The sequence below is a fragment of the Neorhizobium tunisiense genome (assembly GCF_039631515.1).
Lineage (GTDB): Bacteria > Pseudomonadota > Alphaproteobacteria > Rhizobiales > Rhizobiaceae > Neorhizobium.
On sequence record NZ_JBDIUU010000004.1, the window covers coordinates 1 to 115,011 of the forward strand.

Here is a 115,011-nt window from a genome sequence, read left to right on the forward strand (position 1 = left end):
CACGCGATCCTGAGAAAGACTTCCGACGAAATCCTCGCCCGCAAAGAAGAACTCGGCGCGCTCCTCGCCCGCGAGGAAGGCAAGATCCTTCCCGAAGCGATCGGCGAAGTCACCCGCGCCGCCCAGATCTTCGATTTCTTCGCCGGCGAAGCGCTGCGCCTGACCGGCGAACTGGTGCCGTCGGCCCGTCCGAACATCGGCGTCGAGATCACCCGCGAACCGCTCGGCGTCATAGGCATCATCACGCCCTGGAATTTCCCGATCGCCATTCCGGCCTGGAAGATCGCGCCGGCCCTCTGCTACGGCAATACCGTCGTCTTCAAGCCTGCCGATCTCGTACCTGGCTGCGGCTGGGCGATCGTCGACATCCTCCACCGCGCCGGCCTGCCCAAGGGCGTGCTGAACCTCGTCATGGGCCGCGGTTCGGTCGTCGGCCAGGCCATGCTCGACAGCCCGGATCTCGCCGGCATCACGTTTACCGGCTCCACCGGCACGGGAAAACGCGTCGCACTGGCCTCGATCGAGCATAACCGCAAGTTCCAGCTGGAAATGGGTGGCAAGAACCCGATGGTCGTCCTCGACGACGCGGACCTTAACGTCGCCGTCGAAGCCGCTGCCAATTCCGGTTTCTTCTCGACCGGCCAGCGTTGCACCGCCTCGTCCCGTCTGATCGTCACCGAAGGCATCCACGACAAATTCGTCGCAGCACTCACCGAGAAGCTGAAGACGCTCAATGTCGATAACGCCATGAAGGCCGGCAGCCATATCGGCCCGGTCGTCGACGACAAGCAGCTGAAGCAGGATACCGACTATATCGAGATCGGCAAAAACGAAGGCGCCAAGCTCGCCTTCGGCGGCGAACTCGTCAAGCGCGACACCCCCGGCTTCTACCTCCAGCCGACGCTGTTCACCGAAGCGACCAACCAGATGCGCATCTCCCGCGAAGAAATCTTCGGACCGGTCGCATCGGTTATTCGAGTCAGAAGTTACGAGGAAGCCTTGGCGGTCGCGAACGACACGCCATTCGGCCTCTCCGCCGGTATCGCCACGACGAGCCTCAAGCATGCGACGCACTTCACGCGCCATGCCGAGGCCGGCATGGTGATGGTCAACCTCCCGACAGCCGGCGTCGATTTCCATGTGCCTTTCGGCGGTCGCAAGGCCTCGTCCTTCGGCCCGCGCGAGCAGGGCAAGTTCGCTGCCGAATTCTTCACCGTGGTAAAAACAGCTTACACAATGGCGTGAAAATCCGACCCGACCAGTCGGACAAGTTGAAATACAACTATTGACATATTTGTGCAAATTCGTATGTTTTGTGTGTGCAACGAAGAGTGAATCAAGCAACATCATTGTCATCGCTAGCCTCTTAGCTGGCGATGACCTGTCCCTGGTTCCTCAGGGTCGATCCATTTCAATGACGCGCAAGTAGTACGTCGGGTCTCCTCCCGCGGCGATGCGCTAGCGAGGAGCAAAAAATTGACGAACCTGAAAGTCGAGACGCGCGAGAAGTTGAAACTTGTTTCGACGGCCACCCTCATGACCGCCCTCTACAAGCGGGGCTTGAGGAACCAGTGGATTCAAGACGTCCATCGGATCAATAAGCATTCAGGAACGATGGTCGGTGAAGCGTTTACGCTTCGCTATATGCCAGCACGGGAAGATCTTAATCAGCTTGAGGTCTTTCGGGACCGCGAGCATCCTCAGAGGAAGGCGGTAGAGATCTGCCCGTCAGGCGCAGTCCTTGTAATTGACAGCCGCAAAGATCCGCGCGCGGCATCCGCAGGATCGATCCTTATATCCAGACTGATGGTGCGGGGCGCGGCTGGAATCGTAACGGATGGAGGCTTTCGCGACACCCCGGAAATTGAGAAGCTGGGGATCCCGGCGTACCACAATCGGCCTTCGGCTCCTACCAACCTCACACTTCATCAAGCGATCGATATCAACGTCCCAATCGGATGCGGCGACACGCCCGTCTTCCCGGGCGACGTTATTGTCGGTGACGATGAAGGTGTAGCCGTCATTCCAGCGCATCTTGCTGACGACATCGCCGAGGAAGCCGTTGAAATGACTACGTACGAGGATTTCGTGACCGAGGAAGTCATCAACGGGCGATCGATTCTCGGACTGTATCCAGCCACAGATGAACAGAGTTTGGTTGACTACAAAGCGTGGCGTCAAAGGACGGGTCGCTGAGATAGACCTTTGACACAGGCGGGGTATCAGGCGGCGCGCAACCCGTCTAACCGATGTGCGGTCTCACGGGTAAACGGCCGATTGCCAAGAATGTCGGGGCACGACCGTCTGACGGAGGGATTCGAAACGGTAGTGCACCGTCTGGCTTGACGCCGGAACCTTCTGCCCACGCAGACTCCCGTTCCCCGATCTATCGCTCATCGAGGTATGGATCGAAGCAGGTCTCTGCTCCCAAGCGAACAGGACCGGTTTCCCGAATGAAAGCCGGCTGTTCCTGTGAGGACAGCCGGACTTTGCCGCATCGTGGAAAAATGAGGGAAGCCTGCTGCATCGTACTGAACGGCTGACATATTGGGTTTCAACCCGCGCGCAAATGTCGACGTCGTCGCGAGCAAACCGTGTCGGGCGCAAGAACGGTTATCGGGACAGGCCGGCCCTTCGAGGCAAAACGTTTTGTTGTTTAGGGACAGTTGAAAGGAACAGTATGCTGAGGATTAATCGGGTAAGCCTCGATGATGCCCGGGTCTTGATCTCAGGGGCGAGAGCTAAGGCGGAAGAGATCGGCGTGCCGATGTGTATTGCCGTCACAGACGAGTCGGGACAATTGGTGGCGTTTGAGAGGATGGATGGCGGCAAGGTCACCAGTTCTTACATCGCTCAGGATAAAGCATTCACTGCGGCCGGCGCCAAGAGAAGCACCGAAAGCTATGGTGTCGCGAGCCAGCCTGGCAGTCCCGCCTACGGCATAAATTCCGCCATCGGCGGCCGTCTTATGGTGGTAGCGGGCGGTCTCCCTGTAGTCATCGATGGCGAAGTTGTTGGTGGCATTGGTTTGAGTTCCGGGACACCAGCGCAAGACGCCGAGTGTGCTCAGGCTGGCGTCGACCTCTTCCTAAGACTTTCGGAATGCTTGGTGAAAGACCGGTGATTTGAACCCGGCCAAGCTGATGTCAACCTCGCGGCACTCGTCTCGGCTGCTGTCTGGATGAGCAAAGGCTGGTGCGCTGATTGACGTAACCCCGACCGTTTGGAAGCCTTTATGCGCAAAGAAAAGAGTAATCTGTCGTTCGATGTTAGACTCTACGATTTCCTGGTGACGGAAGCGCTGCCGGCGACAGGTGTCGATGTCGAGCGGTTCTTCTCCGAGTTTTCGAAGATCGTCCACGACCTCGCGCCGAAGAACCGCGACCTGCTCGCCAAGCGCGACGCCTTCCAGGCAAAGCTCGGCGACTGGTATCGCAGGAACGGTGCGCCGAGCGACCTGGCCCTCTATGAAGCCTTCCTGCGCGACATCGGTTACCTCCTGCCGGAAGGTCCGGACTTCACGGTTTCGACCGACAAGGTCGATCCGGAAATTGCCGGGATCGCCGGGCCGCAGCTCGCTCCGATGCTGCTGATGACCAGGATCGCCACGACGCCGTCGAGTGCGGACGTTCCCCGAGATAGACACGAAAAATGGTGACAGGGGGGCCGCCCAGCATTGCCGCTATAGCAAGCGGCGCAAATCGGAGATCAATATAGATGCCTGGCTGAAACTGGAACGCGAGCAGGATCGCGCCAGTGAACGTGCATCCCGCCACGATCCCGAACATACTGTCTCCAGATGTCTGCTCCCATGAGTTACCCTTCGGGTCGAATCGTGCATTCTTTTCGGTTGATAAGGCTTTCCTGCACGTAACACATTCTGCCTATGAAACCAAAAAGCTCCCCCCAGCGATTGTTGGATGAGCCGCCTCCAAGCCCTTGCCGAATGGACAGTTCCACGTCTCCCTTTGAACGATGGTCCTGCCGATCCATTCGTAAGGGGTGTTTTCCTCGCACATTTGACCAAGCCGGAAGCCGTTAAAAAAGCTACCGCTGAAGAAATTGAGGGCGAAAACACGCCAATTCCGGTCATACGATAGGCGGCCCGTCTATCCACCTAATAAGGCTCTTCAACGAGCCGCCTTGCCACCATGAGAAGCTCTCCAACCGCAATTCTTGGCACGCCGCCGAACGTCTAGCGGACGCGCGAACCTACCTCAATTGGAGTACTAAAGTGGAAGATTCGCGTGGTATAGATCGTCTATACAGGTTTCAAGGAGTGCATAATGCGGCAACTGATTTTGGCCATTGCAGTGACGCTGTCGCCGACCGTCGCCTTATCAGAATGCGATTTCGACAAGCCCGTCGGATCATGCCGTGCGACGATATCGATCGACAGCACCTCGGGGTCGAAAGGAAGTTATTCGGCCGAGGCGACTGTGAAAAGCTCTGCTTCCTCATGCTCGAAAGTGGAATACTTCCTCGACAACACTCCGCAGACTACCGTTATCAAGAACGGCAACAGCGAAGACGAGAGCTTGTTCGGGACCAAGCCAATCACTAAAAAATCGGTGCAGATCAAAAGATGTACTCAGTACGCGTCGAGAGAATCCAAGGGAGGTAGGACGGGCGGCGATGAGGCCGCTGACGGCGGCGGGGCGCGTTATTTCCAAGGTACCTGGACCGGATCGATCGGCTGGGGTCTGGCGCGCGGACCTGTCACCTTGGAAATCTCGATCAATGGAAACCACGGGAGCGGAACATCAAACTCTAGCGTGGGAGGCCCCCAACGGATTGACGGGACGATTTCGGGCAATCGGATGACCTACCAGCACATCAACGAAGGTGAGACCGTGACAGTTGTACTGACGAAGGTGAGCGGGAACAGTCTTTCCTACGACGCGTCGTCGGCTCAAGGTGGTCCCCTGTTCCACGTCACCGGGAAGCTTTCCCGCCAGTAATGCAGGCTCGCGGTTATCGAACCCGAGACGGACGTAGTACATAGTTCGTCAATCTTTTTTACGCTGTTAACGCTGGTCCCTTGGCTCAGTTTGATGGTGACAGTATTCCCCTCTTGGCCAGCGCCCGTCCGTCTTCATCATTTTCCTGCACGTTCTGTTCTGAATACGAGGGCGGGACCTGCGCACAAGAGCGGTGGCGACTGGCGATTGGCACATCCTCCAATTGGAGGATGTGCCAAAACCTTGTCTTCGATAAGTCTTCGGGAGAGGAAGGCGACGGGACGTCAATCCGCCGTCGCTTCTGTTACAGGCAATCAGAGGGATGCCATGTTCAAGGTCCTATGCGTTGCAGCGCTTATGTCACTTTCGGCCGAATACGCTCACGCAGCCGACTGCGATTTCGACAAGCCGATCGGGAAGTGCACTGCGCAGATATCGATCGATCGTGCGGGTGGCTCGAAGCCCAGCTATTCGGCCGAGATCACTGTCATGAGTTCTGCGCCGACATGCTCGAAAGCCGAGTACTTCGTAGATTCAACCCCTTATACAACTGTGCTGCGCAGTTCGAACTCCGAGGGAGAGAGCCTCTTTGGCACCAGTCCGATTTCGCGCAGAAGCATTACAATCAAAGGGTGCACGGCATACGAGGACCGGCCGCACTCCTTGGCATCAGCGGATAAAGATTGCAAGGCGTTAAGGACAAGCCATGCGGGGTTGGTGGCTACCTTTGAGAAGAATATCGCAGACCTTCAAAAGAGTTTGAACTTGGCGAGGCAGTACCGCCGCAACGAGATGAGCGATGGCGACCCGGACCAAGCATACATTCGAGAAATGGATCAGTTCCTTGCCCAACATACGCCTGACCTCGAATCCAGGAAAGCATATCTCGCGGATTTCAAGGCTTGCTTGAACGTCGGTCCAGCCAGCAGAAGATGCAATTGCGGTCGATAGAGCGCATGGACTTGCGTTCGCTACAACTCGGGTTCCCGCGATGATCTACCAGGACCCCCGCGGCTCGGATACGGTGTTAGGTGGCGGTACGGAGCTTTGCACCCTCCACGACGCAATCAACGCCAGATTGAACTTCCGGGAAAGCGGAAAGGGGCTGGGCCGAAAGCTACGATTCCGAAGCAATCGCCAATCCGGGACCGTCGGCATTCCCATCAGCCAAAGATTTGATGGGAAGTCGAAATGGGCCGACGCGGCTAACGGAGACATCGTTGAAAAATGACTTTCGGTGATCGACGCGCAACCTCGCTGGCGGATGGGGTCGGGGCAGCCCCATCTTCTCGCGCTGATCCTCCTCGGGATCGTCATCGGGTCGACAGTGGTTCCCGCGTGAAAATCCGAATTGTCGTTTGTTCAGATGCCTTCGCTCTTCAACCATCGATAACCGGATTCTGAATATACCGATGCAGGACCTAGTCCGACGGAATTCACCCCAGCAATGATGATCTTCCCCTTTTCTTCGTACGGTTTGCCTTTGCGGAGGAAGAACGATGGGCCGCCGCTGTTGCCGGCGCAGGCTGAATTCGTCTTCAGGGACCAGACCCCGGTGTTGTTCTTTTTGATGACAAGGCTTTTGTCCGGATTCTTCAGGGAACACGACTTCAGGCCACCATTGACATTTGGGCCGACAAAAACGCCGTAGCTTCCACGACCATATGTTTCAAACAGAATAGCCTCGGTTTTCATAATCGGATCGGGCCACGGGGCGTGATCCAAGATGTCTGTGAACCGGGACGCAGCTTTGAAATTGTCTCCCATGACTTTGGCTGGCGCGACATATTCCTGATAGCGCCTGAAGAGTTCGTCGCTGAACCCGAAGATTGTCGTTCCAGCAGGCACGTCCTCCGACAATGTCAGCACCGCCAGATCGCAGCACTTGTCATCGTCGGGTCTTGGGAAGGTCACCACGTGCTGGGAAAGAATCACCCTCCTGCCCGCCTTCGAGAAGAAGGTTACCGGAAGGCCGTTACCATTGCCTCTCCTGAAGCAGTGTTCCGCGGAAAGAACTTTTCTTTTCGTGACCACCGCACCCGAGCAGAAGCTACCGCCGATCTGAATATGGACGATGCCGCTGCTGAATTTGGTCTCCGGGGACAGGGCCGAGTCGCTAACGCCCAACGGGTCAGACCACGCAGGCGAGCATATCGAGACAAGTATGGCGATCAGTAGCGTTTGTACGGCAGCCCTAAACATTCACATTTCCCTCCATGGTGGCCGATCAGATCAGCGCGAAGCCCAAAGAATTTTTACCACCGTGCGGAGTCGAGTTGCTCCTCCAATTGGAGGGTGCCTGTCGCAAAAAAATGGATGATTCACGACGTGTCCTCTGAAATCTGAGGAAGCAATGCCCGAATTCCTGAGGAGCTACTAACGGCCGTAGGGCTGTGTGCTCGCCTTCATGCCGCGCGGATTAGGGCCGCGAGCGAGATGGTGACGGCAACTTAATATCTACCTGGCACTGGGCGAATCCCGATTTTGCCCTGTCCAAGTCCTGATACACAGTCGCTCCGAAGCGCGGGTTTCCATCTGCGATCACCTATCGAAACATGCCTGAATCGCGAGAACTTTCATTTTAAAACAGGCATGTATTTTGCGGTGTCTCCCTTGGTGGAGGTTCTGCAGGACTACGCTTGTTGTTTGGCCTCAAAGATATAACGCCCGACACCGGGAAAGGTCTGATCCGCAACCTGTGTTTCCTCGATCCGTCGGGTTTGCTTTGGTCCGACGTTCAATCGGTCCCTCTGCTCACCTGCATCGCATGCTACGGGGGAGCGGCTGGAGTCGAGGCAGATCGACCCCAGTCGTGAACTTCAGACGGCGGCCGAGCGGCTTGAATTCGATCTCGTGAGGGCGGAGCCAAACGATGCTTCATCCATGACGTTTGTCGTGACCCTGGCTCCGCCTCCTATTTAGGGTTCATGAACGGGATGGCCGGGATGGCTGGGCGAGGGTCTCCACAGTTGATCCAGGTGGAGTTTATCAGGTAGACAGCCACTGATCACCATCCGAAAGGGTAATAGCGCCCCTCTTTACTTCCGGGATTTCTTGTATAGCCTGCTCTGACGTCTCGTTTTTGCTTTTAACAGTTGCTGATGCTCGGTCACTTGCACAAGTCGGATCGCGGCCCGCGCCAGGCCACTAAAAACTGCCATCTGGCGCATAGCGTCACCGATGCGACGAGGACTTTCGGCATCAGCATCATATTCGCCAACAACGTGGTTGCGGGTTCCGTCGGCAGGATCAAGTCTGGTAGACCCCATGCCTATTGATCTGTGCGGGCTGGATCAAGCACTCGATCAGTCGTTGGAAGCAGCGGTCGATCCCTCGCTTTGGCCTAAAATTCTTAATAGGATAACCGCTGCAACTGGTTCATTTGGCGCGAATATCATCCCGGCGAATGCACGGTCACCTGACCTGATCATCGCGACCGAGAGCGTTCGGCCCTGCCTCGAAGACTACTTCGCCAATGGCTGGCACATCAACGAGTGGCGTGTCCGCGGCATTCCCCTCATGATGAGGGACGGAACGATGCGGGACCAGCAATACACCACCCGCGACCAGTTCGAGCACCTTGATTATTATCGCTTTCAGGCGAAACACGGCATCGGCCGGACCTGCATCGTCGGCTTCTCGTCACCGGAGGACCTCATCTGCCTCACCCTCCACCGATCGCTTGACTCCGACGTCTTCAGCGATGAGGAGGCCGCGGTATTCCAGAAAGCCCGCGAGCGCCTCATGGCTTCCGCGATGATCATGCGTGGAATGTCGGCGAGCCGGATCGGTGGGATGGTCGACGCATTCAGGGCGACAGGCGTCGCGGCGATATTCTTCGACAGGTTTTGCCGCGTGACTGAGGCCACTCCCGACGCCGAGCGCCTCTTCGGTGAAGAGGTGTTCATCAGAGATCGGACCCTCTGTTCCCGCGTCCCCGAGGTTACCACCGCAATCCAGAAACGGATGCGCTCGATAATTGCCGAGAAATGGCTAAATCCAAACGAACCTGTAGGCTCGATCACGATACCGCGGGATGGTACGCGACCTATGGTGCTGCGCATACAACGTCTCGGCGGCAATCTTCCAGATTTCTTCGCCCACTCGGTTGGCGTTTGCCTCATCGAGGATGTCGGGGGAAAACAGCGCCAGAACCAGCAGCAGCTCCGCCAGCTCTTCGAGCTCACTGCCACCGAAGCGATTATCGCAACGATGGTTTCTCAAGGTATGACCTTACAAACAGTCGCAAAGAAGAGATCGATATCCTACGAAACGGCACGGTCCCATCTACGCTCTATATTTAGCAAGACAAATACGGGACGGCAGGCGGAACTTGCCGCTCTCCTGACACGCTTGAACCTCGCTGATCTTCCCGCATCCGCGCTTTGATGACATCGATGGGCGAAATACGGTAGCGCCGAGACCCTCGTCATGTGCCGTGCGCAACCGCATGCGATCTTGGGTGGTCCTGGTGACGAAGAGTTTGGTTGAGTGGGCGCGGTTGGCTGCCTTCGCGATGGGCGTACGAGGGCGGTTGCGTGCCATGCGCCCCCTTAAAGCATCCAGAGAACACCTGCGGTCCCAGGAGAGTCGTCAAGCAAACAGTGAACGAAAGCTTGGGTTCGCGGACGCGTCTTTCCTCAAATCTTAGACCTCAGAGCAATCAGAAATAACCCAATTGGAGGATGCGTATGGGCCTGAAATCATAAATCATTCCCAAGTTCTTATGGGGGATTATGAGATGAGAAAAATGTTGTCCGCTGGCGCATTTTGCGGAGCGCTGCTCGCTGGCCTTCCTGCCTATGCGTGCGTTCAAATGGAAGGAAGCTTTGTCGTAAATTACTGCGGTTATCGGGTGATGGGCAATTACAAGGGAGATGACGGCAGCTGGGGCGGCTTTGGCCCGATCCGGCCCGGCGGCCGCGAAGCGACGTCCAAGCGAGCAAACGCTGGGTGGAATGTGAGCTATTGCAACTATGAACTTTCCGTAAATGGCTCATGCAAACCCAAGCACCCCAGGGATATGTAGGACCGATGGGACTTGCCGATCGGCCGCCGCCTCGATTGTCTAGGTGGTTTCCTAGACAATCGAGGCGGCCAAGCCGCCATCACTCCAGGCAAGTCACAAAACCGAGGGTGAGCTTCGATACCCGTCAACTTATTGCTGTTGTCTTCTGTCGTTTCCCGTTTGCCAGTTAGGGAGCTTTAGATGAAGTATCTTCTCGTGTCCGCCAGTCTCCTCTTTGTCAGCCCCACGTCGTCGTTGGGAGCCGAGTGCAATTTCCAAAGGCCCGTTGGCGCATGTGCGGGTAGGCTGGAAATAATTACTGCGGGCGGTGCTTCGCCAAGCTATACCGCAGAGGTACGAATTTCGAGTTCGGCCAAAAGTTGTTCCAAGGTCGAATACTATCTTGATGCCACTCCTCATACGACGCTCTTGCGCAACGCCAATACCGAGCGGGAGAGCCTCTTTGGTACCAAGCCCATATCCAGCAAGAGTATTGGGGGGGTCAAATGCACCGCGTACGAAGACGCCACTGCAAATAATTCACGGACAACCACGCGGGAGAGCAGTCGCCGTCTGGGCGGCTGCACCCGTGAATCGGAGGCAGCCCGCAGGCTTGATGACTATAACAATACAAACGACTCACTGGATGGATTGATCGCCTTTTTCCCGAAGGCAATCGCAGTGCATCGTCAGCTTGGCGACGCCGCGAGAGTAGCTATGTTATCCAACCTCTTTGAAATTGCGAAGGACTGCAAAGCAAAGGTTGACTGACTCCAAACACGCCGATCCCATAACCACTGTTCGGGGAATCGGGAGGTAACCGTAGGTGATCCGCGACCGCAGGTCCTCCCTTAAAAATGCGAACGACGAGCCATCGGTCCGCCGGCATCATTGCCCCGAAGTCGTCTGTCTTGGAGGCTTGGATATGTCCTGTCGCAGGCGGCAATTTGCTTAAGACATGAAACAGATTGCGCAAAAGGGACACGATATTGATCTGTTGCAGTCATTACGGAAGGTGTTCAGTAAAAAGAGGGGATTTACTTGTGTTTAGGGCACGGATGAGGCGTTATTCTTTTATTATGACACTATTAACGTTGCTTTCCCCTGCGATGGTTTCATTTGCAGCGCAGCCATGCAAATCTGGCTCAACTCACCATTACGAGCATAGTGGATGTAATTATGTTGCCTATTGCCTGCGTGCTCATGTTGCTTACAGCGATGATATCCCCATGCCTGGGTGGCCGGACCGGCGGGCTGCTAGAATGGAAAGCCTATGGAACGAATATAAGCAGGCTTTGAACATCTGTTCTCTGGACTATTATCAATATTTCCGTCTTTCCAGGCCGCCCACGTCTACTACTCCGACCCCCAAACGGGAGCAAGCATCTCCATCGACAACTCGATCGATGACTCCAAGGGTTGCGGAACCTCCCGAAGAAAAAGTGAATGTTGATCCCGATCCGGATTGGGCCGGTGCCACGCGGGAACGAATTCTCAAGGGCAAGAAGGGGGAAGTCGTAGCAGTCAACGAAAACCCAAATCGAGTTGCTCCCTACGGGTCTGCGGACTGTGCTGAGATCAAGCCAGCTCCAAACAGGGGGGCAATAGACTGGGACTCGGTAACTATCCGCAACAAATGCTCTTATCCCATCAAGGTTTTGACCTGCTACTATGATCAAGGTCGGGGTGCTGACTGCGTCACAAAGAGGGGCGCAAGAGGCTGGGGGCAATCCGACCTTCTCGACCCCGGGGAAAAACAGGACAGTGTCGCAACCTCGAAGAAGCTTCCCTGGTTCGCGAGGATCGTCGTGTGCGACATGCGGGAGAAGAAGAACCTGCTTTGCGTTCTGCCGGATTGACGTTGTGATGAGGCGTACAGTGAATATCGCGACGATCATTGCATTCGCCTATGTGTCTTTGGTTGCGGGAGCTGTGGCTGCTGCTCAAGGCAATGAGGTTCCGATGTCTGGTTCGGCAGAATCCGGGCCAGGCGAATTCGTCAGGGAGCAGTCTTCATCGGGTGGTGCGATCAGTACGGACACACGGAACCAATGCGACCGTCTGGCGGCTGATCCGAAAGACAAGGACAAGCCCGCCGATGTCGCTGGAGTTGAACAGCCATCAGCCGAGGCCGTCGAGCCTTGTGCCGCAGCCGTGGCTGCCGATCCGCAAAATGCGCGACTGAATTATCAAGCCGGCCGCGCATATCGGCAGTCTAAGGACTTCGCGAAGGCATTCTACTATTTTGACCGCGCGAGCAGCCTCGGAAGTTTGCGGGCTGCTGTCGCCGTCGCGGATGCCTACAGCACTGGTTCGGGCGTCGCCAAGGATTTTGATAAGGCAGTTGAACTCTACACTCGGGCCGCAAGTCGAGGCGACCCCGAAGCCGTCGTAGAGATCGGTAAATATTATTCAAAAGGCCCTAAGAAGAACGTCGATTTGGCCGTTAACTGGCTGACGAGCGTCGAAACGGGTGAGGCATTCATGGCCTTAGGAAATCTATACCTCACCGAGGTTCAAAACGACGCGATCGCCCTCAAATGGTACAGGAAGGCAGCAGAACTCAAAATGCCGCACGCCTATCGGCTTCTCGGAGAAGCATATTCTTTGGGCCGTGGTGTGCCACAGGACGCCGAAGAGGCCTGGACGTGGGATAAGCTGGCTTGGGAAGCCCTTCCCCAGGTAACTACCAAAATCGCTAGGTATTATCAACTTGCGGGGGACACCGAGCAGATGTTGCAATGGTTGGAGCGTGGTGCAGCGCGAGGTGATGCCCCGTCGGCAGACGCGCTGGCCAGGGTCTACCGATTCTCGAAAACTGCAGACAAGGACTTCGCGAAGGTTATGGCCTGGTATCAGAAGGCCCTTGAACTCGGTGACAATAGTGCGCTGATCGAGATCGGCAGAATGTATCAAAATGGTGAAGGCGTGCAGCGGGATGTCCCGCGCGCTATTGAATACTACCGCAACGCGATCGAAAAGGGAGTGGGTGTCTATTGGCGGATCGCTGATGCCTACGAACAGATGTCTCCCCGAGACGATCGCTCAGCTTTCGAGTGGCACAAGAAAGGTGCTGAGGCTGGAGAATTGCTTTCAATGTTCTATCTGGCAATTCAATACAGAGACGGCACAGGCGTGCAGCAAAATTATAAGGAAGCGCTCGTCTGGTTCAAAAAAGCCGCCGAATTGGGTGACGAAGATGCGATGAACCAGGTCGGCAGATTCTATGCCGCTGGATGGAGCGTTAAGCAAAACTACGTCGAGGCCGGGCGGTGGTACGAGAAAGCCGGAGCTGCGGGGCAGGGGTGGGGGAACTCGAACCTGGCCATCTTCTTCTCAAGGGGATGGGGAGTGAAGAAGGACGTCGCGCTGGCGGTTGACCTTCAAGAGATGGCGATGAAGCAGAGCGCGGAAGTATGCGCCCGATTCAAGGAATCGTGGAGCAACTGGACGCCTGAGTTCCTGCGGGCATTTCAATCCCGTCTGGCGGAGGACCACAACTATAAAGGCGCGATCGACGGCCGCCTGGGATCGGGATCGATGGCCGCAATCGATGCGCTCTGTGCCGGTCAGGGCTAAGCGAACGATGGGTCGACCGAGCGTTTCTTCGGTCTGAGACGCCAAAAAATCTCCGACTGCGTCATGCGATGGAAACATTCTCCCGCGCTTTCATCTCCACGCCCGGTCATTCGAAAGCTGGCGGGGTGGGTTCCGTGGCAGACACCCAGTGTACCCATACACGAACCCCGCGATGCTTCAGAGCCTCCAAGATGCGCCGCGTTGAGGTGCCGGCCGTGGTCACCTCGTTGTAAACATCGTCATCGAGGACCCTGACTTCCTCCAGCGCAGGCAGTTCGAGCAGGGCTTCGATGTGATCGATCCCGGTGCTGAGCCTTAGTTTTTCCAGTTTCTGGAATTGCGCTAGGACGCGCACGTCGATCTTTCCGATCATCGAGATCGCAGAAAAGCTCTTGAGGTTCGTGCAAAGCTCGAGTCCCGACAGGTCCTTCACATCGAAGACGTTGTCTTCGCCGTCCCAGAAATACCAGGCGTATTCATAGACGGTTCCTCCGCCGTCGAACTCGATCTCCTCTACTGAGGCGAGAAGCTCGTCGGTGAGCGGATACCGCACCAGATAGTCCAGCGCCTCAGGAATGATTTCGTATCCCTCGTCCTCGAGATCGACGGCTCGGCCGAGGACGTGCGTGGCGACCTGTTCGGGTGAGCCAAGGTCAATCTGCTTTGCGTCGAGAAGCGAAGACAGGACGACGAGCTTGAGATTTGGATCAGCAAACGGCGCTCCGGCCTTGCCGGCTGCCGCTGGGTAGGGTGGTTCCGTCGGTTCCGGATATTCCGCTGCGGGGTTGGAGAAGCTGATTTCGTTGACGGTCTCGAGGGTGAGCCGGACACGCAAAGTGTAGCCTTCCGGAAACAGTCGCACGCCCATGCGCACGCCTCGCATCATCGCAAGATCGTCGCCGATCTCAAGGGACGGCATGGCGGCGCGCACCTGGTCGATCTTCATCCCCATCGCAATCCCGCCGACCGGGTGCAGGAAACGATGATTGTAGTTGAGCATGCCGATCGATCCATACGACGAACCCGCGACTGTTCTCGAGCAGGTCAATCTTTCCGCCCTTATGTGGGGCAGGCGGCTTCCAGGCGGAACCCATTGCTTCCTCAACCTTAGAGATCGGCATTCCGGGCCTCAAGCCAGCGAGCGCTGCGACGTCCACATTCTCGTTCAATGCCGCCATCACCTGCACTCCGTTCATGGTTGCGACCGCGGCTGCGGCAATGCCGATCATCAGCTCTCGTTTCCGCATCAAAAACTCAGCTATTCCCGGCGTCCTCGACTATTTTGAAGTCGCCGTGCTATCATTGTCCTGCCTGTTGAGGTGTCTTCTTCCACTCTTCTTCAAACTCCTCCTGCGTAATCCAACAGCCTTCAAACTGAGGGTCGGAGTTGATCTCTTCTAGCGGAGGAGTTGGTTCGTAGCAGAGTTGAGTATCCTTGTCCGGAAGGATGGCATCGGCGCGTTCCCTGTGACCGTCGGGATAGATGTGGCCCTTTCTGGTTTCCACGCCAGCGTCGTCAAGCTCCATGAACAGCTACAGTGGCTGCTGCGGAAATGTATGTTTCCAGTCAACTTTCAGGTATCTCATTCGGCTTTCCCTGGCGTAGACCTTCCCGCGATGCTCAGTGGGACCATGGTTAGATACGAATAGTGAGCAGCTCAGTCGCCGATTCGACGTTCCCCGATCCGTCCGCGGCCTGTCCGCCGCAGTCGATGGCATCGCCGACCCGCCCGGCTGGCTTGCCGTTGACGAATACCGAACCGGAACCCGTCGCCAAGGAGCGTCCGTGAGATGGTTCCGGGCAGGAAGGGCACACCGGAGCGTAGGCATCACCTTTCAAAACGGTGGAGATCGGCCGATTTAGGACGTGCTTATAATCTCGAAATTATGTGGCAGATGCCACAAGACGCTCAGGGTGACGATGGTGCGATCGCGAACAAGGACGTGCCAAGTACCGTTGCTTTGATGATGGGCGGGTCACGCTCTGAGCGTTAAGGTGTCCTTCGCAAAGTCGCTGTAGATGCAAGCCATTCAATTCCGGTTTCCAAGACATCGGTCATCGAAAGATTTGCCACTGATGCGGATCACGCGCGCATACTGCGTAGAACTTGATGACGTTGTCACGATCGACGCAGCTCGGAGGGCATACCTGTCTTGTGATCCACGCCCTCCACGGTTTCGATTTCTATGTTCAAGTCCAGATTGCAGGGCGGCCGAGGTGAAGGTCACCGCTGTCAACTACATGTTCAATTCGGAAGAAGGCACCAAGCAGGTGGCCGCTCACTTTCGCGAGAACCCCGCCCACACGCACCTGCAGGGTTGCGAGTGGGTCTTGTTGGAGCATGCCGACCAAGCGGACGTGAGGCGTCCCCACGAAACAGATGAACAGACCGTGCAGCGGCGGCTTCGGAGAAAGCTTACTGACCTCGTCACGGGTTTCGATCCTCGTCTTGCGGACGATAGGGTCATTGCCCCCGGCGAGGGAAATGGCGTTGAGGGGCGCATTAGAGCCAATGGCGTTCCAGGCGCACAACGTCCCGATGTCGATCGACAAGACGACGTTCGAACACGTGACCTACACCGCCTCGTTGAAACGTTTGTGGAAGCGAGAGAGCGATTAACTTCTGAGCAAAGAAACGAACTGATGCTGAACGTGACGGGTGTTGGAACGCTCAAGCTAGTTGACTACTTTAGGCGGCTTCAGTTTTGTGATGCGTATACGCGTGACAGAGTAATATTTGGCGGAGCCACACTGGAAGGTCGGTATGGTGTTGGAGTTCGCTTACAGGTGGTTGAAGGCAGCGTTAACAGATAGGACCAGCGATTGCTGTTTTGCGACGCGTGTATGCCGCTTGATCGGGGAGCATATACTCGGACCAAAACGTTAGCGAGTGCAGTTCGGATTTGCGTCCGGGCTCTTAAGTGGCCGCCGAACCAGAACGTTTGTTCGAGCCCCGGTCTGTCGAGTCGAGGCTTTAGCTTCAGGAGTGATATCCAGGGGGGTGAGTCCGCAGCACTCGCTCGTGGCGATTTTAGGCGACATGCAGGTTGGGAAATTCTTCCGTTCCTTTTTCACTGTGATGGCCTGGAGCATATAGGTCAGTTCCATAATATATATTACGCGATGCATTGGATGTAGCCGGGTGGGTTCAAGGATGAAGTGCGACTTGCGAAAGATACCAATGGGATGTCACTCGCAAGGAAGATGCCATGGAACGCACCTACTCCCATATTGGATTGGATGAACGCCGTAAGATTGCTCGCTGGAGAGCGGCTGGCCTCAGTGTCGCGGTCATCGCGGAGAAGCTCGGACGACGTCGTTCGACGATCTTTCGTGAAGTCATACGCAATATGTTCGTCGATAAGCAGATAGCTGATCTCAGCGGTTATTATTGCGTGACGGCGCATGAGATGGCTTGCGAACGTCGTGTGAAGCTGCGGAAGCTTGTGCGCTTCTCACATGTGCGGCAGTCGGTGATCGACCGAATCGTGCACGGCTGGTCACCGCAGCAGATCGCCGGCCGGATGCGGCTGGAACGTCACCCGATCTCGGTCAGCCACGAAACGATCTACAAGTTCGCCTATTCGGCCGACGGCCATGCTATCAAGCTGTGGCGGCATTTGCCGGAGCATCGCGCTAGGCGCAGACCGCGACATGCCAGACGCAAGCATGGCCAACGCTTTAGCCCTGACTTGAACATTCTGCGCCGCCCAGACGTCGTTGCCGATCGCAAGCAGTTCGGCCACTGGGAATGCGACCTGATCCAATTCCGCAAGAAGTTCGGAAAGGCCAATGTCACATCGCTTGTCGAGCGGGTTAGCCGCTTTGCGATCTTTCTGCGCAACAATGATCGGCAGTCCCGGCCTGTCATGGATGGCCTCATACAAGCCCTGCGGGCCCTGCCCCATCTTGCCCGCCGTTCGATCACCTTCGACCGCGGCACAGAGTTCACCGACTGGCCGTATCTACAAGCAAACATCGGAGCGCAAACGTGGTTCTGCGATCCACAATCACCCTGGCAGAAAGGCACGGTCGAGAACACTAACGGTCGGGTACGGAAATGGCTTTCGAGAGAGGTCGATCCACTGTCGGTCACAGACGCAGATCTGATCGAGATCTGCAACCAACTCAACGCGACCGATTGGTGAGATAGTCCGCCAACTCGGCCGTTATCATTCGACCATATAAGGAGGATTATCCGCTTGGCCTTTACGAGCACCTGCCTAAGCGACGTCGCCGACGCTTGCCGCGTGGATTCCGTAAGCCGCGTGGCGGCGTCATTCCGTTTGAGTGCCGGATCTCGCAACGGCCTGATTTTGTTGATGATCGGTCCGAGTTCGGCCACTGAGAAGGCGATCTGCTGATCTTCAAACGCGAACTTGGCGAGGCCAACATCACTCGCTTGTCGAGCGCAAGAGCCGCTACACGGTGTTGATCAAGAACCGCAGTCGCCACTCGCGGCCAATCATGGACAAGATCATCACGGCCTTCTCACCACTCCCGTCTTTTGCTCGCCGCAGCTTTACCTTCGATCGCGGTACCGAATTCGCCGGCTTCAGAGCTTTGGAAGACGGGATCGGCGCCAAGAGTTGGTTCTGCGACCCAAACCCACCTTGGCAGAAAGGTGCTGTGGAAAACGCCAACAAGCGCATCCGCCGCTTCCTGCCCGGTGACCCCGACCTATCCAACATCACACAGCAACAGCTCGTCGACCTCGCCCACCACCTGAATGCGCAGCCGCGTAAATGCCTCGGCTATAAAACCCCGGCCGAAGTGTTCATCCCCCATTTGCGCGAAAGCGGCTGATCCCCTACCCTACAATCCGGCATGATGCACTTGGATTAGGTTCTCCAAGATAATCATTATATGAAGCTGCGGCTCCACTCCTACTCTGGGATCATTCCCGCCGTCAGGTTGACATAGGCAGCGGTCATGGAACGGGCTTTGTCGGATACCAGAAAGGCTGCCGTCTGGGCCACGTCGGCGAGCGTTGGCAGCCGACCCAGCATCGTGGTCTGGGCGCCGCCGCCCAGCCATTGCTCGACCGTCATTCCCAGGGCGCTGGCCTTGGGCGCAAAGAGCTCGCCGGTATAGGATCCCGCCTGCGGGGCATCCGAAATCGCATGCGGGCCGAGGCAGACGACCCGGATATTGCGCGGCCCCAGCTCGGCGGCCAGCACCCTGGAAAAGGCTTCCACACCCGCGCAGGTGACGCTGTAGCCGAGATGGCCGGGAGGTGCCGTGCGCCCAGCAGGCGTCGAAAGCGTGAGGATGACGCCCTGCCCTCGTTTTCCCATATGCGGCACAACCGCCTTGCTGCTGTTGAACAGCGAGGTCAGGAAGTTCTCCACCGGGCTCATGAAGGTCGCGAGGTCCAGATCGTCGATATGGGAGCCCTGGTCGTGCAGGAAGCTGGTGGCGTTGATCGCAACGTCGATGCCGCCAATCCGTGCGGCGAGCGCCGAAATGGCCTCCTGAGTGTGAGCCTCATCCAGGCAATCGACCGTAAACGTCTCGACCATGCCGCCTTCGGCGCGCACCTGGTCGGCCGCGGCGGCCAGGCGCTCATCGTTTCGCGCGCCCAGCCAGACGCGGGCACCGTCCGCGACGAAGGCCTTGGCCATGGCCGTGCCGATGGCGCCGCTGCCGCCAAAAATGACGATATTCTTTCCCTCAAGAAGCATGGAGCCTTCCTTTTCCGTGTGTTAGGGCAATCCCCTGCCACCGCCGCCTTTCAGCGTCGTGCCAGTTGATTGCGATGGGAGTAACTGCTATTCGTCAACCAATCGGTTGACGAATGTCTTCTAGGCCGAACCTGAGGGAGTGTCAACCATTTGGTTGACGGAAGTGATGATATCTGAAGACGAGAGGCTTGACGCCATCTTCCACGCGCTCTCGAACCGAACCCGCCGGCAGTTGCTCGCCGATCTCAGCGGGCGGCCCGCGCGCGTCAACGAGTTAGCGCGCCCCTACGACATGTCGGTCAATGCCATTTCCAAGCATCTCTTCGTGCTGGAAAAGGCCGGGCTGATCGAGCGGCGTCAGGAGGGCAACAGCCAGACTTGTCTACTCGCGCCAGGCGCGCTTGCAGACGCCGATGCATGGATATCTCATTATCGGCAATATTGGACGAGCCAATTACAGGGGCTCGCGCAATTCGTCGAAAGCCGGGAAGACCGCTGATGAAGCCAACCGAACTTTTTGCCTCGCAAGTGGTGAAGGCGGAGCGCAGCAAGGTGTTTGCCGCCTGGACGTCCCCCGAATTTGTCCGGCAATGGTGGGGGCCTCCGCCTTTTACCTGCCCGCATGCCGAAATCGACTTGAGGGTCGGCGGCGCCTATCGGCTGGCCAATCTCGGTCTCGATGGCGAGGTCATCTGGATCAGCGGCATCTTCACCCATGTCGAAGTTCCGGCTTGTATCAGCTACACCTGGACGCTCAGCACGCACACCGCCGAGCCATCACTGCTGCATGTCACCTTCCTCGAACACCCCGAGGGTACCGAAGTGCGCATTCACCACGAGCGCTTCGCGGATGAGGCGGTGCGCGACGAACATGCACTCGGCTGGCAAGGTTGCCTGGGAAAGCTGAGGCAGTTCCTGACGGAAGGACACCATCCGGGCTGACGGGTCAGTTGCCGGAGGAAGTGACTTCGTCCGCTCGCATGCGCCCGCGAAAGCCTCGCACCTTGGCGCGATTGCCGCAAGTATCCATGGAACACCAGCGCCGAGGCCTGGACCGGCTGGAATCGAGGAAGTATCCGCCACAGGGCTCGCCCTCGCAGCGACCGATCCGACGTTCCACGGGGATCAATTCCAGACTGGTGATGGCAAGCGTGATGCGTCTGACCGGTAGCATGAGCAGCGCTGTGGCTTCACCGGAGTGGGCGGACATGCGTGCGGCTTGCAGTCCCCCATCGCCAAGTGTTTCGGCAAGCCGGGCGCATAGCCCCTGGCCCCCGTCGATTTTAGCCTCAGACCCGGCTTGCTGGGCCAGGTATTCGCGCCAGACATGTCTTAAATCGATGGCGGAAATATGCGCGGCCTCCGCAGTGTCGTACCAAGCACCGGCACGATCCAACAGCAAGCGCAACTCAGCTTCGGCCAGAAGCCCAGCCGGATAGCACCATTCAATCAGTGATATATAGTCAGGGATGAAATCCACCAGCCGGCCTTCTCGCCAGTGCAGCGTATTGGCAAAGTCCAGCGCCGGGTCGCCCGCGAGCATTCTCATCCGGCCCAACGAAGAAAAGTAGGCACGGGGCGCCAGCGTTGAAGGATCTAATCGAGACATGTAACCATTTATGCAGTTACGCAATCTCTGGCAAGAGCCATCGCGATGAAGGGGCGTTATGGCTGTTGACCCTCACGCCACGTGAGGGTCCAGGCTTGTCTGTGGAGGAAGATCAACCTTGAAGACTTACACCGTCAAGCAGCTTGCCCGTCTCGCAGGCGTCACTGTCCGAACATTGCATCACTACGACGATATCGGCCTGCTGCGGCCCGCTTTCACAGGACGCAACCACTACCGTTATTATGGAGAGGCCGAGATGCTGCGCCTGCAGCAAATCCTAATCCACCGATCACTTGGCCTTCCGCTCGGGGACATCGCGGCAGTCCTTGACGCCCCGGACTTCGACAGACTGGCGACACTGAAACGGCAAAGGGATCGGCTTGCAGGGAACATCGAGCGCCAGACGGCCATGTTGCAGACTATAGACAGCACAATTGCGCGACTGGAAGGAGACATCACCATGAAAGACAAGGACCTCTACTCCGGGATCATCGCACCGGAAACGCAAGCCGGCTACGAGGCTTGGCTCGTTGAGCGCTATGGGGCGGATGTCAACCGCGACATCGAGCGCAGCCGCGCAAGGATGGCCAAGCTGTCAGAGGAAGAACGCGTGGCCTGGATGGACGAGCTGCGTGAGATCGAGAACATGCTGGCAGAAGGCCTTCGCCGAGGTGTGCCCCCGCAATCGACCGCACTCGACCCGGCTTTGGAGCGGCATCGCCGCTGGGTGGGAGCAAGCAATGGCGGCGAGTGTGAACCGCAAACCTATGCTGGCCTTGCCGATGTCTATCAACACTCCGACTTTCGCGCCCGATATGAGGCAATCGAGCCCGGCTTCGCCGACTATCTCACCACCGCCATGAAAGCGTGGGCGCGCCGCACAGTTGGCCGAAGCCCGACATGACTGCCGTGCAAGCTCTCGGCCGGCTGTTGCTCGGCAGACGCTGGTTTGGTAGATACTTTTGACAGACCAATACACCTTGGAGCGATTGGCATGGGAGCCACCAAGTCAGCAGATAAGTAAGCCGCAACAACGTCCTTTGTGTTGTTGCGGCGCTTTGTCTGAGAACTCCAATATGCAACCGGCGCCGCCAAATGTTTTCATTTGAGCGGATCTTGTTATGTCTCAATTCCATGTTTCGTGGCGCTATTCCCTGCCCGCATCGATTTTGCTGATGGCGCCCTTTGATGTCCTCGCGTCTCTGGCGATGGACATTTATCTACCTGTGGTACCTCACATGCCATCCGAGCTTGGCGCCAGTCCAGCCGTGATCCAGCTGACGCTCAGCCTCTATCTGGTGATATTGGGAGTGGGCCAACTGGTTTTTGGGCCGGCTTCAGACCAGGTGGGACGACGGCCAGTTCTCGTTGGCGGAGCGGTCCTTTTCTCGGCCGCCTCCTTCGGCCTTGCCGTTTCTTCGAGCGCAGGTGTGTTCCTTCTCCTTCGGCTTCTTCAGGCCCTCGGTGCATCTGCCGCCCTTGTTGCGACATTCGCAACCGTTCGCGACGTCTATGCGCAACGGCCGGAAGGCGTGACAATTTATGGCCTGTTCAGTTCAATCCTTGCCTTCGTACCCGCCCTTGGGCCGATCGCAGGAGCCTTAATCGCAGGAGCCTTCGGGTGGCGGGCCATTTTCATCGCTCTTGGCGCCGCCGGTCTGCTCGCGACGGTGAATGCGATCTTTCGATGGCACGAAACGCGCCCGATTAACGCTGTTCCCGCGCGCGGGAGTTTCTGGCCAATATTGTACAGTCTCGCGTTCTGGACATACACGCTCGGGTTCAGCGCGGCCATGGGTACGTTCTTCGTGTTCTTCTCCACGGCGCCACGCCTGCTCATTGAAAGAGCTGGTTACTCGGAATTGGAGTTCAGCATCTCCTTCTCGACGGTCGCGGTAGCAATGATCATTACCACACGATGCTCACGGCGGCTCATTGGTCAGTTGGGCACCGCCCGCTGCCTCACCACGGGCATGGCGGCGCTGATGTTCGGGGCCGTACTCCTGAGCCTCGGCGAAGTCGCGGACCAGCCGTCGCTTCTGACCTTCATAGTCCCAATGTGGATCATGGCTATCGGAATCGTTCTTGCGGTGTCAGTCACTGCAGAGGGTGCACTTAGTGGATTTGAGGACAGGGCAGGATCTGCTGTTGCGCTGTATTTCTGCGCCCAAAGTCTGATCGTCGGCTTCTTCGGGACGTGCGCGGTGATTACACTTCGCGCTGACACCGTATGGCCCCTCGTGGCCTATTCGTCAGGAATGGCTGCCGCTGTATTGGGCTCCTGGTTTGTTCTGCGTCGACGCAGCAACATGACGTAGCAGAGGCGGATGGCGGGGCGGACTTTAAAGGGCCGCCCCGCACCGGCAGTGGCGACATGGACAAGGATGGCATGGATCCTACGACGTAGACAAAATTCAAAGACAAGAAGCGTCTCAGGCAGTCTCAGCAAAGAGGCGGCCACTGGTTGATTTGTGACAATAGTGCACGTAACCTCATAAACGGTTACATAGGATAAAGCGCCGAAATAGATGCACAGGCTCGCGGTAAGAATTGTTCTCATAATCCTGCAGGTGGCCTTCCCAGTTGTGGGATCGGCAGGCAAACTCGAAGATCTCTACACCGCCAAGGCCATCGTCACCGGGCAGGGCGAGAAGAACCGGCAATTGGGTTTCCGAGAGTGCCTTGATCGCGTGCTTGTCAGGGTGTCGGGCGATCAGCGCCTGGCTCGCCGGCCAGAGATGAAGTCCTTGCGCTCGCGCGCCGGCAGTCTGGTTCAGTCTTTCTCCTACCGTGATCGCCTGGGTGGCAAGCCAATCCATGACGAGCAGGGTACTTACGACCGGCCGCACGACCTGACCTGCCGCTACGACCCGGCGGTGATCGATGATCTGCTGGCCACTCTGCGCAGCCGTCCTTGGCTCGAAAAACGTCCCTCCCTCGCGGTATTCCTTGACGTTCAGCGAGATGGGCCGCTGTTCCACGTCTCTCCTGACGATCCGCGCGACGCCGCCATGCGTGAGTCCTTCGTGCTGGGCGCCGAGCCGGTTTCAATGCGGGTGGTTTTCCCGCCCAGCGCCCATCTCAATACATGGGCGCTGGGGCCGGCTTCGCCTGATGTAAACCGCGCTGTGCAGGCTAGCGGTTCCGATTTGGCATTGGTCGGCCGGCTTGTCTGGAGCGACAAGGAGCTCGGTTGGATCGCGACCTGGCGCCTGGCGACCGGAAAATCGGAACACGCCTGGACGGTTCGCGGGGTCAACTTTGACGAAGCCTTTCGGGCTGCCATGCGGGGCGCGGCTCAAATCCTGTCGGGCAATGGTGACCCTTAGGGCTCCGAACGAGTATTGGGAGAGCTGTCATCACGTTTAATGGATCCATCGATTTGCATCGGTTCATTCGTGAGAATTTCTCGCTCGGACCCGTTGCTACCGTCCCCGAGATTTCGCTGTATACGGCCGGCCCGAGAAGCGGTCTCTGGCGCCTTGCCGAACATGACGATAACTTCGGAGCTCCCTATTGGGCACACCTGTGGGGCGGAGGGTTGGCGCTCGCCCGGTATATCCTGGACCATCCCACAAGCATTCTTGGCCGTCGCGTCCTCGACCTTGGCGCGGGGTCGGGCATCGTCGGTGTCGCCGCGGCAAAGGCTGGGGCATCGATGGTCGTCGCTGCGGATATCGATTCCTATGCGATGTCGGCCATCGAACTCAACGGTGAAGCGAACCAAGTGGAAGTGTCACCCATGCTGGGCGATCTCACGAGCGCAGCCCTGCCCGAAGTCGATGTCGTCCTGGCCGGAGATCTCTTTTACGAGGAAGAGCTGGCCGCTAAGATCACGGACTGTTTTGATCGATGCTCCCGCTCAGGCATCACGGTCCTTGTCGGCGATCCCGGCCGAGCCTTCCTGCCGAAAGCGCGGTTCACTTTCCTTGCGACGTATGCTGGGCCGGACTTTTCGATGTTCAAGCCCAGCACAGAAAAGACCAACAGTGTCTTCATGTTCAACGGCTCTGCACTTGCTTATTGACGGAAGAGCTTAACGGCTGCGGACACGATCTCGGCGTTGTCGCGCGCTATCGATCCATCAGGAAGGTGCTTTCCGTCCTCCATGCCGACACACGTCGACAGGCGCTGCGCTCATGCCCGCCGAACGAAAGGCCAGGCGGTTTCGTCATATCCGTGCAGAATGAGGGGCCGGGCAACAGCTATCCAAGCGGCGGTCGAGACGCCGATGGGAGTGCCGGGGCAAGCCGTACGGATAGCTTCGACTGTCTCGTCCACCGCGTGGAGGCTTTCGCGCCCATACTTGTCGCGAGGATGAACACGCAACTCCGCCGCTCCCGCCTCTATCACAGCGATGGCATCTTCCACCATTTCTTCGACGGTGAGCGGAAGGCGGGGATGATAGTCCCGTTTCCTGCTACCATTGATGCATGCTTGCACGATCACTTCATATAATCCCGAGCACTGAGCTTCATTGAACGACGATGCGTTTCCCCTGTTCCCGCCGGAACGCAGATCAGGTGTCACTCCGCAGTGGCGCGCCACGAGTCCGCCAGTCGATCCACCTCTTCGCCAATTCGGCCTAATATTCTCAACGCTTCTTCAAAATCACCGCTGGCAAAATTCTCCCAAATAAGGTCGACGCGAGACGCGAGTGCAGTTGGAGCAAGAGGTTGGGAGGCAGCAAGGCGGAGGGCGCCCTTTTCGTTCATCACATAGGTGCCGTTCAAGGCGCAGATCACTTGCCCCACGCATGCCAGTGCCCTGAAGATGCACCCGGCAATATAGGTCCGGTCGCCTCGCTTAATTGCCTTGGCCGCGTTACCGGCGGCAAAGGCGATCTCCCACTGAAATCGATCGAGGATAGCCAATCCGAGTGCCCTCGGATAGGGTTGAAGGCTCTGCTTCAGTCTTGCGATCGCGCCGTTCTTATCGATAATAGGCTTGCAGTAATGAATTTCGGCCAGCCAGATAGCTGAAACGAATCCGTGCGGATGTCCGGGCTGATAGTCCACCCGAATAATACCATTCAACGCCTGGTCGATGGTAACCTGCACATCATCCAAACTGCGATAGAGAATATCCACTGGCTGGCCTTTAACGGTCAGCCAGCCGCCACCAACAATCCAGGGTCCCCATTCGCCTACTCGCGTCAACGATGACCCCGAACCTGCATCAACAAACGGCAACACCGCTCGTTGTAGGTCCTGAATAGTGAATGGCGAGCAAGATTGGAAATAGAGACCGAGATCATAATCAGATCCCGGGCCGGCGTCGCCTCGGGCGCGGGAACCACCAAGTACAACCGCCTCAACTGCGGGCACAGCGGCAAGGCTTGCGGCCATCTCCTTAGTCAGCAGATCAATCATCACCTGTTTTCTCCCACATTCCGGCTCCCCTCGTTTCCACATGCACTGATAACCTGACCCTAAAGCTTACGCGGACGACGGTAGCGGCTAAGCAAGGTTGCGAGGGGCTCCGCAATTCCCTTGGCTCATTCATGGGGACTCGTTGCGAATCCTTTGTTCACGAAAGTTTCCACGTATCCGGGGTGTCGTCGTTGCGAGACCTGGTTACCGCTTTTATCGGGGGTTCTGGTTTCCCCCTGCAGCCTTTGCTACCGGTGTCATTGTCGATCGGACACTGGCCCATCCCCTACCGCGCGCGGCACGTTTGACGGCCGCGCATATTGATTGGTGCTACGCACAATACCGTGCATACGACAATAGCTTCCAGCCGTATAATGGCCCGCGTGAACAGTGCTTGTCGCCGTATTATTAAGGTGGGCATGAGCGAGGCCGCTGAGGTAGTCGCCGTCTGCTCGTAGAGCCTGACCAAAGTGCGTCGAGCTGAGTCGCTGCGAAGCGGCCAAGCTCGATCAGGTGGGTCTTTTCCGGATGCAACGACAGCGCAAAATCTCGCAATCGCTCCCGCTCTCTTTCCGGAGGCGGCAGGCATCGTTCTCAAACTGGAATCTGACGCAGCCTTCTGTCCTTCGAACAACACCGGCACCCGAAACCATGACTGTTTCACTGCTAAGCGGCTGGCCTTTGCATTCCCGTGTCGATGATGCGCCGACGTCCTCACGGATGTCGGCGCACGGCCCCGGGCCGGTGAGCTCGTAATCCCTCACCGAAAAGGACTTGCACCCTTGCCGGTCTCCCGCCGCACTCGCAGCAATGGAGATTGCAGTGATTTTTCAGTTACGCAACCTGACAGCCACAGGCTCGCCGTGTGGGAAGCTGATAACCTGCTCTGGCAAAGACCAATCCGCGATAGCTTCCGGCTCGTCCTCCCCGTCGACAGTGACGGTCCTGAGCTGTGAAGCGAGATGGTCTAGCGTTGTCCTCATCTGCTGCGACAACTCTGGGGAGGCGGGGGAAAGGTCTTTTGACAGACCCCAGTAATCCCACGGTTTCAGTTCCAGCTTACGCAGGGCTGCGACTTCTCGAAGCACGCTTCCCGCCACGAACCACTCCCCCCCAAGAGCGAGGCTCGACACGCCAAATCGCGAGGCGATCTCCTGCTCGTCTTGGATCCGAAGCCATGCCTCGCCTGCTGTTAGGAATCGCCCGCGCGGCACGTCCATAGTATCGAAAGGAATACCGTCAATAGCCGCAAACTCAACGTCGAGCCGTTTCCAACGCCCGCAGTCATGCCATTCGCAAAGCCAATGATCTTCCCAGTGGCCAGGTACCAGATAGTCAGCAAAGCCGACACGGAGACGAGCCGGGATACCGCGCTCACGAAATCCACTTACCGCCACTATGGCGAAATCCCGGCACACGCCCCCGACTTTGTGCTGTGCGGATTCGCCTTCAAGCAAATTGCGTTTTACGGCGACAGACAAGATCTCTGCCACAGAACGCAGCTCCAGATCCGCCGCCTGTTCAGGTTTAAAGCCTCGTTCCTCGGACTCAGAACCGCGAGGATGCTGCATGAAAGAGCTAATCCACCTGGCAATTGACTTAGGCTCGACTCCACGACGCATCAATGTTTCGCGATACGGCCCAGGTTCGGAGTAGACGCTGTGGGAAGCATAGAAGGATTTGCGCATTGCTGTCTCTTTCCAGTTAAGATCGAGACACGACAAGAAGGGCAAATTTTCAAAAATTGTCAATCGGTCGCTATTCTTAAATGTTCCGAGTTTTGAATCGCTCTTGCGCCTGAAGCCGGGTGCGGTACATGCGCCTCATCCATGAAAGACGGGCACTGGATGCGACCATCACGCCTTGAAGGGATCCGAACCATCGACACCTACCTCGCCCGATTTTAACAACTGAAAATAATCAAGCTTCGGGAAACGCTAGATGGTCTTAGCAGCATAAGTCCCTATTAGAACCGCCTCGCGTTTGCCCGAATAACTGAAGCATGACTACGATTCAGACGACAGTTCGTTTTCTCGGTTGTGCAATGCAGGCTCGGAATCTCTCTGGGTGATCAAACGCGCGCTATGCTGACGTGAGAACGATATCCATAGCCAACTCATTGCCACGGCGAGACGACTCCTCGCTCCGATGAGGAAATAAATGTGAACGACACCCCAAATCCACCAAGCCAGCCAGCCTCGGATTTTCAGGCGGCCGAAATCAATCACTGCTGAGTTACGCCCGATCGTTGCCAGATTACCCAAGTGTCGGTAGCGAAACGATTGTGGCGCCGGTCGCCCGGCTAGCCGATGCCGTATTCGCTGAGCCACGAACGATCCCTGCTGTTTGGCTGCCGGGGCTATGGCTGGCACCGTCGTGCCATTCTTCCACTGGACCGACGCAGTGTCACCGATGACATAGATATTTGGCACGTCCTGGATCGTTAAGTCTGCTTGAACGATGGCCCGCCCCGCGCGATCAGCAGCGGTTCCTAACCATGCCGCGGCGTTTGACGCTTTCACGCCCGCCGCCCAAATGATCGTGTTGCACACTACGAATTCGGAGCCGATTGTTACCCCGGTCGGTGAACAGGCGGTAACAGGACTTCCTTTGCGAATCTCAACACCAAGCTTTTCGAGCGACCTCTCCGCGTACGTCGACAGATTTTCCGTGAATGTTGGAAGCAGCCGGGCTCCAGCCTCTATCAAGAGGATCCTGGCGGCCTGCGTGTCGATATGACGAAACTCTCCGACGAGGGTTCGGCGAGCTAGTTCAGAAATCATGCCCGCTAGTTCCACGCCTGTTGGACCAGCCCCAACAATCCCAAAGGTAAGGAGAGCACTGCGCTTTTCTGGGTCCGCTTCCGTCTCCGCCTTCTCGAATGCCATAAGGATGCGACGTCGAATTGTCGTTGCATCCTCCAGGGTCTTCAAGCCTGGTGCCGACGTCTCCCACTCGTCGTGTCCGAAGTACATGTGCCGGGCACCGGTTGCCATCACGAGAATGTCGTAGAAAAAGGCTGTTTTGTCGGCCAGTTTGACCTGCTGTAGCTGTCGATCAACCGCCACAACCTCGCCAAGTACGGTCCGGACGTTTTGACTTCCTCGGAACATCTGCCGTATCGGCCAAGCAATCTCTGACGTCGCCAGGACTGATGTAGCAACCTGATATAGCAGGGGCTGGAACAGGTGATGGTTCCGCCGGTCGATAATTATGACCTCAATATCGAGGCCACGAAGGCTCTTGGCAACCTGAAGCCCTCCGAAACCGGCACCGACGATCACAACATGCTGCCGAGACATTTGGAACCTCACCTGTTCAACGACGATGAAAGGCGCTACCCCGCGTTTAAGGGAATAGCCCGCGGGATTGCTTCGCGTCCATGATGCGTTGCACCCCGATCGTGATGGCCGCGAACCTGTAAGATATCTTCTCCGATGAAGCCTTCGAGATGACCTTCGAGAAAGCGTCGTCCAGCAGTTCGCAAAGCTTCGCCACAACGGTGTCGCGATTCCAGAAAACTTGCTGAAGGCCCTGAACCCATTCGAAATAGCTGACGATCACGCCACCCGAATTGCACAGGATGTCCGGGATGACGAGGATTTCCGGGCGTTCGGCATCTAGAACATCGTCGGCGTCCGGCGTCGTCGGCCCGTTGGCGGCTTCGGCGATGATCCGGCACTTCAGGCGACGGGCCGTATGAGCGTCAATGACCCGTTCCATTGCTGCCGGAACGAGCACATCGCATTCCATCGTCAGAAGTTCTTTCGGATCTGAAAGAAGCTCGCTGCTGAAGTCGGAAAGGTGCCCATTTACTGTCGCGTATCGATCGAGAGCCTCGATATCGAGACCACGTTTGTCAACGTAGCAGGCGGTATGGTCGGAAACGCCGATGACCTTAACGCCGCGCCTTACAAGCTCAAGAGCCGTCACGGACCCGACATTACCAAAACCTTGGATCACGGCGGTGCATTTGCCCGGATCGAGATTGATGCTCTGCATCGCCCGCTCAATGAGATGGGCAGTACCGAGGCCGGTGGCTTCGCGTCGTCCAGTAATACCGCCTGCGCTAACAGGCTTGCCCGTCACGATTTCGCTGACTGTCCTGCCCTGGTGCATGGAGTAGGTATCCATGAACCAGGCCATGACCTGCTCATTTGTCCCCATGTCCGGCGCCATCACATCAATGTGGGGTCCGACGAATGGGATCATCTCCTGCATGTACCGTCTCGACAGCGCTTCCAGCTCGCGCAAAGAAAGCTGTCGAGGATCGACAGTGATCCCCCCCTTGGCTCCACCATAGGGCAGACCAGCCAACGCACATTTCCAACTCATCCAAACAGCAAGAGCTGCGACCTCGCCGATATCGACATTCGGAGCGAAGCGCGTGCCACCCTTCGTCGGTCCGAGCGTCAGGTGATGCTGGACCCGGTACCCCTGAAAAACAGCGACTTCACCGCTATCGAGGTGAATCGGGCACGATATCGTCATAGCCTTCTTCGGATAAAGAAGGCGGCTACGCTGACCGTCGGGAAGTTCCAGACGGTCGGCAATGCGGTGAAACTGTGTCAGCGCCATCTCGAAGACGGGACCGGCATAGATGTCTGTCATATCAACAACTCGCTTGCGATAGCGGGACTTATGCAGCGGGCGGCGCTGGGTGGATGAACGGCCACGGGCTAGCCTCCGAGCCCTTTTCGATCGGCACTTCGATCAACACCGGTGCGTTCAGTTCCAGTGCCTCTGTCACCATGGCCTTCAATTCTGCTGGAGACGTCGCCCGATAGGTCTTCACGCCGAAGCTATCGCCCAATTTGACGAAATCAGGGTTGGTGAGGTCGGAGCCGATGTATCGACCGGAATAGGTCTGCTTCTGGTCGCGAAGAACGTTTCCGTAGGCATTGTTGTTGAAGACGATAGCAACCACGGCAATGTTGTGTTGGACGGCCGTTGCAAGCTCCTGAACGCCAAACATGAAACCGCCGTCCCCTGACACGGACACGACCGCTTTGTCTGGGTTGCCGACTTTCACGCCGAGAGCCGTGTTATAGCCGAAGCCGAGATTGTCTTGATAACCGCACGTCACGTACTGGCGCGGGCCGTATACCGGGAAAGCGAAGCGGGCGGTGAACCCCATCTGGCTGACTTCCTCGACGAAGAAACCATCGCGGGGAAGTGCTTCACGAATAGCATTGAGATAGTCCACCTGCGGCTGTACGGCAGAGAACCGTTCCCGGGCCTCCCGGTTTAGACCAGCAAATTCTTCGACGCGGCTCGGCGTTGCCTTCTGGGCAACGGCCTGTGTCAGCGCGGCAGTTCCCGCCGTCGCGTCAGCGACGATCGCGACATCGGGCTTCAACCGCACCATTTCCGTCGGATCGATGTCGATCCGGATAACCTTCAGCCCCTTGGGGAGCCATCTCCAGCGCATGAACTCAAGTTCAAGGCGGCTACCAATGCCGATCAGGACGTCCGTGTTCTTCCAGTAATCGAATGCCGCAACGAAGTTGAGGTAATTCGGATGGTCGTCGCTTACGACGCCCTTCCCGGATCGATGTGAAGTGACGGGGGCATTGAGCGCCTCAGCCAGCGCCGCGATCTCCTGGCCAGCGTTTACCGCGCCGCCGCCCACCATGATCAGCGGGTTCTTGGCGTTCGCGAAGATTTCCGCTGCGGCCTTGATCGCATCCGGGTTAACCTTCGGATTTGCCGCAGGCCGAGTTTCAGGAAGATCAACTTCCGGTCCGGACATCCCGAAAACATCCCACGGAGCCTCCACCGCTCCCGGTCCCTGGCGCCCCGAGAGCATCTTGCCGATGACATCCGCCATCACTGCGCCGGTCTGAGACTGGTGGTCGATCCGTTCGGCGACCTTGGTGATACCGCGCATTGTCGCCAGTTGATCGGGCAACTCGTGCAACTGGCCACGGCCCTGCCCGATCAGATGCGACATGATGTTGCCAGTCAGGCAAAGGACCGGGGAGTTTGCGCCGTAGGCGGTGCAGAGCGCGGCACCAGAATTAAGGACGCCCGGGCCGGGAACGACGGTATAGGCTCCAATGCGGCCTGTGGACTTCGCATAGCCGTATGCCATGTAGCCGGCGCCTTGCTCATGACGGGTATGAATGAAGCGGATCTGATTGCGCTTCTCATATAGAGCGTCGTTGAAGTCGTACATGTGGGCGCCAGGGATACCGAAAACAGTATCCACTCCATTCTCGACGAGAGAGCGAGCGATGGCTTGGCCCGTCGTTTCTTTGTTTGTCATCTTGTGATCCAGTCTTTTCTATCCAGGTCCGTTCAGGCTGCGGCGCGGTTGCCGATAGTTCCCTCGGCGGCGAGAGCCTTCATGATTGCCTTCGCATCGGTCGGCTGCATTCCCGCCAGGTTCATCCGGCCAGAATCGGCCATATAGATCCCGTGCTTGTTGCGCAGTGCGACCGCGGTGTCCTTGGACATGGAAAGGTTGGAGAAGAGGCCACGCTGCTTAGCGATGAATTCCAGTTCAGGGTGAGCCGACGCAAGAGCGGTCCGGTTACCGTTGATACGCGTGCACATCGGCACGAGTTCCTGCCTCCAGATGTCGGTGAGCTCGGCGCTCTGAAGAATAACCCGGACAATTGCTGCCCCATGATCCGGCGGCATTGACCAGTTGACACGTGCTAGCGCGGCCATGTTGCCGTCGGCGACCTTCAGTTGCTCAGGATTCCGACTGACAAGATAGAGAGCGCCCACCCGCTCGCGATAGAGGCCGAAGTTCTTGTCGCACGAGTAGGCAACCAGGGCTTCATCTACGGAATCAAGAATGAGACGTGTTGCTTCGGCGTCCTGCTCAAGTCCATCACCCAAACCTTGATACGCCAGATCGATGAAGGGGATCAGCTTCCGCTCGGCCAGCAGGGCCGCGATTTGCTCCCACTGCGCCCGGTCGAAATCAAGTCCGGTTGGGTTATGGCAGCATCCGTGGAGAAGAATGATGTCGCCGGCGCTGGCAGCACGCAGAGCTTCAAGAACGAGATCGAACTCGATCTGCTGCTTGGCGAGATCGACAAAGCGATAACCGTTTACACCAAGGCGAGCAGACTCGAAGATCGGTGCGTGGTTCGGCCAGCTTGGCGTTCCCAGCCACACTTTAGCATCAGCGCTAGCGGAGCCGATCAGTTCGGCGCCGAGGCGCAGCGCACCGCTGCCCCCTGGGGTCTGAATTCCGACGACCCGCGTCTTGTCGAACTCTGTGCCGAATATGATCGGCTTGAGAAGATCGACGAACGTGAGGTCGCCCTCAGGACCGAGGTAACGTTTGCTGTCCTGCGTCTCAAGCAAATGCTTCTCGGCAAGCTTCACAGCACGCATGACCGGGGTGTTGCCGTTTTCGTCGCGATACACGCCAACGCCCAGGTCAACCTTGTAGCTGCGTGGATCAGCCTGAAATGCCTTTATGAGAGCCAAGAGGCTGTCGGCAGGCTGTGCATTAAGTTTCTCGAACATGATCTTTCCTCCGTGGGACATGAAGTGAAGGGTATCGCCGATCGAAGGAATAGAACTTGCAACTTTTCGAGGTTTCCCCCAACATGATGCAAGGAAGTTTTGATTTATCGCCATTCAGTGCATGAGATTCGACATGAGGCCCACACTTTCGTCGCTTGATCAATTTGATGTCAAGCTTCTGGCAGCCATTCAGAAGAATGCCGAGCTCACGCAAATCGAGTTGTCTCAGATGGTGAACCTGTCGCCCGCACAATGTTCGAGACGCCTTGACAGACTGCGCGGAGATGGGCTGGTCCAGAATGTCGTTGCGATACTGAACCCGGAAAAGCTGGGTTTTTCGGTGGTGGCCCACACTTTGGTGAGCTTGCGCTCCCACACTGACGAGGGGAACGCCCAGCTCCATCGCTTTATCGAGACCGCGCCAGAGATTCTAGAGTGTTACTCTCAAACAGGAGACGCCGACTTCCTTATGAAAATCGTGGCCCGAGACCTCGATCATCTTAGTGTGTTCCTAGAGCGGATGATCAAAGTGACGGGTGGGCTGGCGTCTGTAACATCTAGCATCGTTCTGAAGACGTTGAAAAAAAGCACGGAACTTCCCCTGCAAATCTTGCAATGAACGAGCCCCCTGCAGTCTGACGAGCCAATTACTTAACTTTGCTATAGGTCAGGAGAACGGCGTCTATTCCTCGCGATATGATAGGCCGATCAGCGAGAGATACCACTCCCCATGAGCTTAAGATCATCGTAGAGGCCACAAGGCTCAAGCAGAGGAAGCTGCGGTTACGTACCAACTCCTCCGTTGCATTCTTGATCACGACGCCCATGAGCATCGCACACACGATGATGGGGAGTATGGTGAACGACATCGCGTCGGGTCGGTACCTGCCGACGAGGAAACAAACGGTGACGATTGCCGATACGACGAGACTTACGGTGCAACAGAACCAACTGCTTTGATCCCATTGGGAGCGCGTAGTTGAACCGTTGAGCTCCCTGCCCATCAGTAAACATCCCCAGAAGTGGAAGATTTCTCATCAGAGCGGAGGCGATTAAAGTCCTCGAGCAGCCGCGTCGTTGCGTTGGCAAAAAGGGTCACGTCGTTGCCGATCGCAACGAAGGTCGCGCCAAGATCCACGTAGCGTCTTGCCAAAGCCAAATCTGCGGTCAGGATCCCTGCGGCCTTTCCATGCGATTGAATACGGCGCAGCGCCTGCTCAACCTCGGCCTGAACTTCGGGCGAACCCGGCTTGCCGAGATAGCCCATATCAGCCGCTAGGTCAGCTGGGCCGATGAATATGCCGTCCACTCCTTCAACCGTGGCGATCTCATCGAGAGCCGCCAGACCTTTCCTGCTCTCGATCTGGACCAGGAGACATATCTCGTCGTTGGCCGTCTGAAGGTAGTCGGTAATCCTGTTGAAGCGTGAGGCACGCGCGAGCGCCGCACCGACGCCTCGGACGCCGCGCGGTGGGTAAGATACCGCCCTGACGAGCTCTTCTGCCTGTTCGTGACTGTCGACCATCGGGACCAAGATCGACTGAGCGCCGATATCGAGCAGTTGCTTGATGATGTACGTCTCGCCGATGGGTGACCTGATCACAGCATGGCTGCCAGACCCTCGCATCGCCTGCAATTGCGAGACCAGAAGCGGGATGTCGTTCGGCGCATGTTCGGCATCGAGAAGCAGCCAATCGAAGCCCGCGTCCGCAGATATTTCGACTGTGTAGGAGTTCGCCAGCGCTTGCCAGAAACCGATCTGGGTCTGTCTCTCTCGGAGCGCGTTTTTGAAACTGTTGGTAGGGGCTGGCATCTCTTCTCCTATCCGAAATAGAGGCTGACCGATCCATAGGGCCCGAAATCGCCGACGATCGTGTCACCATGCCGGGCTTCGATCGGCCGAATGAACGAGCCGGCAAGGACGACCTGTCCAGCTTCGATGCCATCGCCATACTGTGCGAGTCGGTTCGCGAGCCAGGCCACGCCTCGGGCCGGCTGATTGAGAACCCCTGCCCCCAAACCGGTTTCCTCGACTTCAGCATTGCGAGAGACGATCGCGCCCATCCACCGCATATCAAGCTGATCGGGTCGCACGGCGCGACCGCCTGTGACTATGCCTGCGTTGGCGGCATTATCGGAGATGGTATCGAAGACATTTCTGGCTTTTTTCGTCTGCGGGTCCACGCGAACAATTCGTGTATCGAGGATCTCCAGTGCGGGCGTAACATAGTCGGTGGCATTCAGGACGTCGAACACCGTGACGTTTGGCCCCTTCAGCGGCGCCTTCATCACGAAGGCGATCTCCGCTTCAATGCGCGGCTGGATGAAACGATCTTTCGGAATGGTGGAGCTGTCCTCAAACACCATATCGTCCAGCAAGACGCCGGAATCCGGGATATTGATGTTGAGTGCGTACTGCATCGCCTTCGACGTCAGGCCGATTTTCCAGCCGACGACCTTGCGGCCAGCGGCGACTTTCCGCTTCACCCATGCGGATTGAATACGGTACGCGTCGTCCATCTGCATATCGGGATGCTGCAGCGACAACAAACCGGTTTGGACCCGCGTCCTTTCGGCTTCGTCGAGTGCCGCTGCGGCTGCTTCAATCTGGATGTCAGAAAGCATCTCACACCCTCTCGTCAGCAATTGTGTTGCGGAGCGTCCCGATCCCGTCGGCTTCCACCTCCACGACATCACCCGGCTTGAGCCAGATCGGGGGATCAAAGCGTGATCCGGCGCCTGTCGGCGTTCCACAAACGATCACGTCGCCGGGGACGAGCGTCGTGAAGGTGGAGACGTAATTGATGATCTTTCGGAATGAGAAGATCATTCGGCTTGTGCGATCGCTTTGGCGCACCTCGCCGTTCACACGTGTCTCAAGCTTGATATCGGCGAGCTGGCTTTCGTCCTTGTAAGGCACGATCCACGGCCCGATCGAGCCGGACGCGTCGAAATTCTTGCCTTGTGTGACGTTGAATTTTGCATGTCGAACCCAGTCCCTGAGGGTCCCCTCGTTGCAAAGGGAAAGGGCTGCAACGTGTGACAGAGCTTCGCTCTCAGGAATTCGACGGCCTTCCTTGCCGATCACGATGACCACTTCCCCTTCATAGTCGAGCTGGTGGCTCTCCGGTGGCCGGATCAACGGCTGGTCGTGGCCCGTGAAGGATCTTGGAAACCGGATGAAGAGCGACGGATTGCTTGGGGCGGCCTGTCCATCCTTGTACTCTTCATTGCGATCGGGAAAGTTGACGCCGACGCAGATGATTTTCTCCGGGGACTGGATCGGGATCTCGAGCGTCACGCCAGACAGGGGATAATCGACCGGTCCCGACTCACCTTTTTCTGCGAGCATGTCCAGCGCGCCCGCAGCGATGACCTCGCGAAGGGTCGGAAACCTCGGGCGAAAACGAACGGAGAGATCGACAACACCGTCGTTGCGGATGAGTCCATAGCCCTGACGACCTGAATTAGAAAATGATGCAAAACGCGGAAGCATTTGAGTGTCCTTGATTATTCTTTGCCCGTGATGCCGCCGAGGCAAACATATTTAAGTTCAAGATAGTCATCGATGCCGTATTTCGAGCCTTCGCGACCAAGGCCCGACGACTTGACGCCGCCAAACGGCGCTTCTGCAGTCGAAATCAGTCCGGTGTTGACACCCACCATTCCGTATTCGAGCGCTTCGGCCACACGGAACACTCTCGAAAGGTCCTGGGCGTAAAAGTAGGAGGCTAGGCCAAACTCGGTGTCGTTTGCCTTCTCAACGACATCTGCTTCGTCCTCGAAACGGAAGAGCGGCGCGACAGGGCCGAATGTCTCTTCCCAAGCGATGGCCATGTTCTGCGTAACACCTGCCAGTACCGTCGCTTCGTAATAGGTGCCGCCAAGCGCGTGCGGTTTGCCGCCTTGCAGGATCACTGCCCCCTTCGATACGGCGTCCTGCACGTGCTCATCGACTTTCTTCAGGGCTGACTGGTCAATCAGTGGTCCCAAAGCGATACCTTCGTCAAAGCCGTTACCTGTCTTGAGGCCGCCGACTGCCTTGGCCAGCTTCTCGGCAAATGCATCGTAAACGCCGTTCTGGACATACAGCCGATTGGCGCAGACGCAGGTTTGACCATTATTTCGGAACTTCGCGATCAATGCGCCTTCAACGGCCGCATCCAGGTCGGCGTCGTCGAAGACGATAAACGGCGCATTACCGCCGAGCTCGAGCCCAAGCTTTTTGATGGTCGGGGCTGATTGACGGTACAGCTCCGCACCAACTTCCGTCGAACCCGTGAAGGTCAGTTTCCGCACGACAGGGTTCGACGTCAGCTCGGCGCCAATCTCGCGGGCAGAACCCGTGATCACGCTGAAGAGCCCCGCCGGCAACCCGGCTCGCTCCGCCAGAACAGCCAAGGCAATTGCAGAAAATGGCGTTTGGGCAGCAGGCTTCAAGACCATCGCGCAACCGGCCGCAAGCGCTGGGCCTACCTTTCTAGTGATCATCGCATTTGGAAAATTCCATGGCGTGATGGCCGCAACCACGCCGATCGGCTGCTTCATCACCAGAATGCGCTTATCTCTCTGATGTCCTGGGATGATGTCGCCATTGATACGGCGAGCTTCCTCTGCAAACCATTCTACGAAGCTCGCGCCGTAGGCGATCTCGCCTTTGGCTTCCGCCAAAGGCTTGCCCTGTTCAAGTGTCAAGATGCGCGCTAGGTCATCCTGGTTCGCCATCATAAGGTCGAACCATTTGCGGAGGATCACACTGCGTTCCTTCGCAGTTCGCCCAGCCCATTCCTTCTGCGCTTCCTCGGCATGAGCGATGGCTGCTCGGCACTCGCTTGCACCTAATTTCGGTACCGAGCCAATTGTTTCACCGGTGGCAGGGTTGGTGACCGCGATAGCATCGGTCATATCCGCTTCGATCCAGTCGCCACCAATGTAGGCGGCAGAACGGAATAATGTCGGGTCATTCAGCATCATCGCGCGATCGCTCCTAAAAATTCTTGAGCGGGGGCATCACCAAGATACCCCCGCTGAAACGGCTGATTTATGGAGCGATGATAGGCGAAGCCTTCAGGAAGGGTTCGCGGGTTTGGGTATTGACGAATGGGGTGCCGTGTTCGAACCACGAACGAGGGGCTGGCGCTCCCCACAGCGTTTGCCGCTGCGGGTCTTTCAGGTCCCATTTGATCGGCTCCAGATCGGGATCGACTGTCTGATAATCGGAGCAGTAGATCTCGGTGCGGTGCCCATCCGGATCAAGGATGTAGAGGAAGAACGCATTTGAGATGCCGTGGCGCCCTGGCCCGCGCTCGATGTTCGCGAGGTACCCGGTCGTCGACATCAGGTCGAGCAGATCGATAATGTTGAGGGGCGTCGGCACCCAGAATGCCGTGTGATGAAGACGAGGGCCAACGCCGTTTGTGAACGCCATGTCGTGGACGCCGCCCTTGCGATGCATCCAGGCTGCCCAAAGCTTCTTGCTCTCGTCATCCTCGGTATATTCGGTCACACGGAAGCCGATGTCGTTGTAAAACGCAACCGAGGCGTCAACATCCGGGGTAAAGCAGTTGAAGTGGTCGATGCGAAGTGGCTTGACGCCGTGATACAATGCGTACTTCTGGTGGATTGGCGCTAGGCGATCCATCTTGTAATAAAATTCGAGCGGGATCCCGAAATTGTCATGGGTTCGGAGCGTACGGCCCTGGAATGGGCGCTCAACCCATTCTGATTTGTGGCCTTTTGCCTCGAAATAGGCTTTCGCCTTGTCCAGATCTTCCTCGGAATACACCTTCAATGACAGATAGCCAACGGCCGGCGTATCACTCTCCTTCAGCACCATGCAATGGTGGCCGCGTTCTTCCATTGCACGCAGGTAGATCGTATCTGCGTCCTCATCGGTAACCTGGAGACCAAGCATGTCGGCGTAAAACGCCCGGCTCGCCGCGAGGTCTTTGACGAGAAGCTCAACGTGGCTCAGGCGAATCGTATTGAAGGCGGGATAAAGGTTGAACTGTGGAAGCGGCATGGGGTTCCTCCTCGAAGCCGAGACTCCTAATCATCGGCGATATTGGTCTAAGGGCCGCGTAAGGTATTTTCGCGGCCCGTGGATGCGATGGTTTTAGCCACCCAGTTTCTGGATATTATGAGCCGTCGTTGCGAAAGCGATGTTCTTCGTTTCCATGTAGAAATCGAAAGACCAGTCGCCGCCATCGCGGCCGATACCGGAATTCTTGACACCACCGAACGGCGTTGGCAGGTGGCGGACGTTCTCCGAGTTTACCCAGATCATTCCCGCCTCCAACTGGTCCGAAAATCTAAAGGCGCGCGTGACATCAGAGGTCCACAGATAGCCAGTCAGGCCGTACTGGACATCGTTGGCGATTTTCAGAGCATCCGCCTCGTCAGTGAACGGAATGGCCGTCAAAACAGGGCCGAAGATCTCTTCCTGAGCGATCCGCATCCGATTATTCGCGCCGGTGAAAAGGGTTGGCGCGACATAGCAGCCGCCACCGGGACCTTCGACCTTCTGTCCCCCGGCCGCGACCGTGGCGCCCTCGGACTTGCCGATCTCGACATATTCAAGGACCTTCCGCTCGTGAACAGGATGCACAAGGGGGCCGACCACGGTCTGCGGGTCGAGCGGATGGCCAACTTTGATCCGCTTGGCCTTTTCGGCCACCATCGCGGTGAACTTGTCGTAGACACTCTCTTCAACAAGAAGCCTGGACGAAGATGTGCAGCGTTCGCCGTTCAGCGAATAGATCATGAACACCGCCGCATCGGCGGCGCGCTCCAAGTCGGCGTCTGCAAAAACGATCACCGGGTTTTTGCCGCCGAGTTCGAAATGGACCCGCTTGAGTGTGTCAGCTCCCTGCTTCATGATCATCGAGCCGGTCCGGCTTTCGCCAACGAAACCGATGGCCTTGATGAGCGGATGCTCCGTCAAGGCTTTGCCGGCGTCTTCGCCCAATCCGTTGACGAGGTTCCAAACACCCTTCGGCAGACCAGCGCTCTCGGCGATCTCGACCAGGAGACGAGCGGTCAGGGGCGAAAATTCTGCTGGCTTGTGGACGATCGTGCAGCCGGCAGCCAGGGCCGGCGCAATCTTCCAAGTCGACAACATAAAAGGAGTATTCCACGGCGTGATCACGCCAACCGGGCCGATCGGAGACCGCGTCGTAATGTTGACTTGGCCGGGAGCGCGGATCGTTTTGCCGTCGCGCGCCTCCGGCGCCCGGTCGGCGAAAAAGCGGAAATTTTCGGCGCCGCGCAATGCCGCCTTCGCCATGAATTTCAGCGACTGTCCAGTGTCCATGCATTCGACGAAAGCGATCTCTTCGGCACGAGCCACGATGGCGTCAGCGATCTTGTGCAGGAGCACCTTTCGAGCGTCTCCAGCCATCGCTGCCCAAGCCGGGAACGCATCCGATGCGGCCTTGGCCGCAAGGTCAATATCGGCGGCCTTGCCGTGCGCTACCTGCGCAATTGGCTGCAGGTCAATCGGCGAAATGGTGTCGAAAGTTGCACCGTCAACGGCCTTCACGGCCTCGCCAGCAATATGATTGAGAACCCCTTCCGTGCGAAAGCGGGCAAGATATGCTTCGGCCTTCCGCTTATTTTCTTCAAAAGTCGTCATAAGATCTCCATTCGAATGCAGCCGCATTCGTTAGCTGGCGTCACGATAAAGCCGTACTAGGCCTTGCTTCGAAGGCGGGCGTGCATTGCGTTGTCTTTCCAACTCAGCACCGGATCGATTTCCCGCACTTCTAGCGAGAGCGCGAAATACGGCTCGCTGAAGAGGGCCGACAGCCGGTTCTTGACTGCTGCCATGATGGCCTCGCCGACCCTCTTCTTTTCATCGGCAGTGCGTCCCACACCGATCCTGAAGCTCATGTCTATGAATGAATTGCGGTCGTCGAGATCAGCGATAGCGTAGGCTTCACTCAGGAACACGCGCACGCGAACCGCGCCGACCTCGAACAAGCCGCTATCCAAGATCGTCTTATGAACGACCTCGCTGAGTTCCTTGAAGTCGACGCGCCCTTTCAGGTTCGCGGATCCTTCGATAGTGAAATGGGGCATGGCCTCGTCCTCTGATACTTAACACGTTAAACATTTTTTGCACGCTTGTCAATTGTCCCCGACCTCTCACTGTTCAAAACGCATGTTGACGCGTTACCGCGATGGCTTCTACACACATGTTATGGATCAAGATAAACACCACCCACGACTGCTGCGCAGCACTCGCCAAGCTCTTCCGATCGCGCTCCTGAAAGCGCGGGAAGCTGTAATGGGCCATTTCAGACCGATGCTGGCTCAACACAATGTTACGGAACAGCAGTGGCGCGTTTTGCGCTTCCTTAGCGAACGAGGGCAAATCGATGCAACGGAGCTGGCCCAAGGCGCGGCGCTCCTCGCTCCGAGCCTCACGCGGATGATCAAGGCGCTTGAAGATCGCAATCTGATCAGAACGACCAGAGACACAAGTGATGGTCGCCGTGTGCTCGTCGCGATCGATGATCCGGGTGTCAAACTTCTTGAGGAAGTCCGCCCAGAGAGCATCAAGATCTACGAAGATCTTGAGCAGCGCATCGGGCGCGACAAGATCGAGGCGCTGGTCGCGTTGCTGAATGAAGTGACCGACAAAGCCACCAGCAGATAAGACGGATCCTCCGCCCTTGATTTCCCACGGCCATTTACTTAACATGTTTAATATCGTGGCCAGAGGGAATAAGAGGAGTTTCTCATGGTGGACCAACAGTACAAGCTGATCATCAACGGACAGGCGGTCGCTACCAATCAGACGTTCGAGGTCGTGAATCCGTCAACCGGCGCAGCCACAGGTGCAGCCCCTAAAGCGAGTTTGGCACAGCTGGATGAGGCTGTTTCCGCGGCCCAGACGGCTTTTGAAACGTGGAGCAAAACTGACGACGGCACCCGTCAGCGCGCGTGTATCGCGATCGCTGACGCACTTCGCGACAATGCGGAGGAACTTGCCCAGTTGCTTACATTAGAGCAAGGCAAACCTCTGAACGGTATGGGGTCCCGGTTTGAACTTGGGGGCGCCGAGGCTTGGGCCCGGCATACGGCCGGGCTGGAGTTACCTGTAAAGGTCCTCCAGGACGACAATCAGGGACGCGTTGAGCTTCACCGCAAGCCTATCGGCGTGGTCGGATCGATCACGCCTTGGAACTGGCCACTGATGATTGCGATCTGGCACATCGTTCCGGCCATCCGTACCGGGAACACCGTCGTCATAAAGCCGTCGCCGTTCACTCCGCTATCGACCATTCGGATGGTCGAACTGCTCAACCAGGTCCTGCCGGCGGGCGTCTTGAACTGTGTGACCGGCGAAAATGAGATAGGCGCTTCAATGTCTTCTCATCCCGGCATCGCAAAGATCGTCTTCACAGGCTCCACAGAAACGGGAAAGAAAATCATGGGCAGCGCAGCCGCAACCCTCAAGCGCCTGACGCTTGAGCTTGGGGGTAACGACGCCGGTATTGTTCTACCGGACTGCGATCCTCGGCAAATCGCCGAAGGGCTGTTCTGGGGCGCCTTTATCAATGGTGGACAGACCTGCGCGGCGCTTAAGAGGCTGTATGTGCACGAAGATATCTACGAAGATGTCTGCCGTGAACTGACGAACTACGCGTCGTCAATTAAGGTGGGTGACGGCCGTTCCGAGGACAGCGTCCTGGGTCCGGTCCAAAATCGGATGCAATATGAGAAGGTCAGGGATCTGGTGAACGACGCGAAGGGGCGCGGTGGTCGAGTCCTTATCGGCGGGGAGGCAGATGACAAGGCGCCTGGGAACTTCTATCCGGTGACGCTCGTCGCCGATTTGGACAACGGAGATCGGTTGGTGGACGAAGAGCAGTTCGGCCCGGCGCTTCCCATCATCAAGTTCTCGGACCTTGATGAGGTCATTAGAAGAGCCAACGACAACCCTAATGGCCTCGGAGGATCGGTATGGAGCCGTGATATCGAAAAAGCCAAGAAGGTGGCGAGCCAGCTAGAATGCGGATCCGTCTGGATCAACAAGCACGGCGCTATCCAGCCTAACGTCCCGTTCGGTGGTGTAAAAAGCTCGGGCTTGGGCGTTGAATTCGCGGAGGAAGGCCTCGTCGAGTATACGACAATCCAGGTTGTGTATCAGTAATAAGCTCTCAATAATCAAGACGGGACGACAATCATTGTCGTCCCGTCTCAACCGTCACCAGCTGCGCCGCCCTCGTGATGACGAACTCAGGTTCTCAGGCGATTTCGGATAAAAAGCGCTGAGCCCGCTCGGTCTTGGGGTTATCGAGGAAGTCTCCCGACAATCCCTCTTCGATGATTTCGCCGCTTTCGAGAAAGACGATGTGATTGCCGACTGCGCGAGCAAAACCCATTTCGTGCGTGACGACAACCATCGTCATACCTTCCTTCGCAAGGTCTTGCATGACGGCAAGTACGCTTCCGCGAAGCTCGGGGTCCAAAGCAGAGGTTGGCTCATCGAAGAGCATCGCGAGCGGCTTGGTTGCGATTGCTCGTGCGATCGCGACACGCTGCTTTTGTCCACCCGAAAGCTGGCCGGGATAATGGTCTTCACGTTCAGCCAGGCCGACCTTGGCAATCTCGTTGCGAGCAATCTCGCGAGCTTCCTCTTTGGACTTCCCCTTCGCGTGGATCAGACCGCACATGACGTTTTGGAGCACGGTCATGTGTGGGAAGAGATTGAAGTGCTGGAAGACCATACCGGTCTCCCGGCGCAACCGCTGAAGGTCGTTTTTGAACCGACGCTCTTTTGAGCGAGTGGCATGATATTTATCCGCGTCCCACTCAACAGATCCGACCCTCAATTGGCCTTCATCCGGTACGGTAAGCAGATTGAGACATCTCAAGAGCGTGCTCTTCCCAGAGCCGCTTGGTCCCAGCAGCACCACAACGTCTCCTTCGAGCACATCGAGCGAAACTGATTTCAGGCCTCTGACGTTCGGAAGGTCACGGCTGGGAAACCATTTGCTGGCGTTGCGTAACGAGATAACTGTCTTCTTATTTCCGAGGTTTTCCATGAACCGCTCCCTTCTAGAAGCGGGGCGGCCGAAACGGCCGCCCCGACGTGCGTCAAGCATTCACCTTGAGCGGGCTGCCGCCTGCGCCAACTGCCAGATAGGGCAGGCCCGCCGCGATAGCGTCCTTGCCGACATATTCGCGGAAGACGGAATTCAAGATGCCGCCGGCGGCGTTGAACAAGAGCCAGTTCGTGACGAACATGTACATCTTCATGTCGCCGGTCGGCATGAAGAATGTGTTGTGATCGACATAGGCTGGTTCCTTGCCGATGATCGCGAGGTCAACACCCTGCTTCTTTGTGTTGACGATTGTAAAGAGCGACTGCAGCGTGGCGTTGGCACGGCCTGACATGACTTCGCCGATTGCGCCTGTTTGATCAGGGAATACCGAGACTGTCGCCTTCGGATACAACGCCTTGATCTTGGCTTCCTGAGAACTTCCCTGCAGCGCTGCAAACTTGAAGCTCGACACGTTCATCTGTTCAAAGGTCAGATCTGCCGCCTGGCGACCGACAACGTAGACCGGCTGGAAGGTCACCGCACAACCTGCGAACCACCCGCGCAAGGATCTCGAAGGCAGGATAGTGCCGGTGGTCATGATGTCGGCGCGGCCCGATTCGACGGCCGCAAACATCTGGCCGAAGTCCATGTCAGCGAATTCGACCTGAATATCGGGCGAGATGTCTTTGATCAACCGGCGGATGAGGTTGATCTCATAGCCATCCGGCTCACCCTTGTCATTGACGTAAAGGTTCGGCGGGTACTTGAGGCTCGCGGCCACAACGATTTTCTTGGTTCGGATCGCTTTGTCGAGAACGGATTCTTTTGCGGCATCCTGCGCGGCCGCGGGCGCCGCAGCACCAAGCGCTACAGCCGCTGCACCGCCAGCGAAAAGGCCGGCTGTAAGGAGCGACCGACGATCTGCCTGCATTCCAACTTCTTGCTTCGTATTCATGAGCATTCCCCTTGTTGTTTCCAGAGTGAAATTCACGGCCTGCAACCCACGTGATGTGGGGTGCAGTTCTTGTTAAGCGGTCAGACCGCCATCGACTGTCAGCTGCGCTCCGTTGACGTAGCTGGCATCCTCGCTAGCTAGAAAAAGCGTGGCCTTGGCGATTTCTTCGTAGGTGCCTAAACGCCCGAGGGGCACCGTCGGTGCGAACCTTTGATCTCGCGCGGCAACCTGGTCTGGCGACATGCGTGTCAAGCGGTCTGCCATGACGCTTTCAAGCACCCCGGGGCAGATCGCGTTCGCGCGAATACCTTTTGATCCATAGTCCCGAGCAATGGTGCGCGTAAGCATGATCAGGCCGGCCTTCGATACCCCGTAAACCGACTCTGCGGTCGACGCGCGTTGACCGGCAATAGAGGCGGTATTGACGATAACGCCCTGGCCGGCCTCCACCATGTGCGGAATTGCCTCGCGGCAAAAAAGGTATGCCGACTTGAGATTAACGTCCAAAGCCTGCTGCCAAGTCGATGGGTCAGTTTCTGCAATCGCACCAGTGGGATTGATCCCGGCGTTGTTGATCAGAATGTCAATCGAGCCGTATCGTGACTTGGCAAGCGCGATCGCCTTTCGTGACGTCTCTTCTTCCGATACGTCTCCGACCAGTTCCAAGACTTCAGTGCCGCTGTTGCGCAAGATCCCGACAAGTTCTTCTAGCTGGTCTTTCGCGCGATCGACCAGAACAAGCCTTGCACCCTCGCTTGCCAAAAGGCCCACGATCGCGCGACCGAGCCCGCTCGCCACACCCGTTACAACGACTGATTTCGTAGAGAACCGCATTTTGATCCGCCTGTTTTTTCTTTTTTGTCGACCGTCTCAGCAGTCGCCTTCATGCATCTATGACCCGAATCTATCTGTCTTGCAATATGAAATCATATATGATGTTGACGAAACTCATACGGGCGCGTATCGGTGTCATGCGACATAAAAGAAGCCGAGCTCAAAAAAAGGGAACGCAATGAACCTCGATTTCTCGATCATTTTGGCCCAGTGGCCTCGGTTTCTTTGGGGGCTGGGCTATGATTTGTACTTCGCCCTCGCCGGCTTTGCGATCGGGTGCGTCATCGGGTTCATTTCATATTTGTGCTCTGCTTCGAACGTGAAGTTCGCCAGGGCTGTGTCCTACACGTATGTGCAGATCGTGCGTGGATTGCCGATGTATCTTTTGCTTCTGTGGATCTATTTTGGTCTGGCCACAAAATTCGGGCTGGCACTGACCGGTCCGCAGTCAATCATCATTGCGATTGGCATCATGAGCTCAGCCTTCGCGTCCGAGATATTTAGGACCGGATACAATTCAATCGATAGTGGCCAGATCGAAGCGGGTAAGGCGCTGGGGCTTTCTGATTATCGGATAAACCGGACAATTCTCTTTCCTCAAGTTATCCGGGTTGTAATCCCGCCGCTGTTGAACGTGTTTGTAATCTGTTTCAAGGCTTCAACTTACGCGGCTGTGGTCGCCGTGCCTGAATTGGTATTTACCGCTCAAGACATCAGCCTCAACCAATATCGGCCGTTCGAAGCATATATCACCGTCGCCGTCTTGCTCATCGCGACGATGCTCGTTCTATCACTGCTGGTAAAAGTCGTCGAAAATCGACTCAACGCAAGCTGGGGGGCTTGAGATCATGAATAATTGGCTCGCGGTCCTAAACCACCTACCCGATATGCTTTGTGGTCTTCGCTATACGTTCTTGATCGCTATCATTTCGCTCGTGCTTTCAATGATTTTTGGCGGGGTGGTCGTCTCGCTGCTTAGGAGCAGATCTGCTGCGATCCGCGCCGCAGGCTTTCTCTACATCCAGATATTTCGCTCGCTATCACCCTACGTCTACGTGCTTCTAGTCTATTTCGCTCTGGCTGGGGCAACAGGGTGGAAAATGGACCCCGTTACCGCGGCCATCATTTCTTTGACGTTGCTGAACACCGCGTATGTTGCTGAAATCTACCGTTCGGTTTTGCTCACGATCGACGGCGGGCAATGGGAAGCGGCAGCCGCGATGGGACTGTCGGGCTGGAAAACGAATTCGATTGTCATATGGCCGCAGGCACTTCGCACAGCAATCCCTCTTCTCCTGAACCAGTTTATTGTCATCCTCAAGGATTCGGCAATTGTAGGCGTGATTGGTGTCAAGGATATTCTATACGTAGCAAATGCTCAGGCTTCGATTACCTACAAGCAGTTTGAATATCTTACTGCGGTCGGCGTGATCTTCATCTTGATCGTTTTCGTTCTGTCACGACTGAGCAATAGCCTTGAGCGAAGGCTTAGCTGGACGCACTAGCTCTTGCGGAAGCCTGCTCGAACCATTAACCCCGAGAGGGAAATCAAATCTGATTTTCAATTTGATAATCGTCGGAGAGTAAGGCATGGCAAAGGTGGTGGCACCCGCCACGGAAGCTAGGAGCAAACAGCAACTCGCTTACGATTACATAAAGGCCGGAATAGATCGCGGCCTTTATGCGCCCCGGCAGCGTCTCGTGATCGATACACTCGCAAAAGAGCTTTCTATAAGCCCCGTCCCGGTGCGCGAAGCCATCCGAAGGCTGGAGGCTGAAAGCCTTGTGATTTTCAGCAAAAACTCCGGCGCGATTGTCGCGGGAGCCGATCCGGATTTGTGGGCTGAACAGATGGAACTGCTCGCATTGCTGGAGGGATATGTCACTGGCGCCGCAGCGCCCAGGATCACAGCCAGCGACATCAAACAGCTTCAGCAGATCAATAAGCGGATGGAAGAGGCACTCGCTGCCTTCGACCTCGGGGGTTGGACAAGTGGCAACCTGGACTTCCATGCCGTGATTAACAAGCGCTGCCCCAACGAGACGATTGTAGAACAGATCGCGCAACTGAGGTCGCGGATCGGGATGATCGATCGTTTTATTCAACCTCGTGCAGAGGCAACGATCCTTCACACACTCGGCAAGGACAGCGGACGGTCGACGTTGCGAGGCCACGAATGGATCATTGAGGCGTACATCGAAAAAAAGCCCGCGGCCGAAATCGAGGCGCATGTGCGCAATAATATTATTTCGCTCACTGCCGAGACCCATCGCAGTCTTGTCAGCAACCACGACCGGCGAGTGAGCAGATCTGTGGGGTGACACAATGCAACATTCAGAATGTGACCTCGTCGTTCTTGGAAGCGGCGGGGCTGGACTTGTGTCGGCGCTCGCTGCGGCTTCCAGAGGACTTTCGGTTGTCGTTTACGAAAAGTCCTCACGGTTGGGGGGAACCACCGCGATATCGGGCGGTGGAATATGGGTGCCGAACAACCATGTCATGAAGGGTTCGGGCTTCAAAGACGAGGAGGACGACGCAACGACCTACCTTCAACGCTTGACGCTTGGTGAGATAGACCCCGAGATCCTCAATGACTTTGTCCGCACAGCCCCCGATATGCTGCTGTTCCTGGAGCAACATTCCGACCTGAAGTTTTTCAGTGTCGACCGCCCGGATTATCATCCTGGATGGAAGGGCGCTCGCTCCGGCCGGTCAGTTGAGCCTCTGCCCTTCGAGGCGCACATGGAGTCAAACCTTTTTCAAGCGCTCCGATATAACCACCTGCGCCAGCCAGTGACCTCGGTGGAAGGGAAGAAAGGAATAGACCCTTCGATCATCGCGGACCGGAAGCAGCGTCAGATCCGTACACAGGGAGCGGGATTAATTGCGGGGCTGGCGCAGGCATGCTCGCGGTTCGGCGCCAAATTTTATCTGAATGACGCCGTTGAAAAGCTTCTGTTCGAGGATGGTCGATGCGTTGGTGTTGAAACCAACTCTGGCTCCACGTTAGCTCGATCTGGTGTGGTCTTGGCAACAGGCGGGTTTGAGTGGAATTCCGACCTCGTATCGGCATATCTGCCCGGGTTCGTCAGCGCACCAACGTCCCCGCCAGCCAATGAGGGCGACGGACTGCGCCTAGGGCTAAAGGCTGGCGCAGGGGTCGCTAACATGACGGAGGCCTGGTGGACGGCGGCCTATCGCATACCGGGTGACGAATTGGACGGGAAGCCTCTCACCCGTAACATGGTCCGTGAACTAGCGCTACCGGGTTCGATCATGGTCAATCGTGAGGGGAAGCGCTTCGTTAACGAGGCGAGTTCCTATAACGACCTCGGCATGGCCTTCAACGTTTTTGATCCTGGATCGTTCTCATATCCTAACCGTCCGGCCTGGCTGATCTTCGACCACACCTTCAAGTCTCGCTACCCTGTAGCTTCGGTGACTCCAACGGAGCCTGCTCCGCATTGGATGACCCACGCACAGTCGCTTCCTGAGTTGGCCATCCAGCTTGGAATTTCGGAGGAGGGCTTGCGCGCGACGGTCGGAAGGTTCAACAGCTTCGCCCTAGAAGGTCATGATCTAGATTTCGCTCGCGGGTCTGACATTCATGGTGCGTACTACGGTGACCCGGATCATCATCCGAACTCATGCCTCGGACCGATCGCTGAAGGACCTTTCTACGCAGTCGAGGTTCTCCCCGGGAACAATGGCACGAAGGGCGGCTTGAGAACCACGACCGGTGGACACGTTCTGCGTCCTGACGGATCAGCGATTGATGGGCTCTTTGCTTGTGGGAACGTTGCTGCGAGCATTTTCGGCAAAGGTTATCCAGGCCACGGCGGATCCCTCGGACCGATCATGACAGCTGCCTATAAGCTTGGGATGGGCGTGTCATAGGCCGAACTCATTAAACGGGAATTTAGCTCTCGATGCCTGAGATAGGATAAGGCGACGTGGATACGCGCCGGCCGTCCCGAACAGCGTCGAGTGTCTTGTAGTCGTCCTCGTCCAGCACCAGATCGAGAGCTTTCAAATTCTCGCGCTGGTGTAAGCGCTCATGTGCCCCGGGAATCGCGTGCACATTAGGTTGCTGGATCAGCCAAGCGAGCGCCACTTGCTGCCAGCTTGTCCCGTACTTTGCAGCCACTTTTTGCAGCGCAGGATGCTCGCCATGAATGCCTCTCGCGAGCGGGCAATGCGCAACAACTGCGATACCTGCCGGCTCCATCATCCGGAGCAAACTCGGTTGCCGCAAGCCTAGGTGCATTTCGATCTGGTTGCAGGCCAATGGTACCGGTGACACCTTCACCGCCCGCTCCAGAAGATGGAGAGGAAAATTAGAGACCCCTATTCTCGATACCAAGCCGGCATCAACGAAGCTCGCCAGTTTCAACAGAGGCCCCTCGATCTCCAAGTCTCTCGGCGGCCAGTGCATCAGAAGCAAATCGATACGATCGACCTGAAGCTTTTCCAGACTCGTTTCAAGGGATCTGCTCATGGCGTCGGCCTCGAGCTCCGTATGCCAGATCTTGGTGGAGATGATCAGGTCAACTCTTGAAATGCGGCTTTCTCGGACCGCTCTGCCCACCTCTACCTCGTTGCCATAAAAGGCAGCCGTGTCGATGAAGCGGTAGCCCAGCTCGATCGCGCTGGCCACAGCGTCTACGCAGACTTGATCGCGAAGAGACCAGGTCCCGAGGCCAATTTTAGGCAACGCCATTTCAGTCTTCATCACGACTCCTACAGGGACACGCGTCACTGGAACCTTCAATCGCCTCCCGTCGGCGGAAGCCAAGGCTCTTGACGGGCTCACTTCTTATTAACATGTTAATTATTTGCCGGCGTTGCGCATCGGTCAATGCTCCTCTGCCTCTTGTAGTCTCCTGACCGGGTCCTGCCCTCTGGCATATCATCATCGTCACGCGGGACGACGCAATGAAACTCGAACATGCTTCTAATATCGCCGACTTGCGGAAGCCGGCGCGACGAAGGCTCCCCCGGGTCCTGTTCGGCGTCATCGATTAGGGCGTCGAGGATGAACTTGGAGCACTCCGCAACGTTTCAGTTTTTCGCGGCTACATCTTCCAGCCAGAATCCGGGCGAAGAGTGGGCATGTCGAGGCCGGATAGCGTCTTTGTCAGGTGGCGCAAGAGAACGCCGCAATGGTCGAAGAGATGAACGCCGCGGGTGCTGGCATCGCGCAAGAAAGCAGTGGTGCCGCTGCACCTTCCATGATGTCGGCCCTGCCTTAGTCACATCGTCAGCGCATGTCTCTCACCTTGCGCCAGCCGCATGCGGTAACACGGCTCAAAAGGCTGCACCAGGGATGGTCGGAATTTTGCGCAGGCCCAGAACCGTACCGGTCCGGGCCGCGATGTCCCGGCCGTGTGCATCATAGAGTGAAACGCAGCGAGCATATGCTCCTCGCCTTGATAGGAACTGAACCGGTGACCAACACATTTGGGAAGCCGAGGTTCTAAAAGTGTTGAGAACGCCCTATTCGGATAGATAAGCTGAACCGCACATTTAACAAGCGTTTGCGCAGCAAGAGAGGACCGTGGGCGTCGCCCTCGGTCCTTTCCGGGAGGGAGCGGTTGAGCCGCTCGTACAGAATTGACAGAGCCCTATTCCGTGAACACCTCGTCCCTGTTTTTCCTTAGGCTCGGAAGCAATGCGACTGCTAACAGAAGCACTGAAATCGCCAACAGCACTGCTGATATCGGGTTCTCGATGAACGTCATCATGTCCCCGCGCGACATCAACAGCGCGCGCCGGAAGTTCTCTTCCATTAGTCTCCCAAGAACAAAGCCGAGGAGAAGCGGAGCTGGCTCGAAGCCCAGTTTGCTGATGGCATAGCCGACGATGCCGAAGAACGCGATCATCAGAACCTGCACCGGTTCGGAGTTAATCGAGAAAATCCCGATACAACAGAACATGAGAATGGCGGGAAACAGCAGCTGGTATGGCACTTTGAGGAGCCGTACCCAAAGGCCAATCATCGGCAAGTTGATAATGAGCAGCATAAGGTTGCCTAGCCACATCGAGGCTATCATACCCCAAAATAGAGTGGGATTGCTCGTCATGACCAGAGGTCCAGGCACGATGCCGTGGATTGTCATGGCTCCCACCATAAGGGCCATAACAGCATTTGGCGGGATTCCTAATGTGAGGAGAGGAATAAACGACGTTTGCGCTCCGGCATTATTCGCGCTTTCCGGCCCAGCAACCCCTTCGATAGCTCCCTTGCCGAACCGCTCTGGGTGGTTAGAAATCTTCTTTTCTAAAGAGTACGAGGCGAACGGTGCCAGAACCGCTCCATTACCTGGGAGGATTCCGAGAACAGAACCGATAAGAGTGCCTCGTGTGATCGGTGCAGCGGCCTGTTTGAACTCTTTCCACCCAGGCAGAAGGCGACCGATCGTTTGACGCACCACATCGCGGGTCTCAACGTTATCAAGGTTACGAAGTATTTCGGCGATGCCAAAAACGCCCATCGCCAAAACCGCGAAGTCGATTCCGTCGAACAGGAAGCTGAGCCCGAGGGTCATGCGGTCTTCGCCAGTTTCAAGATCGACGCCCACCGTCGACAGAAGGATGCCGACAAGAATCATGGCTATTGCTTTGATGATTGAACCGTGGGCAAGCACAACCGCGAAAACCAAGCCCATCACCATCAAGGAGAAATATTCCGCGGGTCCGAAAACCAGAGCAAGGCCGGTAAGAGGTTTTGCCAGGGCAGCGATCACGATGGTGGCAACCGTTCCAGCGAGGAAGGAGCCAATTGCAGCAATACCAAGCGCGATTCCGGCTTGACCTCGACGTGCCATCTGGTGGCCATCGAGGGTTGTCACCACAGCAGTGGCTTCACCAGGAATGTTTACCAGGATCGCCGTCGTAGAACCTCCGTACTGCGCGCCGTAGTAAATGCCGGCGAGCATGATAAGCGCGCCGACCGGATCCAACCCGAACGTTATCGGTAGCAACATCGAGATGGTTGCGATGGGGCCAACTCCGGGGAGAATGCCCACCAGGGTTCCAACCAGGCAACCGATGAGACACAGGAAGAGGTTATTGAATGTGAGCGCGACACCAAAGCCGAGAAAAAGATTTGAGAGCAGATCAAACACGTCTCAGTTCCTCACTTCATGTTTGGCAACTTCGATCCGCGAGCCGCTTCGGCTCTTCGTGAACCGGAACACAAGTATCGCGGCAGTGAAGAGAACCGCGGCTGTTACGCGAAGACTGGACTTGTAGCTCATGCCGCTAAATAGCGCTTCGGACAAAAAGCGGGGCAGGATGGGGATTGGGAGATTTAGCATGTCGCCGAAAAGCAGCATGCAGAACGGGGTCAAAGTAAGAGCAAGCAGGAGGAGGTCACGAAATCTGGCTTCAGTTGACGCATAACCGCCAATGATGATCGCCATCGGACCCGCGAACATCAAGCCGAACTCGATAGTTTGCCAGTTCCCAAAGTGATGTTCCTTGATGGTAACGGCAAAAAGCCCAATTGAGATACTGACCAGAAGCGGTCCGCGCAGTGACCAAACCGGCGCGCCATGTTCTGAGCGCCGTTTAAATCCTGCAATGAGAAGGACAACACCGCAGACCCCGATCAGAACCGCGATCGCCTGGGGCAACATTGCAGGCCCCACGGTTGTCAAGGTTCCCCGTGGCAGATCGAGAGTAAGCCACAGGGCGAACAAGGCGAGTGCGATGAGCACTAGACCACCCAGGACATTCTCCGGTGAGCGGATCGCAAGCCCGCCTTTTTTTGTCGGACGTACCGGTAGATCCCGTGTCGTCATGATGAAGGTCTCCATTCCAGGTCGGGTCCGGCGTCAGGCTTTTTAGTGACGCCTGGACGATGCAATTTCAGCAGGAGATGGCTACTTGATGCTGATTCCGGTCTTGGCCAGAAATTCTGCCCAACGCTTGGACTCTGCAGCCATCATGGACGCAAACTCAGCAGGCTTGTTACCGACAATGGTCGTGCCTTCCGCTTCCAAGCGTTCCTTGATGGTAGACGTGGCGAGAGCCTCGGTGGTCGCTGCTCTGAGCTTCTCGATGATCGGGGCAGGCGTGCCTTTCGGGACCACAAAGCCGTACCATGCAGCTGAGCTGTATTCGGGAAACCCGCTTTCAGCGATGGTCGGAACGTCCTTGTACTTCGGTACGCGTTCTGAGGTCGTAACTGCGACAGGGATCATGTCTCCACTGTCGATCAATCCAAGCACCGATGGAAGCGTCGTGATCATGAAGTCACCGCGGCCACCGAGCATGTCGTTGAGGGCCGGACCAGCGCCTTTATAAGGAACGTGTACAGCTGTAATACCAGCTTGCGTCAGCAGCATCTCGGTAGCGAGATGGCTGGCGGATCCGTTGCCGGCGGAACCGTAGGTGAGCTTCCCTGCGTTCTGCTTTCCGTACTCGATGACATCCTTGAAGCTCTTGTACGCCGAGTTTTTCGATACAACAACGACCAACGGCGTCTGCGCGACGAGGATCACTGGATCGAAAGCGGTCAGCGGGTCGAGCTTCATGTTCTTGAAAAGGTGCGGGTTTACTACCATTGGCCCCTGGTTCGCCATCAGGACGGTGTAACCATCGGCGGCCGAGTTCGCAGCGGTCTGCGAAGCCACGTTACCTCCTGCCGTGCCATTATTTTCGACAACCACGGACTGACCGATCTTCGCACCCACACCGTTCGCCACCAGTCGAGCGATAGCGTCAGTACCGCCGCCTGCAGCGTAAGGCACGATGAGCTTGATAGGACGTGTCGGGTAGTCGTCGGTTTGAGCAAAAACAGGCGCTGCGATTGCCACGCCAGCCAGAGTTATGAACGCACAGAATGTACGGCGATTGAACATTGTCACCTCCCTGTATGACTTGCCGCCTCCCAGCGAACAAGCAATGGATTCTCCTCGCGACCGCTTAGCGGCCACCGGCTACACATGAGCCGATGCAAATGCTGTAAAGCGAAACCCTTTTTGTCGGAAATGCAAAGATTCGGATTATTGATCCTCTTCCCGCATCAATCGGAGACTCTGCTCAAGCTCAGGGTTTAGCCCAGGTTCCCACCAGCATCCCAAGAAAACGCTCGGCGGCCGGCGAGAGGGTGACATTGCGTCGTTTAACAACACCGATCGTCCTTGATACCTCCGGCCCCCCAATGGGGATAGCTTTCAGAATAGGATGGTCGCCTTGCGGTGTAGCGAGGCCCGGCAAGACAGATATCCCGAGCCCCGCTTCAACGAGGCCAAGAGACGTCGATAGATGAGTGACCTCGTACGACCACTTCAGCTGAACGTTGGCTCGCGCGAGGGCCGCATCAAGCAGCGTGCGATTTGCACTTGATCTGTGGACGGAGATCATGGGGTGTTTCTCGAGGTGGGCCCAGGTGACGCTTTCAAACTCCGCCAGCGGATGATCTTTCCGTACAGCGAGAACAAAAGGGTCTTCGATCAACCTGATGAAATCGAGATCAGGGTCCAGATTTCCCATGATGTTGATGCCGAACTCAACCTCTCCGCGGGCCACCGCTTGGATGCCGCCTGTCGCGGTCAAGTCCATGATGCTGAAGCGGACATGCGGAAATTCAGCGGCAAACTTTCGTATAACCGTCGGAAGGAAGTAGAAGGCCGCAGTCGGAATACACGCCATGTTCACCACGCTACTTCGCTGCAGCCCCGAGTCCCGGGCGGTGAACAGCGACTGATCGAACTCTTCCAACATTCGACGTACAAGCGGGGTCAGCTCCATCCCTAGAGCCGTGGCGGCTACTGACCTGGTAGTCCGCTCCAGCAGCGCTGCACCGACGACGCCTTCCAGCTTCTGTATCCTTCTGCTGAGTGCAGGCTGTGAAATGTTAAGCGCCTCTGCCGCTCGGTGAAAGCTTCCGAGGTCCAACACATACATGAAGGCGCGGAGATCCAAGATTTCGCAATTGATAGCCATACCGCATCAGTTCCCTCGAAATTGGCATTTCACTTATTAAAAAGTCCAGCGCATTTTGCAACAACGGAAACGATTAATGCGATTTTTTGAATAAAGGAACTACCCGCGACATGAATGACCTGATGGCCATCCCGTGTGTTCTGATGAGGGGAGGCACCTCTAAAGGGCCGTTTTTTCTCAGCAACGATCTACCCGGCGACATCGCTGCGCGCGACGAGGTCTTGCTTGCTGCGATGGGATCTGGACATCCTCTACAGATCGACGGAGTGGGCGGCTCCAACCCCGTGACCAGTAAGGTGGCCATAGTTAGTCCTTCAGATCGACCAGATGCAGATGTCGAGTATCTTTTTGCCCAGGTCAGCGTACTTGAGCGCCGCGTGGATACATCGCCCAATTGCGGGAACATGCTCGCGGCAGTTGGCCCTTTTGCCATTGAAGCAGGCCTTATGCGAGCCTCATCACCTCTTACTGTCGTGAGAATTTACAACGTAAACACCAACACGCTGATCGAAGCTGAAGTGCAGACGCCCAACGGACGGGTAACGTATCAGGGAGACGCATCAATCGATGGCGTTCCTGGAAATGCGGCCCCCGTTTCCCTCACGTTTCTTGACGCCAGCAATCCGGACACAGGCAATCTCTTCCCCACTGGAGCAAAGCTTGACGAAATCGGTGGCGTATCCGTAACCTGCATCAACGCGGCAATGCCCATGGTTTTGCTGCGCGCTGCCGACGTCGGTGCCACCGGTTACGAGACAGCTGCAGAGATCAACCAGAACATCGATCTGCTTGCAAGGATCGAGGCTATACGTCTGGCGGCTGGTGAACGAATGGGGCTGGGCGATGTTGCCGATCGGGTCATCCCAAAACCGGTACTTCTCGCACAACCACGATCAGGCGGAGATCTTTCCGTGAGGTATCTAATGCCGCACACCTGCCACCCTGCCCTGGCGAGTACGGGCGCGGTCGGAATTGCGACGGCGTCGTTACATGAGGGGACTGTCGTGTCGGATCTCCGGGGGGTCAAAAACCCTCCAGCGACCGTGAGTATTGAGCATCCTAGCGGGAAGATTAATGTACGATTTAGCTTCCGCAACGGGATCGCGGTAGCAGGCATCTTGAGGACGGCGCGACGCCTGTTCGAAGGACGGATTTTGGTGCCTTCGGAACCGTATGATCGGTCTCCAGTGCACGTCGCGTAATTATTGGAGCGATCGTCGGCTGGGCTCCAAATGGTCCTACTATCGAGATAGCGCACGTGGTTTCTTCGCCGACGATGGTACAGGAAACAACTCCGTTTCCCTCACCGACGCTGGGAAGCGCTTCTATGAGGAGGCTGCGCCGGCGATCGCGCTGATCGAGCGATCGGCCGAAGCCATGTATCGCGACGAGAACGAAATCAGCGTGCAGGCGTCAATGTCCCTTGCGGTGCGTTGGCTTATCCCGTCTCTGGATCGTTTTCGCGCCCTCTGCCCAGAAGTCCGGGTTCGCGTGGAAACAAGCTCTACGCCGGAAGGCTTCGCCGCCATGCCGGTATCCGATGTGAGCATCCGTTATTTCCGGGCCGGCGAAGCGGCGGAAGGATGGGAACTCCTTTGCCGCGACTTGAGCGGCCCCATTGTGTCTACGGGATTATTGGCGAGTGCTGACCGTCAGCGAAAGGCTTCCATTTTGCAGATGCCGGCTTTGCAATGCGCTACGAACAATTGGGATTGGAAACTCTGGTGCGAGAAGTCCGGCATTTCGCTGAGAGACCTCTCCTTCAGCCACGCATTCGACACGGATGACGCCGCCCTTCATGCCTGTGTCGCGGGCCTCGGTGTAGTGCTCGCGCCGCCGCTTCTCACGAGTAGGGAAACACGTTCCGGCGCGCTTACGGCCCTGCCAGGATACGAGCCGGTTGAAATCGGAACATATTGCTACCTGCGCCGCTCGGAATCGAAGGTGGTGCGGAAGTTCTGTCGCTGGCTAGATGCCGAAATGCAGCGCCTCCAACAAGCGCCGTCGCGGAAATCCTGATTTTGCAGCGCTGCAAAAAGTCAGGCTAACATGTCGAGCAAAATTCGGGACTTTTGCGGCAAAGGAGCAGCCTATCGAGATCAAAGGACGGTTTTGCATTTGCACCAAACCGTCCAGGCCATGGACTTGTTCTCAGCGAAACGGCCCGCAAGGATTGGTCCCGTCCGAAGCGCCTCGGCCGATCGGAACTTGGTGCTGCGCCGATAAACCCTCGTTTGCCATACTTCGCCTGACGCTCACGTCGACATCGACAATTGATCGGTGAAACAAGGGGCCGACGCCGAGCGCCAGCCCCACATTTTCAATTGTGGTGGATTTCAGTTCCCAACACTTTCAAGCATTCGCGAATGAACGCTGCGAGAGCCGTCCAGCCCTTGGCCGAGACCATCGTCCCGTCGACATATGCCTCCGTCGGGGACAGGTCGACATAAGTACCACCCGCGAGGGTGACTTCCGGCTCGCAAGCTCCAAGCGCCCCGACCTTCTTGCCACGGACGACGCCATCAACGGCGATCAGGATCTGGACGCCGTGGCAGATCGTGAAGATCGGCTTCTGCTTCTCGTGGAAGTGCCGCACGATCGCCTGCACCCGTTTGTCAGTCCGAATATATTCCGGCCCGCGGCCGCCTGCGGCGTAGACCGCATGGTACTGCTCGAGTTGCGATTCAGCTTCCGAGAACGTCTTGTTGATCGTGAAGAAATGGCCGAGCTTTTCCGTATAGGTCTGATCTCCCTCGAAATCGTGCAGCGAGGTCTTGATCAGATCACCCGCCTTCTTGTCCGGGCAGATGACGTGGACGGTATGTCCTACCGCCTCCATCGCCTGCTGGAAGACGAAAATTTCATATTCCTCGGTGAACTCACCGGTCAGCATCAGTATCTTCTTGCCTGGCATGGCCTACTCCTCTTGACCTTATGCGGTGGGGCGGCGACAGCCGCCCCGATTATGTGATTTTCAGAAAGGTGAATCCGGGAAGTAATATTCCTTGGCGTTCTCACGGGTGATCAGCGGCGCGTCGAGCTTCACGGTTCCACGCACGGGCGCCTGCCCAATCAGGTTTGCCACCGTCATGTAGATTGCGGTCTTGATCATTGCCGGCGGATAAGGTGTCTCGACAGGCGTCATCGCATCACCGTCGATGACCTTCTTGACAATGTCCTTCATCCCATTCCCGCCAAGCGCCAGCTTGATGTCCTTGCGCCCGGATTGTTTCAACGCCTCGAGAACGCCGAGCAGCATATCGTCGTCATTAGCCCACACGGCGTCGATCTGCGGATACTTGGCCAGATAGTCCTGCATCAGCTTGAAGGCTTCGTCGCTGTTCCAGTTCGCATACTGAATGTCCAGTATTTTCAGGCTGGTACCCTTGATCGTATCTTGAAACCCCTTGATCCGTTCGTCGTCGATCACCGTTGGGATGCCACGCAGGACGACAAGATTGCCCTTGCCGCCGAGCTTGTCGATCATGAACTTTGCGGTATTGCGTCCGACGGCGATATTGTCACCAGCAACATAGAGGTCTTGAATCGAAGGGTCGTTCAGGCCGCGATCCACGACGGTGATGAATGTACCGGCATCCTTGACTGCCTTGACCGGCGTCGTGAGTTCCTCGGACGTGTGCGGCAGGATCACCAGAGCATCGAGTTTACGTCGTGCGGAAAGATCTTCCAACGCACTCACCTGCGCCGTGGCCGAGGGCGATGTCTTGACGATGACTTCGACATTTGGAAACGCAGCGTTGATTTCCTTGGCGGCGGCCTGCGCATGGTAGACGATGCCGGCTGTCCAACCATGGTCGGCCGCCGGGATGGAGACCGCGACAACCTTCTTGTCGGCAGCCAGTGCCTGCCCGGCGATCAGCAAGGTACCGACGGCCACGGCGGCAATCCGTTTAATCCTAAACATTCATTCCTCCCAGAATTGGACCCACAAACATGAACCCGTGTGGTCCGGACACGGGTTATTTCGAAAACCTTTGGATAAGCATGGCGATGATGATGATGACGCCCTGGACACCTGCGACGAGATATTCCGAGACGAGGTCGGACAGCACCATCAGGTTGGCGATCAGTTCAAGAATGACGGCGCCTGCGACCGTGCCCCAGACATGGCCCTTCCCTCCACGGAGCGCCGTGCCGCCGATGACGACCGCGGTGATAACCTGCAACTCCCAAAGGACGCCCGTTGTCGGTGTCGCGGCACCGAGGCGCGGCACATAGCAAATGGCGGCGACAGCGACACAGGCTCCCTGGATGGCGTAAGCGATCGTGCGGGTCTTGACGATCGAGATGCCGGAGTAGCGGGCGACATCTTCGTTGGCCCCGACTGCGGCGCATCTCCGCCCGTATTTCATCTTGTAGAGAACGAAGGACGCCACGGCGGCGACTGCGATCGAGATGAGGATAGGATACGGAATGCCGCCGACTGTTCCGAAATAGACGGGCCGATAGGCGTCCCGCAGGCTGCGGTCGATCGGGATCGTTCCTCCGTCAGACATGTAGGTGATCAGCGCTCGGAAGATACCCATCGTCCCAAGCGTGGCGATAAATGGTTCGATCTTTCCGACGGTGACGATGACGCCGTTCAGCAGCCCGCAGGCGAGACCGATGGCGACGGCTATGGCCATGCCCGCGGGGATCGCCAGGACACCCCAGTCGGGAGCCATGGCATTCATGAACATAATGGTGACGCCGGTGATGAAGGCGGCCATCGAACCGACCGAAAGGTCGAGCCCTCCAGACGAGATCACGAATGTCGCACCCACCGCTATGATCGCGATGAACGCGCTGCGCGTGATCACGTTTCCAAGATTGGTGGCCGACAGGAAATCCGGATTGATCAAGAAGCCAACCAGGAGAAGCGCTAGAAGCGCTAGGAATGGACCGATATCTGTCCAGCCGATGTTCCATTCGCGCTCCGGGCGAAGCGGCGTCGAACCCGTGATGACGGTCATTGTCTTCCTCCCTGCTCCGTTGCTGCCGCCGCATCGCTTGTGGCAAGCAGCGCAATATCGTGTTCCGTCATCTTGTCGCCGGTAACCTCTCCCGTGATGCGCCCCTCTCGCATGACGAGGATCCGATCACAGATGCCGATGAGTTCCTGCATTTCCGAAGAGATGACGATGCATGCCTTGCCTTCGGCAACCAGCCGGTGGATGAAGGCGTAGATCTGTGCCTTGTTGGCGATATCGATGCCACGCGTCGGCTCGTCGATGACGACGACGGACGGATTGGTGAGCAAAACCTTGGCAAGCAGAAGCTTTTGTTGATTGCCCCCCGAAAGCTGCCCCGCCTTCACGCCAAGGCTTTTCAACCGAATGTCGTATTGTTCCACTGCTTCGGTCAAAGCAGTCTGCTCACGCCCCCTGTGCATGAGAAGTCCAGGATGGAAGCGACCGAGCGCCGAAAGGGTCAGATTGGGCGCGAGACGCTCCTGAAGCAGCAGCCCTTTTCCTTTCCGGTCCTCGGTCAGATAACCGACGCCAGCGTCCAGCGCGGAACGCGCGGAGCGAATGTCGATCGGCTTGCCGTCGAGTTCGACGGATCCGGTCGCGGGACGAAGGCCCATGATGCCTTCGAACACCTCCGTCCGGCCAGCACCGATCATGCCGGCAAACCCCAGGATTTCCCCCTTGTGCACCGAGAACGAGATATTGTTGGCGAAGCCTGGAACGGCGAGGTCGCGAACCTCAAGCATTACCTGTCCACGGGGCTCGGCACTCCTTTCGGGATAAAGTGCCGCGAGATCCCGACCTACCATCAACCGCGCCATATCCATCTGGGTAAGACTGTGGCCGGGGAACGTCCCGACCATCTTGCCATCCCGCAGAACCGTCACCCTGTCGGCGAGCCGTTGCACCTCGTCGAGGCGGTGGCTGATGTATAGGACCGCTGCACCTTGCTCTTTCAACTGAAGGATGATGCCGAGAAGCCGCTCGACCTCCTCGCCGGTGAGAACCGCAGTCGGCTCGTCGAAGATGACGAGCCTGTAGTCGTCGAGAAGAGCGCGGGCGATCTGCACCAGTTGGCGGTCTGCCAGGGAGATCTCACGCACCAGTGCATTTGGCGAGGCGGTGCAGCCGAGTTCCGCGAGCTTCTCCCTGGCGATACGCCGCATCGTCCGGTCGTCGACGAGCCCGCCTCGCATCAATTCCCGTCCTAGGAACAGATTTTCGGCGACGGTGAGGCCATCGGCGAGCAATATCTCCTGATGCACGAGGACGATGCCGGCATTCTGCGCCTGTTCGGGCCTGGAGAAGCGAACCTCATGACCGGCCATGAACAGCGTCCCGGAAGTGGGTTCGGCATATCCCGAAAGGACGCGCATGAACGTCGACTTTCCGGCGCCGTTTTCTCCGATGATTGCGTGGATTTCGCCGGGCAGGATGTCGAGAGTGACCTCGGACAGGACTGTCACAGGCCCATATTGCTTCGCTATGCCTTCCGCGCGCAGGACGGGCTGACGCTCGGCTTCATCGCTTCGAGGCACGCCGCTCCTCCTTTCCCGATCAAGGCTCACGACCGTTGACATCGATCGGTCCTCAATCGAAAGCCGGCAGGAGCCGGTCGCGAGAATGTTCGATATGCACCCGCATCGCCTTTTCGGCGGCCGCGGGATCTCCCGCGGCAAAGGCCGTCAACAGAGCCTCATGCTCGTCCAGAGCCTCCTCGGTCACGCGCGAGTGGAACATCAGACGGAAAATGTGAAAGTGCGTGTGCTGATGATTGAGCGTCTCACGGATGAGTTCGTTTCCGGCGAACTCCAGGATCCGGTCGTGAAAGACGGCATCCTGTCGGGCGAAGGTGGAATAGCGGATACGTTCGTCGGTTCCTTCCCTGCGTCCCATGACCCCGGCTGCCTCTTGAAGAGCCGCGAGTTTGGCGTCGTCCATAGCGACCGCGGCTCTGGCTGCGCTGTCCGGTTCGAGCAGAAGACGAAGTTCGTACAGTTCGTCGAACCTGCGGCGGGTAATCTGCGGCGCGGCGCTGTAGCCGATCAGATGGGTCTTGACCACCAGTCCCTCGCCCTCAAGCCGGCCCAATGCTTCCCTGATCGGCGTCTGCGAGACGTTCAGCTCTCGCACCAGGTTGTCGACCGTGATGCGTGCGCCGGGCGCAATTTTTAGCGACATCAGCTGTGCGAAAATGACCTCGTAGACGCTTCCCGCAAGGCTGTTGCTGCGCTGGATGTAAGAACTGCCGACGGCCTCGTCGGAGGGAACTATAGGAGTATTCTGCATATTTTTGCCTCTTGACATGGCCAACCGCTAACACGATGCTGCGACCAATTCAATCCCATATCCTATAGGATTTAATCCTGGAGGCAAAATTGAGAGACTCTCGGGGTCTGCTCTCATGGTGCAACAAGGCCCGCGAAGATGGGTTCGATATCCAGCTTCAGCTCTGGGAGGAGCTCGACGCCCTCTCGGATCACGACACACCGATTGTCAAAGGACATCGTCAATGACCCATTTTGCCGCCATTCGGCTACCGCACGAAATTCTGTTCGGGAAAGGACAGCGACACGCGCTTCCAAGGGTTGCTTCAAGACTTGGGACGCGGGCCCTCGTCTGCACCGACCAGCGCTTCGCTCGAACCGCCGTCTTCGCTGAGATCGTAACGGCATTGCAAGCGGCGTCCATCGACGTCCTGATCCACGACGGGGTTCTGCCGGACGTTCCGCGCGATACGGTTGCAGTGTGCGTGAACGATGCGCGAGACTTCAATCCTGACATGGTGATTGGGATTGGCGGCGGTAGCTGCCTCGACATGGCGAAGTGCGCAGCACTACTCCTGAGCCATGGTGGAAACCTGCAGGACTATTATGGAGAGTTCAAAGTTCCAGCCCCGACGCTTCCCGTGATCGCGGTTCCCACCACCGCAGGTACCGGGTCGGAAGTTACGCCGGTCGCAGTGGTGTCCGATCCCGATCGGACGCTCAAGGTTGGCATTTCCAGTCCCTATTTGATAGCCAGCACGGCCATTTGTGATCCGGAACTGACGATGTCGTGCCCGCCCGGCCTGACTGCGGTGGCAGGAGCCGACGCCCTCACCCACGCGATCGAAGCATTCACCGCGGCCCGCCGGGGTACAGATTCCTCCCTTGCCCAGGACCACGTGTTCATCGGCAAAAGCGCGCTGACCGATCACTTCGCCCTGCTTGCCATAAAGCTACTTGGCCGCAGCCTGGAGAAAGCCTGCAACGACGGCGCCGACGAGGACGCACGATCCGATGTGATGATGGGCGCACTCGCCGCCGGCTGCGCGTTCGGGACCGCTGGCACCGCGGCGGCCCACGCGATCCAATATCCGGCTGGGGCGCTCACCCATACGGCACATGGTCTCGGCGTTGCCACTCTGATGCCCTATGTCATGAGCTACAACAGTTCCGCCTCGGCGCCGGAACTGGCAGAGGTCGGCGCGGCGCTGGGCCTCGATCAGACGGGCCTTGGGCTACAGGAAATGGCAGAGGCAGCGATCGAGGAAGTCAGACGGCTATTCGCGGCGATCGGCATTACTCCGACCCTCGATGCACTCGGTCTGCCGGCGGACAAGATCGACTGGACCGCGGAACAGGCCTTCAGCATCGACCGTTTGATCAAGAACAACCCCCGCCCTTTCGATATCGAGGCCATGAAACGTCTCGTCCGGGCAGCCTATGACGGCGACCTTGCCGCAAGCGCAATCTAGTTCCAGGAGTATTCTCATGGCCGTTGCCCAATCGAACCTTCACCATGATCGTCAATTCCCTGACATCCGGGCCGCGTCGCGCGGGCTCTATATCGACGGCGGATGGGTGTCGTCGCAGTCGGGAAAGACGATCGAGGTCATCGATCCCTCGACCGAGGCCGTTCTGGCCGCCGTGCCCGATGCGACGATCGAAGACGCCGCCGCCGCGGTCGAATCCGCAGCTCGTGCTGCCGTTTCTTGGCGTGAAACCGCACCCCGCAAACGCTCGGAAATCCTGAGGCGCTGCTTTGAACTGATGATCGAACGCGCGGAGATGCTGGCGACATTGATTTCGATGGAAAACGGCAAGGCCCTGAGAGACGCGAGAGGCGAGGTCGCCTATGCGGCCGAATTCTTCCGCTGGAATGCCGAGGAAGCCGTCCGGATCACCGGGGAGTTCGGTATTGCTCCTTCGGGATCGAACAGGATCATCGTCGATTACCAGCCGATCGGCATCTGCCTGTTGATCACGCCGTGGAATTTTCCGGCCGCCATGGCAACGCGCAAGATCGCTCCCGCCCTGGCGGCTGGATGCACCGTGATCCTGAAGCCGGCCAGCGAAACGCCTCTCACGGCATACGCGCTCGCGTCGATCTATGAAGAAGCCGGCGTACCTCCCGGCGTCGTCAACGTTTTGACGACCAGCAATCCAGGCCCCGTGACAGCAGCGATCCTCGCCGACCCGCGCGTAAGGAAACTCTCCTTCACCGGTTCGACGGGCGTCGGGCGCACCCTGCTTGCGGAAGCGGCCAAACATGTCATTTCCTGCTCCATGGAGCTTGGCGGCAACGCGCCCTTTATCGTCTTCGATGACGCTGACCTGGAGGCCGCGCTCGATGGCGCGATGATTGCCAAGATGCGGAATGCCGGAGAGGCCTGCACGGCTGCGAACCGCCTATATGTCCAGTCGGGGATCCACGACGCCTTCGCGGAGGGGCTGACGAAACGAATGGCAGCGTTGAACGTCGGCGCGGGAACCGATGCCCTCACCGAATGCGGGCCGATGATCACCAAAAAAGCCGTAGAGAAAATCGGTCGCCTGGTCGACGATGCGAAGACGCGCGGTGCGAAGGTTCTATGCGGCGGCGAGCGTTCGAAGGATCCAGGCTTCTTCTATCCGCCGACCGTGCTTTCCGACGTCCCGGCCGACGCCGATATGGCGCACGAAGAAATCTTCGGTCCGGTCGCACCAATTTCCAGTTTTCAGAGCGAGGAGGAGGCCATAGAACTGGCGAACAACACCGAGTACGGCCTTGCGGCCTACGTCTACACTCGTGATCTTGCGCGAGGGCTCCGTGTCTCATCCAAAATAGAAGCCGGCATGATCGCGCTGAACCGAGGCCTTGTTTCCGATCCCGCGGCACCCTTCGGCGGAGTCAAGCAAAGCGGTCTCGGGCGCGAGGGTGGCCAACATCATGGCATAGCCGAGTTCATGGAAGCAAAATACATCGCTACCAGTTTCTGACAGGAGTGGAGATTTGGAGACCGACCCCTTCCGCATCCGCGGTCATGTCGCGGATTTCGATGCGATCGTAGAGGAGATTGTCAAACGAAGTGCCGCGACGCGCGACAAACTCCCGATGATCGCGGATGTGCCCTACGGGAAAGGAGAAAGCGAAACGCTCGACCTCTTTTTTCCTGAAGGATCGCGCGAGAACCTTCCCGTGCACATGTTCATCCATGGCGGCTACTGGCGGATGTTTTCCAAACGGGACTACTCCTACGTTGCCGACACGATCACAAAGGCCGGCGCAATTGCGGTCATCGTCGATTACGCATTGATGCCTCGTGCGCGGATGGCCGTACTCGTCGACCAGGCACGGCGGGCGAAACAGTGGGTTCTCGAGCGGATCACCGAATATGGCGGCGACCCGTCGCTCCTCACGATCAGTGGCCATTCCGCCGGGGCGCATCTCGCCAGCTTCTTGTTTCACCGCGAGCAAGCGAAGTCGTCGGTAAATGGTGCGTTTCTTCTTGGCGGTCTCTACGATCTTTCACCGCTGCAGGAGTCTTTTCTGCAGAAGGAAATCGCGCTTACGGGCGAAGAAGTCGTCGATTTCACCCCCCTAAACCATCAGCACGATCAACGCTGCCGCGCAATTCTGGCCGTCGGCGGCAACGAGACTCCGCCCTTTCATGCGCAGCTAGACGCCTTTTCCGCATCATTGAGACAACAAGGGCTTCCGGTATCCTCCAAAATCATACCGGGCCGAAATCACATGGACAGCGTTCGAGATCTCGGCATTCCAGGGACCGACGCCGGCGATATCTTAACGAGGCTCATTCAGTCTTCTTCCTGAAGGAAGAACCGAGATCGGCGTTCGGCCAATCGATCATGGCTGGCGTTCTGTCGCGATTTAATATCCCAACGCACCAACCGTCCTTGCGATGATCCGACGCGCCGTGAAGCGTCCTGTGCTCCCAATCGATCCATATCGCCTGGGCGCCGCCAATGGCCCAGTTCGGCGGCTGCACTTTGAAGCCCGTTGGCGTGAATAGTCACCAGCAGACTGCCGAAGACTGCCTTCCATCTCGACTGTCGCCGGTCCCGGCGGCGGAAAGAGGCGCGGGAGATCAATGGCGCCCTGAATGCCCAGTCCATAGTCGATCAACTCGGAGAGGAATTGAGCATGCCCCATTGCCTGTCCGTTCTGTTTTACGACGAGCGGCGGCTGAAAGGCCGAGTCCTCTGATGTTGCGCGGTTTGAGGCTGGATTGCGTCCGCTTGCTCAGAAAATTGTGCCACAGCACACGACGTTGCGGTCCGATGGAACCACGAGATTGCTGATATGTTGATCGACTGTCGATCGATAGTGAATCATGGAAGTTCTGCAAAGTTTGAGTTGACCGTCTTCGATGGCGGGGCGACAGTTGCAACCTGCGGCAAGGCAGGAGGAAAACCATGGACGAGAAAGACCGCTGGCGCCACATGGCAAGCGCACCGAGAGACGGTAGTCGGATCTTAGTCACGATCCGCCCTTCCGAACAGGGGCCAGCAGAAGTTGACCTCGCGTATTGGTCGAATGGCGATCAGTTCGGTGGAGAAGGCTGGCGCGCCTCCGATTCCTCGCCCGGGCACGTCATCGAATATGCTGAGCCGGAATTGAAGTGTTGGATGCCGATGCCCTCAGCCAACCTCAATCGCCTCTCGCTGCCCTCACCCTGGGAAGGCAGCGACGCCCAGCAGTTCGACGGGTCAGGGATTTAAGAAGTCGCGCCCTCGGCGAGTTCAGCCTGCGTTGCACCGGTCGCAATGACCTCGGTACCGAGCGTTTCGCCGGCTGGATCAGGACCGCGACGACGTCCTGTGAATTTCGCTTGTCTCGCGTCCATGGATCCGCATGTCATCTTCGACTGTGAGGTTCTGCCACTGCCGGCTGCCGCGGCAGCACGACAGGAACCCCTCACAGCGTTCATCTTCGCCCGCCCGGCTGTAAACGTCGCAAGACGACGATCAAGGACCTCATCCCACATTAGGCGCAGTCGGCCGAAGGCCGCTAGCTCGGCCAAAAAACTCAACGTTGTATATCAAATAATATGATATAAATCATAAATTCGGTTGACATTCTCAGGCGCTCAGGCAGTATCTGAGCCATTCGGATAGCCGATTAGCACGCTGGAACTGGGAGGATAACGGCATGCTTTCGAGAAGAACATTTATGTGGCTCGCGGGAACATTTCTCGCGACCAGGCCGGCGCTTGGGCAAGTGCCGAGCAACGATTTGCCCCGAGAACAGCTACTGATTCTCGAAAACCCGGAAGGGACAATCAAAAACGCCGGATGGTTCAACATTTGGGCTATCAATGCCGGCGGTCAGACGACGGGCCTCCATCAGAACGTGATGGACACCTTCTGGTACATCGACCCCGATCACGGCATCGACGGTGTCTGGGACAATTCCCTTGCGACGGAAAAACCGATTTATAACAAGAATTTCACGGAGATGACCGTCAAGCTCCGCTCCGGCATCTTCTGGAGCGATGGCATCGAATTCACCGCCGACGACGTCGTGTTCACGATCGAAACCCACATGAAGACCAGCGGCCTGCGCTGGAGCGCCCCAGTCCAGATCAACGTCGCGGCGATCGAGAAGAAGAGCCCGACTGAAGTGCTCTTCAAGCTCAAAAAGCCCAATTCACGGTTCCATGCACTGTTTACGGTTCGCTGGAACGCCATGTGGATGATGCCGAAGCACGTCTTTGAGAAGGTCGGTGACGTTCTCAAGTTCGACTTTAACCCGCCGGTTGGGCTGGGTGCCTATACGCTCCACAATTTCGACCGCGGCGGCAAGTGGTTCATCTGGAAGAAACGCGAGGATTGGAAGCGTACCACGGTTGCCCGGTTCGGCGAGCCTGGCCCAGGTTACCTCGCCTATATTGACCCGGGACCGCCGGAAAAACGGGTTATCGAGCAGCTCAATCATCGTCTCGACGTCATCCACGACCTGTCCCCCGAAGGCATGTTCACGCTCGCCAAGGACTCGCCGTCGTCGGTCAGTTGGTTCAAGGGTTTCCCGTACGCACACCCTGATCCGACATTGCCTTCGGTCATCTTCAACCATCGGCTGGAGAAATTCCAGAACAAGGACGTACGCTGGGCGCTGGCCCTGCTGATCGACATCAAGGCCGTCAGCATGGCCTCCTATCGGGGCGCGGCCACCATTTCCGCAATCGGAGTGCCGCCGACCGGACTTTATCCGAAATATTATTTCGAACCCATGGAGCAGTGGCTGACGGGTTTCGAGCTCGACACGGGCAAGCGCAAGATCAAGCCCTACGACCCGACGACAGGCAAGCAGATCGCAGAAATGCTGCGCCCGTCCCTCAAGGAGCAGATACCAACGGACGCGGCAGATATTGCGACAGCGTTTGGCCGCGGATGGTGGAAACCTGACCCGGAGGCGGCAACCGAACTTCTCCAGAAAGCCGGCTTCACCAAACAGGGCGAGCGCTGGTTTCAGCCGAACGGGCAGCCATTCTCCGTGAAGGTCATGGTGGAAGGCGATCTCAGGCCGGTCATGACACGCGCCGGATCGATCATCGCGCAACAATGGCGGCGGTTTGGCATCGATGCGAATATCGACGTCGCCCAGGGAACGATGCTTGACCGGCGAGGCGTCGGCGACTTCGACACCTTCATAGGCTGGAGCGTGGAAACCTGGGGTGGTCACCCTGACCTGTCGTTCTTCCTCGACAGCTGGCATTCCCAGTTTGTTGTCGATGTCGGCAAGGTGCAACCGCCGAGAAACTGGCAACGTTGGAAAGAACCGAGGCTGGACAAGATCATCGAGGAGATCCGCACGATCGATTTCGACGATCCGCGTGGGGTCGAGCTTGGTCTCGATTATCTGAAGTTGGCCACGGAGGAGATGCCGATCATTCCGCTCATGGCCTACAACGTCTTCGCGACCATGGACACGACATACTGGACCGGCTTCCCGAGCCTCGCAACCAAGCCTTACACGAACCCGGTCGCCAACTGGGGTAACACCAAATACATGATGGTTAATTTGAAGCCGACCAAGCCGGCCAAGTGAGAAACTGCCGCCCGGCGCCTCCAAGGTGCCGGGCGGAGACCTCATCCCGATATGCGAGGCATCAATGCGTTCCTACGCCATCTACGTGGCCAAGCGCGTCCTGCAGTTCGCGCTGGTCGTTTTTGTCGGCATCAGCATCACGTTTCTGATCACGCATCTTACGCCGATAGATCCGGTCGAGCATGCCGTCGCTCAAGTGAGCACATTTGGCTTTTCCAGCCCCGAATCCATCGAGCTTCTTCGGCAGTCCCTCAAGGAACTCTACGGCGTCGGCGACAATCTGTGGGAGGAATATCTGATTTTCTGGCGACGACTTGCCATGCTCGACTTCGGCCCCTCACTGTCGGCATTCCCCACGCCCGTGAGTGAACTGATCGGAAGAGCCATCCCCTGGACGATTGGCCTCCTGACTGTGTCCACCGTGTTGAGCTGGTTTATCGGCAATATCCTCGGCGGACTGGCGGGCTACTACAGCCGCAATCGGATCCTTCGGATCCTCGGAATGATCATGATGGGGCTCCATCCCGTGCCCTACTACATTGTCGCCTTCGTTCTGTTGATCGTCTTCACATTCCTCCTGCCGATCCTGCCGAGCAGCGGCGGCTACGAGATGAACCTTGCGACCGGCTGGACGCCGCAATTCGTGGGCAGCGTTCTGTTGCACTCCATTCTGCCTTCGCTCTCTCTCATTCTCGTCGGCGTCGGAAGCTGGTTCATGGGAATGCGGGCGCTGGTCTCGAATATCGTTACCGACGACTATGTCACATACGCTGCACTCGCCGGTGTTCCCGAGAGGCGGCTGGTGACGTCCTACGTGATGCGTAACGCATTCTTGCCGCAGATCACCGGCCTTGCGATGTCGATCGGCGCAATCTTCAACGGCGCGGTAATCACCGAGCAGGTTTTCGGCTACCCGGGCATCGGCCGCCTCCTGGTCGAGGCAGTCCATGCGGCGGATTATTCGCTCGTTCTGGGGATCACGTCGATTGCCATCATCGCTGTCTCTGCAGCCGTCTTCATCATCGACATCATCTATCCCCTGATCGACCCGCGCGTACAGGTGACCCAATGATTGCCGTCCTGAGAGACCTGTTCCGTTATAACGGCGAGTTCGCGATCGGATGCGTGATCATGGCGATCATCCTCGGCATCGCCGCGGCCTCTTTCTTCTCCCCCTACGAGCCGATCGACTCCTACCTTGTGGCCTTGGATGCGCCACCCTCGCTGGAATATGTATTCGGAACCAATTCGCGCGGTCAGGACATTTTCTGGCAATTGACCTTTGCGATCCGCAATACCCTCGCCTTCGGCTTCATCGTAGCGCTTATCAGCCGCATTCTCTCCCTGGTGATCGGGCTGATCTCCGGTTATGTCGGCGGGATCGTCGACCGGATCCTGATGTCGATCAACGATACCTTTATCGTCATCCCACTCTTCCCGCTTCTGGTCCTGCTCTATTTCGTGTTGCGTGACGACATGACCTGGTTCGTGCTTGCACTGGTCATGGCGGGCCTCGGATGGGCCTACGATGCGCGGCTTATTCGATCAGTCATGATAAGCCTCAGAACCCGTGAATTCACCAACACCAGCATTTTCTCCGGCATGTCCATGCCGAGGATCGTCACACAGGAACATCTGCCCTATGTGCTCCCGATCGTCTTCTCGACTTTCATGAACAACATGAACTGGTCCATCGGGCTCGAAGTCACGCTTGCAGTCCTGGGCTTTACCGATGTCGACACGCCGACCATCGGCGGCATGATCTTCTGGGCCAACCAGCACAGTGCAATGGTGTCCGGCGTCTGGTGGTGGTACTTTTTCCCAACCCTTTTCGTGACGTTGACGTTCATCGGGCTCTTCCTTCTAGCCATCTCGATGAATGAATACATCGATCCGCGCAGCCGGCTCGATCGGATGGGGAATTCCTGATGATGCGAATCTCAGCCCCAGCCGGCCGCGAGGACGCCCACGTTCTGGAGACGAGCGATCTCCGCGCCTACTACCGGATGAAATATTTCGGGATCGACCGCGAAGTAAGAGCTGTCGACGGGATCTCGATGCATGTGCGCAAGCACGAGATCTATGGCATTGCAGGCGAGTCCAGTTGCGGCAAAACCACTTTCATCAAAGCGATCGCGGCTGCGATCAGACCCCCGCTGGAAATTGTTGGCGGGCAGGTGAACTATAGCTTCATCGACGATGATCTCTACGCTCTGCCCCCGGCACGACGCACAGCGATCCGCTGGCAACACCTCTCCTACATCCTGCAAGGCTCGATGAACGTGCTCAATCCCGTTCGTCGCATTCACAAAACGTTCGAGGACTTCGCGTTCCGGCACATGCATCTGGGACGCGCCGAGTTCGACCAGGAGGTGCGGCGCCATCTGGAGCGGCTGCGCCTTCCTGCTGAGATACTCCGTTCCTATCCGCACGAGTTGTCGGGCGGGATGCGGCAGCGTGTCTGTATTGCACTTGCTACGCTTTGTAAGCCGGAATTCATCATCGCCGACGAACCGACGACCGCGCTCGATGTCGTCGTACAGAAAGACGTCCTGGCGATGATCCGGGAAACACAACATGAATTCGGATCTTCAATGATCTTCGTGACCCATGACCTGACGGTTCATGCAAATATCGCGGACAGGCTGGGCATCATGTATGCCGGCCGGCTCGTCGAAGAGGGGCGAACGGCTGACGTCTTCGCCAATCCCCTGCATCCGTACACGGCCCATCTGATCGCCAGCCTGCCGACGATCGGCGACAGGCATAGACGTGACGGGCTTCACGGAACCCCGCCGAACCTGGCCGATCCTCCAAAAGGGTGTCGTTTCCATCCGCGATGCCCACTGGCGATGGAGATTTGCCGACACGAAAATCCTGCCCTTACCACCCTTGCAGAAGATCATAGGGTGGCCTGTTTTGCGGCGAGTCCGGACGTCCTGCCGACACCTGATGGGAGACCGACCCAGCCCGAGGGATTGGAGATCGAGCGATGACGGCTCCCCTTCTACAACTCGACGGCGTCTCCAGGCTCTACAAACGAGGGGGCTTGCTTGGCCGTCAGGAATTCCGTGCCGTCGACAACGTATCGTTCCGCCTGGAGGGGGATGAACCTCAAGTCTTTACGATCATCGGCGAATCCGGAAGCGGCAAGACGACACTTGCGAGGATGATCCTCAACATGGTCCGGCCAAGCGCGGGGACGATCTTATTCAAGGGCCGCGACCTGGCTTCGATCCGCGGACCTGGAGCGCGGCGAAGGTTCATGAAAGAGGTCCAGCCGATCTTCCAGAACCCTTTTGAGGCGTTCAATCCCTTGAAACGCGTCGATCGCTATCTGTTCATGACGGCAAGGAACTTCACTGACGCCCGTTCACCCGCGCAGATGGAAGCCGTTGCCGACAGGGCGCTGAACAACGTCGGCCTGTCGATTGCCGAAGTCCGCGGCCGGTTCCCTCATGAGCTCTCCGGAGGTCAGCTCCAGCGGGTGGCGATTGCCCGGGCACTTATCCCAGGCCCGTCTATGCTCGTCGCGGACGAGCCGGTTTCGATGGTCGATGCCTCGCTGAGAATGTCCATCGTCAATCTGTTTCGTGCACTGCGCGATGATCTCAGGGTTTCGATCATCTACATCACGCACGATCTTGCGACGGCCTATTACGTCAGCGACAGGATCATCATCATGCGCAAGGGGGAGATCGTCGAAAGCGGTGAGGCGCGCCCGGTCCTTGACAACCCCCAGCATCCGTACTCGCAACTCCTGAAGTCCGCCATCCTGTCTCCCGATCCGAACGGTCGCGGCGTGCTGACCGGCGACAGCGCCGCGACCCAGCAAGCGCGTGCATCACCCCAGCCATCGACCGAAGAGACAGAGCTGCAGCCGCATTAGCGGCGAATTACCCGTTTCCTGAAACAAAGTGAGATTTGAGAGATGATCAAGGCCCAAGCCCGGTTCGACCGGGACTTTATCATTGGTGAAACCGACAACCGTCTGTTCGGCGCATTCATCGAGCATCTTGGCCGCTGCGTCTACGGCGGCATTTTCGAACCTGGCCATCCAACGGCTGACGAAAAAGGGTTCAGGCGGGATGTTCTGGAGCTCGTGCGCGAGCTCAATCCCACCATCATGCGCTACCCGGGCGGCAACTTCGTCTCCGGTTACAATTGGGAGGATGGCGTGGGCCCGGTCGAGCAGCGCCCACGCCGCCTCGATCTCGCATGGAAATCCGTCGATACCAATCATTTCGGAACCAACGAGTTCATGGATTGGTGCCGGGTTGCCGGCATCGAACCGATGTTGGCTGTCAACCTCGGCACGCGCGGACCAGACGAAGCCCGCCATCTGCTTGAATACTGCAATCATCCGTCGGGCACCCACCTTTCCGACCTTCGCCAACAGCACGGTTGGGAAAAACCGCACGACATCAAATTCTGGTGCCTGGGCAACGAGATGGACGGCGGCTGGCAGATGGGGGCGAAAACTGCCGAGGAATACGGCCGCATCGCCGCCGAGACCGCAAAGATGATGCGGATGACCGATCCGACCATTGAACTGGCGGCCTGCGGATCCTCCGGGCGAAAAATGGCGACATATGGCGAATGGGAGAGGATCGTCCTCGAACACACGTTCGATCATGTCGAGTTCATATCGCTGCACACCTATCTCAATAATTATGCCGACGATACCCCGTCGTTCCTCGCAAGCCCTGACCTGATGGACAGCTTCATCGAAGAAGTGGTTTCGATCGCCGATGCCGTCGCGGCGCGCCGTCGCTCCCGCAAGCGCATCATGCTGAGTTTCGATGAGTGGAATGTCTGGTATCGCACCCGGCGCGGCGAACATAACCGCGTCAAGGAAGGATGGCCCGTTGCCCCACCCATCCTGGAGGAGGAATACGACATGCAGGATGCGCTTGCCTTCGGCGGCGCATGCATCTCACTCCTCAATCACGCCGATCGCGTCAAGGCCGGATGCCTCGCCCAGCTTGTAAACGCCATCGCCCCCATCATGACGGAAACCGGTGGTCCGGCCTGGCGGCAAACGATCTTTTGGCCTTTCTCGGACTTCAGCAATCTTGGCAGGGGCAGTGTTCTCAGAACTCGCGTGGATACGCCGACCTATGCCACACGCTATTACGACCCCACGCACACGGAAGACCTGTACGACAAGATCGACGCGGTTCCCTACCTCAAGTTCTCGGCAGTGCATTCGCAAGAGAACAAGACAGTCACCCTCTTTATCTTGAACCGGCACCTTTCCGACGATATGCAGATTGATATCGCGGCAACCGGCTTTGGCGGGCTAAAGCTGCAGCGAGCACATTCGCTGCATCACCATGACCTCAAGGCGAGCAACACCAAGAATGAGCCGGACAAGGTGGCCCCTCACAATCTGAGGGACATAGAGGTGGCGAGTGGCACTGTCGCCGTCACTGTTCCCCCGGCGTCGTGGAACGTCGTTCAGTTTGGCGCTTCCCTGTGAAACCGAGGTTGAGGAAGGATCGTGCTCGCCCAAGTCGCCGTCAGGCGAGATAGAGCCGCATGATGATGTCCTGGTCGTAGTTGCCGAAGCCGCGACCGAAGATGTTGATGCCCCCTGGGTGGGGGGCATTCTCCTCTATGCCGATTTTCATCCTGATCGAATGATGCTCGGCCAAGCCGATGTCGTCGATTGTGACGTTGGAGATCGATACGCCGTCGATAAACGATCCCTGCTTGGTGACGCGCCAGGTCTTCAGCTTTCCGTATTGAGAGCCTTCAAGCTTCCACCATTGTGGCGTATAGACCCCGCGTTTGTCGCCGTAGTCACCGGGTGACGTCCAGGTCCCGATGCGATGTTCGTTGATCCACAGCGTTATGTCGGACGGCCAGTTGACGTTCGTCCCCGGCACTTCCGACGAAAGCTCCATCGAAAATTCGATTGCCTCGACCGCTGACTTCACAAGCTTGGCGTTGTTTGGAAATTTGTATTCGACATTGCCGCGCCCGAACCAGATCAACGCGGCTTGCACCCGGCCGGGATCCAGAAAGAAATCGGGGACATCCAGCAAGCCTATGACGCCGTCGGGCGAGCAAAGCCCGCAGGGTGCGGAAACTTCGCAGCTCGTATAGAGCCCGAGAGGCATCGCGACCTCGATCTGGTTGTTTCTGGTTGCTTTTTCAGCCGTGTCGAACCGGACGATGATCTCGTCGTATTTGGCGCTGCAAACCTTCTGATTGCCTTTGGTCGCCTTGACGGAAGAGGTCTCGATAAGACCGGCCTCTTCAAGGGTCAGAATGTTCACGGCAACAGTCGATTGGGGCAGCGACAAGGCCGCGCTGATTTCATTGACGTTCAGTTTCCCCCGATCATGGAGAAGCTGAAGAATGTTGACTCGAATGGGTGAAGCCAGGCCCTTTAGAACCAAGCTGCCGGTACCCGCGGATACTGTCAGAAAATTAGGCTTCATACTTCAGTCATACTGTTGTCCTTCATCTGTATCAGGATTTTTGGTTTAGTAAGAGCGAATTTTTCGGCGGCTGGCATGTTAGCCGCCCCAAAATCTCAACAAGGTGCGCCCACTCAGATGCAGATCGGGTGGTGGTAAAGGTCTCGCCCGCTCAAGCCGGCAGAAGCATAATGCGATGGATCGTTTCCTCGGCGATGCGGCCGTCGCTGTAAAGGAGCGGCACGTATTCGCCTTTCGACCAAATGCGGGCCAAATCCCCATAATGAGGCGAACGGGGATCACCGGACTGGCCGGGGGTGTTGATGCAGACGCTGTTGTCCCAGTCGCCGACATCCATGACGAGACGGACGGAGGCGCCGGCGTTGACGCCGAAATCGCCCATCCGGTAACCGGCATGCATGGGTGTGGAGCGGCTGCCTCCCAGCGGTAGCGGGCCGACGTTCCACACCGTGGCGTCTTCGGTCTTGATACGGCTAGTCGCGTGTTCGAAGAGCGCGCGGTGCAGGTCGCCCCAGCGCCAGGCGGCTGGATCAGGGCCGAGCCGGGTTTCGCAATCGGCAAAACCTTCGGAAAGCGTCGATAGCAGCATGGCGTTGCGATCGGTGGCGTCCCAGAATGTGCCGGGCTCGCTGAGCAGCACCAGCATACGGTCGACATCGCCGGGCAGCAGCAGTTGGCGGACGGTCTGGTTCGGTGCGAACCTCGCCAACAGCGCCGGCCGCAGGTGCTTCATCCACCAGACTTCGAAGAGCGTGGCGGGTGCACTCCCCGCTTCGAGACGGTAATCCCAGCCGTCGAAAAGCTTTGTGGCGCACTCCTGCCGGTCATCCAGCGGTTGACCGCTGGCAACTTTTTGAAGCACGGCGCAGATGGTCGCGGCCGGGCGGGAATAGACATCGGTCTGCAAAGCCATCGAGGCCTGCAGCGTGTGTTTGGGATCGGCGCGCAGGACCGACTTGATGCGTTGGGCGCGGCTGACCTCCGCCCATTCGTGGCCGATAGAAGGGGCTGCCGGGTCGCGGTCGGCCGGCAGGTTCATCTCGTTGGCGGAGGCGACGAAGCCATCCGCTGGGTTATAGGCGTGGGGCGGATCGCCGGCCGACAGGAACCCATCCCATTCATGAGAGCCGTGGCCCGGCACGGGCAGCAGCCCTTCCCAGTTGCGGCGCACCGGCGTGAAACCGGCGGTGAACCAGCCGATATTGCCATCCACATCGGCAATGACATGGTTGACGGACGGAGTGCCCCAGGACCCGAGTGTCTGCGAAAACGCCTGCACCGAACCGCTGCGCATATAGGACAGGCTGCCCAGATAGGCGGCCGAACCGGGCGACAGCCAGACGGAGCGCATGGCAATGACCTGGCGGATCTTCGGGTTCTCGTGGAGGATCGGGCCGTGGCGGGTGAAGGAGAGCGTCAGCGTCTGCTCGGCATGACCCTTGACCGCGAAATTCTCCTCCACGCGAGTGATCTTCTCCCAGCCGTCGCCATAACGATAGTGTTCCGCATCGCCGTCCTTCGTCTCGTAAACATAGACGTCTTCCTGATCGGTGCCGAAGATGGTGAGGCCGAAGGCGGTACGGTCGTTATGGCCGAGCGAGATGCCGGGCGCGGTCGGTTCACCCGTACCGATGACGTTGAGGCCGGGAGCTTCTAGGTGGACGAGATAGCGCAGCGACGGCACGGCATGCGCCCGGTGCGGATCGCTTGCGAGGATCGGACGACCGGTCTCGGTGCGCGAGCCGTGGATGGCCCAGTTGTTTGACCCCTCCTCCGCGATCGCTTGCACGATATCGCCGAGATCGGTCACGTCCGTCCATTTCCAGACGTCGTCGAGCGTTGCCGCCAGCCGGGCCTTGTCGAAGGTGACGGCCGCGGTGGCAAGCTTGAAGAGACGGGTCGCGGCGAGCGGAATATCGGCGAGTGAGATCCCGTCGGCCGGTTTCGGCGACACGGGCGGATCGAGTTCGAAGCGCAGCAGGTCCGTTTCCGCGTCCGCAAGCGCCATGATGTTGGCGCGCAGGATTTCCGAAATGCCGTTGCGGGTCAGCGCATGGCTGCGGATTCGCACCACGTCAGCCGGCTCCCAGCGCGACGGCTTGGTGCCGAAGACCGCGAATTCGGGCGGCAGGCGGGCCGGCTCCGCCTCGCAGAGCGTGACATAGGCGTTGATGCCGGCAGCAAAGGCGGTGCAGATCGCCTGCGTATCCGGTGCATAGGAAATCCATTCCGGGGCCATGTCGCCGCGATAGAGGAAATGCCGGGCGGCATGATCCTGCGCCAGATAGCCGGGGCCGAAATCGGCGGCGAGAAGCCCGAGGCCGCGCTTGCGCCACAGGTCGAGCTGCCACAGCCGGTCGCGGGCGGCGTTGAACCCCTGGACGAAGAACAGGTCCTTATCGCTTGCCGCCCTGATATGCGGGATGCCCCAGCGGTCGATGCGGATTTCTGCTTGAGCATCGAGGCCGGTCAGCCGGAGTGTTTCGTTCGTTGTGACGTTGCTCATGGCATTCTCTTAGGCGTGATGGCAGGCAACGCGCGCGCCGTCGGCACGCGGCGTCAGTTCCGGCCGTTCTTTCGAGCAGATTTCGGTCGCAAGCGGACAGCGCGTGTGGAAGGCGCAGCCCGACGGAATGTTTGAAGGGCTTGGCAGCTCACCGCTGAGGATAAAGCGTTGCTTGGCGCGCTGCACCTCCGGGTCGGCCTCCGGCACGGCCGACATCAGCGCCTTGGTATAGGGATGTTTCGGATTGGCGAAGAAGGTATCGCGGTCGGCCATCTCGACGAACCGGCCGAGATACATGACCACCACCCGGTCGCAGATATGCCGGACCACACCGAGATCATGGCTGACGAACAGATAGGAGACGCCGGTGCGCTTCTGCAGCGCGACCAGCAGGTTGAGGATCTGGGCGCGCACCGAGACGTCGAGTGCCGAGACCGGCTCGTCGCAGATCAATAGATCCGGCTCCAGGGCAAGTGCACGGGCGATCACTACGCGCTGGCGCTGGCCGCCGGAGAACTGGTGCGGATATCGATCCGCATGTTCGGGACGCAGGCCGACCTGTTGCAGCAGCGTTGCGACACGTTCCTTCAGCGCCTTGCCCTTGGCGACGCCGCGCACGATCAGCGGTTCGCCGATCGTGGCGCCCACCGTGGACCGCGGATCGAGAGACAAGGCCGGATCCTGGAAGATCATCTGCACCTTGCGGCGGATATCGTTGAGCTGCCGGCGATTGGCGCTAACCACTTCATCGCCGCTTATGCGCACGCTTCCGGAAATGGGAGCCTGCAGGCCGACAATGGTATTGGAAAGGGTCGACTTGCCGCAGCCGGATTCACCGACCAGCGCCACCGTCTCGCCGCGGGCGATATCGAGATCGACCCCGTTGACGGCCTTGACCACCGGGCCGGCCTTGCCGAGCAGGCCGCCGCGGCCGCCGAAATGCACCGCGACGTCGCGGATTTCGAGAACGTTCCGATGCTCGCTCATGCCGCCACCCCGCGGATTTCCGCCATGCGGTCGATATGCCAGCAGGCCGAGCGATGGCCTCCGCCGCAATCGAAAAGCGGCGGCTGTTCGGTGCGACACTTGTCGGTCGCGAGAGGACAGCGGTCGACAAAACGGCAGCCGACGCCGAATTCGTTCGGCGTCGGCACCGTCCCCTCGATGGTCGCGAGGTCCGCCTTCGGCGCATCATCGAGCTTGGGAACGCTTGCCAGCAAGAGAGCCGTGTAAGGGTGCTTCGGCTGCCGGAAGAGATCGTGCACCGGCGCGATTTCGGCGATGCGGCCGGCATACATGACCGCTACGTCGTCGGCGATGTCGGCGACCACGCCCATATCATGGGTGATCAGAACGATCGCCGTGCCGCGATCGGCGACCAGCTTCTTCATGAGATCGAGGATTTGCGCCTGGATGGTCACGTCGAGCGCCGTGGTCGGTTCGTCGGCGACGAGCACGCGCGGGCCGCAGATCAGCGCAATCGAGATCATGATGCGCTGGCACATGCCGCCGGAGAGTTCGAACGGGTATTGGTCCAGCCGCCTTGTCGGGTCGGGAATGCCGACATCGACCAGCATCTGCCGCGCCTTCTCGTAGGCCTCGGCCTTCGAGACGCCGTGATGGACACGATAGGCCTCGGCAATCTGCGAACCGACCGTCGTCAGCGGGTCGAGCGAGGCGCTCGGCTCCTGGAAGATGATCGAGATGTCCTTGCCGCGCGCCTTGCGGAACTGCCGCTCGGACAGCGCCGCGAGATCGGTGTTTTCGAGCATGATCCGGCCGGCGGTGCGCCGGGCGGCCGGCGGCAGCAGGCCGAGCATGGCATAGGAGGTCAGCGACTTGCCGCAGCCCGACTCCCCCACCAGCGCCATGACCTTGCCGGGCGCGACCGTGAAGGAGATATCATCGACGACGTTGGCGCCACCGATATCGATGGTCAGCCGGTCGATGGTCAGCAGTGGATTGGCAGCGGCGTCCATCATGCCTCCTCAGCCAACCGTCTTGGCCCGTTCGGGGCGCTTGTAATTGCCGATCGAATTGCCGCCATCGACGCTGATCACGGCGCCGGTGATGAATGCCGCCTTTTCCGAGCAGAGATAGGCGATGGCGCCCGGCGCATCCTGCGGACCGCTGGCGCGACCGAGCGGAATGTTCTTCAGCATGTTGGTGACGTATTCGTCGGAAAGCTCGCTCACCTCGCTGCCCGGCGCAAAGCCCGGCTCGACGACGTTGACGCGAATACCGTACTCGGCGAGCTCCATGGCGAACCCCTTGGAGAGCCGCTCGATCGCGGTCTTCGATGTACAATATGGGACGGAATTCTGGTTCATCTTGCGGGCAGCACCCGAGGAGATGTTGACGATCGAGCCGGCCTTGCCTTCGGCGATCATCAGCTTGGCGAACTCGCGCGAGAGCACGAAGGGCGCCCGCAGGTTGACGCCGAAGACGCGGTCCCAGTCGGAGAAATCCATGTCGAGCAGGCTGAAGCGGGTATAGATGCCGGCATTGTTGACGAGGATGTCCGGCGCTTTCCATTCACGCTTCACGAGATCGACGAGTTCGAGCATCGAGGCGTCGCTGGTCAGTTCAGTCGCATGCAGCAGAACCTTGGAGCGCTCGAGGCCGAGCTCGGAAACTGCCTTTTCCAGCCCATCCATGCGGACGTCGCTGAGGCAAAGCCTTGCGCCCTCCCGGGCGAAATAGGCGGCGATCCAGCGACCGAAGATGCCGGCGGCGCCCGTGATGACGATGGTCTTGTTTTCGAATTCCATGACTTGAAACCTCAATGCGCCAGATGGTTCAACGCGAACGGGAACGCGGGTCGAGTTGGTCTCGCAACCAGTCGCCGAGTACGTTGACGGAAAAAACGAGCAGGAAGAGACAGACGCCGGGAAAGGCGACGATCCACCAGGCCCGTTCGATATATTGACGGCCGACGCTCATGATCGAACCCCAGCTCGAAGCCGGCGGCTGGATGCCGAGGCCGAGGAAGGAAAGGCCTGCTTCCATCAGGATCATCAGGCCGAATTCAGCGGTGGCGACGATCAGCACGGGGCCGGCGATATTCGGCAGGATGTGGTGGAAAAGGATGCGCGCCGCCCCTGCCCCTGCAAGTTCCGAGGCCTTGATGAACGGCAGGTTCGCGACCTGTAGCGTCTGGGCATAGGCAACGCGGGTATAGCGCGGCCAGCGGGTAAGCCCGAGCACCAGGACCAGCTTCAGGAAGCCGGGGCCGAGCACCGCGACGGTGAGCACCGCCAGCAGAATGGCCGGGATCGACATCATGATATCGACGAGGCGCATGATAAGAATCTCGATCTTGCCTCGGAACCAGCCGGCGATCATGCCGAGCGTCACGCCGACGAGCGACGAGACGACCACGGAGAGCACCGCGACGGAGAGCGAGACACCTGCCCCGTAAAGCGTGCGCGACAGCAGATCGCGGCCGAGATCGTCGGTGCCGAGCCAGTAGGTAATGCCGCGCATCTCGAAGCCCGGCGGCTTCAGGCGGCCGAGCAGGTTCTGCCGGTTGGGATCGGCGGGCGCCACCCAGGGCGCGAAGATCGCCAGAAGCACGATCACCAGGAAGATGATCGACACGACGATGACCGAGAGGGGGACCCGGCGAAGGCGTTGGCGAAGGGCGAGGACGGCGGTGCTCAAAGCCTTCTCCTTATCGAACCAGACGGATGCGCGGATCGACGAGCGCGTAGACGAAATCCGCAATCACGCTGGTCAGCACATAGACAAACGAAATCAGCAGCACGATTACCTGGACGACCAGGAAGTCGCGCGACTGGATGGATTGGATGGCGAGCTGGCCGATGCCCGGCCAGGCGAATACGGTCTCGACGATGACGGCGCCGGCGAGCAGGTTGCCGATTTCGAGCGCGGCGATGGTGATCACCGGGATCGCGGCATTGCGCAGCACATGGCGGAACACCACGGAGCCGAGCGACAAGCCACGGGCGCGCCCTGCCCGCACATAGTCCTTGCCGAGTTCGTCGATGATCGAAATCCGGGTCATGCGGGCAAAAGTCGACATCGAGATGGCGCCAAGTGCGATCGAGGGCATGATCAGCGAGGCGAAATCGCCGGAGCCTGAGGTCGGCAGCCAACGCAGCGTCACGCCGAAGACGAAGATCAGCACGATGCCCGACAGGAAGGTCGGCACGCTCTGGCCGGTAACGACGATCGCGGTCAGAAGCCGTTCCAACCAGCCCCCGCGCCTGGTCGCCATGACGATGCCGGCCGGAATGCCCATGCCGATCGCAACCACCAGCGCGCCGGCGGCAAGCATCGTCGTATAGGGGAGGCGCGAAACGACGATATCGAATGCCGGCACCCGCTGGACGACGGAAATACCGAAGTCGAAATGTGCAAGGCCGCCCAGATATTCGAGATATTGCACCCAGATCGGCCGGTCGAAACCGAGCTGGCTGCGCAACTGGGCGATCATCTCGGCCGATGCGTCCTGCGGCACGAGCAGCAGGGTCGGGTCGCCCGAGAGATGCATGACGACGAAGACGATGGTGAGAACGCCGAAGATCGCAATGATCGCCTGTATCAAACGTTCGACGGCGTATCTCAACATGATCGTATTATCCGTCTGTTACTGCTGCCAGCTCATGTCCATGACGAACATGGCTTCGTTGGCGGTCGGCTGCCACTTCAGCTTCTTGTTCGCGCCATAGAGCGCATAGGCCTGGTAGAGGCCGAGGCCCGGAACGTCGTCCTTGATAACCTGGTAGGCCTGCTCATAAAGCTTCAGCCGCTCGTTCTTGTCGAGGATGACACGTGCCTTATCGACCGCTTCATCGAACTTCGGGTTCGAATATTTGGCCCAGATGCTGCCGGTGCGGAACAGCGGGAAGATCACGCCGTCGACGTCCTGGCAGGCGCAGGACCATGCGCCGAAGGCGAGACCGCCGGCATTGGCCGGATCGCCCTGGCGGCGCTTCAGGAAGGTCGCCTGGTCGCTGGACGAGATCTCCACCTTGAGCCCGGCTTCGTTGACCATCTGCTGGATGGCTTCGACGGTGGCGCGGCTATAGGCCGGAGAGGTCAGGAATTCGACGGTCGCACCTTCCGCGCCGGCGGCCTTCACCAGCTCCTTGGCCTTGTCGAGATTGTATTCGTAGCCCTTGACCTTGTCGGTGTAGCCGAAGACGGGTTCGGCGCCGAGAACTTCCACCGGCTTGCCGTAACCTTCGAGCAGCGCTTCGACGAGCGCCTGACGGTCGATCGCATAGGCGATCGCCTGGCGGACGCGGACATCCTTGGTGACACCGCCCTGGGCATTGATGAATAGGTAACCGATGCGTTCCGTGGGAACCGACAGGACCTGCGAATTCGCGTCGTTTTTGATGCTCTCGGCCTGATCCGGCGGCACATCGCGCACGAGGTCGGCCTTGCCGGTCTTCAGATCGGCGATGCGGGTCGATACGTCCGGCACGGTACGGAACACCACCTTCTGAAACGGCGGCTTGGCGCGCCAGTAGCTGCTGTAAGCCTCAAGTTCGGTCTGAACCCCCTTCTGCCAGTTGGCCATCTTGTAAGGGCCGGAACCGAGCGGCTTCAAGTTGAATTCCTGGTCGCCGACCTTTTCGACATAGGCCTTGGGCACGATCGACAGCTTGACGAGCTGGGCGAGAAGCGCCGGATAGGGCGACTTGGTGGTCATCTTGACGACGGTCGGGCTCACCGCCTCGGCCTTGGCGATCTGGTCGAACTGCGAAAGCTGCGGGCTCTTCAGCTTCGGATCGATAATGCGATTGATCGAGAAGGCGACGTCTTCGGCGGTCAGCTTCGTGCCGTCCTGGAAGGTGACGTCGTCGCGGATCTGGAACTCGATCGTCTTGTCGTCGAGATATTTCCACGACTTGGCGATCTGCGGAACGATCTCGCCCTTCACATCGCGGGTCAGCAGGTTGTCGAAAATATTGCGGTAGATCGAGTAGCTGTCGGTATTCCACTGCAGATGCGGATCGAGCGTCGCCGCATCGTTCGGCAGATCGATGGTCAGCGTGTCCTTGGTTTGCGCAAGCGCAGTCGACGCGATGAGCGCCAGTAGCATTGCGGCTACGGATGCGAATTTGGCAGACATGTTCCTTACCCTCATTGTTGTTGCTGCTGTATTCAAGAACTGCTTACGCCGCCTTCTCCGCGGTCTTGAGTCCGGCCTCGTCGGCACAGTACCGCGCCAGTTCCGCATGGGTGCAGAACCAGACGTCGCCCTTCGACTTGGCGAGCCGGATGATCTCTTCCAGAATGAAGATCCGCGACCGGTGCCCGACATGGTGCGGGTGCATCGTGAGCTGGAACAGCCCGCCCTCTTCCCATGTGACTTCGAGTTCGCGGGCAAAGATGTCCAGCACCATGGCCGGCCCCCCATAGGGTCGCGCGCCGGTCATCCGGTCCATCGCCACATAGGGCGCGTCGTCGCGGATCCACTCGACCGGGATTTCGACCACGCCGGTCGGCTCGCCGTCCTCCAGAAGCTCGTAGGGCTCCTCGTCAGCCATCAGCGAGCTGTCGTAGAGCAATCCCATCTCCCGGGCGATCTTCAGCGTATAGGGGCTGAAATCCCAGGATGCGGTGCGCATGCCGACCGGGCGGATGCCGGACAGGCGTTCGAGAGTGTCGGCGGCGCGCCGCGCAAGATCCCGTTCCGTCATCTCGTCGAGGCGGGAATTGAACTCGTGGATCCAGCTATGGATTCCGAGTTCGTGGCCCGAGGAAACCACCGTCTTCACTTCTTCCGCATTGATCATCGCCGAGACGGCCGGCATGAAGAAGGAGGCAGGCACCGAATATTTTTCGAGCAGGCCCAGAATGCGCGGCATGCCGGCGCGGGCGCCGTACTGGCCGCGGCTCATCGTGCCGAAGGACATGCCCCCGTTCTTCAGTTCCATCGTCTCGTGATCGGAATCGAAAGACAATGCGACTGCCATGCGTGCGCCGTTTTTCCACTTCGCAGGCCTTAAGGAACGCCCCGCGCGCACCTTCTGAACCTTCTGCTGCCAGACACTATCCGGCCAGGTCCAGGGTTCGGAGGCATCGTTTTGCTTATTCGGCGTATTCATGAGATCGTTCGTCCTTATCAGCGCGACACTCGAAAATATGAGTGGCTGCTTTCTGGGCAGAATTGTTATGAGCCGATCGGATGACCATCAATGGGGGTTTCGTTCACATACATGAACTCCGAAATCAAAAGCGCCGGCCGGATTCTCGATCTCCTGGAATATATGGCGTCCCGGCGGGAAGCAGTGCCGCTGGCCCAGATCGTGCGTGATCTTTCTTTCCCCAAAAGCAGCGCACACGGCCTTGTCCAGACGCTGGCGGCCCGCGGCCATGTGGTCCAAGACGACGCCGGCCGCTACATGCTGGTCGAGGCGACCCGGCACGGCTTTCCGTTCCGGCGCCACGAGGAGCCGCTGGTCGTCGTGGCAAAACCGTTCATGGAGAAGCTGCGGGACGAATCCGGCGAGACCATCCTGCTCGCGACAATGAACGCCCATTGCGACATCCGTCGGCTGGCGAAATGCGTCAGCCGGCATCGCGTTCGCTACGACGTCAACCTCGACGCGGCGATTGCCGCCTATTGCACCGCAACCGGCCGGGTCCTGCTCGCCTTCACCGCGAAGGAGGCGCTGGAACATTATCTCTCCCGTGTCCAGCTGCTCTCCTATACCCGCTATACCGTGACCGATATCGAGCGCATCCGCGACGTCCTCACCAGGGTCCGCCGGGACGGTTACGCGCTGAACGATCAGGAGTTCGTCACCGGCTCGACCGGCATCGCGGCACCGATCTTCGACGGCAACGGCGCGGTGGTCGCGGCCCTCAATCTCGGCGTTCCGACCGTGCGCTATAACGAGCAGCGCGAGGGCTTTCTGCTGATGGTCCGCAGTGCGGCCGACGATATCAGCCGGGCGCTCGGTTATCGCCGCTGACGCTCATTCTTGATGCAGATGATGGAACCGATGCAGGTACAGCGTGATTTGGAAAGCTACACTCTTTCCCGCCGGCATTTTGGAACAAATTGTGTCGGCCCGCAATCTTGAAGCGGTTATATCACTTCTCGTGATGACACGAATCCGGAGCTTCCAATGGCCGCCCCTCGCTTTTGGCCCACCTGGGGCAGCGGGAAAATAGCATTTCCGCCCCGAAGATGGGCAATCCCGATCTCCGCCGCCGGGCATTTGCAAGCGCGAGCCGAGCTTGAAGGCTTCGGCATTGACCGCCAGCTCCACGAAGGAATCAATCGTCGGCCGGAAGGGCAGGCAGGCATCCGCGAAATACTCTATAATTGACAGGCGACCCAAGCGGCCGATCGATCGGGCCGGCTTTGAAGTCCCGATCGCTGCAGATACAACAATTCAAGGGAGCTGAAACATGAGCCTTCGTATCAACGACATAGCACCGGATTTCACCGCCGAAACCACCCAGGGCACGATCCATTTCCACGACTGGATCGGCAGCGGCTGGGCCGTGCTGTTTTCTCACCCGAAGAACTTTACACCGGTCTGCACGACCGAGCTCGGCGCCATGGCCGGCCTTGAGGGCGAATTCAAAAAGCGCGGCGTCAAGATCATCGGCATCTCCGTTGATCCGGTCGAAAGCCATGGCAAGTGGAAGGACGACATCAAGACCGCGACCGGCTTCGAGGTTGAATACCCGCTGATCGGCGACCGGGACCTCAAGATCGCCAAACTTTACGACATGCTGCCGGCCGCAGCCGGCGAAAGCTCGGAGGGCCGCACGCCCGCCGACAATGCGACGGTCCGCTCGGTCTACGTCATCGGCCCGGACAAGAAGATCAAGCTGATCCTCACTTATCCGATGACCACCGGCCGCAATTTCAACGAGATCCTGCGGGCGATCGACTCGATCCAACTCACCGCCAAGCACCAGGTGGCGACGCCGGCCAACTGGAAGCAGGGTGAGGACGTGATCATTACCGCCGCCGTTTCCAACGAAGACGCGATCACCCGCTTCGGTTCGTTCGACACGGTCCTGCCCTATCTGCGCAAGACCAAGCAGCCCACGGCCTGATGTCGGTTGGATCAAACGGAAAAGGCCGGTGGAGCGTTTCGCTTCGCCGGCCTTTTTGTATTTCTGGATATCGCCTTACAGCACTTCGTCTCAATAGACGGGATACATGCCCCAGAAGAAGCTTTCCGAATGTTCGCGGTCAGGATCGCGGTTTTCATCACGATCCTCGTGCCCTTTTTCAAGGGGCTTGCGTTCGGCGCTGTCTACGCCTGTTTTATCCGGCACGCGCCGGGTCACCCCAAACAGATCAAATCCAAACAGGGATAAGCCACCAGCAATCATCGTCAGCCTCCAGTTGGTTGAGCGTGGTACCTCCCAACTTTCAGGCCAAATCCCCTTTCGGTCAATGTAGTCTATCAAAACGCTATACTAATTCGTTGACGCATTTGAAATTGTTATGTCCAAAATGTGGCAATCGGCGAAATAGAGATCTCCGCCAGCTTGCGGTTGCATTCCCTCAGGCAAAGAAGCGGTTGGCAGGCCGCGGCAGGCCGAGATGCTCCCGAAGCGTCGTTCCCTCATAGTCGTGGCGGAAGATGCCGCGGCGTCGGAGTTCCGGAATGACCCGCTGCGTCACGTCGTCCAGACCTTGCGGCAGATAGGGGAAGACGACGGTAAAGCCGTCGCTTGCCTCTTCTAAAAGCCAGGCCTGCATTTCGTCGGCGATGGTTGCCGGCGTGCCGACGAAGGCGAGGCCCGAATAGCCGCCATAACGCTGGGCAAGCTGGCGTACCGTCAGTTTTTCCTGCTCGGCGAGCTTGAGGACCTGGGCGCGGCCGGACTTGCTGGCATTGGTTTCCGGAATGTCCGGCAGCGGACCGTCCGGATTAAAACCCGAGGCGTCGTGGCCGAGCGCAATCGACAGCGAGGCGATGGCGCTGTCGTAGTGCACCAGGCCGTCGAGTAGCGCCCGCTTGGCCTTCGCGTCCTCGATCGTATCGCCGACGACAATGAAGGCAGCCGGCAGGATCTTCAAATGGTCGGGATTTCGCCCGGCGGCGACCATGCGGCCCTTGATATCCGCATAGAGCGCCTTGGAAGCTGCGAGATCGCGTGGCGAGCAGAAGACCAGTTCGGCGGTCTCGGCGGCAAGCTGGCGTCCCTGCTCCGACTGCCCCGCCTGCACGATCACCGGCCAGCCCTGTACCGGACGGGCAATGTTGAGCGGCCCGCGTACGCTGAGTTCTTCGCCCCTATGATCGAGCACATGCATCTTTTCCGGATCGAAGAAAATGCCGCTTTGCTGGTCTCGGATAAAGGCATCGTCGGCGAAACTGTCCCACAGCCCGGTCACGACGTCATAGAACTCACGTGCCCGCTTGTAGCGCTCGCCGTGCTCGACATGCTCGTCGAGACCGAAATTGCGTGCGGAATCCGGATTGGAGGTCGTGACGATGTTCCAGGCGGCGCGGCCGTTGCTGATATGGTCGAGGGAGGCAAACCGGCGGGCGACGTGATAGGGCTCGTCGAACGTGGTTGAGGCGGTCGCCGCAAGACCGATCTTCTCGGTGACCGCGGCAAGCGCCGACAGCAGCGTGAACGGCTCGAACGACGTCACCGTATGACTGCGCTTCAGTGCTTCGACCGGCATGTTCAACACAGCCAGGTGATCGGCCATGAAAAAGGCGTCGAACTTGGCGGCTTCCAGTTTCTGGATGAACGACTTGATATGCCCAAAATTGAAATTGGCGTCCGGATAGGCGCCGGGATAACGCCAGGCGCCGGTATGCAGGCTGACGGGACGCATGAAGGCGGTAAGGTGTAGCGATCTTGCCATGGGGTTGCTCTGTTGAGAGGAGAAACGGGCTCGGTCCCATAAACTAGGCATTCCGGTTGGATGCGCTAAGGAAAGTTGTTGCGCCGATTGCATCGTGCCGGAGAAATTCTCTCTTCTTCCGCTCAACTTGGCGTGACAATCCGCGATTGTCTCTGTGCGGCCGCCAAAAAGAGAAAATTCACGTCGTTCGTCACGTGCAATTGAAGCTTTATTCCTTCTCCCGGCCTGCGTGACGTGGCTGAATGACAGGCTTGATCCGGGAGGCGCACATGAGCAGGGTTTTCCATTTGGCAGGAAAGATCAGAGCAGTGGCTCCATATCTGGCGACCGAGGACCAGGCGATCGAGGTTGCGGCGGGCCTTTCGGCCCGCATCGCCGAAGGTTCCAGTCTGCGCGACCGGGAGCGGCTTCTGCCGCATGACGAGATGGAACTGGTCGCCCGGTCGGGATTGCTGGGGATCACCGTACCCGCCGAATATGGCGGCGCCGACATTTCCAACGCCTTCCTGGCGGAGGTGATCGCCATTCTGTCGGGGGCCGACGCATCGGTCGGGCAGATCCCGCAGAACCATTTTTCCATTCTCGAAGCCCTGCGCCTTGCCGGCAGCGAGGAGCAGAAGAAATATTTCTTCGCCCGGGCGCTCGCCGGGGAGCATTTCGGCAACGCCCTTGCCGAGTCAGGAACGAAGGCAGCGGGCGACATCGAAACCCGGCTGGTGGCCGATGGGCTCGGCTTTCGCATCACCGGCCGCAAATATTATTCGACCGGCGCGCTGTTTGCCGACTGGGTGGCCATCTTTGGTCTCGACCTGGAAGCTAAAGCGGTCATGGCGATCGTGCCGCGCGATGCGGAAGGGCTGACGATCGTCGACGATTGGGACGGGTTCGGCCAGCGCACCACGGCCAGCGGCACCGTAGTGATCGACAATGTCTACGTCTCGCCGGACTCGGTCATCAGCTACTACCGGAGTTTCGAACGGCATGCGCCGCTCGGCTCGCTTGGCCAACTGCTGCATGCCGCCGTCGACCTGGGGATCGCGCGCGCCGCCTTTGCCGACATGGTCGGCTTCGTGCGCAGCAAATCCCGCGGCATCCGCAACGTCGGCGTCGAGACGGCAAGTGCCGACCCGCTGACCATCGCGCGGACCGGCTCGATCGCCGTCAAACTGGAAGCGGCGAGCGCGGTCCTGGAACGAGCCGGCCGCAAGGTCGATATCGCGCAGATCAACCCGTCCTCGGAGACTGCGATCGACGCCTCGCTTTCCGTCGCTGCCGCAAAGATCCTGACGACGGAGGCGGCACTCGACGCGACCAACGGCCTGTTCGAGCTTGCCGGAACGTCCGCGACCAAGGAAGACCTGAACCTCGACCGGCACTGGCGCAATGCTCGAACCCATACGGTTCACGATCCGGTGCGCTGGAAACATCACGCGATCGGCGATTTTCACCTGAACGGCAATGTGCCGCGGCCGAACGGGCAGTTTTAACCCTGTTTGCTGCTGGCCTCGGGCTCGTCGAGGACACCACTGGAGCGTTTGGCGACCATCTGCTCCAGCGTCATGGTGTCGAGCACGGCGGCGATGGCGTCGCGCACCTCCGTCATCGAATGGCGGATCTGACAATCTTCCGGATGATCGCAATCGTCACAGGGCTCGAACGCCGTTTTGCTCGCGCAGCGGATGGGTGCCAGCGGGCCGTCGAGGATCCGCACGGCTTGGCCGACATAGATCTGCGAAGCAGGCTTGGACAGCGCATAACCGCCGCCGGGGCCCTTCTTCGATCGCAGCATGCCGCCCTTGCGCAGTTCGAGCAGGATTGCATCGAGGAATTTCTTGGAAATATTGTTCTGTTGGGCGATGTCGCTGACGAAAGCGGTCTTGCCGGGTTCAAGCTGTGCAAGATGGACAAGCGCCTTGAGCCCGTATTTTCCCTTTTTCGTAAGCATCGAGGATCGAAATTCCGCCTGATTGGTATCCTTCCCGGCGAGACCGCCGGAGGTATGACACCGATACAGGACCGGCGCCAAAGGTTCAACGCCGCTTTCCTTGTCCTGTCCTATTCTGCCGAAAGATCGCGCAATGTCCGCGGCAGCGTATTCATGCAGTCTGCCCCTGTTTCGGTGATCAGGAACTGATCCTCGATCATCAGCGCGCCGATACCCTGGCCGTAGAACGGCGCCTCCAGCGCCACCACCATGTTCGGCTGGATGATTTCCGGATTGGCGGAGGAGAAGAACGGCCATTCCTCTATACCGACGCTGCCGCCGACCGAGTGGCCGAAATGGCCGCGATCATATTCTGCAAAACCGTCCTTACGCATCGAGCCGAGCATGGCGGCATGTACGGCGCCGAACGTATTGCCCGGACGAAGCTGATCGAACCCGGCAGCAAAAGCGGTTTCCAGCGCCTTGAAGATTTCGTGCGAGAGTGGCGATGCACGGCCATGGGTGAAAGTGCGTGCGCCGTCCGAGGAATAGCCATCGACCAGCGTTCCGACATCTGCCTTGATCAGCGCGCCCGGCGTTACGACCGCCGACATGTCCGAAAGATCGGCCCCGACCGAGATGAAATCCCAGTGGCCGCTCAACCCGAAGCCGCCTTCTGCCGCGGCGGCCTGGGCGCCTGACTTCCAGGCGGAAGAGAGTTCGGTGAGCGACGTGCCAGGTTTCACCGCAGCTGCCATGCGCGCGAGGCCGGCTTCCGCCGCTTTCGCGGCACGACGCAGCCGCTCGATCTCGCGCGGCGTCTTGACGGACCGCAGGCGGCGCAGCACGTCCGAGCCATCGGTCCAGGTAACCGTCGGCAAAGCCCGTCTCAGGGCCTCGAAATCAGCAGCCGGCAAAAATTCCAGGTCGGCGCCGATCCGGCCGCGATCAAGGCCGCGCTCATTTAAGAGCTCACCGAGCAGGCCAAAACAGGCGGACCGATCGAACGTCTCCGGCCGCGGTCCGACAGAACCGAGCCGGCGATAGGCCTCGTTGATCTGCTCGACGCTCTCAGCGCCCGTCAGATCGAGCATATCGATCCAGATGCGATGGGTGCGCAGGTCCACCTCTGCCGCAGACTTGCGGATTGATCCGGCGGCGTGGTCGCTGGCGACCGCCGCGAGCCCCATGGAGGCATCGGCGGGCACCAGCGCGATCGCCGCCCCTGCCCTGCCCCACATGGTCGCGACGCCGGCCGGCGCACCGATCGCGTAACGAAAGGCTTCGGGCTGGAAGATTGCCAATGCGTCGAGGCCCGCTTGCTCCATCAGGCGCTGCGCATGGCTGCGGTCGATATTACCCATCGCACTCTCCAAATCCGTCCTTTCTCAAGGCCTTAGCCGGGCTTCGGTAAGATCGCCAGCGGCTGGAACAAAAATCCTGGCGGCCAGCATCAGCGCATCGTCGAGCTGCCCCGGCTACTGTCGGAGACCGCGATCTTGGCGCTCGTCTCTCACGATATCAGCCTTGTCGCCTCGCCCTGCGAGGAAACCATCATTGTCGAACGCGGCCGGATCGTCGAGAGCGGCGAGAGCGGCATCCTCGCTGTACCCCGCCATGCCTATATGCAGAAACTCTTGGCCAGTATTCCCCGCATGCCGGCCTGATAGAGCCTCAATCCGCGATCGGCACGATCTGCGCGGGGTCGATCTGCAGCCAGGCCGGCGCACCGACCTGGAAGACATCGGCCGGCGGTGCTGCGACACGGAATTGCAGCCCGCTGTCCTTCGGTTGGAAGACGTAGTCCCAGGTCTCGCCGAGGAACGCGGACTGCCGAACCAAGCCCTCGAGGTTGATGGCCTTGTCCTTGGGAGCCTCCGTCGCCGAAAGCTTCATCGCCTGCGGCCGGATCGAGACGGTGACCGGTCCGGAGCCGGTCACTTCTTCGCCGATCAGGGCAAGCGGCACGCTGAAACCGGCAAAGTCGATCATGTGGTTACCGCAATTGCCGGAGAGAAAATTGGTGCGGCCGATGAAGCTTGCCACGAACCGCGTCTTCGGCCGGCTGTAGAGCGCATAAGGGCTGTCGATCTGTTCGAGGCGGCCGTTGTTCATCACCGCGATACGGTCGGAGGTCACCATTGCCTCGCCCTGATCGTGAGTAACATAGACCGAGGTGATCTTGAACTCGTCATGCATGCGCTTGATTTCGAAGCGCATTTCTTCGCGCAGGTTGGCGTCGAGGTTCGAGAGCGGCTCGTCGAGCAGCAGCACCGCCGGGCGGATGACGACGGCACGGGCGAGTGCCACGCGCTGCTGCTGACCGCCGGAAAGTTCGGCCGGATAACGGTCGGCGAGATGACTCATCCGCACGGTTTCCAGCACCGCGCCGACGCGTTTCTTGATCTCGTCGGAAGGCAATTTGCGCAGGTTGAGGCCGAAGGCGACGTTCTGCGAGACCGTCATGTTCGGCCAGATCGCATAAGACTGGAAGATCATCGACATGCCGCGCTTTTCCGGCGGCACGGAGCCGGAAGGCGCTGAGAGGATCTTGCCGTCGAGCTCGATCGAACCGGCGGTCGGGTCGATGAACCCCGCGATCATCCTGAGCGTCGTCGTCTTGCCGCAGCCGGAAGGACCGAGCAGCGAGACGAATTCGCCGGGCCTGATATGCAGGTCGAAATCCAGAACCGCATCGACGGCACCGAAGCGGCGACCGAGTTTCCTGAGGACAAGTCCGTCCATTAGCTTCTCCTCAACATGAAGTCGCGGCCGAGATATTTCATCCCGAGGGCGACGACTGCGACAATGATGATCAACAGCAGAGAGCCCAGCGCCGCGAGCTTCTCGAGCTCGCCTTCCTCGCTGAGATCGAGCAGCACGACGGAAACGACGCGCGTGGTGGGACCGACCAGGAAGATGGCGGTCGAGAGTTCCTGCGCCGCCGGCACGAAGATCAGCAGCCAGCCGCCGGCAAGCGTCCGCTTCAACAGCGGCCCGACCACATGCCTGAGCGCCGTCACCCGCCCGCCGCCGAGAATGCGCACCGCCTCCTCCATTTCCGGATGGATGCTGCGCACGCCGGCCGAGCTGGTGGTGAAGGCGATCGGCAGGAAACGGGTGATGAAGGCGAGCGCCATGATCGTATAGGTGCCATAGAGCGCGATCGGCGGCAGGGCGTAAGCCGCATAAAAGCCGATAGCGAGCACGATGCCGGGCACGACATAGGGAGAGACCGCCAGGAAGGCGAGCAGGCTCGAGAACGGGATCAGCCTGCGCTGCACGATATAGGCGATGAACAGCGCCAGCGTGATCGCCACCGTCGCCGCCACGATGCCAAGCCCGATACTTCCGACCAGCGCCTTTTGTGAACTCGAATGTTCAAAGAGCACGTAGTGGAAATTGGAAAGCGTCAGGTTGCTGAACGAGAAGCCCGTCGTCCAGGAGTCGGAAAAGGCGGCCAGAAGCAGCACGAACATCGGCATCAGCACCGAGAGCGCCACGACGAAGAAGCAATAGCCGAACAATACCCAGCGCCATCTGCCGAGCTTGACGATGCGACGCTCGCCCCCCTTGCCGCTGACCGAGACATAGCCCTTGCGGCGCAGGATCAGCTTTTGCAGCCCGAGCATCGCGGCAGTGATCAGTAGTAGCGGGATCGAATAGGCGGCCGCCACCTGGATTCTAAGCGGGAACGAGAAAAATTCGGTGAGCTGGATCACTACGACCGGATATCGCGCCGGGATGGAGATCAGCGCCGGCACGCCGTAGAGCGCGATCGCGCCGAGGAAGGAGAGGAGTGCGGCACCGATGATCGCCGGCATGACCAGAGGAAAGGTCACCTTCATCGCCGTCTTGAACGGACCGGCGCCAAGGATATTGGCCGCGTCCTCCATCTCCGAATTGATCATCTCGAAGGCCGAGCTCACCAGCACGAAGACGAGGAAGAAGCCGCCGATCGCCGTGACCAGCACCAGCCCGCCGAAGGAGAAGATGTTGACCAGCGGTTCGGTGGAGCCGGAAAGGCTGTGCCAGACGCGGTTGATCCAGCCGGTATTCGGGCCGGCGAGCAGGATCCAGCCGACGCCTGCAAGATAGGGCGGCATGATGAAGGCACCGAACACGCTGTAGCGCACGAAATTGCGGCCCGGCATGTCGGTGCGAGTGCAGGCCCAGGCAAGCGGCACGCCGAAGGCCAGTTTCAGAACCACGACCACGGCGCCCATCTTCAGCGTATTGGTGAGCGCCGTGATGTGGCGTTCCTTGCCATAGGCCTCGACATAGTTGTTGAGCGTCCAGCCGCCGGTCTTGGCATCGGTGAAACTGGAGACGACGAGCGTCCACATCGGCGCAACGATCAAAACGACCAGAATGCCGGCCAGGAAGAGCCAGAGCAGGTTGGCCGGCTGCAGCCGCTGGTGCCAGGGCACGCGCATCTTCACCGGCTGGTCTTCCGACCAGGTGGTGGCCGCGGGATGGGAAACACTCGTCATGATCGGCGCTCGCTTTGTCACTGGAGGCGTCGGAAACAGGTCACGCCGCCGGGCGTGATGGGCGGAGGCCGGCAGGTGCCGGCCTCCCGGTTACGGTTCAGATCCCGAACGTGTCGCGGAACTTTTCCTGGACCTCAGGCAGCTTTTTTATGCCGTCGGCCGTCGCAATCGACTTCGTCTTGTAGCTGCTGAGCGGGCGCATGCCTTCTGCCAGCGGCACGCCGGCCCGAAGCGGGTAACGGTAGTCCTTGGCGAAGTACTCGGCGATCTCCGGCCCGAGCAGGAAGTTCTCGAACAGCCGCGCGGCGTTGGGATGCGGCGCGTCCTTCAGGATGGCGGTTGCTGAAGGCGGCAGCAGGGCACCGTCGGTCGGGTAGATGACGCCGATCGGCACCTTTTTGAGGATCGAGTCCGACAGTATCAGCGGCAGCGGCGCCAGCGCCACCTTGCGTTCACCCGAGGCGACAAGGTTATGTCCATCGGCCACGGAGCGGCCGATCTGGGGCTTGTTCTTCTCGATATTCTTGAAGAAGTCCCAGCCGTAGAGATCGTTCATCAGCACCGTCCAGAGCCCGACGCTGCCCGAGAAGCTCGGATGGCCGATGGCGACCTGGCCTTTCCACTTCGGATCGGCAAGATCCGTCCAGTTCTTCGGCGCTTCCGCCTCGGTCACCAGCTTGGTATTGTAGGCGATGACGAGAGGCGAGACCCCCGATGTGATCCAGTAGTTTTCCTTGTCGGCCAGCGCGCGAAGCTCCGGCACCATGTCCTTGAGGTTTTCCGGCGCGAACTGGGCGAGCGCGCCCTGTTCCTTCAGCTGCGCCATCTGGCCGTCGTCATTGGTCGACATCAGGTCGCCCTGGATGGCCTTGGCCTGAAGTTCCTGCACGAGGCGCTGGAAGATGACTTGGCCGGAGGCGCGTACGACGTTGCACTCGACGCCGGCATATTTCTTCTTGAACAGGCCGCACATGCCGTCGGCGAACTCGGTGGTCGTCTGCGAGACGTACCAGGTGACGGAGCCTTCCTTCTTGGCGGCGTCGTAGAGCTGCTTTTCTCCGTCCGTCATTTCAGCCGCGCCGGCAAGACCGGCCGCCAGCAGGAATGCCGGAACCAGGCCGGCCATATAGGTAATGGCATGCTTCATGATCTCTCCTCCCTTTGATCCGGCCCATCGCCGGCGACAAGCCCGACCCTCCCGAGCTTAAAACTTCATGTTTTCCTTCCGCCGCAATCGATCCTCACCGGTGATGCTCCTCTTCATTCACCGGGGATCAACTGGCGTTCCACCGGGCGCATCAGCGCCAGGAAGTCGCTGAAATATTCGCCCTGGATGACCACGTGGTTGCGCATCGCGTCCCGGGCGCGGGCGTCGTCACGGGCACGGATCGCCGCGAGCACCTCCTCGTGCTCGGACAACGAACTGTTGACGCGCCCGGGGACCCGCAACTGCAGGCGCCGATAGGGCTTAAGCCGGCGCTGCAGCGCATGAGCGTTTTCCGCCAGAAACCCGTTGCCGCTCGCCTCGTAGATCACCCGGTGAAATTCGGCGTTCGCGTAATAATAATCGTCCGAATTGCCGGCCTGCTGGGCCGTGGCGCAGGCAGCTTGCGCTTCTTCGAGCAGTTTGAGCTGTTCCGGGCGGATGCGGCGGGCGGCAAGCCGGGCGCACATTGCCTCAAGTTCGCCCATCACCTCGAACATTTCGACAAGCTCGGTGATCGTCAGCTGGGTGACGAAGGCTCCCCGATTGGGCACCATCTTGACGAGGCCCATGGTGCTGAGCTGGATCAGCGCCTCGCGCACGGGTGTACGCGACACCTGATGGCGGGTCGCAAGCCCTGCCTCGTCGAGCCGGTCGCCGGGGGCATAGAATCCGGTGACGATATCCTGCTCGATCGCGTCGCGAACGCTCGGTTTGCTCTGCTTGCCTTTGAGCTGCACGTTCATGGGCCTATCCTGCCGATGCGGCCGCCGCAAAATGCAGCTCCGCCTGTTGGGTATTGCCGCCCTGTTTCGCGAGATAACGCACCGCGGAAATCGCCGCCGTCACGCCGTCTCCGGCCGAGGCCGCCAGATGTGCGACCGAGCGGGCACGAATATCGCCGGCCGCGAAAATGCCAGGCACCGAGGTCTGCATATCGAGATCGACAACGATCCGGCCATCGGCCGCAAGCGTTACCGTATCGCTGAGGAAAGACGTATTGGGCTCAAGTCCGACATAAACGAAAACGCCATGGCAGGGGAGATCGCTCTCTGTGCCTGTCGAAAGATCGCGGACCGTTATGGCACTGACGCCGCCTTCGCCGCGGATCGCGGTGGCGACGGTATTCAGTCTGACTTCGATGTTGGAGGCTTCGTTGGCTTTCGCCTGCAATGCGGTGTTTGCCCTGAGGCGCGAGCCGCGATGAATGACGATGATGCGGGCGGCGTGCGGGACAAGCGCCAGCGCTTCGTCCAGTGCCGAATCCCCACCGCCGATGATGCAGACTTGCTTGCCGCGCATCAGCGGTCCGTCGCAGGAGGCGCAATGGGAAACACCGCGGCCTTCGAATTCCGCTTCGCCCGGAATGCCGAGCGTGCGCTTCGCCGAGCCGGCGGCGATGATCACCGCGCCGACGTTAAGATCGAGATCGGTGCCGGCGATGCGGAAGCCGGTATCCGTGTTCGAGACAGCCTCGATCGTGTCGAGCGCAAATTCGACGCCGGCCTCATCCGCCTGCATCTGCAGCATCGGGCCGAGTTCGAAACCGGACATGCCCTCGGCGGGCCCCGGAAAATTGTCGATGCGGTCGACATTGATCACCTGGCCGCCGGCGCCGAGCATGTCGATGACGACCGTGCGGGCTCCATGCCGGGCAGCCGCGATCGCCGCATTGAGGCCCGCCACGCCAGCACCGATGACTGCGATGTCGTAATCGTTCGCCATCTCAGCGCCAATCGTCGACGGAAACGGTGGTGCGGTAATGCGCGCCGTATATCTGCCAGTAGCCGTTGGACTCGCCACCGACGACCACGACATTGACGTCCTGCGGACGGAAGATATGGATGAGCTCGTCCTTGCCGGCCTTCAGTTTGGCGGCCATCGGCTCCTCGCCGAACGTGGCGCGGGGATAGATGTAGTTCTGCACGAGCTGCAGGTCCCAATAACGGCCGGCCGGCATCTGCGCCGTCTCATAGATGAAATCGAGCAGATCCTGTTTGTTGACGAAACCGCCGCGATCGATGAACTGCCTTGCGCAGATCGGGTCGAGCACCAGGGTCGGCGCGGTGATCGCATCGGTGCCGAGCAGCATGTCGCGCACGTGTTCCCGCCAGTATTCCTTGCGCAAGCCGAGGCTGAATGTCGTGGAACGGCAGCCGTGGAAGAGGCTGACGGTGCTCGCCTTGGCATCGAAACCCTTCTGCACATGCAGCGGCTCCCACGGGCTGCGCTCCTCGTTTTCCGCGAAGGTGAGGTTGTTGTAGGTATAATTGTTGCCGAGCGACCCCATGAAGGTTTCGCCCACAACCGAGCCGCCCTGCAGGTTCTGCGACAGGAGTCCGAAGGCGCGGCCGATCGTGGCATTGGCATGGCTATAAGGGCCGAGCGCGCCGACGCCGCAGTTCATGCCGATCTCGTGGCGAACAGGTCCGTTGACGACGGCCATCGCTGCTGCCGAGCTGGAGGTCGATCCGCGGGCGGAGACCTGTGCTGCCGCCAGCGCCAGGATCACGGGGAAATATTCCGGCGAAGCACCGGCCATGACGGCGTTTACCGCCACCTTTTCGACCGTGTATTCCCACAGGCCGCGATTGGTGGTCGGCTGCATGTGACCGACCACCTCGTCCGGCTTGCGGGAGGTTGCTGCTAGCATGTCGCCGACGCGGGCGTCGGTCGGCAGGATGATCGGCAGCTTGTCGGTCCAGTTGTTACGCAGGAAGGCTGCGTGGAGATTGTCCTCCGTGTCCGGTTCAATGAGGCGCGGCGTGCTGCGCTCGAATTGTGTATCCTCGGCACCTGCCGAGAGGCCGACGGTCAGGGCCTCGATGATTTCCTTCATCACCGGCTTGCCGCTGATCGGATCGGGGCCTTCCACATAGGCGCGCAGTTCTTCCGGCGTCTTGCCCATCACCGGCTGCGGCACGAAGACCAGCGGCTGCTGCGAAAGCCCGCCCATCTTGGCGACGGAGCGAACGACCTTGTCGAATTTTTCGGTATGGATCGCCGCGGTCGGCACGCCGTATTTGGTTTCGAGCGTGATCGCATGAGTGGTGACGGCCGGCGCGCAGGTGCTGCAATGGCCAACGCCGATGATCGCGGCATGGCCGTTCGCCTTGATCTCTTCCCAGAGCTGCGGGTCGTCCTTGGAATAGGTATTCGCCATCTGGCGGATCCTTATGTCCACGGAGGGCATGTTGCGTGTAAACCAGGCCTCGACCTCCTTCAGGAGTTCGACCGAATCGTCAAAACGGCTGTCGACGAGATAGACGACCTTGCCGTGGAGGCTGGCGGGCCGGTTGGCCGGCTGCTTGCGGCTGACCTTTGGCGGATAACCCATCGGGTTGTGGACGGTGACGAGCGGCTGAGCGCTCTGGGGCTTTCCCTGTTGCAACATCCCATTTCCTCCCGAAATGATCCGTGCTCGTATGCAATTCATAGTCCACGCGTATACATGAACCGTCAAGTCCTAAAATCACGATCCCCTATTTTGCGACTGCCGCGGGCTCGAAAACTCCGGAAAACTGATCGCGGAGTATATTCTTCTGGACCTTACCCATCGTGTTGCGCGGCAGTTCGGCCATCAACGCCACCTTTTTCGGGCGTTTATAGCCTGCCAGACGGCCGTCGAGCGCCTTGATGACCTCCTGTTCGGTCAGATGCGCACCTGATTTCAGGACGATCGCGGCAATGATGCCCTCGCCGAAATCCGGATGCTTCACACCGAAGACGGCGCTTTCGGTGACGCCCGGCATGGCGTCGATCTCCATCTCCACCTCTTTCGGGTATACATTGTAGCCGCCGGTGATGATGAGGTCCTTGCCGCGACCGACAATGTGGACATAACCATCCTTGTCGATCTTTCCGAGGTCGCCGGTGATGAAGAAGCCGTCCTTGCGGAATTCCGCGGCGGTTTTTTCCGGCATGCGCCAGTAACCCGAAAAGACGTTCGGGCCACGCACCTCGATCATGCCGATCTCCTCCGTTCCGAGCGAGGCGCCTGTTTCGGGGTCGACAACCCGCACCTGGACGCCCGGCAACGGGAAACCAACCGTGCCGGCGACACGCCGACCGTCATAGGGGTTTGAGGTGTTCATGTTGGTCTCGGTCATGCCGTAACGCTCGAGAATGGCGTGACCGGTGCGCGTCTGCCATTCCTCGTGGGTTTCCGCCAGAAGCGGCGCCGAGCCGGAGACGAAGAGGCGCATATGCGCGGTGCTACCCTTGTCGAGCCCCGGATGTTGCAGCAATCGGGTGTAGAAGGTCGGCACGCCCATCAGCACGGTTGCCTTCGGCATCGCCTCCATGATTTTGTTCGGATCGAATTTCGGCTGAAAAATCATCGAGGCGCGCGAGGCGAGCACGACGTTGGTCGCGACAAAAAGCCCGTGCGTGTGGAAGATCGGCAGCGCGTGGATCAGCACATCCCTGTCGGTGAAGCGCCAGCTCTCCACCAGGGACGTGGCGTTCGACAGGAGATTGTCGTGGCTCAGCATGGCGCCTTTGGAACGCCCCGTCGTGCCGGAGGTGTAAAGGATCGCGGCGATATCCGCCCCACCTCGCGAAGAGGTTCCTGTGACCTCCGTGGCGATGGCAGCCGCGTCCGTCAAAGTCCCCTTCCCCGCGGGATCAAGCGTCAGAATTTTCGCGCCGGCGGCCTTGGCGATCGGCTGTAGCGCCTCAAGCTTCGACGGGTCGCAGACGAAGATCGCGGGCTCGGCGTCGGTCAGGAAATATTCGATTTCTGCCGGCGTATAGGCGGTGTTGAGTGGCAGATAGATGCCCCCTGCGCGGACTGTCGCCAGATACAGCGCCAGTGCCGCGACCGACTTTTCCGCCTGAACGGCGACCCGGTCGCCTGGCTGAAGGCCGGCTTCGAGAAGCGCTCCAGCAAGCTTTGCGCATTGATCAGCGAAGGCGCGGTAGCTCATGGTGCCGACCGTCTCGTCCGTCAGGAGCAGCCGATCCTCCCGGTCGAGTCCGCCGAGCAGCGCGTCGTAGAGATTACCAGCCATCAAAACACCTCCTGGGAAACCGGTTGGGCCAGTTTGCGCAGCGCCGGCGTCGCCGCGATATGGCCGTTTTCGGCATAAGCCTCGTGGTTCTTCTCGATTTCGCCGAGCCGGTAGCGATAGTTGACCATCAGGCCGTATGACTGGCGCATTCCCTTCGGCGACCGGTCGCCGAGGAAATTGAGCCTCTCGGCCTGCGCTCCGTTGCCGAGATGGAAACGGGCAACGGGATCCACCGGCCGACCATTGCCGCGCCGGACGTTCAGCAGGTAATGCGCTCCAAGCGGCAGCATGGCACGCTGGATCTGGTCGAGTTCGTGCTCGCCGGCAGATGCCCAGTCACCTTCAAGCCTGGCGATAAGCCGCTGCTTTTCCTGTTTGATCTCCTCGCTGTCGGTGATGCGGCTTTCGCCGCGCAACCATGCGCCGAAGCCCGGGATGGGGGATAGTGTCACGAAATGTTCGAGCCGCGGCAGGTCGCGCTTCAGATCGTTCACCACCTGCTTGATGAGGAAATTGCCGAGCGAAATGCCGGCGAGGCCGCGCTGGCAGTTGGAAATCGAATAAAACACCGCCGTCGTCGCCTGCTGCACTTCCAGCGGCTGGCGGTCGCGGGCGAGAAGTGCATCGACCGAGGCGGGCAGATGGTCGGTCAGCGCCACCTCGACGAAGATCAGAGGCTCGTCTTCCAGTTGCGGGTGGAAGAAGCCGAAGCAACGGCGGTCGGCCGGTGCCAGTCGCCGGCGCAGGTCATCCCAGCCGTCAATATCGTGCACGGCTTCATAGCGGATCAGCGCCTCCAGAATATTGGCGGGTGTGGTCCAGTCGATCGATCGCAACATCAGGAAGCCCCGGTTGAACCATGAGGAGAAGAGATGGCAAAAGTCGAGGTCGACCGGCTGCAGTGCCGGGTCCTTGGACACCATGTCCATCAGATGTTCGCGCATCTCGACCAGCGTCGCGGTGCCACGCTTGGCGAAATTGATACGGCGGAAAAGTTCCTGCCGGCGCGGTTCGGCCGCCTCGTGCAGCCTGGCGATATTCTGGGCGCTTGGATCGAGATTATAAGCCGACGCCGCGGCATCCAAGGCGGTTCGGTCGGGGCCGAAACGATCGAGAAGCGCGCGCATCAAGGCGTCCCGGTCCGAGGCGCTGGCCTGCCGATAGGCTTCAAGGAAGGCTTCGGCAAGGATCGCACCGGAAACTTCTCCGCGGCGCGAAAGGATCATCTCTGCAAGGCCGGTAAGATCGCGATTCTGCACCGGCGGCGATGAGAGGCCGAACAAGGCCCGGCCGCGGCCGGACAAGGACTGGATCAACTCGCCGATGAATGGTGGAGCGTCCCACCAGCCAAAAACCGGATCCCTGCTGCTCATCTCTCTTCTCCTACCTGTTCATTGCATACAGCAGATAGAGGATCGTATGCAAGACAAGGTGTGAGATCTGGCACTTGCAGCCTTATTCCATCGCGAGGATCAGGTTGCGCACCACCGGATAGATCTCCTTCTCCCATCGGCGTCCGCTGAAGACGCCATAATGCCCGACATTGGCCTGCAGATGGTGGCGGCGCAGATGCGGCCGCAGCGAGCGACAGAGGTCGTGGGCGGCCGACGTCTGGCCGAGCCCGCAGATGTCGTCGCGCCCGCCCTCGACGGTCAGAAGCGCCGTGGCGTGGATATGGTTCGGATCCACCTTCCGGCCGTGGTGGGTGTAGGTGCCGCTTGCCAGCTCCGCCCTCTGGAACACCCGGTCGATGGTTTCGATGTAGAATTCCTCGGTCATGTCGAGCACCGCGAAATACTCGTCGTAGAAATGCTTGATCTTGTCTGCTTCGACCGTCTCGCCCTTGGCGAGATGCCGGTAGAGCTTGCGGTGCGCATCGACATGGCGCTCCATGTTCATGCTCATGAAGGCGACGAGTTGCAGGAAGCCCGGGTAGACGCGCCGTCCGCTGCCCGGAAAGCCCATCGGAACGCCGGTGATCAACTCGCTCTTGAACCACGACAGCGGCTTCGAGACCGCAAGTTCGTTGACCTTGGTCGGGCTCTCGCGCGTATCGACCGGCCCGGCCATCAGCGTCATGGTGCGCGGGGTCGCCGGGTTCTTCGCCTCCGACATGACGGCGACGGCAACCAGCGCCTGGACGCAGGGCTGGCAGACGGCGAGGATATGGCCGCGCGGTCCGATCTCCTCCAGGAAACGGATGATGTAATCGACATAATCATCCATGCCGAAGCGGCCGGCGGCCGTGGAAACGTCCCGCGCATTGGCCCAGTCGGTGATATAGACGTCGTGGTCCTTCAACAGCGTCTGGACCGTGCCGCGCAACAACGTCGCGAAATGACCGGATAGCGGCGCGACCACCAGAACCCGCGGGCGGGGCGTATCGACATCGGCGACGAAATGCAGGAGGCGGCCGAAGGGCAGATCGAGTGCCGTCTCGACTGATATCGGCACGTCGCGATTGCCGATCGTGACCGAGGTAATCTCGAATTCGGGTCGTTCGTGGGTGATCTTGAAGCGCGACATCAACTCGAGTGCCGCGGCGGCATGCCGGCCCATATCGCTGCCGGCGCCGAAGAACAGGGTGGAGGACATCAGTTGCAGGCGCCGGGCAAGATCGCGCATCGGGGCGAGAAAGTCGTCCTGGAATTGATAGGCCTGATAGAGCATGAATGGATCCCCGCGCCGCAGATATGCGGCAGTGCAAAAATGCTAGTGCAATATGTCTCGCGATGCGAGAAGATTGTCATGGCATGCATGATTGTCCGGCAGGAGTTTTGAACGATGGTACAGGCGACACTGACGATTTCGTCGAAAAACTATTCCTCGTGGTCGCTTCGCGGTTGGCTCCTTTGCCGCATGGCAGGCCTCGATTTCCAGGAACTGCTTGTCGAGATGAACGACGATGCGCGCCAGGAACTGCTGCTCCTGTCGCCCTCCGTGCTGGTGCCGCGGCTGACCCATGATGACGTCATCGTCTGGGATACGTTGGCGATAGCCGAATACCTGAACGAGATCAGGCCCGATGCCGACCTCTGGCCAGCCGACATCGCCGACCGCGCCCGCTGCCGCGCGGTTTCGGGAGAGATGCATTCCGGTTTCCACAATCTTCGCTCTGCCCTGCCGATGAACCTCAAGGCCCGGCACGAGCGCTTCAAGATCTTTTCCGGCGCGCGCCCGGATGTCGAGCGGGTCAAGACGATCTGGGCGGAGTGCCTGGAGGCAAGCGGCGGTCCATGGCTGTTCGGCGAAAATCCGACCGTGGCGGATGCCATGTATGCGCCGGTCTGCAGCCGTTTCCGCACCTACGCGGTCGAGCTTGAACCGAAGCTGGCGGCTTATGCGGAGATGGTCCTTGCCTGGCCGCTGATGCTGGAATGGACGGAGGGGGCTCTTGCGGAACCCGACGAAATCGTCGAGTTGGAAGTGGAATTCTAAGCGGCAGAAGACATATCGGACATCATGAGCTCGAAACCCTACGATCCCAGCGCCGATGGCGCGGAAATGTCCTTCCGCGAGAAGATGTCCTATTCCGATTATCTGCATCTCGAAAAGGTGCTCGACGCGCAGGCGCCGATTTCGGCGGCGCATGACGAACTGCTGTTCATCATCCAGCACCAGACGTCGGAACTGTGGATGAAGCTTGCGATCCATGAGATCACTTCGGCAATCTCGGCGATCCGCGACGACAATCCGCAGCCGGCCTTCAAGATGCTCAGCCGCGTCGCCCGCATCTTCGAACAGCTGAACAATGCCTGGGATGTGCTGCGCACCATGACGCCGAGCGAATACACGGAATTCCGCGCCTCGCTTGGCCAGTCGTCCGGTTTCCAGTCCTATCAGTATCGGGCGATCGAGTTCCTTGCCGGCAACCGCAATCTCGCGATGCTCGGCCCGCATGCGCATCGGCCCGACATCATCGAGATGCTGGAAGGCATTCTCGCCCGCCCGAGCCTTTACGACGAGGCGCTGATGCTGCTTGCCCGGCGCGGGTTCGATATCGGCGGGGACGCGGCGAGAGCCGATTGGCGCACAAAACGCAGCGAGAACGAGCAGGTGCTGGAGGCCTGGAAACAGGTCTATGGCGCGCCCGGCACCTATTGGGAGCTTTACGAACTCGCCGAAAAGCTGGTCGATTTCGAGGACTATTTCCGCCGTTGGCGATTCAATCACGTCACCACGGTGGAACGGGTGATCGGCTTCAAGCGCGGCACCGGCGGCACCTCGGGAACGTCCTATCTCAAGAAGATGCTGGAAGTCGAACTGTTCCCCGAACTCTGGCGGGTGCGCACCGTCCTGTAAGCTGCGCGCGGCTGGGAGCGCCGGTTGGTGATCTTCTTGAGCCGGGTTATGCTGGCTCGAACGCGAGGAGCCGATGCGAGCGAAGGGACGAAACGGATTTCGGATGTTTCGATGCGGCATGACCGGCGTGCAGGCGGTCGTGGCCCGCTCCGACCACCATTTTTCCCGTCACACCCACGACCAGTTCGGCATCGGCGTGATCGAGAGCGGAGCCCAGAAATCCGCAAGCGGACGCGGTCCGGTGGAAGCCGGGCCGGGCGACGTCATCACCGTCAACCCCGGTGAAGTGCATGACGGCGCGCCAATCGGCGATGGGGGCCGTTTCTGGCAGATGCTCTATTTCGATCCGGATGTGATAACCGGCGCGGTCGCGGATATCCGCCAGGGCCAGCCCGGCGAGTTCGAGTTTGCCGATCCGGTGCTGCGGCAACCGCCGCAGGCCGCGACGATGCGGCAGCTCTTCGCCGAGATGACCGCCGAGAAAGCGGGCGCCGAACTCCGCCGCCAGGAACTGCTGCTGACGTTGCTGGCCGAGGTGATGCGGGAGGCGCCGGAGCCGAAAGCGATACCGCGAGGGGTCCGGGCAGCGCGCGAGCGGATTGATGACGATCCGGCCGAAGCGGTCAGCCTTGCCGATCTGGCAGGCCTCGCCGGCATCAGCCAGTTCCAGCTCCTGCGTGCTTTCGACAAGGCGATCGGGCTCACTCCGCATGCCTACCTGATCCAGCGGCGTGTCCAGCTGGCGCGCAAACTGATCGGCGGCGGAGCGGGACTTGCGGAGGCGGCGCTGGCCAGCGGTTTTGCCGACCAGAGCCATATGACCCGCATCTTCACCCGCAGTTTCGGGCTTTCCCCGCACCTTTACGCGGCTTGCGTGCGTCCGCCCCGGGCGTCCGGCCGGCCTTTCTGAGGACGGTGGATGGCGCTTGCCCTCTGTTCTGGAAGATCCGTCCGGAAACCTGATCGAACTATTCGAGCCGAATACGCCCGCCTATCGTGCCCCTGGATCAGGCACGAAGACCGCCGGCGCTTCACGGGCGGCCGACGAATTCAGCTCGGAGCAAGATCGAAGACGTGATGATGGATACGTCCATCGAACATTTCGAGCAGGCCCTTGGTCATGTCCCGGCTTTCGTAGCGCACCGGCGATTCCAGGGCTGCGGCCAGTGCCTCGCGGCTTTCATACATGGTCGACAGCACCATCGGGTAAGACGGAGCACCTTCGTCGCGTTCGATATTATAGAGCACGCGCACTTCCTTGATGCCCGGAAAAGCGAGCCACATCGGCATCAGCTTCTCAGCCACATAGGTCTTGAAGGCGCCTTCCTGGCCGGCATGGATCGTGCCTTCGAAAAAGGCCTGACGGATGATCATCGTGTCTCTCCGGCTCAGTTGACCGTGGTCGGTGGCTTTTCGCCGGCGAAATGGGCGGCGATGTTGGCAAGCACCAGCTCGCCCATGGCAACGCGGGTCTCGACCGTGCCGCTGCCCTGATGCGGCATCAGCACCGTGTTCGGCGTGGTGAAGAAATCTTCGCGGATGCGCGGTTCGTTGAGATAGACGTCGAGGCCGGCGGCGGCGATCGTGCCGTCGTTCAGGGCGGCGAGCAGCGCGTCCTCGTCGACGACGCTGCCGCGTGCGATGTTGATCAGAATGCCCTTCGGCCCGAGCGCCCTCAACACCTCGGCATTGACGATGTTCTGGGTCGCGGCATTAGCGGCGACGATGACGCAGAGCACGTCGCTGTCTTCCGCGAGCGCCACCGGCGAGGCGCAGGACTTCCAGGCCGTGTCCTGGACCGGCGAGCGGTTCCAGAAGCGGATATCCATGCCGAAGGCTTCGGCGCGGCGGCCGAAGGCCTTGCCGATCTGGCCGAGGCCGAGAATGCCGAGGCGCTTGCCCTTGGGGCTGTTGCCCAGCGGAAAGCCTTCCCTGCCCCACTGGCCGGCACGCACGAATGCGTCACCCTTGGCGATATGGCGCAGCACGGCGAGCATCAGCGCGATGCCCATGTCTGCCACGTCGTCGGTCAGCACGCCCGGCGTGGTGGTGACGTCGATATTGCGGCTGCGGGTGAATTTAAGGTCGACCTTGTCGGTGCCGACGCCGTTGATGGCGATGACGCCGAGCGCCGGCAGTTTCTCGATCCATTCGTTGGAGAGCCCGCTGCCGCCGCCGGTCGCGACGGCGCGGATGTTCGGCAACGCCGCTTCCAGGCTTGCCTTCTGCGCCGGGTCGTACAGCCGATGCACGGTATAGGCGGCGTCGAGCTGGTCTTCGATGAATTGCATCATCGGTTCCACAAGTAGGATATCTGGTTTCACGTCCGGAACTCCGTATTTCGGTGAGTGGCAGCGGCCTTCAGGAGATCTGTCCGAGGAAGATCTTCAGGCGTTCGTTCTTGGGATTGCCGAAAAATTCGCCCGGCGCGGCCGTTTCGAGAATCTCGCCTCGGTCCATGAAGATCACCCGATCGGCAACCTGGCGGGCGAAACCCATTTCATGGGTGACGCAGAGCATCGTCATCCCCTCTTTCGCAAGGTCGATCATGGTGTCGAGCACTTCCTTGACCATTTCCGGGTCGAGCGCCGAAGTGGGCTCGTCGAACAACATGATCTTCGGGTTCATGCACAGCGCCCGCGCGATCGCCACGCGCTGCTGCTGGCCGCCGGAAAGCTGGGCGGGATATTTTTCGGCCTGCTCGGGAATACGCACCCGTTCCAGGTATTTGCGGGCGGTCTTTTCCGCCTCGACCTTGGAAATGCCGCGCACCTTCATCGGCGCCAGCGTGCAGTTTTCCAGAACCGTCATATGCGGAAAAAGGTTGAACTGCTGGAAGACCATGCCGGTCTCCTGGCGGACGATATCGACATTTTTGCCGCCGGCGGTCAGGTCATGGCCATCGACGACGATTTTGCCCTTCTGGATCGTCTCCAGCTGATTGATGCAGCGGATCAGCGTGGACTTGCCGGAGCCGGAAGGGCCGCAGATGACGATCCGCTCCCCCCGGTTGACCGACAGTTCGACATCCTTCAGCGCGTGGAAACCACCATACCACTTGTTGACGCCTTCCATGCGCACGGCGAGATCGGAAGCTCCGCGCACATCTGATGCCGATGCGTTTGCATTACCCTCAGTCATGACGAGGAACTCCCTTTCAATGCTCAGTTCTGGGCGTGGTTCTGGTCTTACTTAGCGTTGGCGACGAAGTCCGGCAGCGGAGCGCCGAGCCACTTTTCATGGATCTTACCGAGTTCGCCGTTGGCTTTCACCTTGGCGATGAAGGCGTTGACAGCAGTCAACAGCTCGGTCGAGCCTTTGCGGACAGCGATGCCCTGAACCTGCTGGCTGAGCTGCAGCTTCTGGGTGAAGCGACCCGGAGCTGCCTTTTCGATCTGGGCTGCGACGACGTTCGAGACGCCGATCAGCTGAACCTGGCCGGACAGCAGAGCCTGCACGGCGCTGGCATCGTCATCGAAACGCTGGATCTTGGCATCCTTCGGGGCAACCTTGGTGACGCCGGTATCCTGGGTCGAGGCGCGGGCGACGCCAATCGTCTTGCCGGACAGGTCCTCCGGCTTGGAGACCTCGGTCGCCTTGGCGCCGAAAACGCCGATCGAGATGCCGGCATAGGGCTGCGAGAAGTCGACGCTCTTGGCGCGCTCCTCGGTGATGCCGAGCGAGGCGACAAGCAGGTCGACCTGGTTGCTCTGCAGGTAAGGAATGCGGTTCGGGCCGGTGACCGGGACGATCTGCACCTTCACGCCGAGTTCCTTGGCGAGCAGCTTTGCCACGTCGGCGTCATAACCGTCCGGCTCGTTCGAGGTGTTCATGATGCCGAAGGGCGGGAAATCGACCAGCATGCCGATCTTGACGGTGCCTGCGGACTTGATGCTTTCGACGGTCTGTGCCGATGCGGTGGAGGCGCCAGCCCCCATCATCAGGCCTGCGCCGATGACGGCCATAACCATGCGTCTAGAAATGTTCATTTTCCTACCCTTTCTGTTGCACCGGTTTTCCTCCCTCCGGCCCGGGTCCCGTCAACGCGCCGTTGCCCGGGAGAATCTAACTTCCATGCGCCGCGCCAGAACCGACAACGGCCAGCACAGCACGAAATAGATCGCAGCCACCGTGCCGAACACCATAAACGGGCTGAAGGTGGCGTTGTTGATGATCTGGCCCTGGCGGGTGAGTTCGGTAAAACCGATGATCGCCGCAAGCGAGGTGCCCTTGATGAGTTGCACCAGGAAACCGACCGTCGGCGCCACCGCGATCTTCGAGGCCTGGGGCAGGACGATATAGCGCATCCGGTTGAAATAGCGCAGGCCGAGCGCGGTTGCGGCTTCCCGCTGGCCGGACGGCACCGCCTCAATGCAGCCGCGCCAGATTTCGCCGAGGAAGGCGCTGGCATGCAGGGTGAGGGCGACGGTTGCAGCAAGCCATGGGTTGATCGCAAAACCGAGGATGTTCATGCCGAAGAACACCAGGAAGAGCTGCATGAGCAGCGGCGTTCCCTGGAAGACGCGGATGAAGCCGGTGGCGATCAGCCGCGGCCATTTCGCATCCGAGACGCGCATGAGCGCGATCAGTAGCCCGCCGATACCCCCGCCGGCAAAGGCGATCGCCGACAGCGCGATGGTCCACTGCGCCGCAAGCACGATGATCCAGAATTCGTTGATGCCGAAAGGCCTGATCAATGGCATGGCCAGCTCCTATCGGCTCAGTGGATATTTGAAGGCGGCCTTCTCGATCGCCGAGAAGATCGTCGAGAAGCCCACCGACATAACGAGATACATAATCGTGATGACGATATAGACCTCGAAGCTGGCAAAGGTTTGCGACTGGAGATTGTTGCCGGCGGCGGCAAGGTCGTCAGCCGAGATCGCCGAGACGACGCTGGAGGTCAGCATCAGGTAGATGAACTGGCTGGTCAGCGACGGATAGACGGTGCGCAGCGCCGGCTTCATGATGATGTAGCGGAAGACCTGCAGCTTCGAGAGGCCGAGCGCGGTGCCGGCCTCGATCTGCCCCTTCTGGATCGACTCGATGCCGGCGCGGATGATTTCCGTGCCATAGGCGCCGAAATTGACCACCAGCGCCACGAGCGCCGCGCTGTTTGGCGTCAGAAAAATCCCGAGCGACGGCAGGCCGAAGAAAATGAAGAAGATCTGCACCAGGAACGGCGTATTGCGGATGATCTCGATATAGGCGTCGATCACCCAGCGCAGCGGCGCAATGCCCGAGGTCTTGCCCGCAGCGCAGGCGATCGAGACGATCAGACCGATGATCATCGCCGCCACCGAAAGCTGGATCGTCAGCCAGGCGCCGAGCAGAAGCTGGTCGAAACCCGCGAACACAGGCTCGAAATTGAAGTTATACAACTTGGGACCTCCCCAACGATGTTGAAAGACCGCCGCTCCTCTGCGGAATCTTTCCATTTAGATCGATCTAAAAGCTTTTGGCCCAGACGTCAACCGGAAGCTGGCGGATTGTTGTCAGGCCGAAATGGCGATCGGCCCGCAGGATTGGCGGACATGCAAAATCGTTTCATTGACAACCCTTCGGGCTGGGCGAACGGGGTCGGCCAGCCGATCGAGGAGAAGCCTGGCGGCATTCGCGCCGATCGTCACCGGTGCAGTGGAAACGGAGGTGAGTCTCGGCCGCATCGCCTCCGCGTCGGTCACGTCGTCAAAACCGATCAGCGAAAAATTCTGGCCTACCTTCAGGCCCCGGTCGTAGAGGCCGGCGGAAAGGCCGAGCGCGATCACGTCATTGAAGCAGATCACCGCTGTCGGCTGTTCGACTTGGCCGAAGAGGAGATGCGCCGCATCGGCGATTTCGCCGATCTGGTTCGGTACGCGCACGATCATGCTCGGATCGAGTCCGCGCGACTGCATGGCATCGCAAAACCCTTCGACGCGTTCGCGATAGGCCGAATGGATCGGCCCCTGGACGGCAAAAGCGATCATCCGATGACCGAGCGAGGCAAGATAATCAACCGCCTGGCGCATACCTGCCGCATAATCGGCCCCGGCATAGTCGACTTCCTCGGAGATCTGCCGGAGCACCTGCACCAGGGGCAGATCCCATTCTGCGAGCTGGTGAAGGAAGGCCGGCTCGGTGCCGGCCGCCGGGCAGACGATGACACCATCGACACCGTGCTCGCGCATCCGCCGCATGACCATGTCCTGCCGTTCGACGAGATCGCCGCTATTGGCAAGGATCACCACCATGCCGGCCGAATCGATCACCGCCTCGATGCCGGATAGCAACTCGGCGAAGAAAGGGTTCGTCAGATTGGGCACGATGACGCCGACGGTGTGGCTGCGTTCGGCCCTCAGCCGGGCGGCCCCCATGTTGTAGACATAGCCGAGCTCACGCATCGCCTCCTCGACCCGCGCCCGCGTCTCGGTGCCGACCAGCGGGCTCTTGCGGATGACCAGCGAGGCTGTGGCGCGGGACACATTGGCGCGCCGCGCTACGTCGAGAAGCGTCACACGACTTTTCTTTTTGTCTTCGAATGGCATGGATATCACTTAGCAGAGGTGCCACGATCCCGCATAGGCTTCTTATATGTCGCGGTCGGGTGCGTCTGCCATCGACCTGCCCTACTGCGCGGCAGCCGACAGGCCTTCCATCTCCATCAGGAAGGCGAATTCTCCGGCCAGCCCGGGCGAACAGGCGACCACCGGCCCGCCGCGGGAAAGCAGTTCCTCGAGCGGCGGCACGGCGACCGTCGCGCCCGCCTCCGAGGCGATCAATACGCCGGCGAGCATGTCCCAGGACGAGAGGTGCCGTTCGTAATAGAGATCGGACACGCCTTCGGCGACGCGGATAAGGCCGATTGCGGCGGCCCCCATGCGGCGGTAGTCGATCCCGCGCTCGTAAAGCCTGCGCGAGATGGTGATGTAATCCTCGAAATCGGTGCGGCGAGAATGGCCGAGAATGGCGATCGCGTGGTTGGGATCGCTGGTTCTTGCCGCTGCGATCGGCTTGCCTTCCTTGAAGGCCCCCTCACCGCGGATCGCGTGGAAAACCCGATCCTGCGCGGCGTCATAGATCACGCCCACCAGGATCTTGCCGCCGGAGACGAAGGCGATCGAGACGCCCCAGTGGCGGAAGCCCCGGATGAAATTGGTCGTGCCGTCGATCGGATCGACCACCCAGGTGCCGCGCTCTCCGGAATGTCCACCACCTTCCTCGCCCATAAAGGAGTCGTCAGGGAATTCGCCGAGTAGCGCCGCGCGGATCGCTTGTTCAGCCCGCTTGTCGGCGATTGTGACGAAATCCTGATGCCCCTTGCTCTCGACGCCGAGCGTTTCGGGAAGGGCCTCGGCGCGGAAGGCTGCAGCCTCCATGCCGACCCGGCGGGCGACCCCGATCGCCGTCTTGGCGCGGGACATCAAGGAGGAGAGATCGAATGCGGATGCCATTTATGCACTTCTTCTTTTGATCAGCGTCACCGGTGTGAATTCCACCCTTGCCACGGCGTCCGGTTCGGA

The 115,011-nt window shown here is 59.0% G+C and carries 103 protein-coding genes and 7 pseudogenes (1 of these 110 only partly in view); 43 read left to right on the forward strand and 67 right to left on the reverse strand.

From position 1 onward, the window contains the following. From ABCW43_RS16260 to ABCW43_RS16280, 5 genes and pseudogenes are all read left to right on the forward strand, one after another. Positions 1-1,245 (forward strand): aldehyde dehydrogenase family protein (locus ABCW43_RS16260; RefSeq protein WP_345926258.1); only part of this gene is annotated, 1,245 nt, incomplete at its 5' end. A 231-nt stretch (positions 1,246-1,476) separates the two neighbouring features. Next, the gene (locus tag ABCW43_RS16265; protein ID WP_345926260.1) at positions 1,477-2,196 is read left to right on the forward strand and encodes a ribonuclease activity regulator RraA; all 720 of its coding nucleotides are present in this window, start codon (positions 1,477-1,479) and stop codon (positions 2,194-2,196) included. 484 nt (positions 2,197-2,680) lie between these two features. Then, positions 2,681-3,124: a GlcG/HbpS family heme-binding protein gene (locus ABCW43_RS16270; RefSeq protein ID WP_345926262.1), complete on the forward strand. Its 444-nt coding sequence runs from the start codon at positions 2,681-2,683 to the stop codon at positions 3,122-3,124. Between the two features lie 111 nt (positions 3,125-3,235). Continuing rightward, positions 3,236-3,625, forward strand: a pseudogene (locus ABCW43_RS16275) (malate synthase G); the annotation flags it as partial. A gap of 661 nt (positions 3,626-4,286) precedes the next feature. After that, positions 4,287-4,961 carry a hypothetical protein gene (locus tag ABCW43_RS16280; protein ID WP_345926264.1) on the forward strand — a complete coding sequence of 225 codons (675 nt, stop codon included), beginning with the start codon at positions 4,287-4,289 and terminating at the stop codon, positions 4,959-4,961. Positions 4,962-6,323: 1,362 nt separating this feature from the next. Here the strand turns inward: ABCW43_RS16280 and ABCW43_RS16285 are convergent. Continuing rightward, positions 6,324-7,163 (reverse strand): trypsin-like serine protease, encoded by an 840-nt coding sequence (locus ABCW43_RS16285; RefSeq protein ID WP_345926266.1) that lies wholly within the window; start codon positions 7,161-7,163, stop codon positions 6,324-6,326. A gap of 1,065 nt (positions 7,164-8,228) precedes the next feature. Between ABCW43_RS16285 and ABCW43_RS16290 the strand changes: the two genes are divergently transcribed. The 3 genes from ABCW43_RS16290 (at position 8,229) to ABCW43_RS16300 (ending at position 13,548) form a co-directional block, all read left to right on the forward strand. Beyond that, positions 8,229-9,350 (forward strand): helix-turn-helix transcriptional regulator, encoded by a 1,122-nt coding sequence (locus tag ABCW43_RS16290; RefSeq protein ID WP_345926268.1) that lies wholly within the window; start codon positions 8,229-8,231, stop codon positions 9,348-9,350. Positions 9,351-10,170: 820 nt separating this feature from the next. Then, positions 10,171-10,740: a hypothetical protein gene (locus tag ABCW43_RS16295; RefSeq protein ID WP_345926269.1), complete on the forward strand. Its 570-nt coding sequence runs from the start codon at positions 10,171-10,173 to the stop codon at positions 10,738-10,740. A 1,107-nt stretch (positions 10,741-11,847) separates the two neighbouring features. Beyond that, complete coding sequence (locus ABCW43_RS16300) at positions 11,848-13,548, forward strand: tetratricopeptide repeat protein (protein ID WP_345926271.1); 1,701 nt, start codon at positions 11,848-11,850, stop codon at positions 13,546-13,548. 106 nt (positions 13,549-13,654) lie between these two features. Here ABCW43_RS16300 and ABCW43_RS16305 read toward each other — a convergent pair whose 3' ends face one another. The 5 genes and pseudogenes from ABCW43_RS16305 to ABCW43_RS16325 all read right to left on the reverse strand — a co-directional run bounded on the left by ABCW43_RS16305 (position 13,655) and on the right by ABCW43_RS16325 (position 16,102). Next, positions 13,655-14,383: a DUF6892 domain-containing protein gene (locus tag ABCW43_RS16305; protein WP_445738967.1), complete on the reverse strand. Its 729-nt coding sequence runs from the start codon at positions 14,381-14,383 to the stop codon at positions 13,655-13,657. After that, positions 14,372-14,795: pseudogene (locus ABCW43_RS16310) on the reverse strand (DUF7256 domain-containing protein); the annotation flags it as partial. The gene ABCW43_RS16305 and the pseudogene ABCW43_RS16310, both read right to left, overlap by 12 nt. Positions 14,796-14,847: 52 nt before the next feature. Beyond that, positions 14,848-15,075, reverse strand: coding sequence for a DUF6881 domain-containing protein (locus tag ABCW43_RS16315; protein WP_345926277.1), 228 nt, complete (start codon positions 15,073-15,075; stop codon positions 14,848-14,850). 109 nt (positions 15,076-15,184) lie between these two features. Further along, entirely contained in the window at positions 15,185-15,364 is a 180-nt protein-coding gene (locus ABCW43_RS16320; RefSeq protein WP_345926913.1) for a PAAR domain-containing protein, read from the reverse strand. Positions 15,365-15,739: 375 nt separating this feature from the next. Beyond that, the gene (locus tag ABCW43_RS16325) at positions 15,740-16,102 is read right to left on the reverse strand and encodes a hypothetical protein (protein ID WP_345926279.1); all 363 of its coding nucleotides are present in this window, start codon (positions 16,100-16,102) and stop codon (positions 15,740-15,742) included. A 656-nt stretch (positions 16,103-16,758) separates the two neighbouring features. Here ABCW43_RS16325 and ABCW43_RS16330 point away from each other — a divergent pair. Both ABCW43_RS16330 and ABCW43_RS16335 read left to right on the forward strand, forming a co-directional pair. After that, positions 16,759-17,688: pseudogene (locus tag ABCW43_RS16330) on the forward strand (IS30 family transposase); the annotation flags it as partial. Positions 17,689-17,735: 47 nt separating this feature from the next. Then, a pseudogene (locus tag ABCW43_RS16335) lies at positions 17,736-18,355 on the forward strand (IS30 family transposase); the annotation flags it as partial. Between the two features lie 80 nt (positions 18,356-18,435). Here ABCW43_RS16335 and ABCW43_RS16340 read toward each other — a convergent pair. After that, the gene (locus ABCW43_RS16340) at positions 18,436-19,233 is read right to left on the reverse strand and encodes an SDR family NAD(P)-dependent oxidoreductase (RefSeq protein ID WP_345926283.1); all 798 of its coding nucleotides are present in this window, start codon (positions 19,231-19,233) and stop codon (positions 18,436-18,438) included. Between the two features lie 163 nt (positions 19,234-19,396). On the opposite strand from ABCW43_RS16340, the gene ABCW43_RS16345 reads away from it, so the two are divergent. Both ABCW43_RS16345 and ABCW43_RS16350 read left to right on the forward strand, forming a co-directional pair. Next, entirely contained in the window at positions 19,397-19,732 is a 336-nt protein-coding gene (locus ABCW43_RS16345) for an ArsR/SmtB family transcription factor (protein WP_345926915.1), read from the forward strand. Further along, on the forward strand, positions 19,732-20,175 hold the full coding sequence (locus ABCW43_RS16350) for an SRPBCC family protein (RefSeq protein ID WP_345926285.1): 444 nt from the start codon (positions 19,732-19,734) through the stop codon (positions 20,173-20,175). The genes ABCW43_RS16345 and ABCW43_RS16350 overlap by 1 nt, the downstream gene beginning before the upstream one ends. Before the next feature lie 4 nt (positions 20,176-20,179). Here ABCW43_RS16350 and ABCW43_RS16355 read toward each other — a convergent pair whose 3' ends face one another. Further along, the gene (locus tag ABCW43_RS16355; RefSeq protein WP_345926287.1) at positions 20,180-20,776 is read right to left on the reverse strand and encodes a CGNR zinc finger domain-containing protein; all 597 of its coding nucleotides are present in this window, start codon (positions 20,774-20,776) and stop codon (positions 20,180-20,182) included. A 184-nt stretch (positions 20,777-20,960) separates the two neighbouring features. On the opposite strand from ABCW43_RS16355, the gene ABCW43_RS16360 reads away from it, so the two are divergent. The 4 genes from ABCW43_RS16360 to ABCW43_RS16375 all read left to right on the forward strand — a co-directional run bounded on the left by ABCW43_RS16360 (position 20,961) and on the right by ABCW43_RS16375 (position 24,869). Further along, the gene (locus ABCW43_RS16360) at positions 20,961-21,746 is read left to right on the forward strand and encodes a MerR family transcriptional regulator (protein ID WP_345926289.1); all 786 of its coding nucleotides are present in this window, start codon (positions 20,961-20,963) and stop codon (positions 21,744-21,746) included. Between the two features lie 217 nt (positions 21,747-21,963). Next, positions 21,964-23,160 (forward strand): CmlA/FloR family chloramphenicol efflux MFS transporter, encoded by a 1,197-nt coding sequence (cml, locus tag ABCW43_RS16365; protein ID WP_345926291.1) that lies wholly within the window; start codon positions 21,964-21,966, stop codon positions 23,158-23,160. Positions 23,161-23,370: 210 nt separating this feature from the next. Beyond that, the gene (locus ABCW43_RS16370) at positions 23,371-24,171 is read left to right on the forward strand and encodes a DUF8605 domain-containing protein (RefSeq protein ID WP_345926293.1); all 801 of its coding nucleotides are present in this window, start codon (positions 23,371-23,373) and stop codon (positions 24,169-24,171) included. A gap of 53 nt (positions 24,172-24,224) precedes the next feature. Further along, the gene (locus ABCW43_RS16375; protein ID WP_345926295.1) at positions 24,225-24,869 is read left to right on the forward strand and encodes a class I SAM-dependent methyltransferase; all 645 of its coding nucleotides are present in this window, start codon (positions 24,225-24,227) and stop codon (positions 24,867-24,869) included. On the opposite strand, the pseudogene ABCW43_RS16380 reads toward ABCW43_RS16375, so the two are convergent. Further along, positions 24,863-25,291: pseudogene (locus tag ABCW43_RS16380) on the reverse strand (3-keto-5-aminohexanoate cleavage protein). The gene ABCW43_RS16375 and the pseudogene ABCW43_RS16380 overlap by 7 nt on opposite strands. A 77-nt stretch (positions 25,292-25,368) precedes the next feature. Continuing rightward, a complete protein-coding gene (locus ABCW43_RS16385) occupies positions 25,369-26,214 on the reverse strand; it encodes a nucleotidyltransferase domain-containing protein (RefSeq protein ID WP_345926296.1) in 846 nt (281 codons plus the stop codon). A 178-nt stretch (positions 26,215-26,392) separates the two neighbouring features. Here ABCW43_RS16385 and ABCW43_RS16390 point away from each other — a divergent pair. Beyond that, positions 26,393-26,626 (forward strand): annotated as a pseudogene (locus ABCW43_RS16390) (BA14K family protein); the annotation flags it as partial. A 418-nt stretch (positions 26,627-27,044) separates the two neighbouring features. Here the strand turns inward: ABCW43_RS16390 and ABCW43_RS16395 are convergent. The 5 genes from ABCW43_RS16395 to ABCW43_RS16415 form a co-directional block, all read right to left on the reverse strand. Further along, entirely contained in the window at positions 27,045-27,965 is a 921-nt protein-coding gene (locus tag ABCW43_RS16395; protein ID WP_345926298.1) for a transglutaminase-like domain-containing protein, read from the reverse strand. 255 nt (positions 27,966-28,220) lie between these two features. Further along, a complete protein-coding gene (locus tag ABCW43_RS16400) occupies positions 28,221-29,516 on the reverse strand; it encodes an NAD(P)/FAD-dependent oxidoreductase (RefSeq protein WP_345926301.1) in 1,296 nt (431 codons plus the stop codon). A gap of 46 nt (positions 29,517-29,562) precedes the next feature. Next, complete coding sequence (locus ABCW43_RS16405) at positions 29,563-30,825, reverse strand: Glu/Leu/Phe/Val family dehydrogenase (RefSeq protein ID WP_345926302.1); 1,263 nt, start codon at positions 30,823-30,825, stop codon at positions 29,563-29,565. Between the two features lie 28 nt (positions 30,826-30,853). Continuing rightward, entirely contained in the window at positions 30,854-32,482 is a 1,629-nt protein-coding gene (locus ABCW43_RS16410) for a thiamine pyrophosphate-dependent enzyme (RefSeq protein ID WP_345926304.1), read from the reverse strand. 32 nt (positions 32,483-32,514) lie between these two features. Beyond that, positions 32,515-33,702, reverse strand: coding sequence for an amino acid aminotransferase (locus ABCW43_RS16415; RefSeq protein WP_345926305.1), 1,188 nt, complete (start codon positions 33,700-33,702; stop codon positions 32,515-32,517). A gap of 133 nt (positions 33,703-33,835) precedes the next feature. Here ABCW43_RS16415 and ABCW43_RS16420 point away from each other — a divergent pair, with 133 nt between their 5' ends. Then, the gene (locus ABCW43_RS16420; RefSeq protein WP_345926307.1) at positions 33,836-34,321 is read left to right on the forward strand and encodes an Lrp/AsnC family transcriptional regulator; all 486 of its coding nucleotides are present in this window, start codon (positions 33,836-33,838) and stop codon (positions 34,319-34,321) included. A 384-nt stretch (positions 34,322-34,705) separates the two neighbouring features. Here ABCW43_RS16420 and hpaI read toward each other — a convergent pair whose 3' ends face one another. From hpaI to ABCW43_RS16455, 7 genes are all read right to left on the reverse strand, one after another. Then, positions 34,706-35,515: a 4-hydroxy-2-oxoheptanedioate aldolase gene (gene hpaI / locus ABCW43_RS16425; RefSeq protein WP_345926309.1), complete on the reverse strand. Its 810-nt coding sequence runs from the start codon at positions 35,513-35,515 to the stop codon at positions 34,706-34,708. A gap of 8 nt (positions 35,516-35,523) precedes the next feature. After that, complete coding sequence (hpaH, locus tag ABCW43_RS16430; protein WP_345926311.1) at positions 35,524-36,327, reverse strand: 2-oxo-hept-4-ene-1,7-dioate hydratase; 804 nt, start codon at positions 36,325-36,327, stop codon at positions 35,524-35,526. Position 36,328: 1 nt separating this feature from the next. After that, positions 36,329-37,198, reverse strand: coding sequence for a fumarylacetoacetate hydrolase family protein (locus tag ABCW43_RS16435; RefSeq protein WP_345926313.1), 870 nt, complete (start codon positions 37,196-37,198; stop codon positions 36,329-36,331). Between the two features lie 14 nt (positions 37,199-37,212). Next, entirely contained in the window at positions 37,213-38,676 is a 1,464-nt protein-coding gene (gabD, locus tag ABCW43_RS16440; RefSeq protein WP_345926315.1) for an NADP-dependent succinate-semialdehyde dehydrogenase, read from the reverse strand. A gap of 67 nt (positions 38,677-38,743) precedes the next feature. Then, a complete protein-coding gene (gene hpaD / locus ABCW43_RS16445) occupies positions 38,744-39,724 on the reverse strand; it encodes a 3,4-dihydroxyphenylacetate 2,3-dioxygenase (RefSeq protein WP_345926317.1) in 981 nt (326 codons plus the stop codon). 93 nt (positions 39,725-39,817) lie between these two features. After that, positions 39,818-41,335, reverse strand: a complete 1,518-nt coding sequence (gene hpaE, locus ABCW43_RS16450; protein WP_345926319.1) for a 5-carboxymethyl-2-hydroxymuconate semialdehyde dehydrogenase — start codon at positions 41,333-41,335, stop codon at positions 39,818-39,820. A 56-nt stretch (positions 41,336-41,391) separates the two neighbouring features. After that, on the reverse strand, positions 41,392-41,781 hold the full coding sequence (locus tag ABCW43_RS16455; RefSeq protein ID WP_345926320.1) for a 5-carboxymethyl-2-hydroxymuconate Delta-isomerase: 390 nt from the start codon (positions 41,779-41,781) through the stop codon (positions 41,392-41,394). A gap of 121 nt (positions 41,782-41,902) precedes the next feature. Between ABCW43_RS16455 and hpaR the strand changes: the two genes are divergently transcribed. Next, the gene (gene hpaR / locus ABCW43_RS16460; RefSeq protein ID WP_345926917.1) at positions 41,903-42,361 is read left to right on the forward strand and encodes a homoprotocatechuate degradation operon regulator HpaR; all 459 of its coding nucleotides are present in this window, start codon (positions 41,903-41,905) and stop codon (positions 42,359-42,361) included. Positions 42,362-42,445: 84 nt separating this feature from the next. Further along, on the forward strand, positions 42,446-43,861 hold the full coding sequence (locus ABCW43_RS16465) for an aldehyde dehydrogenase family protein (RefSeq protein ID WP_345926322.1): 1,416 nt from the start codon (positions 42,446-42,448) through the stop codon (positions 43,859-43,861). A 94-nt stretch (positions 43,862-43,955) separates the two neighbouring features. On the opposite strand, the gene ABCW43_RS16470 is transcribed toward ABCW43_RS16465, so the two are convergent. The 3 genes from ABCW43_RS16470 to ABCW43_RS16480 all read right to left on the reverse strand — a co-directional run bounded on the left by ABCW43_RS16470 (position 43,956) and on the right by ABCW43_RS16480 (position 46,545). Further along, positions 43,956-44,756, reverse strand: a complete 801-nt coding sequence (locus tag ABCW43_RS16470) for an amino acid ABC transporter ATP-binding protein (RefSeq protein ID WP_345926324.1) — start codon at positions 44,754-44,756, stop codon at positions 43,956-43,958. Positions 44,757-44,808: 52 nt separating this feature from the next. After that, entirely contained in the window at positions 44,809-45,711 is a 903-nt protein-coding gene (locus ABCW43_RS16475) for a substrate-binding periplasmic protein (RefSeq protein WP_345926326.1), read from the reverse strand. A gap of 72 nt (positions 45,712-45,783) precedes the next feature. After that, the gene (locus tag ABCW43_RS16480; protein ID WP_345926328.1) at positions 45,784-46,545 is read right to left on the reverse strand and encodes an SDR family NAD(P)-dependent oxidoreductase; all 762 of its coding nucleotides are present in this window, start codon (positions 46,543-46,545) and stop codon (positions 45,784-45,786) included. 178 nt (positions 46,546-46,723) lie between these two features. Here ABCW43_RS16480 and ABCW43_RS16485 point away from each other — a divergent pair, with 178 nt between their 5' ends. From ABCW43_RS16485 to ABCW43_RS16500, 4 genes are all read left to right on the forward strand, one after another. Next, on the forward strand, positions 46,724-47,389 hold the full coding sequence (locus ABCW43_RS16485; RefSeq protein ID WP_345926330.1) for an amino acid ABC transporter permease: 666 nt from the start codon (positions 46,724-46,726) through the stop codon (positions 47,387-47,389). Between the two features lie 4 nt (positions 47,390-47,393). Then, positions 47,394-48,050, forward strand: coding sequence for an amino acid ABC transporter permease (locus tag ABCW43_RS16490; protein WP_345926332.1), 657 nt, complete (start codon positions 47,394-47,396; stop codon positions 48,048-48,050). 85 nt (positions 48,051-48,135) lie between these two features. Next, positions 48,136-48,867 (forward strand): GntR family transcriptional regulator, encoded by a 732-nt coding sequence (locus ABCW43_RS16495; protein ID WP_345926334.1) that lies wholly within the window; start codon positions 48,136-48,138, stop codon positions 48,865-48,867. Between the two features lie 4 nt (positions 48,868-48,871). After that, positions 48,872-50,443, forward strand: coding sequence for an FAD-dependent oxidoreductase (locus tag ABCW43_RS16500; RefSeq protein WP_345926336.1), 1,572 nt, complete (start codon positions 48,872-48,874; stop codon positions 50,441-50,443). Positions 50,444-50,465: 22 nt separating this feature from the next. On the opposite strand, the gene ABCW43_RS16505 is transcribed toward ABCW43_RS16500, so the two are convergent. The 5 genes from ABCW43_RS16505 to ABCW43_RS16525 all read right to left on the reverse strand — a co-directional run bounded on the left by ABCW43_RS16505 (position 50,466) and on the right by ABCW43_RS16525 (position 56,500). Next, positions 50,466-51,278, reverse strand: coding sequence for an aldo/keto reductase (locus ABCW43_RS16505; RefSeq protein WP_345926338.1), 813 nt, complete (start codon positions 51,276-51,278; stop codon positions 50,466-50,468). A gap of 892 nt (positions 51,279-52,170) precedes the next feature. Beyond that, a complete protein-coding gene (locus tag ABCW43_RS16510) occupies positions 52,171-53,673 on the reverse strand; it encodes a tripartite tricarboxylate transporter permease (protein ID WP_345926340.1) in 1,503 nt (500 codons plus the stop codon). 3 nt (positions 53,674-53,676) lie between these two features. Continuing rightward, positions 53,677-54,351: a tripartite tricarboxylate transporter TctB family protein gene (locus ABCW43_RS16515; RefSeq protein ID WP_345926342.1), complete on the reverse strand. Its 675-nt coding sequence runs from the start codon at positions 54,349-54,351 to the stop codon at positions 53,677-53,679. Positions 54,352-54,432: 81 nt separating this feature from the next. Next, positions 54,433-55,413 (reverse strand): Bug family tripartite tricarboxylate transporter substrate binding protein, encoded by a 981-nt coding sequence (locus ABCW43_RS16520; RefSeq protein WP_345926344.1) that lies wholly within the window; start codon positions 55,411-55,413, stop codon positions 54,433-54,435. Positions 55,414-55,600: 187 nt separating this feature from the next. Next, the gene (locus ABCW43_RS16525; RefSeq protein ID WP_345926346.1) at positions 55,601-56,500 is read right to left on the reverse strand and encodes a LysR family transcriptional regulator; all 900 of its coding nucleotides are present in this window, start codon (positions 56,498-56,500) and stop codon (positions 55,601-55,603) included. A gap of 110 nt (positions 56,501-56,610) precedes the next feature. On the opposite strand from ABCW43_RS16525, the gene ABCW43_RS16530 reads away from it, so the two are divergent. Beyond that, the gene (locus ABCW43_RS16530) at positions 56,611-57,702 is read left to right on the forward strand and encodes a 4-oxalomesaconate tautomerase (RefSeq protein ID WP_345926348.1); all 1,092 of its coding nucleotides are present in this window, start codon (positions 56,611-56,613) and stop codon (positions 57,700-57,702) included. Further along, a complete protein-coding gene (locus ABCW43_RS16535) occupies positions 57,674-58,519 on the forward strand; it encodes a LysR substrate-binding domain-containing protein (protein WP_345926350.1) in 846 nt (281 codons plus the stop codon). Before ABCW43_RS16530 ends, ABCW43_RS16535 begins: the two co-directional genes overlap by 29 nt. A 301-nt stretch (positions 58,520-58,820) precedes the next feature. Here ABCW43_RS16535 and ABCW43_RS16540 read toward each other — a convergent pair whose 3' ends face one another. Genes ABCW43_RS16540 through ABCW43_RS16560 form a run of 5 tightly spaced genes read right to left on the reverse strand, consistent with a single transcriptional unit; the run spans position 58,821 to position 63,759 of the window. Next, positions 58,821-59,414, reverse strand: coding sequence for a DJ-1/PfpI family protein (locus ABCW43_RS16540; protein ID WP_345926352.1), 594 nt, complete (start codon positions 59,412-59,414; stop codon positions 58,821-58,823). A 60-nt stretch (positions 59,415-59,474) separates the two neighbouring features. Beyond that, entirely contained in the window at positions 59,475-60,425 is a 951-nt protein-coding gene (locus ABCW43_RS16545) for a substrate-binding domain-containing protein (RefSeq protein ID WP_345926353.1), read from the reverse strand. A gap of 55 nt (positions 60,426-60,480) precedes the next feature. After that, a complete protein-coding gene (locus ABCW43_RS16550; protein WP_345926355.1) occupies positions 60,481-61,473 on the reverse strand; it encodes an ABC transporter permease in 993 nt (330 codons plus the stop codon). Next, a complete protein-coding gene (locus tag ABCW43_RS16555) occupies positions 61,470-63,050 on the reverse strand; it encodes a sugar ABC transporter ATP-binding protein (protein ID WP_445738956.1) in 1,581 nt (526 codons plus the stop codon). Before ABCW43_RS16555 ends, ABCW43_RS16550 begins: the two co-directional genes overlap by 4 nt. A 10-nt stretch (positions 63,051-63,060) precedes the next feature. Continuing rightward, the gene (locus ABCW43_RS16560; protein WP_345926359.1) at positions 63,061-63,759 is read right to left on the reverse strand and encodes a GntR family transcriptional regulator; all 699 of its coding nucleotides are present in this window, start codon (positions 63,757-63,759) and stop codon (positions 63,061-63,063) included. A gap of 223 nt (positions 63,760-63,982) precedes the next feature. On the opposite strand from ABCW43_RS16560, the gene ABCW43_RS16565 reads away from it, so the two are divergent. The 3 genes from ABCW43_RS16565 to ABCW43_RS16575 are packed head-to-tail and all read left to right on the forward strand — an operon-like array spanning position 63,983 to position 67,548. After that, on the forward strand, positions 63,983-65,209 hold the full coding sequence (locus ABCW43_RS16565) for an iron-containing alcohol dehydrogenase (protein WP_345926361.1): 1,227 nt from the start codon (positions 63,983-63,985) through the stop codon (positions 65,207-65,209). Between the two features lie 16 nt (positions 65,210-65,225). Continuing rightward, positions 65,226-66,713 (forward strand): NAD-dependent succinate-semialdehyde dehydrogenase, encoded by a 1,488-nt coding sequence (locus ABCW43_RS16570; protein ID WP_345926363.1) that lies wholly within the window; start codon positions 65,226-65,228, stop codon positions 66,711-66,713. A gap of 13 nt (positions 66,714-66,726) precedes the next feature. Next, complete coding sequence (locus tag ABCW43_RS16575) at positions 66,727-67,548, forward strand: alpha/beta hydrolase (protein WP_345926365.1); 822 nt, start codon at positions 66,727-66,729, stop codon at positions 67,546-67,548. Between the two features lie 64 nt (positions 67,549-67,612). Here the strand turns inward: ABCW43_RS16575 and ABCW43_RS16580 are convergent. Next, positions 67,613-67,893: pseudogene (locus tag ABCW43_RS16580) on the reverse strand (gamma-glutamyltransferase); the annotation flags it as partial. Between the two features lie 257 nt (positions 67,894-68,150). On the opposite strand from ABCW43_RS16580, the gene ABCW43_RS16585 reads away from it, so the two are divergent. The 7 genes from ABCW43_RS16585 (at position 68,151) to arfA (ending at position 76,267) form a co-directional block, all read left to right on the forward strand. Beyond that, a complete protein-coding gene (locus ABCW43_RS16585; RefSeq protein WP_037078614.1) occupies positions 68,151-68,456 on the forward strand; it encodes a hypothetical protein in 306 nt (101 codons plus the stop codon). A gap of 430 nt (positions 68,457-68,886) precedes the next feature. After that, a complete protein-coding gene (locus tag ABCW43_RS16590) occupies positions 68,887-70,785 on the forward strand; it encodes an ABC transporter substrate-binding protein (protein ID WP_445738957.1) in 1,899 nt (632 codons plus the stop codon). Between the two features lie 64 nt (positions 70,786-70,849). Next, entirely contained in the window at positions 70,850-71,857 is a 1,008-nt protein-coding gene (locus ABCW43_RS16595) for an ABC transporter permease (protein ID WP_345926368.1), read from the forward strand. Continuing rightward, positions 71,854-72,714, forward strand: a complete 861-nt coding sequence (locus ABCW43_RS16600) for an ABC transporter permease (protein WP_345926370.1) — start codon at positions 71,854-71,856, stop codon at positions 72,712-72,714. Before ABCW43_RS16595 ends, ABCW43_RS16600 begins: the two co-directional genes overlap by 4 nt. A 2-nt stretch (positions 72,715-72,716) precedes the next feature. Next, positions 72,717-73,781, forward strand: coding sequence for an ABC transporter ATP-binding protein (locus ABCW43_RS16605; protein WP_445738968.1), 1,065 nt, complete (start codon positions 72,717-72,719; stop codon positions 73,779-73,781). Beyond that, positions 73,778-74,674, forward strand: a complete 897-nt coding sequence (locus ABCW43_RS16610; protein WP_345926374.1) for an ABC transporter ATP-binding protein — start codon at positions 73,778-73,780, stop codon at positions 74,672-74,674. Before ABCW43_RS16605 ends, ABCW43_RS16610 begins: the two co-directional genes overlap by 4 nt. A gap of 45 nt (positions 74,675-74,719) precedes the next feature. Further along, positions 74,720-76,267 (forward strand): arabinosylfuranosidase ArfA, encoded by a 1,548-nt coding sequence (gene arfA / locus ABCW43_RS16615; RefSeq protein WP_445738969.1) that lies wholly within the window; start codon positions 74,720-74,722, stop codon positions 76,265-76,267. Between the two features lie 40 nt (positions 76,268-76,307). Here arfA and ABCW43_RS16620 read toward each other — a convergent pair whose 3' ends face one another. The 9 genes from ABCW43_RS16620 to ABCW43_RS16660 form a co-directional block, all read right to left on the reverse strand. Continuing rightward, entirely contained in the window at positions 76,308-77,234 is a 927-nt protein-coding gene (locus ABCW43_RS16620; protein WP_345926378.1) for an ArsR/SmtB family transcription factor, read from the reverse strand. A 151-nt stretch (positions 77,235-77,385) separates the two neighbouring features. Then, the gene (locus tag ABCW43_RS16625) at positions 77,386-79,740 is read right to left on the reverse strand and encodes a penicillin acylase family protein (RefSeq protein WP_345926380.1); all 2,355 of its coding nucleotides are present in this window, start codon (positions 79,738-79,740) and stop codon (positions 77,386-77,388) included. Positions 79,741-79,749: 9 nt separating this feature from the next. Further along, positions 79,750-80,727 (reverse strand): ABC transporter ATP-binding protein, encoded by a 978-nt coding sequence (locus ABCW43_RS16630; protein WP_345926382.1) that lies wholly within the window; start codon positions 80,725-80,727, stop codon positions 79,750-79,752. Next, positions 80,724-81,722, reverse strand: coding sequence for an ABC transporter ATP-binding protein (locus ABCW43_RS16635; protein WP_345926384.1), 999 nt, complete (start codon positions 81,720-81,722; stop codon positions 80,724-80,726). Before ABCW43_RS16635 ends, ABCW43_RS16630 begins: the two co-directional genes overlap by 4 nt. A 6-nt stretch (positions 81,723-81,728) precedes the next feature. Continuing rightward, complete coding sequence (locus ABCW43_RS16640) at positions 81,729-82,511, reverse strand: SDR family NAD(P)-dependent oxidoreductase (protein ID WP_345926386.1); 783 nt, start codon at positions 82,509-82,511, stop codon at positions 81,729-81,731. A 28-nt stretch (positions 82,512-82,539) separates the two neighbouring features. Beyond that, positions 82,540-83,403 (reverse strand): ABC transporter permease, encoded by an 864-nt coding sequence (locus ABCW43_RS16645; RefSeq protein WP_345926388.1) that lies wholly within the window; start codon positions 83,401-83,403, stop codon positions 82,540-82,542. A gap of 10 nt (positions 83,404-83,413) precedes the next feature. Next, the gene (locus tag ABCW43_RS16650; protein WP_345926390.1) at positions 83,414-84,334 is read right to left on the reverse strand and encodes an ABC transporter permease; all 921 of its coding nucleotides are present in this window, start codon (positions 84,332-84,334) and stop codon (positions 83,414-83,416) included. Positions 84,335-84,352: 18 nt separating this feature from the next. Then, on the reverse strand, positions 84,353-85,846 hold the full coding sequence (locus tag ABCW43_RS16655; RefSeq protein ID WP_345926392.1) for an ABC transporter substrate-binding protein: 1,494 nt from the start codon (positions 85,844-85,846) through the stop codon (positions 84,353-84,355). Positions 85,847-85,889: 43 nt separating this feature from the next. Next, on the reverse strand, positions 85,890-86,825 hold the full coding sequence (locus tag ABCW43_RS16660) for a polysaccharide deacetylase family protein (RefSeq protein WP_345926394.1): 936 nt from the start codon (positions 86,823-86,825) through the stop codon (positions 85,890-85,892). 111 nt (positions 86,826-86,936) lie between these two features. On the opposite strand from ABCW43_RS16660, the gene ABCW43_RS16665 reads away from it, so the two are divergent. After that, a complete protein-coding gene (locus tag ABCW43_RS16665; RefSeq protein WP_345926396.1) occupies positions 86,937-87,695 on the forward strand; it encodes an IclR family transcriptional regulator in 759 nt (252 codons plus the stop codon). 442 nt (positions 87,696-88,137) lie between these two features. Then, positions 88,138-88,797 (forward strand): peroxiredoxin, encoded by a 660-nt coding sequence (locus ABCW43_RS16670; protein WP_306868066.1) that lies wholly within the window; start codon positions 88,138-88,140, stop codon positions 88,795-88,797. 90 nt (positions 88,798-88,887) lie between these two features. Here ABCW43_RS16670 and ABCW43_RS16675 read toward each other — a convergent pair whose 3' ends face one another. Next, on the reverse strand, positions 88,888-89,079 hold the full coding sequence (locus ABCW43_RS16675; protein ID WP_345926400.1) for a hypothetical protein: 192 nt from the start codon (positions 89,077-89,079) through the stop codon (positions 88,888-88,890). A 175-nt stretch (positions 89,080-89,254) separates the two neighbouring features. Beyond that, positions 89,255-90,574 (reverse strand): LLM class flavin-dependent oxidoreductase, encoded by a 1,320-nt coding sequence (locus ABCW43_RS16680; protein ID WP_345926402.1) that lies wholly within the window; start codon positions 90,572-90,574, stop codon positions 89,255-89,257. 269 nt (positions 90,575-90,843) lie between these two features. On the opposite strand from ABCW43_RS16680, the gene ABCW43_RS16685 reads away from it, so the two are divergent. Further along, positions 90,844-92,061 (forward strand): SfnB family sulfur acquisition oxidoreductase, encoded by a 1,218-nt coding sequence (locus ABCW43_RS16685; protein ID WP_345926404.1) that lies wholly within the window; start codon positions 90,844-90,846, stop codon positions 92,059-92,061. On the opposite strand, the gene ABCW43_RS16690 is transcribed toward ABCW43_RS16685, so the two are convergent. Continuing rightward, on the reverse strand, positions 92,058-92,519 hold the full coding sequence (locus tag ABCW43_RS16690) for an RrF2 family transcriptional regulator (RefSeq protein ID WP_345926406.1): 462 nt from the start codon (positions 92,517-92,519) through the stop codon (positions 92,058-92,060). The two genes, ABCW43_RS16685 and ABCW43_RS16690, sit on opposite strands and share 4 nt — an antisense overlap. A 110-nt stretch (positions 92,520-92,629) precedes the next feature. Then, positions 92,630-93,862, reverse strand: coding sequence for a M24 family metallopeptidase (locus tag ABCW43_RS16695; RefSeq protein WP_345926408.1), 1,233 nt, complete (start codon positions 93,860-93,862; stop codon positions 92,630-92,632). Positions 93,863-93,997: 135 nt separating this feature from the next. Here ABCW43_RS16695 and ABCW43_RS16700 point away from each other — a divergent pair, with 135 nt between their 5' ends. Further along, entirely contained in the window at positions 93,998-94,165 is a 168-nt protein-coding gene (locus ABCW43_RS16700; RefSeq protein ID WP_345926410.1) for a hypothetical protein, read from the forward strand. A 7-nt stretch (positions 94,166-94,172) separates the two neighbouring features. Here the strand turns inward: ABCW43_RS16700 and ABCW43_RS16705 are convergent, their stop codons facing one another. The 9 genes from ABCW43_RS16705 to ABCW43_RS16745 all read right to left on the reverse strand — a co-directional run bounded on the left by ABCW43_RS16705 (position 94,173) and on the right by ABCW43_RS16745 (position 105,877). Continuing rightward, the gene (locus tag ABCW43_RS16705; protein WP_345926412.1) at positions 94,173-95,243 is read right to left on the reverse strand and encodes an ABC transporter ATP-binding protein; all 1,071 of its coding nucleotides are present in this window, start codon (positions 95,241-95,243) and stop codon (positions 94,173-94,175) included. Further along, positions 95,243-96,991, reverse strand: coding sequence for an ABC transporter permease (locus tag ABCW43_RS16710; protein WP_345926414.1), 1,749 nt, complete (start codon positions 96,989-96,991; stop codon positions 95,243-95,245). The genes ABCW43_RS16705 and ABCW43_RS16710 overlap by 1 nt, the downstream gene beginning before the upstream one ends. A gap of 97 nt (positions 96,992-97,088) precedes the next feature. After that, positions 97,089-98,138 (reverse strand): ABC transporter substrate-binding protein, encoded by a 1,050-nt coding sequence (locus ABCW43_RS16715; RefSeq protein WP_345926416.1) that lies wholly within the window; start codon positions 98,136-98,138, stop codon positions 97,089-97,091. 113 nt (positions 98,139-98,251) lie between these two features. Then, on the reverse strand, positions 98,252-98,941 hold the full coding sequence (locus ABCW43_RS16720; RefSeq protein ID WP_345926418.1) for a GntR family transcriptional regulator: 690 nt from the start codon (positions 98,939-98,941) through the stop codon (positions 98,252-98,254). A gap of 4 nt (positions 98,942-98,945) precedes the next feature. Then, positions 98,946-99,920 carry an NAD(P)/FAD-dependent oxidoreductase gene (locus tag ABCW43_RS16725; RefSeq protein WP_345926420.1) on the reverse strand — a complete coding sequence of 325 codons (975 nt, stop codon included), beginning with the start codon at positions 99,918-99,920 and terminating at the stop codon, positions 98,946-98,948. Position 99,921: 1 nt separating this feature from the next. Next, the gene (locus tag ABCW43_RS16730) at positions 99,922-101,589 is read right to left on the reverse strand and encodes a UGSC family (seleno)protein (RefSeq protein WP_345926422.1); all 1,668 of its coding nucleotides are present in this window, start codon (positions 101,587-101,589) and stop codon (positions 99,922-99,924) included. An 88-nt stretch (positions 101,590-101,677) separates the two neighbouring features. Continuing rightward, positions 101,678-103,207, reverse strand: coding sequence for a malonate--CoA ligase (locus tag ABCW43_RS16735; RefSeq protein ID WP_345926424.1), 1,530 nt, complete (start codon positions 103,205-103,207; stop codon positions 101,678-101,680). Further along, entirely contained in the window at positions 103,207-104,580 is a 1,374-nt protein-coding gene (locus ABCW43_RS16740; RefSeq protein WP_345926426.1) for a malonyl-CoA decarboxylase, read from the reverse strand. The genes ABCW43_RS16735 and ABCW43_RS16740 overlap by 1 nt, the downstream gene beginning before the upstream one ends. A gap of 82 nt (positions 104,581-104,662) precedes the next feature. Continuing rightward, a complete protein-coding gene (locus tag ABCW43_RS16745) occupies positions 104,663-105,877 on the reverse strand; it encodes a polyhydroxyalkanoate depolymerase (protein ID WP_345926428.1) in 1,215 nt (404 codons plus the stop codon). Positions 105,878-105,991: 114 nt separating this feature from the next. Here ABCW43_RS16745 and ABCW43_RS16750 point away from each other — a divergent pair, with 114 nt between their 5' ends. From ABCW43_RS16750 to ABCW43_RS16760, 3 genes are all read left to right on the forward strand, one after another. Continuing rightward, positions 105,992-106,645 (forward strand): glutathione S-transferase, encoded by a 654-nt coding sequence (locus tag ABCW43_RS16750; RefSeq protein ID WP_345926430.1) that lies wholly within the window; start codon positions 105,992-105,994, stop codon positions 106,643-106,645. Positions 106,646-106,669: 24 nt separating this feature from the next. Further along, positions 106,670-107,509: a tryptophan 2,3-dioxygenase gene (kynA, locus tag ABCW43_RS16755; RefSeq protein WP_255742512.1), complete on the forward strand. Its 840-nt coding sequence runs from the start codon at positions 106,670-106,672 to the stop codon at positions 107,507-107,509. A gap of 118 nt (positions 107,510-107,627) precedes the next feature. After that, on the forward strand, positions 107,628-108,419 hold the full coding sequence (locus tag ABCW43_RS16760; RefSeq protein WP_345926433.1) for an AraC family transcriptional regulator: 792 nt from the start codon (positions 107,628-107,630) through the stop codon (positions 108,417-108,419). A gap of 140 nt (positions 108,420-108,559) precedes the next feature. Here ABCW43_RS16760 and ABCW43_RS16765 read toward each other — a convergent pair whose 3' ends face one another. From ABCW43_RS16765 to ABCW43_RS16805, 9 genes are all read right to left on the reverse strand, one after another. Beyond that, positions 108,560-108,883 (reverse strand): hypothetical protein, encoded by a 324-nt coding sequence (locus ABCW43_RS16765; protein ID WP_345926434.1) that lies wholly within the window; start codon positions 108,881-108,883, stop codon positions 108,560-108,562. Between the two features lie 14 nt (positions 108,884-108,897). Next, a complete protein-coding gene (locus tag ABCW43_RS16770) occupies positions 108,898-109,803 on the reverse strand; it encodes a 2-hydroxyacid dehydrogenase (protein WP_345926921.1) in 906 nt (301 codons plus the stop codon). A 67-nt stretch (positions 109,804-109,870) separates the two neighbouring features. After that, positions 109,871-110,650 carry an amino acid ABC transporter ATP-binding protein gene (locus tag ABCW43_RS16775; RefSeq protein ID WP_345926436.1) on the reverse strand — a complete coding sequence of 260 codons (780 nt, stop codon included), beginning with the start codon at positions 110,648-110,650 and terminating at the stop codon, positions 109,871-109,873. A 47-nt stretch (positions 110,651-110,697) separates the two neighbouring features. Then, positions 110,698-111,498 (reverse strand): transporter substrate-binding domain-containing protein, encoded by an 801-nt coding sequence (locus ABCW43_RS16780; protein WP_345926438.1) that lies wholly within the window; start codon positions 111,496-111,498, stop codon positions 110,698-110,700. A gap of 51 nt (positions 111,499-111,549) precedes the next feature. Further along, positions 111,550-112,206 (reverse strand): amino acid ABC transporter permease, encoded by a 657-nt coding sequence (locus tag ABCW43_RS16785; RefSeq protein ID WP_345926923.1) that lies wholly within the window; start codon positions 112,204-112,206, stop codon positions 111,550-111,552. 15 nt (positions 112,207-112,221) lie between these two features. Then, entirely contained in the window at positions 112,222-112,890 is a 669-nt protein-coding gene (locus ABCW43_RS16790) for an amino acid ABC transporter permease (RefSeq protein WP_080951277.1), read from the reverse strand. Between the two features lie 114 nt (positions 112,891-113,004). Beyond that, on the reverse strand, positions 113,005-114,036 hold the full coding sequence (locus ABCW43_RS16795) for a LacI family DNA-binding transcriptional regulator (RefSeq protein ID WP_345926442.1): 1,032 nt from the start codon (positions 114,034-114,036) through the stop codon (positions 113,005-113,007). Between the two features lie 81 nt (positions 114,037-114,117). Next, entirely contained in the window at positions 114,118-114,942 is an 825-nt protein-coding gene (locus tag ABCW43_RS16800; RefSeq protein ID WP_345926444.1) for an inositol monophosphatase family protein, read from the reverse strand. Beyond that, positions 114,943-115,011, reverse strand: partial view of a LacI family DNA-binding transcriptional regulator gene (locus ABCW43_RS16805; RefSeq protein ID WP_345926925.1) — the 3' end only. 930 nt of this gene lie beyond the right edge of the window; 69 of the gene's 999 nt are visible here — the last part of the coding sequence; its start codon lies off the right edge, out of view; the stop codon is at positions 114,943-114,945.

Excerpts from the sequence above, each read along its gene's own strand:
- ABCW43_RS16270 (WP_345926262.1), top strand. The coding sequence starts at position 2,681 with ATGCTGAGGATTAATCGGGTAAGCCTCGATGATGCCCGGGTCTTGATC.
- ABCW43_RS16280 (WP_345926264.1), top strand. The coding sequence starts at position 4,287 with ATGCGGCAACTGATTTTGGCCATTGCAGTGACGCTGTCGCCGACCGTC.
- ABCW43_RS16285 (WP_345926266.1), bottom strand. The coding sequence starts at position 7,163 with ATGTTTAGGGCTGCCGTACAAACGCTACTGATCGCCATACTTGTCTCG.
- ABCW43_RS16290 (WP_345926268.1), top strand. The coding sequence starts at position 8,229 with ATGCCTATTGATCTGTGCGGGCTGGATCAAGCACTCGATCAGTCGTTG.
- ABCW43_RS16295 (WP_345926269.1), top strand. The coding sequence starts at position 10,171 with ATGAAGTATCTTCTCGTGTCCGCCAGTCTCCTCTTTGTCAGCCCCACG.
- ABCW43_RS16315 (WP_345926277.1), bottom strand. The coding sequence starts at position 15,075 with ATGGAGCTTGACGACGCTGGCGTGGAAACCAGAAAGGGCCACATCTAT.
- ABCW43_RS16340 (WP_345926283.1), bottom strand. The coding sequence starts at position 19,233 with ATGCTTCTTGAGGGAAAGAATATCGTCATTTTTGGCGGCAGCGGCGCC.
- ABCW43_RS16350 (WP_345926285.1), top strand. The coding sequence starts at position 19,732 with ATGAAGCCAACCGAACTTTTTGCCTCGCAAGTGGTGAAGGCGGAGCGC.
- ABCW43_RS16355 (WP_345926287.1), bottom strand. The coding sequence starts at position 20,776 with ATGCTCGCGGGCGACCCGGCGCTGGACTTTGCCAATACGCTGCACTGG.
- cml (WP_345926291.1), top strand. The coding sequence starts at position 21,964 with ATGTCTCAATTCCATGTTTCGTGGCGCTATTCCCTGCCCGCATCGATT.
- ABCW43_RS16370 (WP_345926293.1), top strand. The coding sequence starts at position 23,371 with ATGCACAGGCTCGCGGTAAGAATTGTTCTCATAATCCTGCAGGTGGCC.
- ABCW43_RS16385 (WP_345926296.1), bottom strand. The coding sequence starts at position 26,214 with ATGATTGATCTGCTGACTAAGGAGATGGCCGCAAGCCTTGCCGCTGTG.
- ABCW43_RS16400 (WP_345926301.1), bottom strand. The coding sequence starts at position 29,516 with ATGTCTCGGCAGCATGTTGTGATCGTCGGTGCCGGTTTCGGAGGGCTT.
- ABCW43_RS16405 (WP_345926302.1), bottom strand. The coding sequence starts at position 30,825 with ATGACAGACATCTATGCCGGTCCCGTCTTCGAGATGGCGCTGACACAG.
- ABCW43_RS16410 (WP_345926304.1), bottom strand. The coding sequence starts at position 32,482 with ATGACAAACAAAGAAACGACGGGCCAAGCCATCGCTCGCTCTCTCGTC.
- ABCW43_RS16415 (WP_345926305.1), bottom strand. The coding sequence starts at position 33,702 with ATGTTCGAGAAACTTAATGCACAGCCTGCCGACAGCCTCTTGGCTCTC.
- ABCW43_RS16420 (WP_345926307.1), top strand. The coding sequence starts at position 33,836 with ATGAGGCCCACACTTTCGTCGCTTGATCAATTTGATGTCAAGCTTCTG.
- hpaI (WP_345926309.1), bottom strand. The coding sequence starts at position 35,515 with ATGCCAGCCCCTACCAACAGTTTCAAAAACGCGCTCCGAGAGAGACAG.
- hpaH (WP_345926311.1), bottom strand. The coding sequence starts at position 36,327 with ATGCTTTCTGACATCCAGATTGAAGCAGCCGCAGCGGCACTCGACGAA.
- ABCW43_RS16435 (WP_345926313.1), bottom strand. The coding sequence starts at position 37,198 with ATGCTTCCGCGTTTTGCATCATTTTCTAATTCAGGTCGTCAGGGCTAT.
- gabD (WP_345926315.1), bottom strand. The coding sequence starts at position 38,676 with ATGATGCTGAATGACCCGACATTATTCCGTTCTGCCGCCTACATTGGT.
- hpaD (WP_345926317.1), bottom strand. The coding sequence starts at position 39,724 with ATGCCGCTTCCACAGTTCAACCTTTATCCCGCCTTCAATACGATTCGC.
- hpaE (WP_345926319.1), bottom strand. The coding sequence starts at position 41,335 with ATGACGACTTTTGAAGAAAATAAGCGGAAGGCCGAAGCATATCTTGCC.
- ABCW43_RS16455 (WP_345926320.1), bottom strand. The coding sequence starts at position 41,781 with ATGCCCCATTTCACTATCGAAGGATCCGCGAACCTGAAAGGGCGCGTC.
- hpaR (WP_345926917.1), top strand. The coding sequence starts at position 41,903 with ATGGATCAAGATAAACACCACCCACGACTGCTGCGCAGCACTCGCCAA.
- ABCW43_RS16465 (WP_345926322.1), top strand. The coding sequence starts at position 42,446 with ATGGTGGACCAACAGTACAAGCTGATCATCAACGGACAGGCGGTCGCT.
- ABCW43_RS16470 (WP_345926324.1), bottom strand. The coding sequence starts at position 44,756 with ATGGAAAACCTCGGAAATAAGAAGACAGTTATCTCGTTACGCAACGCC.
- ABCW43_RS16475 (WP_345926326.1), bottom strand. The coding sequence starts at position 45,711 with ATGAATACGAAGCAAGAAGTTGGAATGCAGGCAGATCGTCGGTCGCTC.
- ABCW43_RS16480 (WP_345926328.1), bottom strand. The coding sequence starts at position 46,545 with ATGCGGTTCTCTACGAAATCAGTCGTTGTAACGGGTGTGGCGAGCGGG.
- ABCW43_RS16485 (WP_345926330.1), top strand. The coding sequence starts at position 46,724 with ATGAACCTCGATTTCTCGATCATTTTGGCCCAGTGGCCTCGGTTTCTT.
- ABCW43_RS16490 (WP_345926332.1), top strand. The coding sequence starts at position 47,394 with ATGAATAATTGGCTCGCGGTCCTAAACCACCTACCCGATATGCTTTGT.
- ABCW43_RS16495 (WP_345926334.1), top strand. The coding sequence starts at position 48,136 with ATGGCAAAGGTGGTGGCACCCGCCACGGAAGCTAGGAGCAAACAGCAA.
- ABCW43_RS16500 (WP_345926336.1), top strand. The coding sequence starts at position 48,872 with ATGCAACATTCAGAATGTGACCTCGTCGTTCTTGGAAGCGGCGGGGCT.
- ABCW43_RS16505 (WP_345926338.1), bottom strand. The coding sequence starts at position 51,278 with ATGAAGACTGAAATGGCGTTGCCTAAAATTGGCCTCGGGACCTGGTCT.
- ABCW43_RS16515 (WP_345926342.1), bottom strand. The coding sequence starts at position 54,351 with ATGACGACACGGGATCTACCGGTACGTCCGACAAAAAAAGGCGGGCTT.
- ABCW43_RS16520 (WP_345926344.1), bottom strand. The coding sequence starts at position 55,413 with ATGTTCAATCGCCGTACATTCTGTGCGTTCATAACTCTGGCTGGCGTG.
- ABCW43_RS16525 (WP_345926346.1), bottom strand. The coding sequence starts at position 56,500 with ATGGCTATCAATTGCGAAATCTTGGATCTCCGCGCCTTCATGTATGTG.
- ABCW43_RS16530 (WP_345926348.1), top strand. The coding sequence starts at position 56,611 with ATGAATGACCTGATGGCCATCCCGTGTGTTCTGATGAGGGGAGGCACC.
- ABCW43_RS16535 (WP_345926350.1), top strand. The coding sequence starts at position 57,674 with ATGATCGGTCTCCAGTGCACGTCGCGTAATTATTGGAGCGATCGTCGG.
- ABCW43_RS16540 (WP_345926352.1), bottom strand. The coding sequence starts at position 59,414 with ATGCCAGGCAAGAAGATACTGATGCTGACCGGTGAGTTCACCGAGGAA.
- ABCW43_RS16545 (WP_345926353.1), bottom strand. The coding sequence starts at position 60,425 with ATGTTTAGGATTAAACGGATTGCCGCCGTGGCCGTCGGTACCTTGCTG.
- ABCW43_RS16550 (WP_345926355.1), bottom strand. The coding sequence starts at position 61,473 with ATGACCGTCATCACGGGTTCGACGCCGCTTCGCCCGGAGCGCGAATGG.
- ABCW43_RS16555 (WP_445738956.1), bottom strand. The coding sequence starts at position 63,050 with ATGTCAACGGTCGTGAGCCTTGATCGGGAAAGGAGGAGCGGCGTGCCT.
- ABCW43_RS16560 (WP_345926359.1), bottom strand. The coding sequence starts at position 63,759 with ATGCAGAATACTCCTATAGTTCCCTCCGACGAGGCCGTCGGCAGTTCT.
- ABCW43_RS16565 (WP_345926361.1), top strand. The coding sequence starts at position 63,983 with ATGACCCATTTTGCCGCCATTCGGCTACCGCACGAAATTCTGTTCGGG.
- ABCW43_RS16570 (WP_345926363.1), top strand. The coding sequence starts at position 65,226 with ATGGCCGTTGCCCAATCGAACCTTCACCATGATCGTCAATTCCCTGAC.
- ABCW43_RS16585 (WP_037078614.1), top strand. The coding sequence starts at position 68,151 with ATGGACGAGAAAGACCGCTGGCGCCACATGGCAAGCGCACCGAGAGAC.
- ABCW43_RS16590 (WP_445738957.1), top strand. The coding sequence starts at position 68,887 with ATGCTTTCGAGAAGAACATTTATGTGGCTCGCGGGAACATTTCTCGCG.
- ABCW43_RS16595 (WP_345926368.1), top strand. The coding sequence starts at position 70,850 with ATGCGTTCCTACGCCATCTACGTGGCCAAGCGCGTCCTGCAGTTCGCG.
- ABCW43_RS16600 (WP_345926370.1), top strand. The coding sequence starts at position 71,854 with ATGATTGCCGTCCTGAGAGACCTGTTCCGTTATAACGGCGAGTTCGCG.
- ABCW43_RS16605 (WP_445738968.1), top strand. The coding sequence starts at position 72,717 with ATGCGAATCTCAGCCCCAGCCGGCCGCGAGGACGCCCACGTTCTGGAG.
- ABCW43_RS16610 (WP_345926374.1), top strand. The coding sequence starts at position 73,778 with ATGACGGCTCCCCTTCTACAACTCGACGGCGTCTCCAGGCTCTACAAA.
- ABCW43_RS16620 (WP_345926378.1), bottom strand. The coding sequence starts at position 77,234 with ATGAAGCCTAATTTTCTGACAGTATCCGCGGGTACCGGCAGCTTGGTT.
- ABCW43_RS16625 (WP_345926380.1), bottom strand. The coding sequence starts at position 79,740 with ATGAGCAACGTCACAACGAACGAAACACTCCGGCTGACCGGCCTCGAT.
- ABCW43_RS16630 (WP_345926382.1), bottom strand. The coding sequence starts at position 80,727 with ATGAGCGAGCATCGGAACGTTCTCGAAATCCGCGACGTCGCGGTGCAT.
- ABCW43_RS16635 (WP_345926384.1), bottom strand. The coding sequence starts at position 81,722 with ATGATGGACGCCGCTGCCAATCCACTGCTGACCATCGACCGGCTGACC.
- ABCW43_RS16640 (WP_345926386.1), bottom strand. The coding sequence starts at position 82,511 with ATGGAATTCGAAAACAAGACCATCGTCATCACGGGCGCCGCCGGCATC.
- ABCW43_RS16650 (WP_345926390.1), bottom strand. The coding sequence starts at position 84,334 with ATGTTGAGATACGCCGTCGAACGTTTGATACAGGCGATCATTGCGATC.
- ABCW43_RS16655 (WP_345926392.1), bottom strand. The coding sequence starts at position 85,846 with ATGTCTGCCAAATTCGCATCCGTAGCCGCAATGCTACTGGCGCTCATC.
- ABCW43_RS16660 (WP_345926394.1), bottom strand. The coding sequence starts at position 86,825 with ATGAATACGCCGAATAAGCAAAACGATGCCTCCGAACCCTGGACCTGG.
- ABCW43_RS16665 (WP_345926396.1), top strand. The coding sequence starts at position 86,937 with ATGAACTCCGAAATCAAAAGCGCCGGCCGGATTCTCGATCTCCTGGAA.
- ABCW43_RS16670 (WP_306868066.1), top strand. The coding sequence starts at position 88,138 with ATGAGCCTTCGTATCAACGACATAGCACCGGATTTCACCGCCGAAACC.
- ABCW43_RS16675 (WP_345926400.1), bottom strand. The coding sequence starts at position 89,079 with ATGATTGCTGGTGGCTTATCCCTGTTTGGATTTGATCTGTTTGGGGTG.
- ABCW43_RS16680 (WP_345926402.1), bottom strand. The coding sequence starts at position 90,574 with ATGGCAAGATCGCTACACCTTACCGCCTTCATGCGTCCCGTCAGCCTG.
- ABCW43_RS16685 (WP_345926404.1), top strand. The coding sequence starts at position 90,844 with ATGAGCAGGGTTTTCCATTTGGCAGGAAAGATCAGAGCAGTGGCTCCA.
- ABCW43_RS16690 (WP_345926406.1), bottom strand. The coding sequence starts at position 92,519 with ATGCTTACGAAAAAGGGAAAATACGGGCTCAAGGCGCTTGTCCATCTT.
- ABCW43_RS16695 (WP_345926408.1), bottom strand. The coding sequence starts at position 93,862 with ATGGGTAATATCGACCGCAGCCATGCGCAGCGCCTGATGGAGCAAGCG.
- ABCW43_RS16705 (WP_345926412.1), bottom strand. The coding sequence starts at position 95,243 with ATGGACGGACTTGTCCTCAGGAAACTCGGTCGCCGCTTCGGTGCCGTC.
- ABCW43_RS16710 (WP_345926414.1), bottom strand. The coding sequence starts at position 96,991 with ATGACGAGTGTTTCCCATCCCGCGGCCACCACCTGGTCGGAAGACCAG.
- ABCW43_RS16715 (WP_345926416.1), bottom strand. The coding sequence starts at position 98,138 with ATGAAGCATGCCATTACCTATATGGCCGGCCTGGTTCCGGCATTCCTG.
- ABCW43_RS16720 (WP_345926418.1), bottom strand. The coding sequence starts at position 98,941 with ATGAACGTGCAGCTCAAAGGCAAGCAGAGCAAACCGAGCGTTCGCGAC.
- ABCW43_RS16725 (WP_345926420.1), bottom strand. The coding sequence starts at position 99,920 with ATGGCGAACGATTACGACATCGCAGTCATCGGTGCTGGCGTGGCGGGC.
- ABCW43_RS16730 (WP_345926422.1), bottom strand. The coding sequence starts at position 101,589 with ATGTTGCAACAGGGAAAGCCCCAGAGCGCTCAGCCGCTCGTCACCGTC.
- ABCW43_RS16735 (WP_345926424.1), bottom strand. The coding sequence starts at position 103,207 with ATGGCTGGTAATCTCTACGACGCGCTGCTCGGCGGACTCGACCGGGAG.
- ABCW43_RS16740 (WP_345926426.1), bottom strand. The coding sequence starts at position 104,580 with ATGAGCAGCAGGGATCCGGTTTTTGGCTGGTGGGACGCTCCACCATTC.
- ABCW43_RS16745 (WP_345926428.1), bottom strand. The coding sequence starts at position 105,877 with ATGCTCTATCAGGCCTATCAATTCCAGGACGACTTTCTCGCCCCGATG.
- ABCW43_RS16750 (WP_345926430.1), top strand. The coding sequence starts at position 105,992 with ATGGTACAGGCGACACTGACGATTTCGTCGAAAAACTATTCCTCGTGG.
- kynA (WP_255742512.1), top strand. The coding sequence starts at position 106,670 with ATGAGCTCGAAACCCTACGATCCCAGCGCCGATGGCGCGGAAATGTCC.
- ABCW43_RS16760 (WP_345926433.1), top strand. The coding sequence starts at position 107,628 with ATGACCGGCGTGCAGGCGGTCGTGGCCCGCTCCGACCACCATTTTTCC.
- ABCW43_RS16765 (WP_345926434.1), bottom strand. The coding sequence starts at position 108,883 with ATGATCATCCGTCAGGCCTTTTTCGAAGGCACGATCCATGCCGGCCAG.
- ABCW43_RS16770 (WP_345926921.1), bottom strand. The coding sequence starts at position 109,803 with ATGATGCAATTCATCGAAGACCAGCTCGACGCCGCCTATACCGTGCAT.
- ABCW43_RS16775 (WP_345926436.1), bottom strand. The coding sequence starts at position 110,650 with ATGACTGAGGGTAATGCAAACGCATCGGCATCAGATGTGCGCGGAGCT.
- ABCW43_RS16780 (WP_345926438.1), bottom strand. The coding sequence starts at position 111,498 with ATGAACATTTCTAGACGCATGGTTATGGCCGTCATCGGCGCAGGCCTG.
- ABCW43_RS16795 (WP_345926442.1), bottom strand. The coding sequence starts at position 114,036 with ATGCCATTCGAAGACAAAAAGAAAAGTCGTGTGACGCTTCTCGACGTA.
- ABCW43_RS16800 (WP_345926444.1), bottom strand. The coding sequence starts at position 114,942 with ATGGCATCCGCATTCGATCTCTCCTCCTTGATGTCCCGCGCCAAGACG.